The organism is Paragemmobacter amnigenus (assembly GCF_009908265.2).
Classification (GTDB): Bacteria; Pseudomonadota; Alphaproteobacteria; order Rhodobacterales; family Rhodobacteraceae; genus Paragemmobacter; species Paragemmobacter amnigenus.
The window spans coordinates 55166-155206 of sequence record NZ_JAAATX020000013.1; the positions used below are offsets into that span (position 1 = coordinate 55166).

General features: G+C 66.1%; 96 protein-coding genes and 3 tRNA genes (1 of these 99 running past the window's edge). 59 read left to right on the forward strand and 40 right to left on the reverse strand.

The genetic code is table 11. The features are described from left to right. From GU927_RS17215 to GU927_RS17235, 5 genes are all read left to right on the forward strand, one after another. A protein-coding gene (locus GU927_RS17215; RefSeq protein ID WP_232489256.1) for a hypothetical protein crosses the window boundary here: on the forward strand, positions 1-326 show its 3' portion. The gene continues 124 nt to the left of window position 1, outside the view; only the last 326 of its 450 coding nucleotides appear in the window; the start codon falls outside the window, past its left edge; it ends in the stop codon at positions 324-326. Further along, complete coding sequence (locus GU927_RS17220; RefSeq protein ID WP_161763693.1) at positions 326-619, forward strand: hypothetical protein; 294 nt, start codon at positions 326-328, stop codon at positions 617-619. Before GU927_RS17215 ends, GU927_RS17220 begins: the two co-directional genes overlap by 1 nt. 3 nt (positions 620-622) lie before the next feature. Next, positions 623-1399 carry a succinate dehydrogenase iron-sulfur subunit gene (locus GU927_RS17225; protein WP_161763694.1) on the forward strand — a complete coding sequence of 259 codons (777 nt, stop codon included), beginning with the start codon at positions 623-625 and terminating at the stop codon, positions 1397-1399. Between the two features lie 115 nt (positions 1400-1514). After that, entirely contained in the window at positions 1515-2162 is a 648-nt protein-coding gene (locus GU927_RS17230; RefSeq protein ID WP_161763695.1) for a DUF1236 domain-containing protein, read from the forward strand. A gap of 123 nt (positions 2163-2285) precedes the next feature. Continuing rightward, positions 2286-3146, forward strand: coding sequence for an urea carboxylase-associated family protein (locus GU927_RS17235; protein WP_161763696.1), 861 nt, complete (start codon positions 2286-2288; stop codon positions 3144-3146). 45 nt (positions 3147-3191) lie between these two features. Here the strand turns inward: GU927_RS17235 and deoD are convergent, their stop codons facing one another. The 5 genes from deoD to GU927_RS17260 all read right to left on the reverse strand — a co-directional run bounded on the left by deoD (position 3192) and on the right by GU927_RS17260 (position 7097). After that, a complete protein-coding gene (deoD, locus tag GU927_RS17240; protein WP_161763697.1) occupies positions 3192-3899 on the reverse strand; it encodes a purine-nucleoside phosphorylase in 708 nt (235 codons plus the stop codon). Positions 3900-3981: 82 nt separating this feature from the next. Beyond that, a complete protein-coding gene (locus tag GU927_RS17245; RefSeq protein ID WP_161763698.1) occupies positions 3982-4263 on the reverse strand; it encodes a type II toxin-antitoxin system RelE/ParE family toxin in 282 nt (93 codons plus the stop codon). Continuing rightward, complete coding sequence (locus GU927_RS17250) at positions 4260-4544, reverse strand: CopG family ribbon-helix-helix protein (RefSeq protein ID WP_161763699.1); 285 nt, start codon at positions 4542-4544, stop codon at positions 4260-4262. Before GU927_RS17250 ends, GU927_RS17245 begins: the two co-directional genes overlap by 4 nt. Before the next feature lie 110 nt (positions 4545-4654). Next, positions 4655-5014 (reverse strand): DUF1127 domain-containing protein, encoded by a 360-nt coding sequence (locus GU927_RS17255; protein ID WP_161763700.1) that lies wholly within the window; start codon positions 5012-5014, stop codon positions 4655-4657. A gap of 115 nt (positions 5015-5129) precedes the next feature. Then, complete coding sequence (locus GU927_RS17260; RefSeq protein ID WP_161763701.1) at positions 5130-7097, reverse strand: protein meaA; 1968 nt, start codon at positions 7095-7097, stop codon at positions 5130-5132. A 334-nt stretch (positions 7098-7431) separates the two neighbouring features. On the opposite strand from GU927_RS17260, the gene GU927_RS17265 reads away from it, so the two are divergent. The 6 genes from GU927_RS17265 to GU927_RS17290 all read left to right on the forward strand — a co-directional run bounded on the left by GU927_RS17265 (position 7432) and on the right by GU927_RS17290 (position 12845). Next, positions 7432-7743, forward strand: a complete 312-nt coding sequence (locus GU927_RS17265; RefSeq protein ID WP_161763702.1) for a hypothetical protein — start codon at positions 7432-7434, stop codon at positions 7741-7743. A gap of 40 nt (positions 7744-7783) precedes the next feature. Further along, the gene (locus tag GU927_RS17270; protein ID WP_161763703.1) at positions 7784-9133 is read left to right on the forward strand and encodes a 1-acyl-sn-glycerol-3-phosphate acyltransferase; all 1350 of its coding nucleotides are present in this window, start codon (positions 7784-7786) and stop codon (positions 9131-9133) included. A gap of 177 nt (positions 9134-9310) precedes the next feature. Next, on the forward strand, positions 9311-10603 hold the full coding sequence (gene ccrA, locus GU927_RS17275) for a crotonyl-CoA carboxylase/reductase (protein ID WP_161763704.1): 1293 nt from the start codon (positions 9311-9313) through the stop codon (positions 10601-10603). 161 nt (positions 10604-10764) lie between these two features. Further along, on the forward strand, positions 10765-10950 hold the full coding sequence (locus GU927_RS17280) for a hypothetical protein (RefSeq protein ID WP_161763705.1): 186 nt from the start codon (positions 10765-10767) through the stop codon (positions 10948-10950). Between the two features lie 33 nt (positions 10951-10983). Beyond that, entirely contained in the window at positions 10984-12513 is a 1530-nt protein-coding gene (locus tag GU927_RS17285) for an ATP-dependent DNA helicase (protein WP_161763706.1), read from the forward strand. A gap of 95 nt (positions 12514-12608) precedes the next feature. Continuing rightward, positions 12609-12845, forward strand: coding sequence for an Lrp/AsnC family transcriptional regulator (locus GU927_RS17290; protein WP_161763707.1), 237 nt, complete (start codon positions 12609-12611; stop codon positions 12843-12845). A gap of 99 nt (positions 12846-12944) precedes the next feature. Here the strand turns inward: GU927_RS17290 and GU927_RS17295 are convergent, their stop codons facing one another. Together GU927_RS17295 and GU927_RS17300 are read right to left on the reverse strand one after the other, a co-directional pair. Continuing rightward, positions 12945-14006 (reverse strand): quinone-dependent dihydroorotate dehydrogenase, encoded by a 1062-nt coding sequence (locus tag GU927_RS17295; RefSeq protein WP_161763708.1) that lies wholly within the window; start codon positions 14004-14006, stop codon positions 12945-12947. After that, a complete protein-coding gene (locus GU927_RS17300; protein WP_161763709.1) occupies positions 14003-14341 on the reverse strand; it encodes a DUF952 domain-containing protein in 339 nt (112 codons plus the stop codon). The genes GU927_RS17295 and GU927_RS17300 overlap by 4 nt, the downstream gene beginning before the upstream one ends. Before the next feature lie 97 nt (positions 14342-14438). Here GU927_RS17300 and GU927_RS17305 point away from each other — a divergent pair, with 97 nt between their 5' ends. The 3 genes from GU927_RS17305 (at position 14439) to GU927_RS17315 (ending at position 16582) form a co-directional block, all read left to right on the forward strand. Continuing rightward, positions 14439-15089, forward strand: a complete 651-nt coding sequence (locus GU927_RS17305; RefSeq protein ID WP_161763710.1) for an SOS response-associated peptidase — start codon at positions 14439-14441, stop codon at positions 15087-15089. Between the two features lie 253 nt (positions 15090-15342). Continuing rightward, positions 15343-15416: transfer RNA gene (locus GU927_RS17310), tRNA-Gly, on the forward strand. Between the two features lie 56 nt (positions 15417-15472). Beyond that, complete coding sequence (locus GU927_RS17315) at positions 15473-16582, forward strand: site-specific integrase (RefSeq protein WP_161763711.1); 1110 nt, start codon at positions 15473-15475, stop codon at positions 16580-16582. Between the two features lie 58 nt (positions 16583-16640). Here GU927_RS17315 and GU927_RS17320 read toward each other — a convergent pair whose 3' ends face one another. Both GU927_RS17320 and GU927_RS17325 read right to left on the reverse strand, forming a co-directional pair. Then, entirely contained in the window at positions 16641-17630 is a 990-nt protein-coding gene (locus GU927_RS17320; RefSeq protein ID WP_161763712.1) for a tyrosine-type recombinase/integrase, read from the reverse strand. Positions 17631-17678: 48 nt separating this feature from the next. Then, positions 17679-18224 (reverse strand): recombinase family protein, encoded by a 546-nt coding sequence (locus GU927_RS17325; RefSeq protein ID WP_161763713.1) that lies wholly within the window; start codon positions 18222-18224, stop codon positions 17679-17681. 154 nt (positions 18225-18378) lie between these two features. Here GU927_RS17325 and GU927_RS17330 point away from each other — a divergent pair, with 154 nt between their 5' ends. The 5 genes from GU927_RS17330 to GU927_RS17350 all read left to right on the forward strand — a co-directional run bounded on the left by GU927_RS17330 (position 18379) and on the right by GU927_RS17350 (position 24206). Then, positions 18379-19845, forward strand: a complete 1467-nt coding sequence (locus GU927_RS17330) for a putative bifunctional diguanylate cyclase/phosphodiesterase (RefSeq protein ID WP_217765716.1) — start codon at positions 18379-18381, stop codon at positions 19843-19845. Then, positions 19838-20287 (forward strand): BLUF domain-containing protein, encoded by a 450-nt coding sequence (locus GU927_RS17335; RefSeq protein WP_161763714.1) that lies wholly within the window; start codon positions 19838-19840, stop codon positions 20285-20287. The genes GU927_RS17330 and GU927_RS17335 overlap by 8 nt, the downstream gene beginning before the upstream one ends. A gap of 553 nt (positions 20288-20840) precedes the next feature. After that, positions 20841-22745: a DEAD/DEAH box helicase gene (locus GU927_RS17340; RefSeq protein ID WP_161763715.1), complete on the forward strand. Its 1905-nt coding sequence runs from the start codon at positions 20841-20843 to the stop codon at positions 22743-22745. Between the two features lie 571 nt (positions 22746-23316). Further along, a tRNA-Gly gene (locus tag GU927_RS17345) sits at positions 23317-23390 on the forward strand. A gap of 198 nt (positions 23391-23588) precedes the next feature. Then, positions 23589-24206 carry a hypothetical protein gene (locus GU927_RS17350; RefSeq protein ID WP_161763716.1) on the forward strand — a complete coding sequence of 206 codons (618 nt, stop codon included), beginning with the start codon at positions 23589-23591 and terminating at the stop codon, positions 24204-24206. Here the strand turns inward: GU927_RS17350 and GU927_RS17355 are convergent, their stop codons facing one another. From GU927_RS17355 to fabB, 3 genes are all read right to left on the reverse strand, one after another. After that, positions 24207-25094 (reverse strand): S8 family serine peptidase, encoded by an 888-nt coding sequence (locus tag GU927_RS17355; RefSeq protein WP_161763717.1) that lies wholly within the window; start codon positions 25092-25094, stop codon positions 24207-24209. A 194-nt stretch (positions 25095-25288) separates the two neighbouring features. Next, the gene (locus GU927_RS17360) at positions 25289-26095 is read right to left on the reverse strand and encodes an enoyl-ACP reductase FabI (protein ID WP_161763718.1); all 807 of its coding nucleotides are present in this window, start codon (positions 26093-26095) and stop codon (positions 25289-25291) included. 30 nt (positions 26096-26125) lie between these two features. After that, positions 26126-27355, reverse strand: coding sequence for a beta-ketoacyl-ACP synthase I (gene fabB / locus GU927_RS17365; protein WP_161763719.1), 1230 nt, complete (start codon positions 27353-27355; stop codon positions 26126-26128). Between the two features lie 83 nt (positions 27356-27438). Between fabB and GU927_RS17370 the strand changes: the two genes are divergently transcribed. Continuing rightward, complete coding sequence (locus tag GU927_RS17370) at positions 27439-27813, forward strand: GFA family protein (RefSeq protein WP_161763786.1); 375 nt, start codon at positions 27439-27441, stop codon at positions 27811-27813. 168 nt (positions 27814-27981) lie between these two features. Here GU927_RS17370 and fabA read toward each other — a convergent pair whose 3' ends face one another. Beyond that, on the reverse strand, positions 27982-28491 hold the full coding sequence (gene fabA / locus GU927_RS17375) for a bifunctional 3-hydroxydecanoyl-ACP dehydratase/trans-2-decenoyl-ACP isomerase (protein WP_161763720.1): 510 nt from the start codon (positions 28489-28491) through the stop codon (positions 27982-27984). A gap of 168 nt (positions 28492-28659) precedes the next feature. Between fabA and irrA the strand changes: the two genes are divergently transcribed. Further along, positions 28660-29076, forward strand: coding sequence for an iron response transcriptional regulator IrrA (irrA, locus tag GU927_RS17380; RefSeq protein ID WP_161763721.1), 417 nt, complete (start codon positions 28660-28662; stop codon positions 29074-29076). Between the two features lie 80 nt (positions 29077-29156). On the opposite strand, the gene GU927_RS17385 is transcribed toward irrA, so the two are convergent. The 3 genes from GU927_RS17385 to GU927_RS17395 form a co-directional block, all read right to left on the reverse strand. Then, positions 29157-29786 (reverse strand): hypothetical protein, encoded by a 630-nt coding sequence (locus GU927_RS17385; protein ID WP_161763722.1) that lies wholly within the window; start codon positions 29784-29786, stop codon positions 29157-29159. Beyond that, the gene (locus tag GU927_RS17390) at positions 29783-30685 is read right to left on the reverse strand and encodes a hypothetical protein (protein WP_161763723.1); all 903 of its coding nucleotides are present in this window, start codon (positions 30683-30685) and stop codon (positions 29783-29785) included. Before GU927_RS17390 ends, GU927_RS17385 begins: the two co-directional genes overlap by 4 nt. A 106-nt stretch (positions 30686-30791) precedes the next feature. Further along, positions 30792-31574 carry a sterol desaturase family protein gene (locus tag GU927_RS17395; RefSeq protein ID WP_161763724.1) on the reverse strand — a complete coding sequence of 261 codons (783 nt, stop codon included), beginning with the start codon at positions 31572-31574 and terminating at the stop codon, positions 30792-30794. A 114-nt stretch (positions 31575-31688) separates the two neighbouring features. Between GU927_RS17395 and GU927_RS17400 the strand changes: the two genes are divergently transcribed. From GU927_RS17400 to GU927_RS17410, 3 genes are read left to right on the forward strand one after another with little or no spacing between them, the layout of a single operon-like run. Then, entirely contained in the window at positions 31689-32525 is an 837-nt protein-coding gene (locus GU927_RS17400; RefSeq protein ID WP_232489257.1) for a class I fructose-bisphosphate aldolase, read from the forward strand. Next, positions 32525-33661 (forward strand): Gfo/Idh/MocA family protein, encoded by a 1137-nt coding sequence (locus tag GU927_RS17405; RefSeq protein ID WP_217765717.1) that lies wholly within the window; start codon positions 32525-32527, stop codon positions 33659-33661. Before GU927_RS17400 ends, GU927_RS17405 begins: the two co-directional genes overlap by 1 nt. After that, entirely contained in the window at positions 33658-34650 is a 993-nt protein-coding gene (locus GU927_RS17410; protein ID WP_161763726.1) for a carbohydrate kinase family protein, read from the forward strand. Before GU927_RS17405 ends, GU927_RS17410 begins: the two co-directional genes overlap by 4 nt. Here GU927_RS17410 and GU927_RS17415 read toward each other — a convergent pair. The 4 genes from GU927_RS17415 to GU927_RS17430 all read right to left on the reverse strand — a co-directional run bounded on the left by GU927_RS17415 (position 34626) and on the right by GU927_RS17430 (position 38250). Further along, complete coding sequence (locus tag GU927_RS17415) at positions 34626-35303, reverse strand: DUF1028 domain-containing protein (RefSeq protein WP_161763727.1); 678 nt, start codon at positions 35301-35303, stop codon at positions 34626-34628. The genes GU927_RS17410 and GU927_RS17415 overlap by 25 nt on opposite strands. 149 nt (positions 35304-35452) lie before the next feature. Further along, positions 35453-35866, reverse strand: a complete 414-nt coding sequence (locus GU927_RS17420) for a RidA family protein (protein ID WP_161763728.1) — start codon at positions 35864-35866, stop codon at positions 35453-35455. A 106-nt stretch (positions 35867-35972) separates the two neighbouring features. Further along, on the reverse strand, positions 35973-37112 hold the full coding sequence (locus GU927_RS17425) for an aromatic ring-hydroxylating oxygenase subunit alpha (RefSeq protein ID WP_161763729.1): 1140 nt from the start codon (positions 37110-37112) through the stop codon (positions 35973-35975). A 202-nt stretch (positions 37113-37314) separates the two neighbouring features. Then, entirely contained in the window at positions 37315-38250 is a 936-nt protein-coding gene (locus tag GU927_RS17430) for a LysR family transcriptional regulator (protein WP_161763730.1), read from the reverse strand. Positions 38251-38397: 147 nt separating this feature from the next. On the opposite strand from GU927_RS17430, the gene chvE reads away from it, so the two are divergent. The 6 genes from chvE (at position 38398) to GU927_RS17460 (ending at position 45933) form a co-directional block, all read left to right on the forward strand. Next, positions 38398-39465, forward strand: coding sequence for a multiple monosaccharide ABC transporter substrate-binding protein (chvE, locus tag GU927_RS17435; RefSeq protein ID WP_161763731.1), 1068 nt, complete (start codon positions 38398-38400; stop codon positions 39463-39465). A gap of 66 nt (positions 39466-39531) precedes the next feature. Continuing rightward, positions 39532-41064 carry a multiple monosaccharide ABC transporter ATP-binding protein gene (gene mmsA / locus GU927_RS17440; protein WP_161763732.1) on the forward strand — a complete coding sequence of 511 codons (1533 nt, stop codon included), beginning with the start codon at positions 39532-39534 and terminating at the stop codon, positions 41062-41064. Next, positions 41064-42260, forward strand: a complete 1197-nt coding sequence (gene mmsB, locus GU927_RS17445) for a multiple monosaccharide ABC transporter permease (RefSeq protein ID WP_161763733.1) — start codon at positions 41064-41066, stop codon at positions 42258-42260. Before mmsA ends, mmsB begins: the two co-directional genes overlap by 1 nt. Before the next feature lie 10 nt (positions 42261-42270). Further along, positions 42271-43263 (forward strand): AraD1 family protein, encoded by a 993-nt coding sequence (gene araD1 / locus GU927_RS17450; RefSeq protein ID WP_161763734.1) that lies wholly within the window; start codon positions 42271-42273, stop codon positions 43261-43263. Positions 43264-43270: 7 nt separating this feature from the next. Continuing rightward, entirely contained in the window at positions 43271-45013 is a 1743-nt protein-coding gene (araD, locus tag GU927_RS17455; protein ID WP_161763735.1) for an L-arabinonate dehydratase, read from the forward strand. Beyond that, on the forward strand, positions 45013-45933 hold the full coding sequence (locus tag GU927_RS17460) for a Gfo/Idh/MocA family protein (protein WP_161763736.1): 921 nt from the start codon (positions 45013-45015) through the stop codon (positions 45931-45933). The genes araD and GU927_RS17460 overlap by 1 nt, the downstream gene beginning before the upstream one ends. A gap of 319 nt (positions 45934-46252) precedes the next feature. On the opposite strand, the gene GU927_RS17465 is transcribed toward GU927_RS17460, so the two are convergent. After that, positions 46253-49465: an efflux RND transporter permease subunit gene (locus GU927_RS17465; RefSeq protein WP_161763737.1), complete on the reverse strand. Its 3213-nt coding sequence runs from the start codon at positions 49463-49465 to the stop codon at positions 46253-46255. Continuing rightward, entirely contained in the window at positions 49458-50468 is a 1011-nt protein-coding gene (locus tag GU927_RS17470) for an efflux RND transporter periplasmic adaptor subunit (RefSeq protein ID WP_161763738.1), read from the reverse strand. The genes GU927_RS17465 and GU927_RS17470 overlap by 8 nt, the downstream gene beginning before the upstream one ends. Positions 50469-50624: 156 nt before the next feature. On the opposite strand from GU927_RS17470, the gene GU927_RS17475 reads away from it, so the two are divergent. Next, positions 50625-51608: a LacI family DNA-binding transcriptional regulator gene (locus GU927_RS17475; protein WP_161763739.1), complete on the forward strand. Its 984-nt coding sequence runs from the start codon at positions 50625-50627 to the stop codon at positions 51606-51608. Between the two features lie 212 nt (positions 51609-51820). Here GU927_RS17475 and GU927_RS17480 read toward each other — a convergent pair whose 3' ends face one another. Further along, positions 51821-52864, reverse strand: a complete 1044-nt coding sequence (locus tag GU927_RS17480) for an aldo/keto reductase (protein WP_161763740.1) — start codon at positions 52862-52864, stop codon at positions 51821-51823. Between the two features lie 108 nt (positions 52865-52972). Between GU927_RS17480 and GU927_RS17485 the strand changes: the two genes are divergently transcribed. Next, positions 52973-53614, forward strand: a complete 642-nt coding sequence (locus tag GU927_RS17485; RefSeq protein WP_161763741.1) for an ImuA family protein — start codon at positions 52973-52975, stop codon at positions 53612-53614. A 123-nt stretch (positions 53615-53737) separates the two neighbouring features. Here GU927_RS17485 and GU927_RS17490 read toward each other — a convergent pair whose 3' ends face one another. Then, on the reverse strand, positions 53738-54349 hold the full coding sequence (locus GU927_RS17490; RefSeq protein ID WP_161763742.1) for an NUDIX hydrolase: 612 nt from the start codon (positions 54347-54349) through the stop codon (positions 53738-53740). Further along, a complete protein-coding gene (locus GU927_RS17495; RefSeq protein WP_161763743.1) occupies positions 54346-54771 on the reverse strand; it encodes a DUF983 domain-containing protein in 426 nt (141 codons plus the stop codon). Before GU927_RS17495 ends, GU927_RS17490 begins: the two co-directional genes overlap by 4 nt. A 205-nt stretch (positions 54772-54976) precedes the next feature. On the opposite strand from GU927_RS17495, the gene GU927_RS17500 reads away from it, so the two are divergent. From GU927_RS17500 to GU927_RS17515, 4 genes are all read left to right on the forward strand, one after another. After that, positions 54977-55558 (forward strand): EF-hand domain-containing protein, encoded by a 582-nt coding sequence (locus GU927_RS17500; protein ID WP_232489258.1) that lies wholly within the window; start codon positions 54977-54979, stop codon positions 55556-55558. A 77-nt stretch (positions 55559-55635) separates the two neighbouring features. Continuing rightward, positions 55636-56244: an RNA polymerase sigma factor gene (locus GU927_RS17505; RefSeq protein ID WP_161763744.1), complete on the forward strand. Its 609-nt coding sequence runs from the start codon at positions 55636-55638 to the stop codon at positions 56242-56244. Further along, positions 56228-56593 carry a dihydroorotate dehydrogenase gene (locus GU927_RS17510; protein ID WP_232489259.1) on the forward strand — a complete coding sequence of 122 codons (366 nt, stop codon included), beginning with the start codon at positions 56228-56230 and terminating at the stop codon, positions 56591-56593. Before GU927_RS17505 ends, GU927_RS17510 begins: the two co-directional genes overlap by 17 nt. A gap of 3 nt (positions 56594-56596) precedes the next feature. Then, complete coding sequence (locus GU927_RS17515) at positions 56597-57139, forward strand: periplasmic heavy metal sensor (protein ID WP_161763745.1); 543 nt, start codon at positions 56597-56599, stop codon at positions 57137-57139. Between the two features lie 3 nt (positions 57140-57142). Here the strand turns inward: GU927_RS17515 and GU927_RS17520 are convergent, their stop codons facing one another. Then, positions 57143-58489 (reverse strand): diguanylate cyclase, encoded by a 1347-nt coding sequence (locus GU927_RS17520; RefSeq protein ID WP_161763746.1) that lies wholly within the window; start codon positions 58487-58489, stop codon positions 57143-57145. 105 nt (positions 58490-58594) lie between these two features. On the opposite strand from GU927_RS17520, the gene GU927_RS17525 reads away from it, so the two are divergent. The 7 genes from GU927_RS17525 to GU927_RS17555 all read left to right on the forward strand — a co-directional run bounded on the left by GU927_RS17525 (position 58595) and on the right by GU927_RS17555 (position 65647). Continuing rightward, a complete protein-coding gene (locus GU927_RS17525; RefSeq protein WP_232489260.1) occupies positions 58595-58873 on the forward strand; it encodes a DUF3572 domain-containing protein in 279 nt (92 codons plus the stop codon). A 61-nt stretch (positions 58874-58934) separates the two neighbouring features. Continuing rightward, positions 58935-59636, forward strand: a complete 702-nt coding sequence (locus GU927_RS17530; protein ID WP_161763748.1) for an HAD family hydrolase — start codon at positions 58935-58937, stop codon at positions 59634-59636. A gap of 122 nt (positions 59637-59758) precedes the next feature. Then, the gene (locus GU927_RS17535) at positions 59759-61312 is read left to right on the forward strand and encodes a trimethylamine methyltransferase family protein (protein WP_161763749.1); all 1554 of its coding nucleotides are present in this window, start codon (positions 59759-59761) and stop codon (positions 61310-61312) included. Between the two features lie 94 nt (positions 61313-61406). Then, positions 61407-63146 (forward strand): DUF4153 domain-containing protein, encoded by a 1740-nt coding sequence (locus GU927_RS17540; protein ID WP_161763750.1) that lies wholly within the window; start codon positions 61407-61409, stop codon positions 63144-63146. Positions 63147-63205: 59 nt separating this feature from the next. Then, complete coding sequence (locus GU927_RS17545) at positions 63206-63787, forward strand: heme NO-binding domain-containing protein (RefSeq protein WP_161763751.1); 582 nt, start codon at positions 63206-63208, stop codon at positions 63785-63787. Then, complete coding sequence (locus GU927_RS17550) at positions 63787-64755, forward strand: GGDEF domain-containing protein (RefSeq protein WP_161763752.1); 969 nt, start codon at positions 63787-63789, stop codon at positions 64753-64755. The genes GU927_RS17545 and GU927_RS17550 overlap by 1 nt, the downstream gene beginning before the upstream one ends. A 292-nt stretch (positions 64756-65047) precedes the next feature. Continuing rightward, on the forward strand, positions 65048-65647 hold the full coding sequence (locus GU927_RS17555; protein ID WP_161763753.1) for a transglutaminase-like cysteine peptidase: 600 nt from the start codon (positions 65048-65050) through the stop codon (positions 65645-65647). 134 nt (positions 65648-65781) lie between these two features. Here GU927_RS17555 and katG read toward each other — a convergent pair whose 3' ends face one another. Next, positions 65782-67947 carry a catalase/peroxidase HPI gene (katG, locus tag GU927_RS17560; RefSeq protein ID WP_161763754.1) on the reverse strand — a complete coding sequence of 722 codons (2166 nt, stop codon included), beginning with the start codon at positions 67945-67947 and terminating at the stop codon, positions 65782-65784. A gap of 142 nt (positions 67948-68089) precedes the next feature. On the opposite strand from katG, the gene GU927_RS17565 reads away from it, so the two are divergent. Then, on the forward strand, positions 68090-68995 hold the full coding sequence (locus GU927_RS17565; protein WP_161763755.1) for a LysR substrate-binding domain-containing protein: 906 nt from the start codon (positions 68090-68092) through the stop codon (positions 68993-68995). A gap of 49 nt (positions 68996-69044) precedes the next feature. Then, the gene (locus GU927_RS17570; RefSeq protein ID WP_161763756.1) at positions 69045-69506 is read left to right on the forward strand and encodes an acyl-CoA thioesterase; all 462 of its coding nucleotides are present in this window, start codon (positions 69045-69047) and stop codon (positions 69504-69506) included. Here the strand turns inward: GU927_RS17570 and GU927_RS17575 are convergent. The 6 genes from GU927_RS17575 to GU927_RS17600 all read right to left on the reverse strand — a co-directional run bounded on the left by GU927_RS17575 (position 69491) and on the right by GU927_RS17600 (position 76291). Next, the gene (locus GU927_RS17575) at positions 69491-70291 is read right to left on the reverse strand and encodes an ATP-binding cassette domain-containing protein (RefSeq protein ID WP_161763757.1); all 801 of its coding nucleotides are present in this window, start codon (positions 70289-70291) and stop codon (positions 69491-69493) included. The genes GU927_RS17570 and GU927_RS17575 overlap by 16 nt on opposite strands. After that, positions 70288-71151 carry an ABC transporter ATP-binding protein gene (locus GU927_RS17580; RefSeq protein ID WP_161763758.1) on the reverse strand — a complete coding sequence of 288 codons (864 nt, stop codon included), beginning with the start codon at positions 71149-71151 and terminating at the stop codon, positions 70288-70290. Before GU927_RS17580 ends, GU927_RS17575 begins: the two co-directional genes overlap by 4 nt. After that, on the reverse strand, positions 71148-71981 hold the full coding sequence (locus tag GU927_RS17585; protein ID WP_232489261.1) for an ABC transporter permease: 834 nt from the start codon (positions 71979-71981) through the stop codon (positions 71148-71150). Before GU927_RS17585 ends, GU927_RS17580 begins: the two co-directional genes overlap by 4 nt. Positions 71982-71991: 10 nt before the next feature. Beyond that, positions 71992-73002 (reverse strand): ABC transporter permease, encoded by a 1011-nt coding sequence (locus tag GU927_RS17590; protein ID WP_161763760.1) that lies wholly within the window; start codon positions 73000-73002, stop codon positions 71992-71994. Positions 73003-73150: 148 nt separating this feature from the next. After that, a complete protein-coding gene (locus tag GU927_RS17595) occupies positions 73151-74674 on the reverse strand; it encodes an ABC transporter substrate-binding protein (RefSeq protein ID WP_161763761.1) in 1524 nt (507 codons plus the stop codon). Between the two features lie 48 nt (positions 74675-74722). Beyond that, positions 74723-76291, reverse strand: coding sequence for a phytoene desaturase family protein (locus GU927_RS17600; protein WP_161763762.1), 1569 nt, complete (start codon positions 76289-76291; stop codon positions 74723-74725). 130 nt (positions 76292-76421) lie between these two features. Here GU927_RS17600 and GU927_RS17605 point away from each other — a divergent pair, with 130 nt between their 5' ends. Genes GU927_RS17605 through GU927_RS17625 form a run of 5 tightly spaced genes read left to right on the forward strand, consistent with a single transcriptional unit; the run spans position 76422 to position 82974 of the window. Continuing rightward, complete coding sequence (locus GU927_RS17605) at positions 76422-77213, forward strand: cyclase family protein (RefSeq protein WP_161763763.1); 792 nt, start codon at positions 76422-76424, stop codon at positions 77211-77213. Positions 77214-77216: 3 nt separating this feature from the next. After that, on the forward strand, positions 77217-78782 hold the full coding sequence (locus GU927_RS17610) for a phytoene desaturase family protein (protein WP_161763764.1): 1566 nt from the start codon (positions 77217-77219) through the stop codon (positions 78780-78782). Further along, positions 78779-79264, forward strand: coding sequence for a MarR family winged helix-turn-helix transcriptional regulator (locus GU927_RS17615; RefSeq protein ID WP_161763765.1), 486 nt, complete (start codon positions 78779-78781; stop codon positions 79262-79264). The genes GU927_RS17610 and GU927_RS17615 overlap by 4 nt, the downstream gene beginning before the upstream one ends. Before the next feature lie 3 nt (positions 79265-79267). Continuing rightward, on the forward strand, positions 79268-81415 hold the full coding sequence (locus GU927_RS17620; RefSeq protein WP_161763766.1) for a thiamine pyrophosphate-dependent enzyme: 2148 nt from the start codon (positions 79268-79270) through the stop codon (positions 81413-81415). Beyond that, entirely contained in the window at positions 81412-82974 is a 1563-nt protein-coding gene (locus tag GU927_RS17625; RefSeq protein WP_232489262.1) for an indolepyruvate oxidoreductase subunit beta family protein, read from the forward strand. Before GU927_RS17620 ends, GU927_RS17625 begins: the two co-directional genes overlap by 4 nt. Positions 82975-83055: 81 nt before the next feature. Here GU927_RS17625 and GU927_RS17630 read toward each other — a convergent pair whose 3' ends face one another. Continuing rightward, positions 83056-83547 carry a flavin reductase family protein gene (locus tag GU927_RS17630; RefSeq protein WP_161763767.1) on the reverse strand — a complete coding sequence of 164 codons (492 nt, stop codon included), beginning with the start codon at positions 83545-83547 and terminating at the stop codon, positions 83056-83058. A 10-nt stretch (positions 83548-83557) separates the two neighbouring features. Beyond that, on the reverse strand, positions 83558-84649 hold the full coding sequence (locus GU927_RS17635; protein WP_161763768.1) for an LLM class flavin-dependent oxidoreductase: 1092 nt from the start codon (positions 84647-84649) through the stop codon (positions 83558-83560). Positions 84650-84767: 118 nt separating this feature from the next. On the opposite strand from GU927_RS17635, the gene GU927_RS17640 reads away from it, so the two are divergent. After that, positions 84768-85322 carry a winged helix DNA-binding protein gene (locus GU927_RS17640; protein ID WP_161763769.1) on the forward strand — a complete coding sequence of 185 codons (555 nt, stop codon included), beginning with the start codon at positions 84768-84770 and terminating at the stop codon, positions 85320-85322. Between the two features lie 33 nt (positions 85323-85355). Here the strand turns inward: GU927_RS17640 and GU927_RS17645 are convergent, their stop codons facing one another. Continuing rightward, entirely contained in the window at positions 85356-86468 is a 1113-nt protein-coding gene (locus tag GU927_RS17645; protein ID WP_161763770.1) for a 3-hydroxyacyl-CoA dehydrogenase, read from the reverse strand. Positions 86469-86724: 256 nt separating this feature from the next. On the opposite strand from GU927_RS17645, the gene GU927_RS17650 reads away from it, so the two are divergent. From GU927_RS17650 to GU927_RS17680, 7 genes are all read left to right on the forward strand, one after another. Next, on the forward strand, positions 86725-89010 hold the full coding sequence (locus tag GU927_RS17650) for a bifunctional salicylyl-CoA 5-hydroxylase/oxidoreductase (protein WP_161763771.1): 2286 nt from the start codon (positions 86725-86727) through the stop codon (positions 89008-89010). Next, positions 89007-89750 carry an SDR family NAD(P)-dependent oxidoreductase gene (locus tag GU927_RS17655; RefSeq protein ID WP_161763772.1) on the forward strand — a complete coding sequence of 248 codons (744 nt, stop codon included), beginning with the start codon at positions 89007-89009 and terminating at the stop codon, positions 89748-89750. The genes GU927_RS17650 and GU927_RS17655 overlap by 4 nt, the downstream gene beginning before the upstream one ends. Further along, positions 89747-90181 carry a MarR family winged helix-turn-helix transcriptional regulator gene (locus GU927_RS17660; RefSeq protein ID WP_161763773.1) on the forward strand — a complete coding sequence of 145 codons (435 nt, stop codon included), beginning with the start codon at positions 89747-89749 and terminating at the stop codon, positions 90179-90181. Before GU927_RS17655 ends, GU927_RS17660 begins: the two co-directional genes overlap by 4 nt. Then, complete coding sequence (locus GU927_RS17665) at positions 90181-90993, forward strand: enoyl-CoA hydratase family protein (protein WP_161763774.1); 813 nt, start codon at positions 90181-90183, stop codon at positions 90991-90993. Before GU927_RS17660 ends, GU927_RS17665 begins: the two co-directional genes overlap by 1 nt. An 85-nt stretch (positions 90994-91078) precedes the next feature. Then, positions 91079-92215: an acyl-CoA dehydrogenase family protein gene (locus tag GU927_RS17670; RefSeq protein WP_161763775.1), complete on the forward strand. Its 1137-nt coding sequence runs from the start codon at positions 91079-91081 to the stop codon at positions 92213-92215. Further along, a complete protein-coding gene (locus tag GU927_RS17675) occupies positions 92212-92622 on the forward strand; it encodes an acyl-CoA thioesterase (RefSeq protein ID WP_161763776.1) in 411 nt (136 codons plus the stop codon). Before GU927_RS17670 ends, GU927_RS17675 begins: the two co-directional genes overlap by 4 nt. Continuing rightward, the gene (locus tag GU927_RS17680) at positions 92619-93023 is read left to right on the forward strand and encodes a RidA family protein (protein ID WP_161763777.1); all 405 of its coding nucleotides are present in this window, start codon (positions 92619-92621) and stop codon (positions 93021-93023) included. The genes GU927_RS17675 and GU927_RS17680 overlap by 4 nt, the downstream gene beginning before the upstream one ends. 12 nt (positions 93024-93035) lie before the next feature. On the opposite strand, the gene GU927_RS17685 is transcribed toward GU927_RS17680, so the two are convergent. From GU927_RS17685 to GU927_RS17700, 4 genes are all read right to left on the reverse strand, one after another. Further along, positions 93036-93737: a DUF3800 domain-containing protein gene (locus tag GU927_RS17685; RefSeq protein WP_161763778.1), complete on the reverse strand. Its 702-nt coding sequence runs from the start codon at positions 93735-93737 to the stop codon at positions 93036-93038. 179 nt (positions 93738-93916) lie between these two features. Next, positions 93917-93991, reverse strand: a tRNA-Glu gene (locus tag GU927_RS17690). Positions 93992-94066: 75 nt separating this feature from the next. Then, positions 94067-94867: a lytic murein transglycosylase gene (locus tag GU927_RS17695; RefSeq protein WP_161763779.1), complete on the reverse strand. Its 801-nt coding sequence runs from the start codon at positions 94865-94867 to the stop codon at positions 94067-94069. Between the two features lie 92 nt (positions 94868-94959). After that, complete coding sequence (locus GU927_RS17700) at positions 94960-95961, reverse strand: LytTR family DNA-binding domain-containing protein (RefSeq protein ID WP_161763780.1); 1002 nt, start codon at positions 95959-95961, stop codon at positions 94960-94962. 1142 nt (positions 95962-97103) lie between these two features. Here GU927_RS17700 and GU927_RS17705 point away from each other — a divergent pair. Next, on the forward strand, positions 97104-100041 hold a 2938-nt coding region (locus GU927_RS17705), incomplete at its 3' end, for a hypothetical protein (RefSeq protein WP_161763781.1).

A 100041-nucleotide genomic window follows, 5' to 3' on the forward strand; every position in this document is an offset into this window, starting at 1 on the left:
CCATGACGTGCCGTGCCCTTTTCGCCCTGATTGTCCTGCCCTTTGCCCTTGCCGCCTGTTCGCCCGAGGATGTGGCGGACAAGATCGGCCGCCGCACGGCGGAAACCGTGGTGCGGCCCATCGTGGATGACCGCCTGACCGGCGCGCAGGCCGATGCGGCGACGCGCTGTGTGGTGCAGAACGCGACGGCGGCCGAGGTGCAGAGCCTTGCGCGGGATGTGGGCGTGATCGCCGGAACCTCGACCGAAGCGACGGTCTGGGCCATCGTGGCGCGGAGCGAGACGCAATCCTGCCTTGCTGCCGCTGGCGTGGCGCTGGGGGCGTGATGCGGGGGCTGTGGTTCCTTGCGCTGCTGGGGCTGGTGGCCTGCGGGCCGATCCCGGTGGAGCGCGCCGAGCAGCAATGCCTTGGCCGGGCGCAACTGGCGGCGAAACCGCGCGGCATGGTGAGTGCGGGGGTCAATTCGGATGGCGACACGCTGGCCGGTCTGAAGCTGGAAGTGTCGTCCGACTATATCATGGGACGCGATCCGTCGGCGGTGTTCGACCTTTGCGTTCAACAGAAATCCGGGCAGCCGCCGACGCGGCCGCTCTATTCATTCCCGGAATGGAAGGGATAAACGATGGTCCAGTTCACGCTGCCGAAAAACAGCAAGGTCCGCACCGGCAAGACATGGCCGAAGCCTACGGGCAAGAATGTGCGGAAGTTCCAGATCTATCGCTGGAACCCCGATGATGGCGAGAATCCGCGGGTCGACACCTATTTCGTCGATATGGATACCTGCGGGCCCATGGTTCTGGACGCGCTGATCAAGATCAAGAACGAGATCGACCCGACGCTGACTTTCCGGCGGTCCTGCCGCGAGGGGATCTGCGGGTCCTGCGCGATGAACATCGACGGGATCAACACGCTGGCCTGCATCTATGGCTTGGACGAGGTGAAGGGGGATGTGAAGATCTATCCCCTGCCGCATATGCCGGTGATCAAGGACCTGATCCCCGACCTCACGCATTTCTACGCCCAGCATGCGAGCATCATGCCGTGGCTGGAGACCAAGACGAACCGCCCCGCCAAGGAATGGCGGCAGTCGATCGAGGACCGCAAGAAGCTGGACGGTCTTTATGAATGCGTGATGTGCGCGTCCTGTTCGACCTCGTGCCCGTCCTACTGGTGGAACAGCGACAAGTATCTGGGGCCTGCCGCGCTGCTGCATGCCTATCGCTGGATCATCGACTCGCGCGACGAGGCGACGCCGGAGCGGCTGGATGCGCTGGAGGATCCCTTCAAGCTCTATCGTTGCCACACGATCATGAATTGCGCCAAGACCTGCCCCAAGGGGCTGAACCCCGCGAAGGCGATTGCCGAGATCAAGAAGATGATGGTGGAGCGGGTGGTCTGATCCATCGCCCCCGAAGGCGGCACAAGGCCCGGACCGCGCGTCCGGGCCTTTTGCTTTGGCGGAACGGAACGGGGGACTTGGGGGTTTGAAGGGCATGTCATCAGGAGGATAAGACATGTTCAGACCGCTGATCCTGACTGCTTTGCTGGCGGCGGGGGCCGCTGCCCATGCCCAGACCACCGATGTGACGGCGTGGACCGATCTGAACCTGCGGGCGGGACCCGGGCCGGGATACCAGATCCTTGGCGTGATCCCCGCGCAGGCGCCCGTGACGTTGCGCGGCTGTCTGGCCGAGCAGAGCTGGTGTCAGGTGGAGTTCAATGGCCAGCAGGGCTGGGCCTCGGGGGATTACCTGACGGTGATGCAGAACGAGGCGCCGGTCGCCGTCCATACGCAGCGCGAGGCATTGAGGGTCGAGACGCTGACCTATGAGGGCGACGAAGGCGGCAATGCGCTGGCCGGCGGGACGCTGGGGGCCATCGCGGGGGCTGCCATCGGCGGGCCGGTGGGTGCCGCCGTGGGCGGGGCCATCGGCGCAGGCGCGGGGGCTGCGGCCACGCCCGAGACGACCGTGACGCGCTATGTGACCGAGAACCCCGTCGAGCCGGTCTATCTGGAGGGCGAGGTGGTGACGGGCGCGACCCTGCCCGAGGTGGTGGACCTGCGTCCCGTGCCCGACAGCACCTATTACTACGCCTATGTGAACGGCGTGCCGGTGCTGGTGGAGCGGGAGAACCGCCAGATCGTCTATATCGTGCGCTGATCGCGCGCTGCCTGTGGCCGGGGGCCGATGTCCCCGGACCCCGGCGGGATATTTGGACAGGGATGCAGGGGCGGGGTTTAACTCTGCCCCTGCCTTGCTACTGTGGTGCCCGAGAGGTGCCGCATGAAGCTGACGAATGACCATCCCGCCCCTGCCGATGCCGTGGCCCGGCAGGGCATCGCCCCCGTGATCTGCTATCCGGTCGAGGGGCTGGCGCGGCCCGACCTGCGCCCGTTCCGCGTGGCGCGGGCAGGGTGGCGCAAGGTGGACGAGGTGCTGGTGCCTGCGCGCGAGGCGCGGTGCTTTGCCGTGGCGGCGGGGCAGTTCTTCCGCATCACATCCGTCGAGGGGCCGCAGGTGGGCGATCTGAACCTGTGGGCGCAGGCGGATCTGCGCGAGCGGTTCTATTCGGGCAAGACGCGGGCGCTGCATGGCACGCATCTGTCGAGCGGGGACAGGATGTGGTCGTCCTTTCCCTATCTGCGGTCCATGGCGATCATCACGGATGACACGCTGGACTGGTATGGGTTCGACGCCTTTGGCGGGGCGGTGCATGACGTGATCGGCACACGCTGCGATCCCTATACGCATAACCTGCTGTCGGCTGGTGGGCAGTATCACCATTGCTGCCATTCCAACCTGACGCGCGCGCTGGCCGATTGGACCGGGCTGGCCCTGCACGAGGCGGAGGGGCATGTGCATGACGTGCTCAATGTCTTCATGTGCACGGGGTTCACGCGGGATACGGGGCAGTATTTCATGAAGGCCAGCCCCGTGCGGCCGGGGGACCATCTGGAATTCTTTGCCGAGATCGATTTGCTGGGCGGGTTGTCGGCCTGTCCGGGCGGGGATTGTTCGGCGGAACATTCCTCGGACGTGTCGGCCTGCCATCCGCTGCTGGTGGAGGTGTTCCAGCCCGCCGCGCCGCCCGAAGGCTGGGTCGCGCCTGCGGTCAACGGCTATGACCGCAGTCACGGGCGATAGGGTCGCGCGCGCGGTGGCGAGGGGCGTGGCGGGGTGAACCCCGCCCTACGGGGCGAAGGCCGCTTCCAGCGCGATCTGGACCATGTCGCCGAAGCTGCGCTCGCGCTGGTCGGCGGGCAGCGCCTCATGCGTGAGGATGTGGTCCGAGATCGTCAGCACCGCCAGCGCGCGGCGGCCGTAGCGGGCGGCGAGGGTGTAGAGTTCGGCCGCCTCCATCTCGACACACAGGCAGTTGTGGCGCTGGAGCGTGTCGGACAGGTCCTGCCGTTCGTCGTAGAAGGTGTCGGAGGAGTAGATGCCGCCGACATGGGTGGGGATGGCGCGCGCGGTGGCGGCGCGGTGGGCGGCGGAGAGCAGGCCGAAATCGGCGACGGGGGCGAAGTTGAGTTCGCGGAAGATGGAGCGCGAGGGGGAGCCGAGCGTGGTGGTGGCCTGTGCCAGCACGATGTCGCGGACGCGGACGTGGTGTTGCAGGGCACCGGCGGAGCCTATGCGGATGAGGGTCTGCGCGCCGTAGTCGCGGATCAGTTCGTTGGCATAGATCGACAGCGACGGCATCCCCATGCCGGAGCCGTGGATGGTGACGCGGTGGCCCTGCCATGTGCCGGTATAGCCCAGCATCCCGCGCACTTCGTTCACGAGGACGGGGTTTTCGAGGAAGGTCTGCGCGGCCCAGCGGGCGCGGTAGGGGTCGCCGGGAAGGAGGACGGTTTCGGCGATGTCGCCGGGTTTCGCGCCGATATGGACGGTCATGTGGGCCTCTGCGGTCTGTTCGGGACGCGAAGCTATGCGATGGGCGGGACGGGGGGAAGTCCCCCGCATGCGGGGGGCGGTGTCAATAGCTGCCGCCCTGTCGGCCGTCCCAGAGGCGGAGGATTTCGATCCGGTGGTCGGTGACGCGGTAGATCAGGGTGAAGGGGGTGCGGGGAATGGCGAGTTCGCGGACGGGTTGGCCCGTGTCGCAGGGATGGCCCGAATAGGGGTTGGCCGCCAGTAGGGCCTGCATCGACTGAAGCTGTGCGCGGGCCTTGGCGCTGCCGTCGGGAAAGACGGAGCGGTAATAGAAGCGGAACCATTGGATGTCGGGAACGGCGGTGTCGAGGAAGACGATCTTCATCTGTCGTCGGGCAGAATGTCCGGCTGCGGTGCGGGGCGTTCTTCTTCGCTGTCCCACGACTCGAGCCAGGCGTTCATGGCGCCGGACGAGATGAAGCGGCCTTGCTCTGCCCTTTGCAGCGCGGCGTTCAGGGCATCGCGCTTGGACGCCTTGGCCTCGAGCATGGAGCGGATGGCGCGGACGGCCAATTGGGCGGCGGTGCGGTCCTCGATCTCTGCCTCGCGCTCAAGCGCCTTGCGCAGGTCGTCGTCGAGACGGATGGAATAGGGTGCAGCGGCCATGATGCGGTCCTTTTGTCCCCGAATGTATGACAGCGTAATACGGAGCGCTGCATCGGGCAAGGAGGAGCGCGCGGGGCGGGGGGAAGTCACCCGCCTGCGGGGGGCGGGGGTCAGGCCGCGACGTGGCCGCGTTCGGCGTAGACGGGCGCGTTGGGGCAGAAGGTGGCGTCGCGGGGGCGTGCAAGGTCGCCGCTGTGCAGCAGGAGCGAGCAGGCGGCGCGGTCGGCGCAGTGGCTGCAGGTGCCGAGGAGTTCGAGGTAATCGGCGTAATTGGCCTTCAGATCGGATTCGGGGATGCCGAAGATGGCGGCCATGCGGGCGACGCGGTCGGGGACGTCGGGGCGCATGGTGGCGAAGGCTTCGAGCTGCGCGCGGGTCATGCCGAGATCGTCGAGGTCGCGGTCGGTCAGGGTCTCGATGGCCTTGAGCTGGTGCCAGCGGTCGAGGAAGGCGCGGAGGCGGGTGAGCATGGGTCTGGTCCTGCAAGGGGCTGTGCAGCGACCATGCGCGCGGGGGCCGTGGGGTGGCCTTGATCTGGCGCAAACGGCCTGACGAGGGGTCGTCAGGCCGTTGCGCGGCGGTGGATCATTCGGCGGCGACGGCGTGGCGGTCCACGAGGCCCACGATATCCATCATGATGCGGTTCAGTTCAAAATCCTTGGGCGTGTAGACGGCGGCGACGCCCATGGCGCGCAGGCGGGTGGCGTCATCCTCGGGGATGATGCCGCCGACGACGACGGGGATGTCCGATAGGCCTGCGGCGCGCATCCGGTCCATGGTTTCGGAGATGAGGGGGATGTGGCTGCCGGAGAGGATGGAGAGCCCCACGACATGCGCCTTCTGTTCGGCGGCGGCGGCGACGATTTCGGCGGGCGTCAGGCGGATGCCTTCGTAATGGATGTCCATGCCGCAGTCGCGGGCGCGGGCGGCGATCTGTTCGGCCCCGTTGGAATGGCCGTCGAGGCCGGGCTTGCCGACGAGGAATTTCAGCGGCTTGCCGAGTTTCGTGCTGACCGATGCCACGGCGTCGCGGATGGGGTCCAGCCCTTCGGTGCGGTTGGAGGGGTTGCGCGAGACGCCGGTGGGGGCGCGGTATTCGCCGAAAGCGCTGCGCACCACGGCGCCCCATTCGCCGGTGGTGGCCCCCGCCTTGGCGGCGGCGATGGAGGCGGGCATGACGTTGGTGCCCGTGGCGCAGGCCTGGCGGAGCGATTCCAGCGCGGCCTTGACCTTTGCCTCGTCCCGCGTGGCGCGCCACTGGTTCAGGCGTTCGATCTGGTCGCGCTCGGCATCGGCATCGGCGACCATGATCGCGCCGTCCCCTGCGGTGAGGGGCGAGGGCGCGGCCTCGGTCCAGCGGTTGACGCCGACGACGGTGGTTTCCTTGGTTTCGATCCGTGCCAGACGTTCGGAGTTCGATTCGACCAGACGGCCCTTCATGTATTCGATGGCGGCCACGGCCCCGCCCATTGCGTCGATGGTGGCGAGTTCCTGACGCGCGCCTTCCTTGAGTTCGGCAACCTTGCGGTCCACGGCGGGGTTGCCGTCGAAGAGGTCGTCATATTCCAGAAGGTCGGTTTCATAGGCGAGGATCTGTTGCATCCGGAGCGACCATTGCTGGTCCCACGGGCGGGGCAGACCCAGCGCCTCATTCCACGCGGGCAGCTGGACGGCGCGGGCGCGAGCCTTTTTGGAAAGGGTGACGGCCAGCATCTCGATCAGGATGCGGTAGACGTTGTTTTCGGGCTGCTGTTCGGTCAGGCCCAGCGAGTTGACCTGCACGCCATAGCGGAAGCGGCGGTATTTCGGGTCGGTCACGCCGTAGCGGGTTTCGCAGATTTCGTCCCAGAGGTCGACGAAGGCGCGCATCTTGCACATTTCGGTGACGAAGCGGATGCCTGCGTTCACGAAGAAGGAGATGCGGCCCACCATGTTGGGGAAGTCTTCGGCCGACACCTTACCCTTGAGGTCGTCCAGCACGGCGCAGGCGGTGGCCAGCGCGAAGGCCAGTTCCTGTTCCGGCGTCGCCCCTGCCTCTTGCAGGTGGTAGGAACAGACGTTCATCGGGTTCCATTTCGGCAGGTGCTTCTGCGTATAGGCCGCGACGTCGGTGATCATGCGGAGGGACGGTTTCGGCGGGCAGATATAGGTCCCGCGCGAGAGGTATTCCTTGATGATGTCGTTCTGGACGGTGCCTTGCAGGGCGGCGATGTCGGCGCCCTGTTCCTCGGCCACGGCGATGTAGAGTGCCAGCAGCCACGGGGCGGTGGCGTTGATCGTCATCGAGGTGTTCATCTGTTCCAGAGGAATCTGGTCGAACAGGGTGCGCATGTCGCCAAGATGGGCGACCGGCACGCCGACCTTGCCCACCTCGCCGCGCGAAAGTTCGTGGTCGCTGTCATAGCCCGTCTGGGTGGGCAGGTCGAAGGCGACCGACAGGCCCGTCTGCCCCTTGGACAAGTTGGTGCGGTAGAGCGCGTTCGAGGCCCGCGCGGTGGAATGGCCCGCATAGGTGCGGAAGAGCCAGGGGGACTCTTTCTGCTTCTGGGACATGGGGGCCTCCTGACTCGGTTCGGCAATTTTATTTCGTGATAACCTGAATAGAGGACAGAATCATTCAATGTCAATTCGCCGCGTTGCGGCATTCCGCGCTGCGGCGCGGGGGGAGGGCGGATTTTGACGCAAAATCCGCGCCGGAATTTGGCGCAAATTCCGGTGGGCGACGCGGCGGGCCGGTTTCTGCGTCAGAAACCGTTGCGAAGTCTGCGTCAGACTTCGCCTTCGCCCCCCTTAACATCGGCCCCCGCCTTTCCTATATTCCGCCCGAAGGCCCCTGCCGGCATCCGGCGTCAACAAGGGGGGCCGAGGGTCGAAGGACCTGAACCCGATGCGCAACATCCTTGCGCTTGCATCCCTGTCGCTCGCGTTGGCCGGTCCGGCCATTGCGCAGGAACGTTCCGTGCAGATCGTCAACCAGTCCGGCTTTACCATCGTCAGCTTCTTCGCCTCGACCCTCGGGGCGGCGGATTGGCAGGAGGATGTGCTGGGCGGGCAGGCGGTCGGTTCGGGCGAGAGCGCGACGGTGAATTTCGCCGATACGGGCGAATGCACCTATTCCTTCCGTGCGGTCTTTGACGATGGCGACGAGGCGATACAGGATATCGACGTCTGCTCGGTCACGTCTGTCACCTATAACTGATCCCTTTGCCTGCGCGCGCGAAGCCCGCTAGCCTGTGCCCATGACGGGGACGGTGGAGCTTCCGCTTTGGCTGGTCGTGCTGGTGCTGGCCCTTGCGGCCATCGCCGCGCTGGACCGTGTGCTGGCGCCTTCGGTGCGGTGGTTCTTCCGCCGCCGGATGGAGCGGGCCGTGGCGCGGTTGAACGAGCGGCTGGAGCGGCCGATTGCGCCCTTCAAGCTGGCGCAGCGGCACGACATGATTGTGCGGCTGGCCTATGATCCGCAGGTGATGCAGGCGGCGGCGGAGCACGCGGCCGAGGCGGGCATCCCGCCCACCGTGGCCTTGCAGGAGGCGCGGGGCTATGCGCGCGAGATCGTGCCGGCCTTTTCCGCCACCATGTATTTCGGCTTTGCCGTGCAGGTGGCGCGCTGGCTGACGCGGCAGTTCTACAAGGTGCGGATCGGGCGGATCGACCCCGCGCTGGAGCGGGTGGACGACCGCGCGACGGTGGTCTTTGTGATGAACCATCGCAGCAACATGGATTATGTGCTGGTGACATGGCTGATCGCGGACCGGTCGGCCATATCCTATGCCGTGGGGGAATGGGCGCGGGTCTGGCCGCTGAGCCGTCTGATCCGCGGGATGGGGGCCTATTTCATCCGGCGCGGGTCGCGCAACCCGCTCTATCGCCGCGTGCTGGCGCGCTATGTCCAGATGTCGGCGGCCGAGGGGGTGGCGCAGGCGATCTTTCCCGAGGGCGGGCTGTCGCTGGACGGGCGGGTGGGGGCGGCGCGGCTGGGTCTTCTGTCCTATTTCGTGGCGGGTTTCGATCCCGAGGGGCGGGATATCCTGTTTGTTCCAGTGGGGCTGGCCTATGACCGCGTGCTGGAGGACCGGCTGCTGACAGAGGCCGCGCGGACCGGTGTGCGGCGGTTCCGTCCGCGCGTGACGGGGGTGGTTGCCTTTGTCTTTCGCATGGCGTGGCGGGCGCTGCGGGGGAATTTCCCCGGCTTCGGGGCGACGGCGGCGGGGTTCGGGGCGCCGGTGTCACTGCGTGCGTTCCTTGCGGACCATGGCGCGGGGGCAACCGAGGCGCTGGGGGCGGAGTTGATGGCGCGGGTGGCGCGGGCGGTGCCGATCCTGCCCGTGCCGCTGGTCGCGGCGGCGCTGGAGGCGGGCGTGGCGGATCGCGCGGCGCTGGAGGCCGAGGTGCGGCGGCTGGCCGATGCGCTGGCGGCGCGGGAGGCGGTGCTGCGGCTGCATCCGCAGGGGCTGGAGGCGACGGTGGAGGAGGCGCTGCTGCACATGCAGCGTCGCGGGCTGGTGGGGCAGGATCTGGCGATCCGGCCCGAAAAACGGGCGCTGGTGGCGTTCTATTCGGGCTCTGTCCGGCAGCGGCTGGATCTTTGAGCGGTCCGGCGCAGGGCCGCGGGCGGGATTTCTGCGACAGCACTGTCGTTTCTGCGACGCGGCAGACATAAAATTACAAAATATGCGCCATCGCTATTGCAATGTTGCGCGGCCATCCTCTATCTCTGACCCGAGGCGCCGATTCTGCGGCGCGGCATTTCAACGGGAGGCCGGGAGATGGCTTTGGACACGCAGCAGCAGATCGCGACCTACGACGCGCCGAAGAAAGACCTCTACGAGATCGGCGAGATGCCGCCCTTGGGTCATGTGCCCAAGCAGATGTATGCCTGGGCCATCCGGCGCGAGCGGCATGGCGAACCGGATCAGGCCTTCAAGGTCGAGGTGGTGGATACGTGGAAGATCGACAGCCACGAGGTGCTGGTGCTCGTCATGGCGGCGGGCGTGAATTACAACGGTGTCTGGGCCGGTCTGGGCCAGCCGATCAGCCCCTTTGACGGCCACAAGCAGCCCTATCACATCGCAGGATCGGATGCGGCGGGCATCGTCTGGGCGGTGGGCGACAAGGTCACCCGCTGGAAGGTGGGCGACGAGGTCGTGATCCACTGCAACCAGGATGACGGCGACGACGAGGAATGCAACGGCGGTGATCCCATGTTCTCGCCCACGCAGCGCATCTGGGGCTACGAGACGCCGGACGGGTCTTTCGCGCAGTTCACGCGGGTGCAGGCGCAGCAACTGATGCCGCGGCCGCGTCACCTGAGCTGGGAGGAGTCGGCCTGCTATACGCTGACGCTGGCCACCGCGTACCGGATGCTGTTCGGCCATCATCCCCATGACCTGAAGCCCGGCCAGAACGTGCTGGTCTGGGGCGCGTCGGGCGGGCTGGGGTCCTATGCGATCCAGCTGATCAACACGGCGGGCGCCAATGCGATCGGCGTCATCAGCGACGAGAGCAAGCGCGACTTCGTGCTGGGTCTGGGCGCGAAGGGCGTCATCAACCGCAACGATTTCAAGTGCTGGGGGCAACTGCCCAAGGTGAACAGCCCCGAATACAACGACTGGCTGAAAGAGGCGCGCAAGTTCGGCAAGGCGATCTGGGACATCACCGGCAAGGGCGTGAATGTCGACATGGTCTTCGAACATCCGGGCGAGGCGACGTTCCCGGTGTCGTCGCTGGTGTGCAAGAAGGGCGGGATGGTCGTGATCTGCGCGGGCACCACGGGATTCAACTGCACCTTCGACGTCCGCTACATGTGGATGCACCAGAAGCGCCTGCAAGGGTCGCATTTCGCCCATCTGAAGCAGGCGAGCGCGGCGAACAAGCTGATGATCGAGCGGCGGCTTGATCCCTGCATGTCCGAGGTCTTCCCCTGGGCCGAGATTCCGCAGGCCCATACCAAGATGCTGAAGAACCAGCACAAGCCCGGTAACATGGCGGTGCTGGTGCAGGCGCCGCGCACGGGGCTGAAGACCTTCGAGGACACGCTGGAGGCGAGCCGCAGCCTGTAAGGGCCGCAGGTCGGGACGGAAGATCGAGGGCGCCCCTGCGGGCGCCCTTTGCTTTTGCGGTTTCCAAGGGGGAAACGATCTGTTGCGCGGGTGCGGGTAGGTTGCAATCGGGGCGGGTGTTATCCTGCGGGCAGCCTGTCGGGCGTGGTGGAGATGTGCCGGTGTCGCAGCATGACTGGGTGTTCGAGGTGCTGACCGACCTTGCCGACTATGCCGAGGCGCAGGGGTTGCACCGGCTGGCGCGCGCGGCCGCCGAGACGGCAGAGGTGGCGCGCGAGGAAATCGCGGCCCTGTCCGAGGGAGAGAGCGGGGCCGGATCGGGCGGGGCGGGCACGCCGCTGCATTGAGGCCCCCCCTCGCATCTTCGCCTTGGTGCGGATATGGTCGCGCGCATGCAGCCCGCGCTTATCTTTTCCGACGATCAGGCCGAAGCCTTTGACCGCGTGGCGGCAGAGCTTCATTCCAACGGGATCGACCTGACGGCGGGCGAGATCACGCCGCGGGCCGAAGGGGCGGCGTCGGTTCTGGCGGTGGTGGGCAAGGCCGGATCGGGCAAGACGATGCTGCTGGCCAGTCTGACCAAGGCGCTGGTCGCGGCGGGGGTCGAGGTGATTTCCGGCGATTACGAGGGGCGGCGGCGCAAGGACCGTCGCACGCTGGCCATTCTGGCGCCCACGAACAAGGCGGCAAGCGTGCTGCGCCTGCGGGGGGTGCCTGCGACGACGATCCACCGCATCCTTTACACCCCGGTCTATGACCCCGAATACGAACGCATCGCGGAATGGCTGACGGGGCAGGGCGAGCGGCCCGTGGTCGAGGGGTTGACCGATCTGGCGCTGGACCGGGCCTTTGCCTTTTTCCAACAGGTTGCCTCGGTTCCCGGTGCGCTGGCGGCGGCGGGGTTGAAAGGTTCGGACTTCATCAAGGGGTGGAAGCGTCGGGAAGAGCCGCTGGATGTGGGGTTCATCGACGAATCCTCGATGCTGGATGAACGGCAACTGGACGACCTGCGCGAGATCTTTCCGACGCTGGTTCTGTTCGGCGATCCGGCGCAGTTGGCCCCCGTGGGGTTGTCGGGCGAGATGGTCTTCGATCGTCTTCCCGCCTCGCGGCGGCTGGTGCTGAACCGTATCCACCGGCAGACGGCGGATAACCCGATCCTCGATCTGGCCCATGCGCTGGGCGATGATGCGCTGCGGTTCGAGACCTTCGAGCGGATGGTGGAGGATGTGGCAAGCCGCGACGACCGCGTGGTGCTGGCCGAGCGGGTGGATGCCGACATGATGGCGCGGTCGCCCGTGCTGGTCTGGCGCAATGCGACGCGGATCCGGCTGATCCATGCCTTTCGCGGGGCCTTCGGCGCGCCGGAGGATCAGTTGCTGCCCGGCGAGCCGCTGGTCTGCGACGGGATCGAACTGCCGTTGAAGCACCGCAAGAAGCGGATCGATCTGGAGGCGCGGGGGCTGATCAAGGGGGCGCAGGTCATCTATCTGGGGCCGGGGTCCAAGGAGGGGTTCGCCAAGCTGCATGTGGTGGGGGCGGAGGAGCCGCAGGTTTCGGCCGCCTCGATCATCAAGATCGAGAAACCGGACGAGGAAGAACCCTTCATTCCGGCGGCGGCCAAGATGGGGGCGGCCTTCCTGCATGGCGCGGCGGTGACGATCCACAAGGCGCAGGGGTCGCAATGGGACGAGGTGCAGGTCTTTGCCCCCGACATCTGGGCGGCAGCACAGGCGGGGCGGTCCGAGGCGGGGGTGCCCTTGTGGAAGCGGCTGGCCTATGTGGCGATCACGCGGGCGTCGACGCGGCTGCATTGGGTGACGCGCTACCGTCTGGCGCGGCCCAAGGGGGCGCTTTCGGTGGAGGATCTGCGGCGGGGTCCGGCGCCATTGGTGCTGGAGGCCGAGTAGGCAAATTCCTTCGAAGGAATTTGCAATTTTCTTCGAAGAAAATTGTCTCGGACGGGCGGGTTGGATAGGCTGCGCCCAAGATCAGGAGGCCCATGATGCGCTGCGTTTTCGTCCAGTTCCGCTGCACCCCCGGCAAGACCTATGAGGTGGCCGAGGCGATCTATGACCGCGAGGTGGTGAGCGAGCTTTATTCCACGAGCGGGGAATATGACCTGATCGCCAAGATCTACATTCCCGACGAGGAGGATGTGGGCCATTACCTGTCGCAGCGCCTGTTCGACATTCCGGGGATCGTGCGGACGCTGACCACGATGACGTTCAAGGCGTTCTGAGCGGGCACGATTTTTCTTGCGAAAAATCAGGGGGCTGCCGCCCCCTCGGCGCTGTGCGCCTCACCCCTGCGGGTATTTGGACCGGGATGAAGGGGCGGGTCAGAGCCAGCGGTCGCGGCCGGTGCCGGTGGCATCGGTGATGCGGGCAAAGCCGTTTTGCGCGGCGATGGCGTCGAGGCCGTGTGCGATGCGGGGGATGAGGGTGAGGCCCTCGTAGACCATGGCGGTGTAGAGCTGCACCGCCGTCGCGCCCGCGCGGATCTTTTCCCAGGCCTGTTCGGGGGTGGAGATGCCGCCCACGCCGATGAGGGGGAGTTTGCCTTGGGTCAGTTGCGACAGGCGCGCGAGGGTGCGGGTCGATTTCTCGAACAGCGGCGCGCCGGAGAGGCCGCCGGTTTCGCCGCGGTGGGGGCTGGAGAGGCCGTCGCGCGAGAGGGTGGTGTTGGTCGCGATGATGCCGGAAATGCCCGAGGACACAGCGGTTTCGGCGATTTCGGCGAGGTCGTCCGCGGTCAGGTCGGGGGCGATTTTCAGGAAGATCGGGATGGGTCGGGCGAGGGTGGCGCGGGTGTCCATCACGCCTGCGAGCAGGGCGGAGAGGGCGGCGCGGCCCTGCAGGTCGCGGAGTTTTTCGGTGTTGGGCGAGGAGACGTTGACGGTGGCGAAATCGACATGCGGGCCGCAGGTGGCCAGCACGCGGGCGAAATCGGCGGCGCGGTCGGTGCTGTCCTTGTTCGCGCCGAGGTTCAGGCCGACGGGGACGGGGCCGCCTTTGCGCGCGGCGAGGCGGGCGGCGATGGCGTCCATGCCTTCGTTGTTGAAGCCGAAGCGGTTGATGGCGGCGCGGTCTTCGGTCAGGCGGAAGAGGCGGGGTTTGGGGTTGCCCGGTTGCGGGCGGGGGGTGGCGGCGCCGACCTCGACAAAGCCGAAGCCCGCGCGGGAGAGGGGCGCGATGGCGGTGGCGTTCTTGTCATAGCCCGCGGCGAGGCCCACGGGATTGGGCAGTGTCAGGCCCGCAAGCGTGGTTTCCAGCCGCGGCGAGGTGACGGGGCCGGGCAGGGGGGCGAGGCCGGATTGCAGCGCGCGCAGGGAGAGGCCATGCGCCACCTCGGGGTCGAGGCGGTGCAGGAGCGCGAGGGCGGTGCGTTCGACGAGGCTCACCACACGCCTTCCGGAAAGATATGGCCGGTGGCGCCGAGGGGGAGAGATTTGTCCCAGACCACATCGGACATCTGCAAGTGCCTGTAAAGATGGGGAAAAAGCGCGCCGCCGCGCGAGGGTTCCCATTTCAGCGCGGGGCCGAGCCTGTCGGCGTTGAAGGCCACGAGGACGAGGTCGCTTTCGGTGGCGAACCATTTGGCGGCGGTTTCGGCCACCTGCGCGGCGGTGGAGAAATGGATGAAGCCGTCGGCAAGGTCGACGGGCGCGCCAGCGGTTTCACCGGCGGCGCGGAAGGCATCCCATTCGGGGCGGCGGAAGATCTTGTAGATCAGCATGCGCGGTTCATGCACCGCGCGGGGCCTTCGGTCAATGGTTGCCGGTCGCGCAGGGGGCGGGTTTCCTTTTGCCACGTCGGGGTTAACAGTGGGTGACATGTGCGGACGATTCACCATCACCCATCCCGACGAGGCCATCGCGCGGCTGTTCGATGCCGTGATCGGCAATGACCTGCCGCCCGTGCCGCGGTTCAATGTCTGTCCCACGACGCAGGTGGCGGTGGTGACATCGGACGGGGGGGCAAGGCGGCTGCGGGCGATGCGCTGGGGGTTCATCCCGCAGTGGTACAAGGCGCCGAATGACGGGCCTTTGATCATCAATGCCCGCGCCGATACGGTGGCCGTGAAGCCCGCCTTCCGCGAGGCGGTCAGGGCGCGGCGCTGCATCGTGCCTGCCAGCGGTTTCTATGAATGGCAGGAGGTGGAGGGGCGGAAATTGCCCTGGTATTTCAGCAGGGTGGATGGCGAGCCCATGGCCTTTGCCGGGGTCTGGCAGAGGTGGGGGGAGATGGACACGGTCGCCATCGTATCGACCGATGCAGGGCCGGGGATGCATGGCTTGCATCACCGCGAGGCGGTGGTTCTGGAACGGGCGGACTGGCCGCTGTGGCTGGGCGAGGCGGGGCATGGGGCGGCGGTGTTGATGAAGGCGAGTGCGGAGGGGGTGCTGCGCTGTCATCGGGTGGATGTGCGGGTCAATTCCAACCGTGCCGAGGGGGCGGAGCTGATCGAGCCGCTAAGTGCCTGAGGGCGCTGGATTTACGGGTGGATTTTCGGGGAACGGGCGGTGCGGTTGTTGTGCCGCGCGCTGTACCGCTGGCTGTGCATACGCGCGGTGGGGTGCGGGGGCGTTAACCATCCGGCGGGCGGGGTGAGTCGCGCGGGTGGTTGGCGGGTGGCGGGGTGAACCCCGCCCTACGGGGGCACGTCCGGGACGGGGGCTTTCGAGGATTGGCGGGTTGCATCGGGCGGGCGGGATGGGTAGAAGGTGGGCGCGCGACGCGGGTATGGTGTAGTGGTAGCGCCTCAGCCTTCCAAGCTGATGGGGCGGGTTCGATTCCCGCTACCCGCTCCAGAACTCCGTTTTTGTTGTTTGCACTCAATGGCTTAGGCTTTTTGAGGCAACACGATATGAACACAAAGCTCGGTGCGCAACACACAACGACAATCAACGGCCTCCTATACTACAACAGACGCGTGCCGTCCCATGCGGCGAAGGCATTCGGTTCTCAGGTCCGCTTGAGGGTAAGGGATCAGGCCGAGGCTGACCGACTCACGCGACGCCTGAATGACATCTGGGCCGAAGAAGAAGTCACCCTGTCAGTAGACGTCCAAACCCTGTTGGCAGTGACAACAACAAAACAGGCATGTCTGACCGCTATAGCGGCGGAGTATGTCGAGATCAGGGGGATTCAGTCTAACCCGACGTTAAGCAGTGCGCTGCTGCTGGCCGAATTGTCAGGTGACATGGCAATCGACTGCTATGGGCGACAGGATGCACGGAACTTCGTGAAGGTCCTGACGGATAGGGGAATGCGCACCACTTCCATACGACGACGGCTGAACTGCCTGAGTGCTGTGTTCAACTACGCTTATGCCGAGTACGAGGTGGCACGCAGGAACCCGTTCAGCAGGGTCATGATCGCTGGAGAAGGTTCAGATCGCGTCAGACGGCATCCTATTCCAACTGAGAACCTGAGAGACCTTTACCAAGCCTGTTTGGCTACTGACAGACCTCTGCGCTGGGCGATCCCCATCATAGGCGAGACAGGGTGCCGTATAGCGGAAATCATCGGTCTGCGCCGCGTAGACGTAGCCTCTGACTGTTCAAGCATTAGGATCGTTGCACACGGTGCGAGGCGGTTGAAGACTTCCGGCTCAGAGCGAACGCTGCCCCTTGTCGGTTATGCGCGCTTGGCGATGGAACGGCTTATGGATGACGGGAGCGATGACTACCTATTCCCGAACTACCTACGAGATGGACAGATACTGGCGACGCATGCAGGCAACACGCTCAATAAGTGGCTAAAACAACAAACAGCAGGCAAGACAGCACATTGCTTGCGACATGCATTTAGAGACCGCCTGAGGGCCGTTGAGTGTCCAATTGAACTGCTAGATGCGCTGGGCGGTTGGAGCGTTGTGCAGGGCGCCGGCAGGCGCTACGGGGCAGGTTACACTTTGGAGCAGAAGGAACATTGGTTGGGGAAGATCGCTGTATCTCGCTGCTACCGTAAGTAGGCTGCCTAGCATCTCTGTGATGTCAGCAGGTCGATGAAACGAAATTGGTCACTGGACTTTATGTACTGTTACGGTGTGCAGCAGCTATACGTGCTGACGCTGACTGACCCACCAGAAATTGGCTTCCATACCGTGCTGGCATCTCAGCAGACTTCCACCGCCCAGACATGATAATTGAACCCATGTCACATCCAATCTTCATGGCATCATGTACGCCCCCTACTCTAGTGCTGTGCGACGAAACATCTTTTCTGCCCGTCGCGCGCCGCAAGATTTGAGTGAACGTGACAGAAAGCAAGGGTTTTCGGCAACCATTGTCATATGAGGTGATGAACATTGGCTCTGGCGGCGTGAGTTTTGCTAGCCTTTGCCAGTCCTGAACTGCATTTACTGCTTCGATTGAGAGGTAAGCAAACCCACCAGAGGAGTAACGATCAGTTTTGGATCGCATTATTCGCAAGATGGCTGACCCATCTTGTTGCAAGACCATATCATGCATTCTTAGTGCAGCAAGTTCACTTGAACGGCACCAACTATCCGCGGCCACTAACAGTACCGCCTTATCTCGTACATGGAGCCTAGATTGGCCCATCTTTGCTATAGCATCCATGATATCCTTGCGACATATAGGTGGTGCCTGTTTTGATGGCTTACTGTAGTGCTTCCGCGCGGCCATGAACGCTAGCTTGACTATTGGATGATTGCGTGGCGATCTAAGGAAACTGGCTCGATGGAGTTCAGTTACAGCACTGAGTAAGCACTCAATGGTTCCAATCGCATATATGGGCGAGAGATCATCAATCATTCTTGCAACGTGGAACGGGCTTAGCGGCGGCGTAGTCGAGAGGCCCAACTCTGAAAAGTAACGCTCAAGAACACGCATCATCACGGCACGACTGCGCCTTGTGGATGGGGCAAAAGCCTGATCAGCCCGTCTTTTGTACTCAGCAATAAGCACTTCCCTCTCATCGGTTCCTGCATTCAAAACCGCGACGCTTCGAGCAAGCCGCTCTTCCGTGTCGTGGGAGATTGCTTCAAATTCGTTCATCTTGACCTCTAATTGTGACAGCGGCTCTACCACACAAAAAAGTCGATTTTACTTGGTGTTAAGGGCTCGATGCACAGACATCCGGCTGATCCCCATCATCTCTGCGATCTTGTAGGTGCTGTATCCCTCTTCACGCAGTGCGTAGATACGATCCTTGTCGATGGTAGCCTTGCGTCCCTTGTAGACACCAGCAGCCTTTGCCTTTGCGATACCCTCTGCCTGTCGTTGGCGGATAATGGCCCGCTCAAACTCAGCTACTGCCCCAAGGATAGACAGATAAAGCTTCGCAGCGCCATCGTTGCCTTCCGGCGGGAAAGTTAAGTTGTCTTTGATGAAGCGGATGCTGACCCCCTTGTTGTTAAGGGTGGTCACGATGGACAGAAGGTCCTGAAGGTTACGGGCTAGACGGTCGATGGAGTGAACAACAACCAAGTCCCCTTGACGCACCCAGCCAATCATCTCCTGCAACACAGGACGGTCAGAGGCACTGGCTCCCGAAACCTTTTCTTCAAACACCTTCTCGACTTCACCAAGGTCCTGACGTTCCAAAGATTGGTCGATGGTGCTGACCCTTCTGTAGCCGACGACAGCCATTGTAGCCTCCAGTGGTAACATATGCCTCTAGAGTTACTGCATGCTCAGCAACAAATCAACGATTCGCACCCTAATGTTACCAATATTTCTGCTTGGCGTAGTAACTGTCCACCAGCAACACAGGGGTATACCTTCTGAACCATCCAATATCCTAATGACCGCAATGCTTGTGGATGTGTTTACAGAAGCCTGCCGCATCATAGGATATACCAAGGTTTGTCTGAGGAACTATCAAGCAAGGATCATCATGAACCTAGACCTGCAACACAGTGCCTCGATGACTGACCCACTTACCGGTCTGTCCAACCGTTTGGGCGTTGAGACTTATCTGCGAGAGTTGCCCGACGAAATCACCGCAACTGGCGTGTCCGTTGTGACTATGGAGTTGGCCCGTTTCGGCAAGGTTAATGATAGCTTGGGGGCTGACCTAGGGAACAAGATCATTAGTACAGTGGCGAAGCGTATCCAAAAGGTGTTCTCGCATGCTGACTGGATAGCCCGTACGCATGGAGATCACTTCTGCCTAGTATTTACTGGTGGAATAGATATTTATGAGCAGATCGAGTTACTGAACGATTTCACGCAGCGTCCACTTGCCTTGAGGGGCGAGGTAATCGTCTTGAGTGTGCGTATCGGCGTCTCGGAAATTGGCCCGTCTGTCGAATCCACCTCATATTTGTTGCATGCCGCAGAAGTGGCCTTGCACCGCGCAAAGCGGGAGCAGATGAAACGCTGCTTCTTTACTCGAAATCTTGAACATGAAGCGAAAGAGGCGCATCAACTTGAGAACGACCTGAGGGTATCTCTTGTTTCAAACCATGTGGAGCTGCATAAAGCTATCAGCAATAACGAGTTTAAATTAATGTATCAGCCAATCGTTGATGTTGCGAGTGATACGGTCCACGCCGTTGAGGCCCTAGTTCGCTGGAACCATCCAAAGCGAGGGCTTATTTCACCTGCTGATTTTATTCCTATGGCAGAACAGATTCAAGTAATGGATGTGTTGGGAAACTGGATCATTCGACGTGCCTGCTCTGATGCTCTAACGCTCCCAACGAACTCAGATGGATCACATGTAGGTGTCAGTATCAATATCAGCGCAACTCAGTTTATTGAATCTGAAATACTAGTATCTACTGTTAAACAGGCTCTTGAAGAAACCAACATAGAGCCGCAGCTTGTTAAGCTGGAGATTACAGAGTCTGCAGCCTTTGGATCAGAAAAAATCCGAACCATTGACGCTTTGAGAAAGCTTGGCTGCAAGACCGCTTTGGATGACTTTGGAACTGGCTATTCGTCATTGACACAGTTAAATACAATTCCATTGGATTACATTAAGCTCGACCGATCTTTCATCGCTGCTTTGGGGGGTGAGGATCAGCTTAAAGATCAGCGGAGCGATCGTATCACGCGTGCAGTGCTTAGCATAGCGCAGACGTTTAACCTTCTGCCTGTAGTGGAAGGCGTCGAAACAAGTACACAATGTAAGCGCCTTCGAGACTATGGTGCCACTCTCATCCAAGGTTACCTGTTCTCTAAACCCTTGGAGTTGGACGAAACTCGCAAGTTTATTGAGAACTTTGGCAAAAAAGCTCAAGTAAAGGGAGTCGAACATGCCTAACTTGTACAATCTTGCTTACATCAGCAAGAACACGATAAAGGGCGACAGTGAAAAGGTAAGAGAGGAGATAAAGAGTATTCTTGCCTCCGCCCACAAGAACAATCCTGATATGGGCGTGACGGGCGCTCTTCTTTATTCAGGCGGCTACTTCTGTCAAGTGATTGAAGGGCCAGAGGATGTACTGGAGGAACTCTACGAGACTATCCAGATGGATGATCGTCATGGAGAGGTCACGGTTTTGCATTTTGAACCGATCGAAGAGCGCGGCTTCAGCGAATGGGCAATGGCGTTAGCGGGAATTGAGGATGATATGCGATTTGATCTCGATGGCGTGCTTGGTTCAAAAGACGAATTGAAGATGAAGGAAACTGGAAAAGATTTGGTAGCGGTTTTGGAGAAAATGGTGAAACAACACCAGTCTGTGCTGAGCGGTTCTGCTTAGGTCAAGTTTTCGTGAGCAATATAGCCAGAATCGGAAGGTTGCAAGAAGTGAGACCTCTTTGGTTCATATATCGATCTTTTTTGAAGGGTTACTTCCGTCCCACATCAAGCCACTAAGTTCACCGAGGTCTCCGTTCTTGCAGGTGTGCAGCAAGGTAGAGGCTTACCCAAGAGAAGCATCCTCTCAATCAAAATTGCGATCCATGCGCTAAAGCCTCTGTAAATAGAGGATCACTAGGGCAGGGCTATCGGCTGCTTTCTATCATGTGATCGCAGCGCGCTGGGCTGTACTGATTGATTGGATCAGTGGTGGTTATGTTGTTGAGCCATCATGAAAATCTATATATAGTTGTTGTGTGGCAGCGTTGCACTAAATGTTGAGGAATGGCGCATCCATCTTCAATCGCAAGAAATTTATGAGTTGCCACTTGTAATTCTGGAAAGCACCTCCCATCTACATCGGACGAGTCGGGCGAAGTACCCTTTGCGGTAGCGCGACGCACACACAGACGTTCTGCCTGACCAGCCAAGGGTAATCCGAAGCTGGTTTTTTCGTGTCCGCACAACTGATCTCGGCCCACAGGAAGCGTGGCAGTCCTTTTGAGGGAACAACTGTTTTTTGCTTGGAGTTCTTAGGAAAAATGAACGCGTCACCCCGATACTACTCTAACTGGCAGCAGGCCGTCCAGCGCACACGCGACGAGCAAGGAGGGCTTCTACATCTCTCTAACTGGCAAGTTTATTCGGCACGGTTGGTTTCAACCACGATCTCGTCCGTTGCTCTAGGGCCTTATCGCGGCGCCTTCTACATCTCGATGCCTACGGGGGCGGGCAAGACGACTGGCGCGATCTGGGGCATGGTTTATGTCCTTACGGAAAATCCTGACGAGCGTATCTGTTTCCTTACACCTTATCAGGAGGCGGTTGATCGTGTGTATGGGGACCTTGTTGCAAGACTGGGTGCCGACGTTGTTGGCCGTTACCATAGCGCGGCTGAGGTGAACAAAGAGGCTGAGCTGGCGAAGCAGGTCGTCATCCTGACGCATCAGTTTGTTCAGGCAAACAAAGGTCGTTTGGATGACCGCACCCTGTTCATTGTCGATGAGGCCGTGTTTTCAACGGGTGAGGCGTCGCTGACGCTTAAGGATTTTGCCGCTGCGCGTGATTGGGCAACAACAAACAATGTCCTAAGCGGCGAGTTTGTGAAGTTATACAGTTTTGTCAACGGCTTGGACCAGCAGGTTCATGGTGGGGGGCCGAAGTATGTTGCCATGCCGTCTGATGCTGACCTGTCATTTGCATCGACCATCGCGGAAGAACTGCACCTGCCTAGCCATAGCCAGACCATCGACAACATGGAGGTGATGAGTGCGGTTCAGTTGTTCTGTCAGGCGCTGCTGAACGGCACGGCATTCCTGTCACGGGGGGATAAGTTTAACAACGGATATACTCCGACGTTCTACGCCGCGGTGCTGGGCATCCCTAATCTTGAAAAAACGGTCGTCCTGACAGCAACGGGGCGGCTGACCTACGATGTGGCTGGTCGCTTCACGTTGACCTCCAGCGCCGGTTACTTTGTGCAGCCCAACTACAAGAACCTTCGTTTGGTCAACCTGACGGGGCCAAAGTTCAACGGACACTACAAGACTTGGGGGCAGGCACAGATCAAGGATGACGTTGTGACCTATGTCGATTGGGTCATTCAGTCGGTCGCAGAAGAAAAGGTGTATCTGACGGTGCCAAAGCAGGTCTTGGACAGATGCCTGATGGGCTATTTTGCTGATCCGAGCGGGGGGAAACAGGAACTGCCATTCATGGTCGAGCGACACGGCAAGCAGATTTGGGTTTCCCATCACAGCCTGTCGATCGGGTCCAATGACTACAAGGATTGTGACGCTGTTATCTACCTGTTTGACGACCACAGGCCGCAAGAGGTGTGCATTCAGCGTTATCATACACTGACGGGGGAGCCTATCACGGACGAAGTGTTGGAAGCCGTTAAGGGAAAACTGACTGGGGCCTACAAGAAGATTAAGGATGCCACCTATCTCGAGAACATGATGCAACAAATCGGGAGGGGGCGCATGCGAACCTACAGTGAGGAAGTGGCGAACCCTATGACCGCATATGTTTTCTCACAACGGGCTGGTCTGTTTGACAAGCTGGCGGATCAGTATCCCGACTGTAAGCGAGATGAACTCCTTTACCAAGGGATCGCTGCACTGGCGCCAAAGGGACGTGTTAACCGCATCCTTCAATACCTCCGGCAACACGGTGCAGGTCGAGACGTTCCTGCTGACGAAGTGGAAAGAGCGGTTGGATTTCCTTTACGTCGTGTTGGCTCTGCCCTTGAGGACAACCACGACCTACGGACGTTGGGTTACGTATACAAAAAGGGCGGGAAGGGACGTGGGAATATGGGCATGTTTCGTAAGGTCGGTGAACCAACAAAACCCTAGAGCGGCTCTTCTTGAACGCTTCCTGTAGGTCAAAGAAAACAACAACAAAAGCAGGAGTTTACCATCTTTCTCCCCCTTCTTTTCACTTCCAGCTTTTTTGGAAAAGGAAGGTTGAAAGGGAAGATAGTTGACTCCTGCTGCCTCTTTTGTTGCTAAAATGTTCACTTTTACAATAAGTACCTTTAGGAAAAGAGTACATTTTCTCTCTGTTGTTGGTGGATGAACAACACCCTTCTTGGGAAGAGCCGCCTTGTGGTTTTTCTTAGTGAGCAACGTTCTGTTGTGGGCCGTCTGCCTTCGGCGGTTGAATTTTTTCTCTAGGAAGAGATGGGGGTTACCTAACCAAGTCGCATCGTCCCACCTCTTCCCAAGGGTCCCAAGACGAAGGTGCTGTTGTTGTGTGTTGTTGTTTGCCGAGCCATGAGGTGGCGTTCCTGCGCGTCTACCAATGCACACAAACGTTCACACAAGGCTGGTTTGGTGATAGTTAGAAGGCGAGTGCACATGAAAAACGTACTGTGGACGCGGAGTGGCGCAAGCCACGGAAGTCATTGAGCAGAATGCGAAAATGGCTGGTATGGTGTAGTGGTAGCGCCTCAGCCTTCCAAGCTGATGGGGCGGGTTCGATTCCCGCTACCCGCTCCAGAATTTCCAATACAGATCGATGCGGTTTGCCCCCTTTGCGGGTCATGGCGGCCCTTTGCCGGATCGGCCCCGCCCTTTGGCATGTTGTCCGGACGGGGCGGCTGCGGGAGGGTGCCGCGCGACCGGCACGGAAGTTGAAGGTCGCTCTGTCGGGGGTGTGACGGCTTTACCTTTTCGTCACGCGGATCGGATGGACTTGTGCGGCGCGAAGCGGGAACGGGGTTGAAGGCGCGGCGGATGGGCGGGGTGTTCCGGATCATGGCGGCGCTGGCGGTGTCGGCGGTTGCGATGTCGGGCGGGGCGGCCCGCGGGCAGGGGTTCTGGCAGGATACCTATCTGCTGGATGTCTATGCCGGTTCGCAGCGGTCGGCGGCGGCGCGCGAGCTGAGCCGTGGGGGATACGAGCTGTCGGGCGGGGGCTATGTGGATTTCCGCGACTGGTACAGCCCCGGCTTTCCAGATGTGACACTGTTGTTCCTGAGACAGGTGACGACCGATTTCGGGATCATCTGGGGGGTCAGCACGGGGGAGAGCGGGGAGAAATACCGGATCGATCCGGCGCTGCATCTGGGGTTTGTCTACCAGTATGTGCCGTTCGAGAATACGGTCATTTCGGTCAAGGCGACCTGGCCGCTGTTCGGGAAGATGCGCGAGCGGACCTGCGAGGCGGATTACGGCGATATCGGGGGGGTGCAGACGGTGAATTGCCGTCTTGCGGCGGACCCGATGCCGGCGGAGGAGACGCTGGGCTATCTGGTCAATCTGGACGGGGAAACCGATGCACGGATCAGCATCGGTTTCACCTATTCGTTCTGATCACTTGATCGCTGTGGGGGCGAGGGCGCGGGCAATGCTCGCCTCGCCACGGCCATGGACCGAGGCGGAATAGCCCGCGATCGTGTCGGTGCGGGCGGTGTTCAGAAGCTGGTTCGTGATCTGGGTCGGCGTCGCGCGGGTGAATTTGCTGCCCAGAACCGACGCATAGCCCGACACGATCGGCGCGGCGAAGGAGGTGCCGTAGAGGTTGGTCTGGTTGCCGGTCACGCCCACGACGAGAAACTGCTTTTGCACGGTGGCGTTGCTGCCTGCGGTGTTGGAATACCATGCCATGGTGGCAGGGTTGGCGGTGGTGCCATGGCTATTCAGCGCGCCGACGAAGATGGCGGACTGGCGGCCGATCAGGTCGCGGTTGAGATAGTCGAACTGGCCCGCGCTGTTGGCGGTGCCGATGGCGACGCCGTCATTGCCTGCGGCCTTGACGACCACGGCCTTGCCGTCGCGCGCGTAGGAGATGATGGAGGTTTCCCGCGCGCTCCACCCGATGGTGGAGTAACCTGCGGGGGCCATCATGCCGTAGGAGAGGTTGAGCGTGTTCAGCCCGCGCTGGAGCGTGACCGCCCGCGTGTTGCCGAAGTCGTGCAGATAGACCTTGGCCGACGGGGCGATCATGCCCGCCTCGAGCGCGGTCCATTCGCCATGGCGGCGGGTTTCGGTCACGCCGCGCAGGTTGCCGGTCAGGCCGGATGTGCTGCGGAAGTCGTCCACGACGGTGATCGAGGTGCCCTGACCACGGAAGCCGAGCGACCATGCCTGCCCGATCTCGGGCTGCATCCACGGGCGGAGGTCCTGCGCCGTGGCGAGCGTGGCGGACAGGGCCACAGCGAGGGCTGCAAGTTTCAGACCGACAATCTTCGGCATACGCATCGGGCATCTCCGCTGGTCACGATCACTGTGGTCGGTGATACGTCAAAAATCGCGCGCCGTTCAATCGGCGCGGGCGGAGTCTGCGTCTGTCCGGTTACTGCCAGATGGATGGAGGGTGACGGAAGTATGGATTTTGCGCGCAATCCGCGGGAATCCGGCGGTGGCGGAAATCCCGTTTCGGCAGGGGCGGGCGGTCAGCCCTTGTCGGCGCCGCCCAGATTGTCCTGCTGCGGCATGCCGAGGACGTGGTAGCCGCCGTCGACATGGACGACTTCGCCCGTCGTGAAGCAGCCATAGTCGGAGGCGAGCCAGACGGCGGTGCCGCCCACGGATTCCAGCGTGGCGTTGGAGCGGAGGGGGGCGTTCGCCTCGGTATGGCGGTAGGTGGCGCGGGCGCCGCCGATGGCGGCACCGGCCAGCGTCTTCATCGGGCCGGGCGAGATGGCGTTGACGCGCACCTTCTGCGGGCCGAGGTCGTTGGCAAGGTAGCGGACGGAGGATTCCAGCGCGGCCTTGGCGACGCCCATGACGTTGTAATTGGGCGTGACGCGGTTCGAGCCGCCATAGGTGAGGGTGATGAGCGTGCCGCCTTCGGGCATCAGTTCCGCCGCGCGGCGCGAGACGTCGATGAAGCTGTAGCAGGAGATGGCGAGCGAGTTGGTGAAGTTGCCGCGCGTGGTGTTGATGAAGCGGCCCGTCAGTTCGGTCTTGTCGGAATAGGCGATGGCGTGGACGAGGAAATCCATCCGGCCCCAGCGGTCCTTCAGCGCGGCGAAGCAGGCGTCGAGGCTGTCGTCATTCGTCACGTCGACATCGACGAGGAAGTCCGACCCGACCGAGGCGGCAAGGGGGGCGACGCGCTTGCCGAACGCCTCTCCCTGATAGGAAAACGCAAGCTCTGCGCCTTCGCGGGCCATGGCGGCGGCGATGCCCCATGCGATGGAGCGGTCATTCGCCACGCCCATGATCAGGCCGCGCTTGCCCTTCATCAGGTCTGCCATTGTCCCTGTCCCCTTTTAACGTGGCTTTTGTCAGCCGAGGTATTTGCTCATCACCAAGGTGGCGTTGGTGCCGCCGAAGCCGAAGCTGTTGGACAGCACGGAGTCGATGGTTACGCCTTCGCGCAGGGTCGTCACGATTTCGGACGGGTCCAGCGCGGGGTCGAGGGTGGTGACATTGGCCGAGGCCGCGATGAAGTTGCCGTTCATCATCAGGAGCGAATAGATCGCCTCGTGCACGCCGGTGGCACCGAGGCTGTGGCCGGTGAGGGATTTGGTCGAGGCGACGGGGGGCGTCGACCCCTTGCCGAAGACGCGGCGGATCGCTTCCATTTCGGTGACGTCGCCCACGGGGGTGCTGGTGCCGTGGGAGTTGATGTAGTCGATCTTGCGGCCCTGCGGCAGGGTGGAGAGCGCAAGCCGCATGGAGCGTTCGCCGCCTTCGCCCGAGGGGGCGACCATGTCATGGCCGTCGGAGGTCGCGCCGTAGCCGGTGACTTCGGCGTAGATCTTGGCGCCGCGGGCGAGGGCGTGGTTCAGCTCCTCGAGCACCACTACACCGCCGCCGCCTGCGATGACGAAGCCGTCGCGGGTGGCGTCATAGGTGCGGGACGCGGTTTCGGGGGCGTCGTTGTATTTCGACGACATCGCGCCCATCGCGTCGAAAAGGCAGGAGAGCGTCCAGTCCAGTTCCTCGCCGCCGCCGGCGAAGACGATGTCCTGCTTGCCGAACTGGATCAGCTCTGCCCCGTTGCCGATGCAATGCGCGCTGGTGGAGCAGGCGGAGGTGATGGAGTAGTTGACGCCCTTGATCTTGAATGGCGTGGCAAGGCAGGCGGAGGTGGTGGAGGACATGCCCTTGGTCACGCCGAAGGGGCCGATCCGTTTGGGCGAGCCTGTTTCGCGGACGATGTTGTGGGCCTTGAAGAAGGATTTGGTCGAGGGGCCGCCGGAGCCCACGATGATGCCGGTGCGTTCGTTGGAAATCTCGGCCTCGGTCAGGCCGGAATCCTTGACCGCCTGATCCATGGCGATGAAGTTGTAGGCCGCGCCGTCGCCCATGAAGCGCAGGTCGCGCTTGTCGATATGGTCTTCCAGCACGATGTTGGGCTGGCCGTGGACCTGTGAGCGGAAGCCGCGTTCGGCATATTCGGGGGCGAAGACGATGCCCGACTTGCCTGCGCGGAGCGAGGCTTCGACCTCGGCCGCGGTGTTGCCGATGGGCGAGACGATGCCGATCCCGGTGATGACGACGCGGCGCATGGGGCCTCCCGTATCCTTGAGCTTTGGATTGTCTCTAAGGGAGCATGGGGGAAGGGGCAAGGGGATTGGGTATGGAGGACGGGATGGAACGGGTGACGGGGGGCTGTCTATGCGGGGCGGTGCGGGTGGTGGCAGAGGGCGCGCCGCTGCGGGTGGGGGTGTGCCATTGCATGGACTGCCGCAAGCATCACGGGGCGGTGTTCCATGCGTCGGCGGTCTATGCCGAGGGGCGGGTGGCGGTGACGGGGGAGTTCGCGGAGTGGCGGGGGCGGTGCTTCTGTCCGGTCTGCGGGTCGTCGGTCTTCTCTCGCAGTCCGGGAGAGGTGGAGGTGCATCTGGGGGCGCTGGATGAGGTGGGGGTGTTTGCGCCTTCGTATGAGTTGTGGACGGTGCGGCGGGAGGGGTGGCTGCCGGAGTTTCGCGGGATGGTGGGGTTTGCGGGGGACCGGGAAGGCTGAGGGGGAATAGGAGATATCCGAACTGGCTTGGAGCGACGGAAGGGGTGCGGCCGCCCCGGGGGGGCGGGACGGCCGCGCCCCGATGCTTGGGGCATCGGGGCAGGACTGACCGTTGCGCGGAATGAAAAAGGCGCCTCGCGGCGCCTGTTCGAGGGGGGGTGTGGAGGCTCACGCCTCGCTCAACGCGACCTTCATGTCCTTGACGATGTAGATCACCTCGCCATCCGCCTCGACGATGCCATCGGCGACGCCCATCGTCAGGCGGCGGGTTTGCAGGGCCTTGGTGAAATCGACCTTGTAGGTCAGCATCTTGCGGTCGGGGCGGACCATACCGGTGAGTTTCACCTCGCCCACCCCCAGCGCGTAGCCGCGGCCCTGCCAGCCGCGCCAGCCCAAGTTGAAGCCGGTGAGCTGCCACAGGCCATCGAGGCCGAGGCAGCCGGGCATGATCGGGTTGCCGGGGAAGTGGCAGTCGAAGAACCACAGGTCGGGGGTGATGTCGAATTCGGCCACGACATGGCCCTTGCCATGCAGGCCGCCATCCTCGGAAATCTCGGTGATGCGGTCCATCATCAGCATGGGCGGTGCGGGAAGCTGGGCGTTGCCGGGGCCGAAGAGTTCGCCCCGCGCGCATTTCAGCAGGGCTTCGCGGTCGAAGCTGGTCGGATAGGCGGCCATAGGATCGGTTCCCGTTTGTCTTATTCTGTCACATTCCCGTGTATCACCCGCATGGAAGGGGTGGCAAGGGCGGCGCGGCGGGGCGGATGCGACCTATTTTCATTTGTGTTTTCGCCCCTTTCCACCCTATATGGACATGCAATTGGCCCATCGGGGATGACAGGCGGCATGGCGGTTTCGGCGATCGAACGCGGGACGGAATGGCTGGCGCGGGGCGGGCTTCGCCCGACGCGGCAGCGTCTGGCCCTTGCCGCGCTTCTGGTGGGGGATGGCGAGGACCGGCATGTGACGGCGGAAAGCCTGTTCGCGCTGGCCGACCGGACGGGCGAGCGGGTGTCGCTGGCCACCGTCTATAACACGCTGCGCGCCTTCTGCGAGGCGGGGCTGATGAACGAGGTCGTGGTGGACGGGTCGAAGAGCTATTTCGACACGCGCATGGACGACCATCCGCATTTCTACTGGGAGGACAGCGGTCGCCTGACCGATGCGCCGGCCGAGGAATTGCGGATCGCGGGCCTGCCCGAGGCGCCCGAGGGAATGCAGGTGTCGCGCGTGGATGTGGTCATCCGGCTGAAGCGGGCCTGAGCGGGGGCGGTTGCCCCTGACGCGGCCCCCGACGCGCTGGCGGGTTGTCCCGCCGTTGCAGGTTCCGTTACAGGGGTCGGTCACAGCGGATCGAGGAAGCAGTCGATGATCTGCGCCATCTCGGCCGCGGGGATGGCCCTTGGCGCGAGGTCGAAGATCGCCATGCGGTCGGCAAAGCGCGCGGGTCGGGCGAAGCGTTCGATGCGGCGGTGGTAGCGGCGGCCTTCGTAATCGTCAAAGAGCAGCGTGACGGGCCGCGTGATCTGGAACAGGGTGGTGAGGAAACAGGCCGTGCGGAAGCGGCCGTCGACGAGCACCACATCGGGATGGCGGAAGTCGGGGCGTTTCCAGACCGAGAGCGGATAGTGCGGCCAGCGCCGGAAAGAGCGCGGGTCCGAGGGGCGGCCCCATGCGCCGGTGCGCCCCACATCGACGTGATGCATGACGACGGGCGAGGCGGGGGGATGGGCGCGGAACCAGCCTTCCATGTCGGCGGACCATTTCGCGTCGCTTTCCACGGAAAAGACGGTCTTGCCCGCCAGTTCGGCAGCCACCAGCGTGGAGCCGCCGGAGCCGTATTCGAGGATGACATCGGCCTTTGCATAGGCGTCGCGCAGGGCATCGGCGGCGGCGGGGGGCAGGGTGAGTTCGGGTCGCCCGGTAAAGCCCTGCGGGAGGGGCGGGGCGGTGTCGGGGGGGGAGTCGGTCACGGCGTGGCCTCGGGCTGGGAGTAGAGGGAATGGGCGGTGGCGGGGGCGGGGAGGAGGGCCGACATCCGCTCGGGCAGGTGCAGGTGGTGGCCGCGGGCTGAGTTGGCGTCGGGGATATGGCCCGGATGGGGGCCGGAGCGCGAGGGGATGGAGGCCATGACATGGGTGCGGGCGGCTGTGGCCAAGGCGTCGAACGCGGGCGGGGCGGGGGTGGCCACTTCGGCAAAGCGGGACAGGCGGTCGGCGATATGCGCGCCCTGCGTGGCATGTTCCGCGGCGGTCTTGCGCTGGCTGATGCGCGCCTCGGCGGCGGCGCGGTCGAAGAGGGCGAGGTGGAAGAGCAGCAGGCCCTGCGGGATGTCGATCCCGACATCGCGCGCGCGGTGGAAGCCGCCCACCCAGCGGACGGGGCGGCGGATGGCCACCAGTTTGCAGAATTCGCGCGTCAGGATGGCATGGCGGCGCTGGGCGAGGATCGGGGTTGCGGGGTCGAGCGGGCCTTCGTCCGGACCCTGGATGATGTCGAGCCCGAGGGCGGCGGCGGCGGCGTCTTGCGGCAGGCGGGCGAGCAGGGCGGGCAGGTCCCTCCCGCAGGCCGGATCGGCGGCCACGAATTCGTCGATATCGGTCCGGAGCACGAGGTCCGCGCCGCCCTTGAGCAGGGCCGCCGCGTGGCGGGACTGCCAGCGCGAGGTGAAGCCCAGCCGCTGCGGCCGGTCGCGGGGCACGTCGGGGACGACGTGCAGGTTCACGCCGGTCAGGTCGACCTGCGGGGTCCAGTCGTCGCCGTCGAGCATGATGTGCAGGTTTTCGCGTCCGAAGAGGCTGCCGTAATAGGCAACCCAGAGGGCAAGGAAGAAAGTGTCGGTCCTGACATTGGTGAGGACGGCGATACGCATGCACTCGGTCTCCTGCCCGCGGGGCGGCATTCACATGGGGCGATGTAACTGTGTCTGCGGCGGGCTGCCAAGGGGGCCTGTGGGGGCCGGGGCCGGACAGGTGCGGTCAGGGACGGCGGAAGGGCTGGGTCAGGAGGCGGTCGAGCCATGCCTCGCGGCGCGTGTGGAAGGCGCCGATGCCCAGCGGCATGGTGGCGGGGTCGTCCTGCGGGGCGGCGCGGTAGGTGCCGAAGGCGCGGTCCCAGAGCGAGAGGGTGAAGCCGTAATTGCTGTCGGTTTCCTCGCGCCGGAGGGAGTGGTGGATGCGGTGCATGGCGGGCGTCACGATCAGTCGGCGGAGCAGGCTATCGGTGCGGTCGGGCAGGCGGATATTGGCATGGGTGAAGAGGGAGGTGGCGTTCAGCGCGATCTCGAAGGCGATGACGGCAAGGGCGGGGGCACCCAGCATGACGACGGCTGCGATCTTGAGCAGGGTGGAGAGCAGGATTTCCAGCGGGTGGAAGCGCAGGCCGGTGGTGGCGTCGAGATGGGTGTCGGAATGGTGCATCCGGTGCAGCCGCCACAGCAGCGGGATGCGGTGCATCAGCCAGTGCTGGCCCCAGATCAGGAGGTCGAGGAGGAGGAAGGCCAGAGGGATCGCGGCCCAGAGGGGAAGCGGGGAGAGGAGGCCCCAGCCGTTGGCCGTGGCCCATGTGGCGGCGGTGACGGGCAGGACGGGGATCAGCAGGCGCACGAGGGCCGTGTCCACGGCGACGAGGGCGAGGTTGTTGGTCCAGCGGATCAGGCGGGGAATGTCGGCGCGGCGGTCGGGGGCGGCGAATTCCCATGCCGCCATCGCGGCAAGGATGCCGAGAAAGGCGGTCAGGCGCAGGGTTTCGGCGGTGTCCATCGCAGTCCCGTTTCGGGAATTATGGCGCGGCGGGGGCGGGATTGGCAAGATCGCGTCAGGCTTGATCGGCGGGGGCGGGTCGGCTAGGCTTTGTGGAAACGTTTTCATGGAGAGATGACGATGAAAGCCGCCCGGATGAACCGCCTGTTCGCGCCTTCGGGCAATTGCTTTGACGTGGCGATCGACCACGGGATGTTCAACGAGCGGAGCTTCCTTGGCGGGATCGAGGATATGGGGGCGGCGATCCGCGCCATTGCGGCGGCCAAGCCCGATGCGATCCAGTTGCCGCCCGGGACGGCGCCGCTGTTGCAGGGGATCAGGGGCAAGGACAAGCCCGCGCTGGTGCTGCGGACGGATATCGCCAATGTCTATGGCACGCCGCTGCCCCGCGCGCTGTTTTCCGAGGTGATCGACCGCGCGGTGGAGCAGGGGGTGGTGCTGGATGCGGCCTGCGTGGTGGTGAACCTGCTGCTGCTGCCCGATCAGCCGGAGGTCTATCGCGCCTGCGTTCGCAACGTGAATGCGCTGAAGCGGGAATGCGAGATCATGGGGATGCCGCTTATGGTGGAGCCCTTGGTCATGCAGGACAATGCCAAGGGCGGCTATATGGTGGACGGGGATATCGACAAGATCCTGCCGCTGGTCCGGCAGGCGGCGGAGCTGGGGGCGGATATCATCAAGGCGGACCCCTGTTCGGACGTGTCGGACTATCACCGCGTGGTGGAGATCGCGCAGGGCTTGCCCGTGCTGGTGCGGGGCGGCGGGCGGGTGTCGGATGCGGAAATTCTGGCGCGGACGGCAGAGCTGATGCGGCAGGGGGCGCGGGGCATCGTCTATGGGCGCAATGTGATCCAGCATCCGGACCCTACGGGGATGACGCGGGCCTTGATGGCGGTGGTGCATGAGGGGGCCAGCCCCGAGGCGGCGCTGGCCATGATCGGGGGGCAGTGATGCGCGAGGTGCGGTTCGGCATCATCGGCTGCGGGTTGATGGGGCGCGAGTTCGCCTCGGCCGCGGCGCGGTGGATGCATCTGACGGGGATGCGGGCGCGGCCGCGGATCGTGGCGGTCTGTGACACGAACGCCGCGCTGATGGGTTGGTATACGGATGCGCTGGGGCCGATGCAGGTGACGACGGATTACCGCGCGTTGCTGGCCAATCCGGAGGTGGAGGCGGTCTATTGCGCGGTGCCCCATGTGCTGCATGCGGAGATCTACCCTGCCATTCTGGCGGCGGGGAAGCATCTGCTGGGGGAAAAGCCGTTCGGGATGGATCTGGTGCAGAACCGCGCGATTTCGGCGGCGATTGCGGCGCGGCCCGATCTGCTGGTGCGCTGTTCGTCCGAGATGCCCTTCTATCCCGGCGCGCAGAAGGTGGTGGAGTTCGTGCGCTCCGGCGCGGTGGGGCCGGTGCTGGAGGTGGAGGCGTGCTTCCTGCATTCCAGCGACATCAACCCCGACAAGCCCATCAACTGGAAGCGGATGGCGGGGGTGAATGGCGATTATGGCTGCATGGGCGATCTGGGGATGCATGTGCTGCATGTGCCGCTGCGGCTGGGCTGGCGGCCCGCGCGGGTGACGGCGTCGCTGGTCAAGCGGGTGGAGACGCGGCCCGATGGCAAGGGCGGGCGTGTGGCCTGCGATACGTGGGACAATGCGACGATCACCTGCGACGTGCCGGATGCGGGGGGGGCGTTTCCCATGGTGTTGAAGACCTGGCGGATCGCGCCCGGCGAGGCGAATACGTGGTCGATCCGCGTGCTGGGGATGAACGGGTCGGCGGTCTTTACCACCAAGAGCCCGCGCCAGTGGTCGTGGATGCGCTATGAGGCGGGCGGGGCGCAGGGCTGGGTGACGGAGGATCTGGGCTATACGCCGCTGTTCGGCGCCATCACGGGGGGGATTTTCGAATTCGGCTTCACCGATGCGATCCAGCAGATGTGGGCGGCCTTTGTCGATGAGCTGGCGGGCGGGGATGCTAAGGGCTTTCCTTGCGCCACGCCAGAGGAGGCGGCGGCACATCATGCGGTGCTGACGGCGGCGCTACAGGCGGGGATCAGCGGGCAGGCGGTGGAGGTTTCCTATTGAATCGGCGGGGCGTCGCCTGTGCGGGGAACTGGATCGTGGACATCGTCCACACCATCGAGGGCTGGCCTGCGAAAAGCGACCTTGTCCGCATCCTGGACGAGGTGGAGGGGACGGGGGGTGGTGCTGCCAATGTGATGCTGTCGCTGGCGGCGTTCCGGACAGGGCTGCCGCTCTGGGCCATAGGCTTGGTGGGGATGGACCGGCACGCGGCCACGGTGCGCCGGGCGGTGGAGGCGGCGGGGGCGGACGGGGCGCAACTGGCCGAGACGGACCGCGCGCCCACGGCGCATACGCATGTGATGAATGTGACGGGGGACAGCCGGACGTTCTTTTACCATCCCGGCACGAATGACCTGCTGGATGAGGGCGATATCGCGGTCGAGGCGGTGGCGGAGGCGGGGGCGCGGCTGTTCTATCTGGGATACCTGAACCTGCTGGGGCGGCTGGATGTGGTGGCGGGCGGGTCCAGCGGGGCGGCGCGCGTGCTGGCGCGGGCGCGGGCGGCGGGGATGGTGACGGTGGCCGATCTGGTGTCCACCGACCGCGCGGGGTTCGCGGATGCGGTGGAGGCGGCGCTGCCGCATCTGGATGTGCTGTTCCTGAACGAGGGGGAGGCCGCGCGGGCGACGGGGCTGGCTGTGGCGGGGCCGGATGATCTGGAGGCGATCACGGCGGCAGCAGGGCGGCTGCGGGAGGGCGGCGCGGGGGCGGTGGTGGTGCATACGCCCGCGCTGGGGCTGTGGCTGGATGCGCGGGGGGCGGTGGTCGTGCGGCCCGATCCGGTGGCGGCGGCGGATGTGGTCAGCCCCGTGGGCGCGGGCGATGCCTTCGCGGCGGGCTGCATCTACGGGCTGCATGAGGGGTGGGGGCCGGAGGAGTGCCTGCGGCTGGGGCATCGGGCGGCGGCGTGGTCGCTGCGGGGTGCGACGGCGACGGGGGCGATCCCGCCGCTGTCGGTGCTGCTTCACTCGTCGCCGGGGACGCCGTAGGAGGGCGCCTCGCGCGGGTCTTTCGCGCGCTGTATATAGGCGGGCATCTGGGGGGCGTAGACGGCCCATGCGCGCGCCACGGCCTCGATCGGGCGGGCGTCGTCGGACCAGTCGATGCGAAGCTCCGCCACGGGCCAGCTTTCGCGGTCCACCATGAGAAGGCCTGCGGAATGGACGGGGCCCGCCTCGCCGCCTGCGTCGCGGCCGGCAAGGAGGGCGGCGATGAGGCGGTCGCCCAAGGGGCCGCGTGCGGCAAGGAAGCCGTCCACCATGGCCTGCGGCACGCCGTCATGGGCAAGGAGGTTGCCGCCCGCGATGACACCTGCACCCGTTGCGATGCCCCAGTTGCCGAGGATGCGGCTGCCGCAATGGGATGCCGTCCCGCCGTTGCGGTCCACCACCATGAGCTGGCGGTAGTCGATATGGGCGGCGGTGGCGGTGATCTGTGCCATGGCCTGTGCGGCGTCCGCCCCTGCGGCCAGCGCATCGAGGAGTTTCGGCCCCAGCGTCGGGTCGGTGATGTTCTGCGTCGCGGCCACGCCGACGCTTGCGCGCGCATGGGCGCAGCGGGCGGCCACGGCGGGGGAGGAGGAGGAGATCACCATCCCGAAGGCGCCGGTATCCGGGCAGCGGGCGAGGAGGGAGAAGGTCATTTTGGTCCTCTGCTTGGCGGGCCGCCGGGGGACTTTGCGTCCCCCGGACCCCCTGCAGGATATTTGGGGACGGAAAATGAAGGCTGCTTCATCTCGGTCCAAATACTCTGCGGGGGTCCGGGGGTGCAAAACCCCCGGCTTGCGACGGGTCAGTCCGGTATGACGGCAGTTGCGTCGATTTCCACCAGCCATTCGGGGCGGGCCAAGGCCACGACCACGAGGCCGGTGCAGACGGGGTGCACGCCGCGGATGTATTCGCCCATGGTGCGGTAGACGGCTTCGCGGTGGCGCACGTCGGTCAGGTAGACGACGAGTTTCGTCACATGCTCCATCTTGCCGCCGCACTCTTCCACCAGTTGGCGGATGTTCTGCATGACCTTGTGGGTCTGTTCCACGGGATCGTGGCTGTCGATGTTCCTGGCGGTGTCGAGGTCCTGCGGGCACTGGCCGCGCAGGAAAATCATCGTGCCCCGCGCGACGACGGCCTGCGCGAGGTCGTTGTCGAGCTTCTGTTCGGGGTAGGTTTCCTTGGTGTTGAACTTGCGGTGGCGGGTATGGGCCATTGGGTCTCTTTCCGGCGTTGCGACTGGTGGCAGGCGCCGGGGGTTTTGCACCCCCGGACCCCCGCAGGATATTTGGGAACAGATGAAGGGGCGGATCAGGACGGCATCATGTCTGCGGCATCATGCGGGCGATGTATTGCGCGAATTCGAAGTTCGGGCGTTCGAGGTGGCTGAGTGGGCCGGGGGTGGACAGGGCCGAGAGCAGGCCGCGATAGACCTTTTCGGTGCAGCCCTTGTCTTCGACCTGCACGTCGTCGAGCAGCGCCTTGACGGATGCCAGATGCGCGGGGGCGTCGGGGTCGGCCATCCAGTCGGCACTCATCCCGCCGCCGAAGAGTACCTTGACGTGGCCGGGGCCGTCGGGGGTGAGGGAGAGGTACCAGAAATAGCCCGGCGTCAGGGTGATGAGAAGCGCGGGGTAGATCGCCAGAAGCCATGTGATGCGGCGTTCGTCGCCTTGGAGTTTCGTGTTGGTGGGATGGGCCAGCCCAAGGGGGACGAGGTCGTTCTTGACGATCCAGTGGTAGTTGAAGGCATCGGTCCCTTCGGGGCATTCCATCAGCGCGAGGTCGCAGGTGCCGCCGATTGTGCCTGCGTGGCAGGCGGGGAGGTGGTAGCTCTCCATGAAATTCTCGGCCAGCACCTTCCAGTTGGTGTGCCAGCGGAATTCCTCGCGGAAGGTTTCGGTGTAGGAGGCCATGTCGAGATGGCCCACCAGCGCCTCGACATCGCGCAGGCGGTCGTGGATGTCGGGGGCGTCGGGGTTGAGGGTGACCATGATCCAGCCGTGCCAGTCGGCGACGCGGATGCGGGGCAGGTGGACCTGATCCTTGCAGAAGGTTTCGTTCAGCGTCATGGCAGGCGCGCCGCGCAAGGAGCCGTCGAGGTTGTAGGTCCAGGCGTGATAGGGGCAGACGATGGCGCGGACGCGACCGCGGCCTTCCAGCAGCGTCGACATGCGGTGGCGGCAGACGTTGGACAGGCCGCGGAGTTGCCCATCGCGGTCGCGCAGGATGATGACGGGTTCGCCCGCGATGTCCATCGTCAGGTAGTCGCCGGGATCTTTCAGCGCGTCGGCGCGGCCGGCGCAGAGCCAGTCACGCGCGAAGATGTGGCGCTGTTCGGCCTCGGCGAAGTCGGGCGAGGTGTAGACCGATTTCGGCATGGCCTGTGCGCGTTCGAAGGGGACGGCGACATTGGCGCGGAGTTCTTCGATGGCTTTCAGGGCGGGGTCGAGGGCGGTCATGGCGGTCTTTCTGGAAGGGGGGCGTAAAGGCGAGTTTGGGGCATGGGGTTCGGCGGGGGAAGGAGGGTTTTCCGTGGTGTAGGTTAGGCTGGGCCTAAGCAGGGGTTGTGACCCCGTCCCGGGCTTGACCCGGGACCTGCGGGTTTGCCGGGTTCGGGGGGAGGCCCCGGGTGAAGCCCGGGGCGGGGTTTGCGCATTTGCGTCAGCCTCCGCTTTCGCCGGCGGTGACAAGGGCGGCAAGGCGGGCGGCGGCGGGGGTGAGGGTGGCGCCTTGCCGCGTCAGAAGGCCGTAGGGGGCCACGGTGATGCCGAGGTCGAGGGGGAGGATGACGTAGGGCGAGTCGGGGCCCGCGAAGCGGTCGCAGACGGCGCGGGCGAGGGGGGCGATGGCGTTGGATTGCTGGATCAGCGCCAGCGTCAGCAGGAAGGACGAGGTCGAGAGGCGCTGCGGCGGGGTGGGCAGGCCGAGCGCCTGCAGCCGCGCGATGACGGTGCGGGTCAGGAGCGCGTCGGGGCCGGGCATGACCCAGTCGAAGGCCATCAGGTCGTCGGGGGCGAGGCGCGGCAGGCTGGCGAGGCGGTGGCCGCGCCGGACCATGAGGGCCACGGGTTCGTCGCCCATCGGGGCGGAGAGGGAGAGGTCGCCCTCCATCCCGTCGGGCATCCGGCCGATAGCAAAGTCGATGCGGCCCGTCAGGAGTTGCTGGGCGAGGAAGTCGGAGGGGGCCACGATCACCTCGGCCGTGACGGCGGGCAGGGCGAGGCGGGCGGTGCGGAGCGCGGGAAGGACGCGGTCGAGCGCGGGGCCGGTGACGGAGCCGATGCGGACATGGCCGGACTGGCCGTTCGCGATTTCCGCCATCTCGCGTTCGGCGTCGCGCAGTTCGGTGACGATGCGGGTGGCGCGGTGGGCCAGGGCATGGCCCATGGGGGTGAGGGTCAGGCCGCGCCCCGTGCGCGTATGGACGGGCTGGCCGGTGATCCGCTCCACCTCGGCCAGAAGGCGCGAGGCGGCGGGCTGGGCGAGGCCCAGCCGTTCGGCGGCAAGGGTGAGCTGGCCGGTTTCGGCAAGGGCCGCAAGCAGGCGGAGATGCGAGAGCTTCAGCCCGCGGCGGAGGAAGGTGTCGGGATCTTGCATGACGGTTTCGTTATGAATGGATCACGAAACAGTCTTTGACGGATATGCGAGGCTGTTGCAACTGTTCGCCCCACGGCGCTTGCGGGGGGAGCCTGCGACGGGGCCGTCAACATGCCGTGGCGCATCACGGCGAGGGAGGATTAACCAATGCAACTTTCCAGAAGGGCGCTGCTGGCGCTCGCCACTGCCGCGTCGCTGGTCGGCGCGCCGTCTTTCGCGCAGGACAAGGGCACGGTCGGGATTGCAATGCCGACGCAGTCGTCGGCGCGCTGGATTTCGGACGGCAATTCGATGGTGGAGCAGTTCACCGCCGCCGGTTACGCGACCGACCTGCAATATGCCGAGGATGACATCCCGACCCAGCTGGCGCAGGTCGAGAACATGATCACAAAGGGCGTGAACGTGCTGGTCATCGCGGCCATCGACGGGACCACGCTGTCGAACGCGCTGGACAATGCCGCCGCGGCCGGGATCAAGGTCATCGCCTATGACCGCCTGATCCGTGACAGCGGTTCGGTCGACTATTACGCGACCTTTGACAACTTCAAGGTGGGCGTGCAGCAGGCGGAATCGCTGGTGGCCGGTCTGAAGGAGCGTTTCCCCGACGCGAAGCCGTGGAACGTGGAACTGTTCGGCGGCAGCCCGGACGACAACAACGCCTTCTTCTTCTACAACGGCGCGATGAGCGTGTTGCAGCCGCTGATCGACGCGGGCGACATCGTCATCCCGTCGGGCCAGATGGGCATGGACGTGGTCGGCACGCTGCGCTGGGACGGTGCGGTGGCTCAGGCGCGGATGGATAACCTGCTGTCGGCCAATTACGGCGACAAGCAGCTGCATGGCGCGCTGTCGCCCTATGACGGGCTGTCGATCGGCATCCTGTCTTCGGTCAAGGGCGTGGGGTACGGGTCGGGCGATTTGCCGATGCCGATCGTGACGGGGCAGGACGCGGAGATTCCGTCCGTGAAGTCGATGATCGCGGGCGAGCAGTATTCGACGATCTTCAAGGATACCCGCGCGCTGGCCGGTGTGACCGTGAAGATGGTCGATGCCATCCTGTCGGGCGGCGAGCCGGAGATCAACGACACCTCGACCTATGACAACGGCGTCAAGGTCGTGCCGTCCTACCTGCTGGAGCCGGTGTCGGTGGATGTGTCGAACTACGAGGAAGTCCTTGTCGGTTCGGGCTATTACACCGCGGACCAGCTGAAGTAAGCTTGACGGAAGAGGGCCCGTCCCCCGTGCGGGGGCGGGCCTTTCTGCACGCCTTTGGGGGGAGACATGGCGACGCTTCTGGAGATGCGGGGGATCAGCAAGGTCTTTCCGGGGGTCCGCGCGCTGGACCATGTGGACCTGACGGTGGAGCAGGGGGAGATCCACGCCATCTGCGGCGAAAACGGCGCGGGGAAGTCCACGCTGATGAAGGTGTTGTCGGGGGTCTATCCCTTTGGCAGCTATGAGGGCGAGATCCATTATGACGGCGCGTTGCTGACCAATCGGGGCATCCGGGACAGCGAGGCGAAGGGGATCATCATCATCCATCAGGAGCTGGCCTTGGTGCCGCTCCTGTCGATTGCGGAGAACCTGTTTCTGGGCAACGAGGTCGCGTCTAAGGGCGTGATCAACTGGCCGCTGGCGTTCCAGAAGACGGAAGGGCTGCTGCGGAAGGTGGGGCTGGACGAGGCGCCGACGGCGGTGGTCGGCAAGCTGGGCGTCGGCAAGCAGCAATTGATCGAGATCGCGAAGGCGCTGGCCAAGGATGTGCGGCTGCTGATCCTTGATGAACCCACGGCGGCCTTGCAGGAGAATGACAGCCAGAAACTGCTGGACCTGATGCTGGAGCTGAAGGCGCAGGGGGTCACGCAGATCATCATTTCCCACAAGCTGAACGAGATCGGGCGGGTGGCGGACCGGATCACCATCCTGCGCGACGGGGCGACGGTGTCGACGCTGCGCAAGGAGGAGATCAGCGAGGAGCGGATCATCCGCGACATGGTGGGGCGCGACATGGCGCACCGTTACCCCGAGCGGGACAGCAACCCCGGCGAGGTGCTGCTGGAGGTGGAGGGCTGGAACGTCTGGCACCCCGAGCAGACGGGGCGGCAGATGATCCGCGATGCGGGTTTTCATGTCCGCAAGGGCGAGATCGTGGGGATCGCGGGGCTGATGGGGGCGGGGCGGACGGAGCTGGCCATGTCCATCTTCGGCCATGCCTATGGGCGCAACATTTCCGGCAGGGTGAGGATGGGCGGTCGGGTCGTCGATACGTCTTCGGTGACGAAGGCGATCGCGGCGGGGCTGGCCTATGTGACCGAGGACCGCAAGCAGCTGGGTCTGGTGCTGGACGAGCCCATCGTCAAGAACATCACGCTGGCCAATCTGGCGGGGGTCGCCACGCGGGGCGTGCTGTCGCGCGGGCGCGAGCAACAGGTGGCCGAGGAGTATCGGCGGGCAATGTCGATCCGGACGCCGAGCGTGTTCCAGAAGGTGGTGAACCTGTCGGGCGGGAACCAGCAGAAGGTCGTGCTGTCCAAATGGCTGTTTGCCGATCCGCAGGTGCTGATCCTGGATGAGCCCACGCGGGGGATCGATGTGGGGGCGAAGTTCGAGATCTATACGATCATGAACGAATTGGCCGCACAGGGGCGCGGGGTGGTGATGGTTTCCAGCGAGATGCCCGAGCTTCTGGGCATGTGCGACCGGATCTACGTGATGAACGAGGGGCGGATCGTGGGCGAGCTTTCGCGGGCGGAGGCGTCGCAGGAACGGATCATGTCCATGATATTGAACGACGGCAAGGCGAGGGTGGCGTGATGGCGGATCAGGCGGCAAACGCGGGCGGCAAGGGGATCGGCGCGCATCTGGGCGGGCATCTGCGCGAGAACGGGATGATTTTGGCGTTGGTCGCCATCGTCCTGTTCTTTACCGTGATCGTGCGGGTGACGCAGGGCGTCGACTTCCTGTCGGCGCAGAACATCACCAACCTGTTCCTGCAGAATTCCTATGTCATCATCATGGCGCTGGGGATGCTGCTGGTGATCGTGGCGGGGCATATCGACCTGTCGGTCGGGTCCGTCGTGGGGTTCACCGGCGCAGTGGCGGCGGTGCTGACGGTCAATATGGGCTGGCCCGTCTATGCGGTGGTGCCCACCTGTCTGTTCGTGGGCCTGCTGATCGGGGCGGCGCAGGGCTATTGGGTGGCCTATTGGCGCATCCCGTCCTTCATCGTGACGCTGGCGGGGATGCTGGTGTTCCGGGGGCTGACGCTGTGGCTTCTGGACGGGCAGAACGTGGGGCCCTTCCCGAAGTCGTTCCAGTCGCTGTCCACGGGGTTCATCCCGGATGCCTTCGGCGTGGGCAAGCCGAACATCACGGCGCTGGTGCTGATCGCGCTGGCCTCTGTTGCCATCCTGTGGATGGGGCTGCGGGCGCGGGCGCGGGATCAGCAATTCGGGATCACGCCGGAGCCGATGGTGGTCTTTGCCATCCGGAATTTCGTGGTCGTGGCCGCGCTGATGTTCGTTGGCTACAAGCTGGCGTCGTTCCGGGGGCTGCCGAATGTGGTGGTGGTGCTGGCGGTGCTGACGGTTCTGTATGCCTTCTTCACGGAAACCACGACGACGGGGCGGCGCATTTATGCGCTGGGCGGGAACGAGAAGGCCGCGCGGCTGTCGGGGATCAATACGGACCGGCTGGTTTTCCTGACCTTCTGCAACATGGGGGTGCTGGCGTCGCTGGCGGGGATGATCGTGGCGGCGCGGCTGAATTCCTCGACCCCCAAGGCGGGGGTGGGGTTCGAGCTGGACGTGATCGCGGCGGTCTTCATCGGCGGGGCGTCGATGACGGGCGGGTCGGGCAAGATCATCGGGGTGGTGGTCGGCGCGTTGATCATGGGGGTGATGAACAACGGGATGTCCATCATGGGCATCGGCATCGACTATCAGCAGGTGATCAAGGGGCTGGTGCTGCTGGCTGCGGTCATCTTCGATGTCTACAACAAGAACAAGTGAGGGGGCTGTCATGCTGATTTCGCAGGTGAGGCGGCCGGATGGCGGGTTGGCCGTCGTGGTACGGTCGGGGTCCGAGGCGGCGGTGCTGCGCGGGGTGGAGAGCACCTATGCGCTGGCGATGGAGGCGGCGGCGACGGGGCGGCCCGTGGCGGCGCTGGTGGCCGAGCGGGGTTTGGGCGAGGCAGTGGACCTGCCGTCGCTGCTGGCCGAGGGGCGGGTGGTGTTGCCGATCACGCATCCCGATCCCGCGCATATGCATCTGACGGGGACGGGGCTGACGCATCTGGGCAGCGCCTCGGCCCGCGATGCGATGCATGCCAAGCTGGCGGGGGCGGAGGTGCTGACCGACAGCATGAAGATGTTCCGCATGGGGCTGGAGGGCGGGCGTCCTGCGGCCGGCCATGTGGGGGTGCAGCCCGAGTGGTTCTACAAGGGCAACGGCACGACCGCCGTGCCGCCCGGCGGCGCGCTGACCATGCCGGGCTTTGCCGAGGACGGGGGCGAGGAGCCGGAGCTGGCGGGGGTCTATGTGATCTCGCCCGACGGGGTGCCGTGCCGTTTGGGCTGGGCCTTGGCGAACGAGTTTTCGGACCATGTGACGGAGCGGGTGAATTACCTGTGGCTGGCGCATTCCAAGCTGCGCGAGGCGAGTTTCGGGCCGGAAATCCTGATCGGGGAATTGCCTGCGGACGTGCGGGGGACAAGCCGCATCCGGCGGGGCGGCGCGGTGGTGTGGGAGAAGCCCTTCCTGTCGGGCGAGGCGAACATGTCGCACACGATGGCGAACCTTGAACATCATCATTTCAAGTACGGGCTGTTCCGGCAGCCGGGCGATGTGCATGTGCACATGTTCGGCACGGCGACGCTGAGTTTTGCGGATGGCTTTGCCACGCAGGAGGGCGATATCTTCGAGATCGAGGCGGCAGAGTTCGGTCTGCCGTTGCGGAATACACTGGCCAAGGCCCCTGCGGATGCGGGTGCGCTGGCTGTGCAAGCATTGTGAGGAAAGCATGACCTTCAAACCCGCCAAATGGCCCCGCAAGCTGCGCTCGCAGGAATGGTTCGGGGGGTCGAGCCGCGACAACATCTATCACCGCGGCTGGATGAAGAATCAGGGTTTCCCGCATGACCTGTTCGACGGGCGGCCCGTCATCGGCATCCTGAACACCTGGTCCGAGCTGAACCCCTGCAACGCGCATCTGAACGCGCTGGCGGAAAAGGTGAAGAACGGCATCTACGAGGCGGGCGGGTTTCCGGTGGAGGTGCCGGTTTTCTCGGTTTCGGAATCGGCGTTCCGGCCCACGGCGATGATGTTCCGCAATCTGGCGGCCATGTCGATCGAGGAGCAGATGCGCGGGCAGCCGATGGATGGCTGCGTGCTGCTGGTGGGCTGCGACAAGACTACGCCCAGCCTGCTGATGGCGGCGGCGTCCACGGACCTGCCGTCGATCATCGTCACGGGCGGGCCGATGCTGAACGGCTATTACAAGGGTGAGCGGGTCGGGTCGGGGACGCATCTGTGGAAATTCTCGGAAGCCGTGAAGGCGGGCGAGATGAGCATGGCGGAATTCGCCGAGGCCGAGGCGTCGATGAGCCGGTCGGCGGGGTCGTGCAACACGATGGGCACGGCCAGCACCATGGCGAGCATGGCCGAGGCGCTGGGCATGGCGCTTTCGGGCAATGCGGCGATTCCGGCGGTGGATTCGCGCCGGCGCGTGATGGCGCAGATGTCGGGGCGGCGGATCGTCCAGATGGTGAAGGACGATCTGAAACCGTCCGACATCCTGACGAAAGCGGCGTTTGAAAACGCGATCCGCACCAATGCGGCGATCGGCGGGTCGACCAATGCGGTGATCCACCTTCTGGCGATTGCCGGACGGGTGGGGGTGGACCTGACGCTGGACGACTGGGACCGGCTGGGGCGCGACGTGCCGACCATCGTGAACCTGATGCCGTCGGGCAAATACCTGATGGAGGAATTCTTTTATGCCGGTGGCCTGCCTGTCGTGCTGAAGCGGCTGGGCGAGGCGGGGCTGCTGAACAAGGACGCGCTGACCGTGTCGGGCGAGACGGCGTGGGATCAGGTGAAGGATGTCACCAACCACAACGAGGATGTGATCCTGCCGGTGGAGCGGGCGATCACGCAATCGGGCGGCGTGGTGGTGGTGAAGGGCAATCTGGCGCCGAATGGCGCGGTGCTGAAGCCGTCGGCGGCGACGCCGGAGTTGATGGTGCATCGCGGCCGCGCGGTCGTGTTCGAGGATATCGACCACTACAAGGAACGGATCAACGACCCCGATCTGGATATCGACGAGACCTGCGTGATGGTGCTGAAGAATTGCGGGCCGAAGGGCTATCCGGGGATGGCCGAGGTGGGCAATATGGGCCTGCCGCCGAAGGTGTTGAAGAAGGGTATCACCGATATGGTGCGGATTTCCGATGCGCGCATGTCGGGCACGGCCTATGGCACGGTCTGCCTGCACACCAGCCCCGAGGCGGCGGCGGGTGGCCCCCTTGCCGTGGTGCGGGACGGGGATTTCATCGAACTGGACGTGCCGAACCGGCGCCTGCATCTGGATATCAGCGACGAGGAACTGGCCGCGCGGCTGGCCGCATGGACCCCGCGCATCGCGCCGCCCGACAGCGGCTATGCGATGCTGCACCACCAGCATGTGATGGGCGCGGACAAGGGGGCGGACCTCGAATTCCTGCGCGGCTGCCGGGGCGCGCCGGTGGGCAAGGATTCGCACTGATGCCGCGCGAGAGGATCGCCCTCGTAGGCATCGGCAAGATCGCCCGGGATCAGCATGTGCCCGCCTTGGCAGCGTCGCCCGACTGGGAACTGGCGGCGACGGTCAGCCGGTCGGGGACGGTGGAGGGGGTGGAGGCCTTCACCGATTTCGCCGCCATGCTGGAGGCGCGGCCCGATATCGGGACCGTGTCGCTGTGCCTGCCGCCGCAGCCGCGCTATCCCTATGCCGAGGCGGCGATACGGGCGGGGCGGCATGTGATGCTGGAAAAGCCGCCGGGGCAGACGCTGGCCGAGGTGCATTGCCTGCGCGCGCTGGCAGATGCCTTTGGCGTGTCGCTTTACGCGACATGGCACAGCCGGATGGCGGCGGCGGTGGCACCGGCCAAGGCGTGGCTGGCGGGGCGGGTGGTGACATCGGCGCGGATCGTCTGGCGCGAGGATGTGCGCAAGTGGCATCCGGGGCAGGACTGGGTGTTCGAACCCGGCGGGATGGGAGTCTTTGATCCCGGCATCAATGCGCTGTCGATCCTGACCGAGATCCTGCCGCATACGGGGCATGTGACGGGGGCGGAGCTGGAATTTCCGGCCAACCGTGACACGCCGATTGCGGCGCGGCTGCGGTTTTCGGAGAATATCACTGCCGATTTCGACTGGCGGCAGGAAGGCCCGCAGACCTGGGATATCGAGATCGAGACGGATGCGGGGCCCTGCGCGCTGCGCCTTGGCGGCAACCGGTTCGAGGTGGCGGGCCGCGATGTGGCGGGCGAGGAGAGCATCATGGGGGAATATCCCGCGCTTTACGCCCGCATGGCCGAGCTGGTGCGGGGGTCGCAGTCCGAGGTTGACCTTGCGCCGATGGTGCATGTGGCGGATGCGCTAACGCTGGGGCGTCGGGTGGTCACCGATCCGTTCCACTTCTGAACGGGATGCAGTGACCGGCAGCGGGGCGATCCGTCTGGGGAACGGAGGCTATGTGGCCCTGCCCGCGCTGCCGGTATGAACCATCTGCACTGGCACTGCACATATCCGGTATTGCGCTAGGGACGCCTCGGATCGGTCCGGCGGATTCCGCCTTTCCTTAAACAACAGGTATCCGGCAAAACGTTCCCTGTCGCTTGCGCGGTCGGGGGAGGCGGGTTTGACACCGTGGTGGCGGGGCGACCAACGCCTGTCGTTTCCATCCCTTGGTCGGCCTAAACAATTCGCCGGCGGGGACGTCCTGCGCCCCCGCCGGTCGCGGTCAGGTGCGGAACACCCGGTAGATCGCGGGAATCACCAGAACGGTGAGCAGGGTCGAGGACAAGAGCCCGAAGAGGAGCGAGATCGCGAGGCCCTGGAAGATCGGGTCGGCGAGGATGACCACGGCCCCGATCATGGCGGCGATGGCGGTCAGCAGGATCGGCTTGAAGCGGATCGCGCCGGCCTCGATCAGGCGGTCGACGGTGACGTCGCCGGTGCCTGTGTTGCGGATGAAGTCCACGAGCAGGATGGAGTTCCGCACGATGATCCCCGCAAGGGCGATGAAGCCGATCATGGAGGTGGCCGAGAAGGGCGCCCCGAAGAGCCAGTGGCCAAGGATGATGCCGAGGAAGGTCAGCGGGATGGGCGTCAGGATCACCAGCGGCAGCTTGAACGAGCCGAATTGCGCCACGACGAGGATGTAGATGCCCAGCAGCGCCACGCCGAAGGCGGCGCCCATGTCGCGGAAGGTGACGAAGGTCACTTCCCATTCGCCGTCCCAGAGGAGGGTGGTCTTCGTCTCGTCCTCGGGCTGGCCGTGCAGGCTGATTTCGGGTTTCGTGCCGGGGGCCCAGTCCTGCGCCTCGATCGCGCGGGCGACGGCGAGCATGCCGTAGAGGGGCGCTTCGAAATCGCCCGCCAGTTCGGCGGTGACCATTTCCGCCTCGCGCCCGTTGTGGCGGAAGACGGGGAATGAGGCGGTTTCGGTTGCCACCTGCACCACGTCGCCCAGTTCCACCACGCCGCGCGCACCGGGAAGGGTGTTGGCGGGGATGGGGGTGGTCAGGAAGCGGGCATCCAGCACGCGGTCGGACCTGTCGCGCCCGACGATGAGCGGGATCGGGTGGCGGCCGTCGCCGCGGTGGGAATAGCCCACCGTCTGGCCGCCGTTCAGGAGCGCGATGGTGTCGAAGACGTCCTGTTCCTGCACCCCGAAGAAATCGAGGTCGTCGGTCGAAATCGTGGCGCGCAGGCGGGGTGCGGGCTGGCCGAAGCTGTCATCCACATCGACGATGAAGGGGATGCTTTCGAACGCGGCCCTGATCTGGGCGGCGGCGGCGCGGCGGGTTTCGGCGTCGGGGCCATAGACCTCGGCCAGCAAGGTCGCGATGACGGGGGGGCCGGGGGGCGGTTCGACGGTTTTCAGGACCGTGCCCGCGGGGAGGTCGAGGGTTTTCAGCCGCTCGCGGATGTCCAGCGCGATGGCGTGGCTGGCGCGGTCGCGGTCGGTTTTCGGCAGGAGGTTGATCGCCACCTCGCCCAGTTGCGGTTCAGCGCGCAGGTAGGTGTGGCGGACAAGGCCATTGAAATTGAAGGGCGCGGGGGTGCCGGCGTGGGTCTGCACGCTGGTCACCTCGGGCAGTTGCAGCACGATCGCGGCGACGTCCTGCGCGACGCGGTCGGTGGCTTCGACCGATGCGCCTTCGGGCAGGTCGATCATCACCGAGAGTTCGGACTTGTTGTCGAAGGGCAGGAGCTTGACCGTCACGTCGCGGGTATAGAGAGCGGCGAGCGAGCCGAAGGAGAGCACGGCGGTGACGAGGAGGAAGGTCAGGCTGCGCCGTTTCGTGGCCAGAAGCGGGCGGGCGGTGGCGTTGTAGGCACGTTCCAGCCAGCCGCCGTGATGGCCGCCGTGGGTGTCGTCATGGGCATGGGCGGACATGTCGGCGCGGCCCGCGATCTTGACCATCAGCCACGGCGTGATGATGACCGCGACGAAGAAGGAGAAGATCATCGCGGCAGAGGCATTGGCGGGAATGGGCGACATGTAGGGGCCCATGAGGCCCGAGACGAAGAGCATGGGCAGCAGCGCCGCGACCACGGTCAGGGTGGCGACGATGGTGGGATTGCCCACTTCGGCCACGGCGTCGATGGCGGCCTGCATCCGCGGGCGGGCGTCCTTCATGCCCCAGTGGCGGGCGATATTCTCGATCACCACGATGGCGTCGTCGACGAGGATGCCGATGGAGAAGATCAGCGCAAAGAGCGAGACGCGGTTGAGCGTGTAGCCCATGATCCATGCGGCAAAGAGGGTCAGAAGGATCGTGACGGGTATGACGATGGCGACCACGACCGCCTCGCGCCAGCCGATGGCGAGCCAGACCAGCGCGATGATGGACACGGTGGCAAGGCCGAGGTGGAACAGCAGCTCGTTGGCCTTTTCGTTGGCAGTTTCGCCATAGTCGCGGGTGATGGTGAGGGTGACGCCGTCGGGGATCAGGCGGGGTTCGAGGAGGTGGATGGCGTGCAGCACCTCTTCGGCCACGACCACGGCATTGGCGCCGGCGCGTTTGGCGATGGCCAGCGTCACTGCGGGCGAGCGGGCGATGCTGCCGTCTTCGGCCCGTGTCAGGTGGCTGACGATGTGGTCGGAGGTGTCGGGGACGAAGCGGACGGTCGCCACGTCCGAGACATAGACGGGCCGTCCGTCGCGGGTGGTCAGAAGGAGGTTCGCCACCTCGGCCGGTGCGGTCAGGGTCTGGCCCGCCACAAGGTCGATCTGGTTGCCGCCGTCGCGGAGTTTGCCGGTGTTGAGCGTGCGGTTGGCCTGGGCCACCTTGCCCGCAAGCTGTTGCAGGGTGACGCCGTAAAGCGCCAGACGGTCGGGGTCGGGTTCGATGCGGATTGCCTCCTGCGCCTCTCCGACCAGATAGGTCAGGCCGACATCTTCGGTCTTCATCACCTCGGATTGCAGGGTGCGGGCAAGGCGGGTCAGGTCGTTGGCCGTGATGTCGGAGGCGGGGTCGGCAGAGAGGGTGAGCGACAGGATCGCCACGTCGTCGATGCCGCGCCCGATCACCAGCGGTTCGGGGATGCCGACGGGGATTCGGTCCATGTTGGCGCGCAGCTTGTCGTGCACGCGCAGGATGGCGTCTTCGGCCTTGGTGCCCACTTCGAAGCGGGCGGTGACGAGGGCGGCGTCGTCGCGGGTCTGGCTGTAGACATGTTCGACGTCGTTGATCCCCTTGACGAGGATTTCCAGCGGTTCGGTCACCAGTTTCACGGCATCTTCGGCGCGCAGGCCCTGGGCCTGCACGTGGATGTCGACGAGGGGGACGGAGATCTGCGGTTCCTCCTCGCGCGGGAGGGAGATCAGCGCGACGAGGCCCGCGGCGAGGGCCGCGAGGATGAAGAGGGGGGTGAGCGCCGAGGCGATGAAGGCGCGGGTCAGGCGGCCCGCGATGCCGAGGGCGGTGTCGGGACGGTCAGTCATGGCTGGCCTCTTCTGCGGCGGGGGCTTCGGGGGCTTGGGTCAGGATGCGGTCGCCCGCGCGCAGGCCGGAGAGGATTTCGACCATGGGCTGGCCGTCGATCACCTCGTGCGTGCCGGGGACGACGGCGCGCAGGCCCGCGCCGTCGATGGCGACGAAGTCGAGCCCCGCGCGGGTGACGAGGGCGGTTTCCGGCACGGCGAGCGCCTGCCGGTCGCCCACCGGCAGGCGGACGAGGATGCGGGCGTCGACGAAGTCGTCGGGAAGGCCCTGCACCTCGACATCGGCGATGACGCGGCCGTTCTCGATCAGCGGGTAGATGCGGATGAGGGTGCCTTCGGTCGGACCTCCGGCGCCGTCGATCCGGATCGTGGCGCCCGTGGTCAGGTCGGCGGCGTGGCGTTCGGGGATGGCAAGGCGCAGGAAGATGCCGCCGCCGCCCAGCATGGCCACGGGTTCGCCCGGCAGGACGACCGCGCCCTGTGCCACGGGCACGTCAAGGATGCGCCCCGAGACGGGGGCGAGCACCGCGCCTTCGGCGGCCTGCTGTTCGACGACCTGCCGCTGCGCGTCGAGTGCTGCGATCTGGCCGGTCACCACATCGACCTGCGTGCGGAGCGCGTCGAGCCGCTGGGCCGTGGTGACGCCCTGTTTCAGCAGTTCCTCGCCACGGGTCAGTTCGGCCTGTGCATTGTCCAGTTGCGCCGCAAGCGCCTGACGCTGGGCGGTCAGGGCCGAGAGCTGGAAGCCGATCTTCTGGTCGACGATCTCGGCCAGCACATCGCCCTGTTCGACCGTATCGCCTTCGGCCACGCGCAGGCTGGCCAGAGTGCCGCCAAGGCGGGCGCGGGCGGGGATACGGTCGCGCGCCTCGATCCGGCCGTAGACGGCCTTCCATTCGGTCAGGGTGACGGGGGCGAGGGTGACGCTCTCGGCCCGCGCGGCGGAAGCGGGGAGGAGGGCGGAGGCGAGGGCGAGAAAGGATGCGGTGGCGAGGATACGCATGGGAGACTCCTGCGGGTGACGGGGCAGAGGTAGACTGTCCCGATATAATATTCAAGACTGTGAATATATATTTCCTGCGCGATGTGGCGGATGGGGCAAATGGCTTGCCCTTTGGCGAAAGGGGGTTAGACAGGACGGGCAGCAGGGCCGGAGCGGATGACCAAGATCAGGGATATCGCCAAGCGTGCGGGGGCGTCCATCGCGACGGTGTCGCGGGTGGTCAACGGGTCGGGCTATGTCAGCGCCGGGATGCGCGCGCGGATCGAGGCGGCGGTGCGCGAGCTGGACTATCGGCCCAATGCGGGGGCGCGGGCGATGCGGTCGGGGTCGAGCCGGATGGTGGGCGTGCTGCTGCCTGCGCTGGATGTGCATTTCTTCGGGATACTGGCCCATACGGTGGAGCAGGCGCTGTTCGCGCGGGGCTATCAGGCGATGATCTGTTCGACGGCGGAAAGCCCCGAGCATGAGGCGGCCTATGTGGGCGCGATGCTGGCGCAGCAGGTGGACGGGGTGATCATGGCCGCCGTCGCGTCGGACGGGGCGGGGGTGGGGCGGCTGGTGGCGGCGGGGGTGCCCATCGTGGCGGTGGACCGCGCCCTGCCCGGGCTGGCGGCGGTGGCGGTGGATCATCATGCGGGCGGGCGGATGCTGGCGCGGCATCTTCTGGACCTTGGCCACCGCGCCATCGGGGTGGTGGGCGCGCCGGACCATTCCGCGCCGGTGCAGGAACGTCTGGCAGGCATCACGGCGGAACTGGCGGGGGCGGGGCTCGCGCCCGTGGCCGTGCGGCTGGGGGCGGAGCACGGGTTCGAGGCCTGCCGCGCGCTGGCCGATGCGCTGCTGGGCGAGGTGCTGCCCACGGCGATCATCGGGACGACCGACATGGCGGCGATCGGGGCGATCCATGCGGCGGCAGGGCGGGGGCTGGTGGTCCCGCGCGACCTGTCGGTGATCGGTTTCGACGATCTGCCGGCGGCGCGCTATACGATCCCGCAACTGACGACGGTCGCCCAGCCGGTGCGCGAGATCGGGCAGGCGGCGGTGGAGCGTCTGCTGGCGCTGATGGAGGGGAAACCGGCGCTGCCGCCGCCCGTGCTGGCGCTGCGGCTGGTGGAGCGGGGGACGACGGGGCGGGTTTGAGGGGGGCCTTGTCTTGAGGCGCGGCTCTCGGGCGTTCGGCCATGAGTTTGCAGAACATTTGCGCTTCGGTTGGTCCTCACCCGGGGCCAAAGCCCCGGGTGGCGGCCGTCCCGCCCCCCCGGGGCGGCCGCACATATATGTGCAGCCACCCCGACGGGACGGCCGCCACCCTTGCGTTGCGCATAAGGGGCGGCGTCTTGGCTCACCATCCCTCAATACGGCATCGGATGTTCGCGATGTGCCGCGTCGATGTCGGCCATAACCTCGTCCGACAGGGTGACGTCGCCCGCGCCGAGGGCGGTTTTCAACTGGTCCAGCGTCGTCGCCCCGAAGATCGGGATGCAGGGGAAGGGGCGTTGGCGGCAGAAGGCGATGGCCATCTGCGCGGGGTCGAGGCCGTGGCGCGCGGCGATGCCGAGATAGGCCGCGACGGCGGGAAAGACGCGGGGCGTGATACGCCCGCCCAGCGTGGGGTTGAGCGACCGGCGCGAGCCGTCTGGGATCACGCCGCCCGCATATTTGCCCGTCAGAAGCCCCGTGGCGAGGGGCGAGAAGGCGAGGAGGGGGAGGTTCTCGGCCACCGACAGCTCGGCCCAGTCGCTGTCGAACTGGCGGCAGAGGAGGGAATATTCGTTCTGCACCGAGGCGACGCGGGGCAGGCCGTGGGTTTCGGCAAGGTGCAGCCAGCGCGCGGTGCCCCAGACGGAATCGTTGGACAGGGCGAGGTGGCGGATCTTGCCTTCGGCGATCAGATCCTGCGCGGCGCGCAGCACGTCGAGCATGTGGTCGGTCACCTGCGCGCGGTCGAGCGGGCGGGGGTCATAGTCCCAGATCTGGCGGAAATGGTAGCTGCCGCGGTTGGGCCAGTGCATCTGGTAGAGGTCGATCACATCCGTCTGCAACCGTTTCAGCGAGCCGTCCACCGCCGCGCGCAGCGTCGCCCCCGTGATGGGCGCGCCGTCGCGGACGGCCTGCTGCCCTTCGCCCGTGATCTTGGTGGCCAGCACGATCCGGTCGCGCCCCCCGCGCGCGGCGAGCCAGGTTCCGATGATCTCTTCGGTCCGGCCTGCCGTCTCGGCGCTGACGGGGTTGACGGGGTACATCTCGGCCGTGTCCCAGAAGGTGCAGCCGTGATCCAGCGCCATGTCCATCTGGGCGTGGCCGTCGGCTTCGGAATTCTGGGTGCCCCATGTCATGGTTCCGAGGCAGAGGTGGGAGACCATCAGGTCGGTCTGGCCGAGGCGGATCTGTTTCATGCGCGTGTTCCTTTCCGTCTGGGACCAGAGCGTAGCGGGGGCGCGGGCGGGGGCAAGGGGGATTGCGGGCGGTTGAGAACGAATAGTGAACATGCTAGCCTTCGGGGCATGAGTCTGCCTGTGCTTTCCGATCATGGCGCGCGGCCCCGCGGGCGGGGGATGGTGCCCCTGCCCGGCGGGGCGGCGGCGGGGATCGGGCTGGCGCGGGGACGGGTGCATGAATTGCGCGGCCCGTCGCGGGTGGCGCTGGCCGTGCAGGTGATGGGGGAATGCGCGGGGCCGGTGCTGTGGATCTATCCCGGCTGGCAGGCAGAGCGGCTTTATCCCGACGGGGTGGCGGTCTGGGCCGATCCGGCGCGGCTGATCTATGCGCGGGCGCGGCGGGCCGAGGATATCCTGTGGGCGATGGAAGAGGCGCTGCGGTCGGGCGCGGTGGGGCTGGTGGTGGCGGAACTGCCCGCCGCGCCCGCGCTGACGCCCGTGCGGCGGTTGCAGCTTGCGGCCGAGGCGGGGACGGAGGCGGCGCATCATGCGGGGCATGGCGTGGCGCCCTTGGGCCTGATGCTGACGGGGGGCGAGGCGGTGGCGGCGGGGGTGGAAAGCCGCTGGCGGATGTCGCCGCTGCCGTCGGCCGGCACGATGATCGAGGAGCGGGGGCCGGTCTGGCGGCTGGAGCGCGAGCGGGCGCGGGGGGCGGAGCCTGCGTCATGGCGGCTGGAGCGGGGGGCGCAGGGGGCGGTGCTGGTGTAGGGCGGGGCGGTGATGGCCCATCCTGCGGGTGCGGGGCGGGGGCCTTGCCGTGCGGTTCTTCTTCGGGTGGTGGCCGCCACTCTTCTGTCAGGATAAATTACGTAAATTACGTAATCCCGACCCTCAGACCAGCCGCCTGAAGGTGGGCACGGGGCCGGAATTGTCGAAGAAGGGGACGCCTTCGTCGGGGCGGCCTTCGGTCAGGGCGGCGATTTCGGCCAGCACCACCTCGGTTATGAAAGGCAGGTCGAGGGCGCGCGCCTCGCCGCAGCCGATCCAGTGCAGGTGCGAGAGTTCGTCCGAGGCGGCGGAGAAATCGTCAGGGTCGCCCGCGATGCGGCCTGCGTCGATCAGGAAGAAGCGCGCGTCGAAGCGGCGCGACCGGCCCGGCGGCGTGATGGCGCGGAAGATGAAGCGCAGCGCGGGGTCGGACGCGGGGGCGAGGGTGAGGCCCGTCTCCTCGTGCAACTCGCGCAGGGCGGCGGCGGCGAGGGCGGCGGGTGAGGGGGCGGGGTCGGGCAGGTGCTGGCCGAGCCGCGCGATGCAGGGCCCGCCCAGCAGGCCGGGGGTCAGGGGGCGGTGGTCGCCCGCATCCACCCCGCCGCCCGGAAAGACGTATTTCGACGGCATGAAGGCCGCCCCCGCGCCGCGCTGGCCCATCAGGACCTGCGGGCCCGCGCCCGTGCGGCGCAGAAGGACGGTCGTGGCGGCGGGGCGGATCGGCTGATCCGTCATTCCCGAAGCTGGCCCTTCCGTCCGAACCCGTGCATCCGTTTCGCCCATTGTACCGCCACCAATGCCCCCTTCAGCCGTGGCAGAAGGTAGAGCGAAAGCGCCACCGTGCCCACGGAAAAGATCGAGGCGAGCACGAGCGGATCGGGGCGCCATGTCGTGAAGGCCCAGAGGATCACGGGGGCCATCAGGTGGCCCACGATCAGGATGGTCAGATAGGCCGGGCCGTCATCGGCGCGCTGGTGGTGCAGCGCCTCGCCGCAGACGGGGCAGCTTTCGCGGACCTTGAGATAGCCGCGCAGGAGCGGGCCGGACCCGCAGGACGGGCAGCGGCGGCGCCAGCCGCGCAGCATGGCGGGGCCGAGCGGGCGGTCTTCGAGAAGATCCTCGCGCAGGTCGTCATGCGGGAAGTGTCCGTCGGGCATCTTGGGTTCCGGATCTGGGTGAACAAGAAGGCGTAGTCCTAAGGCTGTGCTGCGGGCTTGGGGAGGGGACGGATCGCCGCATCGGCGGAATTCGCGGCGTCGCGCGGAAAATTGCAGGTGCGGGCGACGGAAAGCGCGGGGGGCGGCGTTGGACGTGCAGAAGGGCGGGGCAAGGGTGCCGCGGTCCGGTTACGGGAGAGATGCGATGACGCGAACGGGCAAGGGGCTTTCGATGCTGGCGCTGGCGGCGGTGGCGGGTGCGGCACTGTCGACGGCGGCGCTGGCCGAGCGTGGCGATATGGGCGGCATGGGTATGGGCATGGGCATGGGAATGGGCGGGCCGCTGGCCGCGCTGGATTTCGCGGCGGTCGATGCCGACAAGGACGGCAAGATCACGCCGGCCGAGATGGACGCCTTTCGCGACGCCGAGGTGACGGCGGCGGATGCCGACAAGGATGGCAAGCTGTCGGCTGCGGAACTGGCCGTAATGGCGGCCAAGCGGATCGAGGCGCGGGCCACCGACATGGCCGCGCGGATGATCGAGCGGCATGATGCCGATGGCGACGGGCTGCTGACGGCGGCGGAGCTTGCCGCGCGTCCTGCGCCGGACCGGCTGTTCGGGATGGCCGACAGCGACGGGGACGGGGCGCTGAGCGAGGCCGAGATCGAGGCGGCACAGGCAGAGATGGCCGAGATGCGCGGCGGGCGGGGTCATGGCAGGGGCCACGGCCACGGGCACGGGCATGGTGGTGGCTGGGGCGGCTGGTTCGGTGACGCCGCGGAATAGGCGCGGCACCACCCCGCGCGCCGTCATGGCGCGCGGGGTTTGCGCGGTGGAACGTGACAGGTTAAGCCCGAGGCAGGATGGACATGCCCCGCGACATGCAGGCCGAGGATGTGGACTCTGCCACGGACGAGGCGCTTCTGGCCCGCTATGCCGCGGGCGATCCTGCGGCGGCGCGGGCGCTGACGCTGCGCCTTGTGCCGCGGGCGCAGGGCTATGCGGCGCGGCTGCTGGGCGACGGGGCCGAGGCCGAGGATATCGTGCAGGAGGCGATGCTGCGGCTGTGGCGCGCGGCACCCGGCTGGCGGTCGGGCGAGGCGCAGGTGGCGACGTGGCTTTACCGCGTGGTCACCAACCTGTGCACCGACCGGATCAGGGCGCGGCGGCGGCGGCCCACGGCGGCGCTGGACGAGGCGCCCGAGGTGGCGGACGGCGCAGGCGGAGCCGAGGCGGGGCTGATCGAGGCGGACCGGATGGCGGCCTTGCAGGCGGCGCTGGATGCCCTGCCCGAGCGGCAGCGGCAGGCGGTGGTGTTGCGCCATATCGAGGGGTTCGGCAATCCAGAGATCGCCGAGGTGATGGACATCGGCGTGGAGGCGGTCGAAAGTCTGACCGCCCGCGGGAAACGGGCGCTGGCGGCGATCCTTGCCGGACGGCGCGGGGAGTTGGGCTATGACGATGCGGAATGAGGCCGATGACGGGCTGGAGGGGCTGTTCGCCGAGGCGCGGACCCTGCGGGCGCAGCCGTCGGAGGCATTGATGGCGCGGGTTCTGGCGGATGCGCTGGCCGAGCAGCCGCGCCCCGCCGCGCCTGTCGTGGCACCGCCTGCGATGCGGGCGGGGCTGTGGTCGCGGGCGGTGTCGCTTTTCGGGGGGGCGGGGGCGCTGGCGGGGATGGGCACGGCGGCGCTGGCCGGGCTGCTGATCGGCTATGTCCAGCCTGCGGGGCTGGTGTTGCTGGGGGATGCGGTGCTGGGCGCGCCCCTGGAAACGGTGGAACTGATCCCGAGCGTCGAGACGCTTTTTGCAGGGGAATGAACGATGGACGAGCGCAAGGACGGGGGGGCGACCCCTGCGGCTGGGGTCGCGGCGGCGCGGGGCGGGCGCGGGGTGCGGATCGCGCTGGGGATTTCGGTCGCGTTGAACCTGCTGGTGGTCGGGCTGGTCGCGGGGGCCGTGCTGCGCGATGGCGGCCCGCGCGAGCGGATGGTGCGCGATCTGGACTTCGGCCCCTTTACCGAGGCGCTGTCGCGCGAGGACCGTGCGGCGCTGCGGCGTGCCTTCGTGCAGCGTGCGCCCGGGATGCAGGACATGCGGCAGCAGATGCGGCAGGATTTCCGCGCGCTGCTGGCGGCGCTGCGGGCCGAGCCTTTCGATCCCGATGCGCTGCGCGGCGTGCTGGCGAACCAGCAGGCGCGGATGGCCGAGCGGGTCTCGTTGGGGCAGGAGTTGATGCTGGAGCGGCTGTCCGTGATGGCGCCGCAGGAGCGCGCGGCCTTTGCCGACCGGCTGGAACAGCGGTTGCGGCACGGCGCGCGCGAGGGGCATGGCGGGCGGGACGGGCATGGCGGCCCGGCGGATTGATCCCTAGCCGACCTTGACGCGGTTGCGGCCAAGGGTCTTGGCCCCCAGCAGCGCGTGATCGGCCTGCGCGATCACCGTATCGGGCAGGCTGCCCGGCGGGGCGTATGACAGGCCAACCGAGAGAGTGACGGAAATCGTGCGGCCATCGGGCAGGGGGACGGGGCTGTCTCCCACGGCGGCGCAGAGGCGGCGCGCGCGCGCCTCGCCCTCGGCCAGCGGGGCGGAGAGGACGATGAGGAATTCCTCGCCCCCGATGCGGGCGAGCAGGTCGCCCGCCGACATCTCGGCCCGCAGGCGGGCGGCCACTTCGGCCAGAACGGCATCGCCCGCGGCGTGGCCATAGCTGTCATTGACCCGCTTGAACCGGTCGAGATCGGCCAGAAGCACGGTGAGGCCCTGTCCGGTGCTGACGGAACGGGCGGAGAGTTCGCCCAGCCGGCGCAAGGCATGGCGGCGGTTCGACAGGCCGGTCAGCGGGTCTGTCAGGGCAAGGCGCGCGTGGTCATGCAGCGCGGCGCGGCGTTGCGTGGCCGCGCGGGCGCGACGGACCAGCGCGTCGATGCGGGCTGCGGTTTCGGCGGGGGGCGTGTCGGGGGGGATCGCCTCGTCCGCGCCAAGGTCATAGGCAAAGGCGGCAAGGCGCGGGTCGCCGATGAGCACCGCGATGCCGGAATGGCGGCTGAGGCTGTCGCTGCGGAGTTCCGAGAGAAGGACGAGCGCATTGGCAGGGTCGGTCGCGCCGTCGATGACAAAGCCGTCGGGCGTGCCGGGCCCCTGTGCGCCACGCCCCGTTTCGGCCCCGAGCAGCGTTTCGCGGTCGCGCAGGACGAGGCGATGCGACAGATGCGGGGCGAGGCGGCGGTCGAGCCTGCGGGCGGCGTCCTCGTCCATGGCGGTGAGGGTGACGAGCCCGGGCCAGTCGAAGGGCGCGCCGGCATCCTCCAGCCCGTCGAGGGCAAGGGCTTCGCGCGCCTCGGGGTCGTGGCGGCGCAGGAGCGCGCGCAGGCGGGCGAGCAGGAGGCGGTCGTCGGCGGGTTTGGGAAGCACATCGTCGGCCCCCGCGCGCAGGGCAGCGAGGCGCTGGTCGGGGGTGGCGGCGGCGCTGTGGACGATGACGGGAATGTCGCGGCTGGCCGGATCGGCGCGCAGCCGTGCAAGCACCTCGAGCCCCGGGATATCGGGGAGGTGAAGGTCGAGGAGTATGGCGTCGGGCCGGTCCTGCCGCACCATGTCGAGCGCGGATTGCCCGTCGACGGCAAGGCTCACCTCGTGCAGGGCGGCAGAGATGCGGGTCTTGAGCACGATGCGGTTTGTCGCGACATCGTCGACGATGAGGATTTTGCCTGTCATCCGATGGTCTGCCGGTTTGCCCGCGATTGCTGCCTGCGCCATCATGGTTCCAAATTCGTTACCAAGCAGTTAACGACAGGTTTACGATTGCGGGAGGTCGGGCGCGTGAAGGTGGAAGCGGCAGAAACGCTGGCGTTGCGGGTGCTGGGATGGCTTGCGGGCAATGACGAGCTGTTCCCCGTATTCCTTGGCGCGACGGGGGCTGGCATCGACGGTGTGGCGCGGGCGGCGCAGAGCCCCGAATTCCTGGCCGCCGTGCTGGATTTCCTGCTCATGGACGATGCCTGGGTCATGGCCTTTTGCGATGCCGAGGGTCTGGCCTATGGCCTGCCGATGCAGGCGCGCGCGGCCCTGCCCGGCGGGCAGGTGGAGCACTGGACGTGATTGCATCGGCGCAAGGGGCGGGGCAAGGTCGGGCGGGGCAGGACGCAAGGAGGATGCGGGCATGATCGACGGCGTGATTTTCGACAAGGACGGGACGCTGTTCGATTTCCGTGCGAGCTGGGGCGCATGGGCCGGAAAGGCGGTTGCGATCCTTGCCTCGGAAAGCGGGGTGCCGACGGCCGTGCTGGGCGCGGCGATCGGCTATCATCCCGAGACGGGGCAGTTCGATCCTGACAGCGTGGTGATCGCGGGCACGTCGGACCAAATCGCCGCGGCGCTGGCTGCGGCCTTGCCGGGGGTGGATGTCGACGCGCTGGAGGACAGGCTGAACCGGATGGCGGCGGGGGCGCCGATGCTGCCTGCGGTGGACCTGCCGCATGTGCTGGGCGCGTTGCGGGCGCGGGGGCTGCGGATCGGGCTTGCCACCAATGATGTCGAGGTGGCGGCGCGGGCGCATCTGGAGGCGCACGGGATCGACGGGCTGTTCGATTTCATCGCGGGGCAGGACAGCGGGCACGGGGCCAAGCCGGGGCCGGGGATGTGTTCGGCCTTTGCCCGCCAGCAGGGGCTGGACCCTGCCCGCGTGGCGATGGTGGGCGACAGCCTGCATGACCTTCATGCGGGGCGCGCGGCGGGGATGCGGGCGGTGGCGGTGCTGACCGGCATTGCGGGGGCGGATGATCTGGCGCCCCATGCCGATGTGGTGCTGCCCGATATCGGCCATCTTGGCGCGTGGATCGACGGGCAGCGCGCGGGGGGCTGAGCCCCGCCTGCGGGGGTCGCTGCGAAAAAACGACATGATCGCGTCGTGGGCGGAGTGTCCTTTGCGCCGCTGCTTCGCCATCCTGCCCGAAAGCGCGGATGGTCGCGCCGACGGAGGATGCCATGAACGAAGAGCCACGCAAGCGCCGCGCCGGAGGACGGGCGGGGAACAAGGCGCGGGCGGGGTCGGCGGCCATCGACCAGATGCCGTGGCGGATTCCGGTCAACCCCGACGCGCCGGTGGAGCCGCTGGATGCCGAAGGGGTGGAGCGTATCCACAGGGGCGCGATGCGTATCCTGAAGGAGATCGGGATCGAGTTCCTGAACCCCGATGCCGTGGCGCATCTGAAACGCGCGGGCTGCAAGGTCGACGGCACGAACGTGAAGTTCGACGAGGCGTTCGTGATGGAGATGGTGGCGCGCGCGCCGTCCGAATTCACCATCACGCCGCGCAACCTTGACCGCGAGCTGATCATCGGCGGCAAGCATATGGTCTTTGTCAACGTCTCGTCCCCGCCCAATGCCTGGGATCTGGAGCGCGGCAAGCGGTCCGGCGATTTCGAGACGTTCAAGGAATTCATGAAGCTGACGCAGTATTTCAACTGCATCCACATCGCGGGCGGCTATCCGGTGGAACCCATCGACATCCACCCGTCGGTGCGGCATCTGGATTGCCTTTATGAAAAGCTGACGCTGACGGACAAGGTCGTTCACGCCTATTCGCTGGGCGCGGAGCGGGTCGAGGACGTCATGGAGATGACACGCATCGCGGGGGGGCTGAGCGAGGAGGAGTTCCAGGCCAAGCCGCGGATGTATACCAACATCAACTCGGTTTCCCCGCTGAAGCATGACTATCCGATGCTGGACGGGGCGATGCGGCTGGCCAAGCGGGGGCAGCCGGTGGTGGTGACGCCCTTCACGCTGGCCGGTGCCATGGCACCCGTGACCATGGCGGGGGCGGTCGCGCTGTCGCTGGCCGAGGCGCTGGCGGCGATTGCGCTGTTGCAATTCATCGCGCCGGGGTGCCCCGTGGCGATCGGGACGTTCACCAGCAACGTTGACATGAAGTCTGGCGCGCCGGCCTTTGGCACGCCGGAATATATGCGCGCGACGCAGATGACGGGGCAGATGGTGCGCAAATATGGCGTGCCGCTGCGGTCGTCGGGGGTCTGTGCGGCGAATGTGCCGGACGGGCAGTCTATGTGGGAGACGTCGAACAGCCTGTGGGCGGCGGTGCAGTCGCGCACCAACATGGTCTATCACGCGGCCGGATGGCTGGAGGGCGGGCTGATCGCCAGCCCCGAGAAATTCGTGATGGATTGCGAAGTGCTGCAGATGATCCAGCGCTATTTCGAGGAGGCGACCTTTGCCACCACGGAGGATGACATCGCCTTCGATGCCATCAAGGAGGTCGGCGCGGGCGGGCATTACTTCGGCTGCCAGCACACGCAGGAGCGTTATACGACGGCTTTCTATGCCCCCTTCGTCAGCGACTGGCGCAATTACGAGGCGTGGCAGAATGACGGGTCGGTCTGGACGCCGGAACGGGCGCACCGGATCTACAAGCAGATTTTGGAAGAATTCGAGGCCCCGCCGATGAATGGCGACCATCAGGAAGAGCTGCGCCGCTTTGTCGCCCGCCGCAAGCAGGAGGGCGGCGCGCCCACCGATTTCTGATCGGTTTTTCCTTTGCGCCCGCCCCGCTTGGCGATAGCCTCTGCGCCGGTAAAGGTCCGCAGAGCCGGATCGCCGGGCAGGGACGGAGACAGGCATGGATATCCTGACGCGGCAGCGGGGCGGGCTGGCCCTGACGGGTGCGGGCGCGGGTCTGGCGCTTTGGGCACTGGATCTGGCCGCCGTGCGGGGCGCATGGCCGGACCGCGTGCAATTCGGCCTTGCCGCGCTGCTATTTACCTATTTCGCGGCGCTGCTGGCCATGGCGGGGCCGGTGACGCTGCGCCGTGCGGCGGTGCTGGCGGGGCCGGTGGCGGTTGTCGTGGCGGGGCTGCTGTCCTTGGCCGCGCTGCGCTACGAGACGGTGACGGCGTTCCAGATGACGGGTCTGCCCTTTGTCGCGGCCTTTGCCGTGGGCTTTCTGCCGCTGCCCTTTCTGATCGCGCAGGGCGCGGGCGGGGGGTGGCGGGATTATCCCGTGCTGTTCACCGAAAGCTGGCGGATGGTCGTGCGGGCCGTCGCGGCATGGATCTTTGCAGGGCTGGTCTGGGGCGTGGTCTGGCTGTCGGATGCGCTCTTGGGCATCGTGGGGCTGGGCTTTATCGAGGCGCTTATGGAGGCAGGGCCGCTGGCGGCGATGCTGACGGGGGCGGCGCTGGGGCTGGGCAGTGCGGTGGTGATCGAGACGGCCGAGACGGCGGCGCCCGATCTGATCTTGCGGCTGTTGCGGATGCTGGCCTTGCCGGTGCTGGCGGTGACCGTGCTGTTTCTGGTGGCGCTGCCGCTGCGGGGCATGTCCGCGCTGCCGGCGGGGTTGTCCTCGGCCGGTATCCTGCTGGCGATCGCGGTGGCCGGGGTGGTGCTGGTCAGCGCGCTGGTCGACCGCAGCGATGACGAGGCGGTGGCGGGCCTGTGGATGGGACGGGTGGCGCAGGCGCTGGCCGCTGTGCTGCCGCTGCCGGTGGCGCTGGCGGTCTGGGCCCTGACCGAACGGGTGGGACAACATGGCTGGACCCCCGGGCGGGTCTTCGTGGCGGTGGTGGCGCTGGCGGCGGCGGGCTATGCGCTGCTCTATCTGCTGGCCGTGCTGCGGGGCGCGGGGTGGCGGGGGCGCATCCGGCGGGCCAATCTGGTGATGGCGGGGGTTCTGGTGGCGCTGTCCGCGCTGTGGCTGACGCCACTGCTGGATGCCGAGGCGATCTCGGCCCGGTCGCAACTGGCCCGCTATGAGGACGGGCGGACGGAGGCTGCCGCGCTGGACGTGGCGGCGCTGGGCCAATGGGGGCGCGCGGGGACGGCGGCGATAGCGCGGCTGGAGGAGCTGGCGGCAGAGCCGGGGCATGAGGGGCTGGCGCGGCGGCTGGCCGGAGCGGCGGCGGGCGAGGCACCCGCGATGGGCGAGGCGGCCGAGGCCCTGCTGGCCGAATTGCGCGAGGTGATGCCCTTGCAGCCCGAAGGTGCCACGGCCACGCGCGACATGCTGCTGGCGGCGATTCCGGCGGTGGAGGTGCAGACATGGATCGACGCCTGCACGACGCCGCTGCCGGGCGGGGACAGGCCGGGCTGCGTCTTCGTGGTGGCCGATCTCTGGACCGACCGTCCGGGCGAAGAGGCCGTTGTCCTGCTGCGCGAACCGTCGGGCTTCGTGCGCTACGAGGGGTTGGGACTGGGCGATGGCGGGGTGGAACGACGGTCCGTGGCCCCCGTGTCGGGGCTGCTGCCGGACCGCGCGGCGGGCGAGCAGCTGATCGCGGCGCTGCAGGACGCGCCGCCGGCCGTGACGCCCGCGCCTTTGAACATGCTCAAGGCGGGGGGCGGGATCCTGCTGTTGCCGTAAGGATTCCTTAACGGCTCTGCCCGATCCTGACAGGGTCAGGGGCAAGGCAGGGCCGCAGGATGAACGGGCTGATCAACAGGGCGATCCAGTGCTTTCTGCGGGACGGATGGGGCGGGGCGGCCTGGGCCGATGCCGCGCGGGCGGCAGGCGCGCCGGTGGCGGGGTTCGAGCCGCTGCTGGACTATGACCCCGCGCTGACGGGGCGGCTGGTGGCCGCGGCAGCGGCGCGGCTGGACCGCGCGCCGGATTGTCTGCTGGAGGATCTGGGAACCTATCTCGTCAGCCATCCGTCGCGCGCGGGGGTGCGGCGGCTGTTGCGCTTTGCCGGTCCGGATTTCCGCGAATTCCTGCAGACGCTGGAGGATCTGCCCGCGCGGGTGCGGCTGGCGCTGCCCGATCTGGTGCTGCCTGCGATGCAGTTGCGGCAGGAGGGCAATCTTTACCTGCTGCGGCTTGGCCCCGGCGTGCCGGGGATCGCGCCGGTGGCGGTGGGTTTGCTCAGGGCGATGGCGGATGATTACGGCGCGCTGGCGGTGCTGTCGGCGGGGCCGGAAGCGGCAGATGGCAGCGCCGAGGTGACGATCCGCCTGCTGGACGAAGGTTTTGCGGCGGGGCGCGATTTCCTGCTGGGGCGGGCGTGATGGCGGGGTTCGTGCTGGATGCTGCGGCGCTGTCGCGGCTGATGCCCATGCATATCGCGATTGACGCGGCGGGGCGGGTTCTGTCGGCAGGGCCGACGCTGGTGCGGCTGCTGGGGACCGATCCGGCGGGGGCGGATTTCATGGGGCTGTTCATCCTGCGGGGGGCGGGGACGGCACCGCGCGTGGCGGATCTGACGCGGGCGGCGCGGCTGCATCTGGTGCTGCGCGACCGGCCCGAGATCGCCTTTCGCGGGCAGGCGGTGCCGATGGCGCGCGGGGCGCTGGTCAACCTGTCCTTCGGGATCGGGGTGGTGGAGGCGGTGCGGGCGCATGGCCTGACCGAGGCGGATTTCGCGCCGACCGACCTGACGGTGGAACTGCTTTACCTCTACGAGGCCAAGACGGCGGTGCTGGACGAATTGCGCGCGCTGAACCGGCGGTTGCAGGGCGACAAGCGGCTGGCCGAGGAGAAGGCGCTGACCGATGCGCTGACGGGGCTGGGCAACCGCCGCGCGCTGGAGATGGCGCTGGAGGCGGCGGAGGGCACGGCCTTCGCGCTGGCCGTGCTGGATCTGGACGGGTTCAAGGCGGTGAATGACACGCTGGGCCATGCGGCGGGGGACCATGTGCTGGTCACCGCCGCGCGGCGGCTGGAGGAGGAGTGCCGCCGCGACGATGTGATCGTGCGGGCTGGCGGGGACGAGTTCATCCTGCTGATGCCGGGGATGGATCGCGAAAGCGCGGCGGCAGAGCGGCTGGAGCGGATCATCGCGCGTCTGGGTGAACCCATCCCATGGGCGGGGCAGGTCTGCCGAATCGGTGCCAGCGCGGGCGTCGTCCTGTCCGGTGCGACCCCAGACCCCCGTGCGGATCACCTTCTCGCGCATGCCGATGCGGCCCTTTACGCAGCCAAGCGGGCAGGAAAGGGGCAGGCAGTCGTCTGGACCAAACGCTTGGCAGGCGATTGAACCGGCCAAAGCCACGCCCGATCTGACGGGCGGACCGCAGAAAGTATGGGTCAGGCCCAGACATCGGCGAGGATCACCCCCCATCCCCCCGACCAATCGCGGGGGCGGGGAACCCGTATGGCGGAATGACAGGTGCGGGGCCTGCGCGCTATTTCCGGTTGCAAGGCAGGGACGCGGTTCGCCGCGCTGCCGGAACAACAGACCTGACGGACCGGACAATTCATCCCGGGCAGCCACTGGCAGCCCGACGATTTCTTGCAGCCTGCCCGCCGCGATGCCCGAGGAACCGAAGATGCGCCCGATCCGTCCGATGATTGCCGCCCTTGCCGCCGTCCTGTCGCTGGGTGGGGCCGCGATGGCGATGGATGCGGGCACGTCCGGGGCCTTCCTGCCGGTCAAGAAATCCGTTGCCGCGCCTGCGGGGGCTGCGGCGCTCTGCCGGACCTATGACTGGGCCTGCGCGGGTGCCAGCAACGGGGCAGCGGCGGGGGCGGATGTGCTGAAGATCGCGGGGCAGATCAACCGCGCCGCAAACAGCGCGATCCGTCCGGTCAGCGATCTGGAGCAATATGCCACCGCCGAGCGCTGGACGCTGCCCACCAAGCGCGGCGGTGATTGCGAGGATTACGCGCTTTACAAGAAGCTGCGCCTGATCGAGGCGGGGGTTTCGCCGGACCGGCTGCTGATTTCGGCGGTGCTGGACCGCAAGAACAATGTCCATGCCGTGCTGGTCTTCCGTACCGACATGGGGGACTTCGTGCTGGACAACCTGACCAACCGCGTCCTGCCGTGGCACAAGACGGGCTATACCTTCCTGCGGATGCAGAACCCGTCGCAGCCGTCGGGCTGGGTGGCGACCTATGCGCAGGCGGGGGCTGGCCTGTCGAGCTGAATTCACGTCCCGGGGGACAGGATTGCGCCGCGGCCTTCGGGACGCGGCGCTTTCTTTTTGTCCGCGGGGCGGGCGGCGCATGAAAAAGGGGCGCCCCGTTGCGGGGGCGCCCCTTCCTGTGCCGTGCTGACCGGTCAGGCGGTCAGGTCGTAGCGGTCGGCGTTCATCACCTTGGTCCATGCGGCGACGAAATCGGCCACGAACTTGGCGCGGTTGTCGTCCTGCGCGTAGACTTCGGCATAGGCCCGCAGGATGGAGTTCGAGCCGAAGACCAGATCGACGCGGGTCGCGGTGAACTTCGTGGCGCCCGAGGCGCGGTCCACGATGTCATAGAGGTTGCGGCCCTTGGGCACCCATTTGAAGCCCATGTCGGTCAGGGTGACGAAGAAGTCGTTGGTCAGCGCCCCCGCGCGGTCGGTAAAGACGCCATGCGCCGTGCCGCCGTGGTTGGTGCCGATCACCCGCATCCCGCCCAGAAGGACGGTCATCTCCGGCGCGGTCAGGCCCATCAGTTGCGCGCGGTCGAGGAGAAGCTCCTCGGGTTCCACGGCATAGTCCTTCTTGACCCAGTTGCGGAAGCCGTCGGCCAGCGGTTCGAGCACGGCGAAGCTTTCGGCATCGGTGTGTTCGGCCGTGGCATCGCCGCGACCGGGGGTGAAGGGGACGGTGATGTCATGGCCTGCCGCCTTGGCCGCCATTTCGACGCCGAGGTTGCCCGCAAGGACGATCACATCCGCGATCGAGGCGCCGGTGGCGGCGGCGATGGGTTCCAGCACCGACAGGACGCGCGACAGGCGGGCGGGTTCGTTGCCCTCCCAGTCCTTTTGCGGGGCGAGGCGGATGCGGGCACCGTTCGCGCCGCCGCGATAGTCGGACTGGCGGAAGGTGCGCGCAGAGTCCCATGCAGTGGCGACCATGTCGGCGACCGACAGGCCGGCGGCGGCGATCTTGGCCTTGACCGCGGCCACGTCATAGGCGGCGTTGCCGGCGGGGACGGGATCCTGCCAGATCAGGTCTTCCTTCGGCACGTCCGGCCCGATGTAGCGGACGCGCGGGCCCATGTCGCGGTGGGTCAGCTTGAACCAGGCCCGCGCGAAGGTTTCCGAGAAATAGGCCGGATCCTTGGCGAAACGTTCCGAGATGGCGCGATAGGCGGGGTCCACCTTCATGGCCATGTCGGCATCGGTCATGATGGGCGTGCGGCGGATGGACGGGTCTTCGACATCGGGGAACTTGTGTTCTTCCCTGATGCCGACGGGTTCGTACTGCCATGCGCCTGCGGGGGACTTCTTCAGCTCCCACTCATAGCCCAGCAGGAGGTCGAAATAGCCGTTGTCCCAGCGGGTGGGGTTGGTGGTCCATGCGCCTTCGATGCCGGAGGTCACGGTGTTGCGGCCCACGCCACGCGAGCTGTGGTTGTTCCAGCCCAGACCCTGTTCGAAGATCTCTGCGCCTTCGGGCGAGGGGCCGAGGTTTTCGGCGCGGCCATTGCCGTGGGCCTTGCCGACGGTGTGGCCACCTGCGGCCAGCGCCACGGTTTCCTCGTCATTCATGGCCATGCGGGCGAAGGTTTCGCGCACCATCGCGGCGGTGCGCATCGGGTCGGGCTGGCCGTTCACGCCTTCGGGGTTCACATAGATCAGGCCCATGTGCACGGCGGCGAGCGGGTTTTCCAGCGATTTGGGATCGTTCAGGTCGGCATAGCGGTTTTCCGAGGGCGCGAGCCATTCGGTTTCCGAACCCCAGTAGACGTCCTTTTCCGGCGCCCAGATGTCTTCGCGGCCGAAGGCGAAGCCGTAGGTCTTCAGGCCCATATTCTCATAGGCGATGGTGCCGGCGAGGATCATCAGGTCGGCCCAGCTGATGCGGTTGCCGTATTTCTTCTTCACCGGCCAGAGCAGGCGGCGGGCCTTGTCGAGGTTGGCGTTGTCCGGCCAGGAATTCAGGGGGGCGAAGCGGTGGTTGCCCGTGCCCGCGCCGCCGCGGCCATCGGCCATGCGGTAGGTGCCGGCGGAATGCCATGCCATGCGGATCATCAGGCCGCCGTAATGGCCCCAGTCGGCGGGCCACCAGTCCTGGCTGTCGGTCATCAGGGCGTGGACGTCGCGCTTGATCGCGTCGAAGTCGAGCTTCTTGACCTCTTCGCGGTAGTTGAAGCCCTTGAGCGGGTTCGACTTGGTGTCATGCTGATGCAGGATGTCGAGGTTCAGCGTCTTGGGCCACCAGGCCACGACCGAGGTGCTGACATCCGTCTGGCCGCCGTGGACCACCGGGCATTTGCCGACTGCGTTTCCGTCCATGTCGCTCTCCTTGAAAATGGATGCGGCGGCCCTGATCCGGCCGGAGGGCCGGGCCGGATGGGCCGCTTCGCTGCGACGGGTCTAGCAAGTTCTGGCTATCAGTGTAAGTTTGATTTTCTGATTGATCCGATAAGGCGGGCTTATGATTAACCTGACGCTGAAGCAGATGCGCTATTTCGATGCCCTTGCGCGGCAGGGGCATTTCGGGCGGGCAGCCGAGGTCTGTTCGATCTCGCAGCCCGCGCTGTCGATGCAGATCCGCGAGATGGAGCAGGAACTGGGCGCGGAACTGTTCGAGAGGGGCGCGCGGCTGGTGCGGCTGACGGGGTTTGGCGAGGCGATGCTGGGGCGGGTGCGGGATATCCTGCGGTCGGTGGACGAGCTGGGCGATCTGGCGCGGGCGTCACGGGACAGTCTGACGGGGCGGCTGCGGATCGGGGTGATTCCCACCATCGCGCCCTATCTGCTGCCCGCGATCATCGCGCGGCTGACCGAGGAATCGCCGGGGCTGGATTTGCACCTGCGCGAGACGATCACGCCGAAGCTGATCCGCGAGCTGGAGGAGGGGCGGCTGGATACGGCCATCGTGGCGTTGCCGGTGTCCGAGCCGTTCCTGACCGAGGTCGATCTCTTTGCCGAGGATTTCGTGCTGGTCCGTCCGGCGGCGGATGCGGAAAAACCGGTACCCGACCGCGAGAGGCTGCGCGAGATGCGGCTTTTGCTGCTGGAAGAGGGGCATTGCTTCCGCGATCAGGCGCTTTCGTTCTGCAATCCGGGCGGGGCGGTGCCGCGCGAATTGCTGGATGGAAGTTCCCTGTCCACGCTGGTGCAGATGGTGGGGGCGGGGATCGGGGTGACGCTGATCCCCGAAATGGCGGTGGGGGTGGAGACGCGGTCGGCGCAGGTGGCCGTGGCGCGGTTCAACGGGGCGCAGCCGTCGCGGCGGATCGGGATGGTGTGGCGGCGATCCTCGCCCCTGTCCAAGCAGTTGACGGGGCTGGCCGGGGTGGTGCGTGCGGCGGGGCTGGCGCAGCGGTCGGGGGGTTGACCTTGCCGCCCGATATGGGACGGTTCGGGAAATGCCGAAGGGGGACCACATGACCGTCTGCTTCACGACCGACCGGATGCTGCATTTCGGGGATTGCGACATATCGGGAACCGCCTATTACCCGGCCTATCTGAACATCCTGAACGGGGTGGTGGAGGAGTTCTGGGCCCATATCGGCTGGCCCTGGCACGAGATCATCTGGAAGGAACGCTGGGGCACGCCGACGGTGCATCTGTCCTGCGATTTTTCCAAACCGTCCTTCTTTGGCGACAAGCTGACCTTCCGGCTGACGGTGCTGAAGGTGGGCAAGTCGTCGGTGCGGTTGAAGCATACGATCCATTGCGGGGATGAACACCGCTGGTCGGTGGAACAGGTGCTGGCGGCAAGCTGGCTGGACAGCCACACCTCGATGCCCTGGCCCGAAGAGGTGAAGGCCAAGCTGGAAAGCCTGATGGGGCCGCAGGAAGCGCCCGAGCGGCGGCCCGTCGCCCCGCCTCAGACCCAGGGTTGAGCGGGGTCGGGCAGGGGGATCGCGTCCAGAAGGTCGCGGGTATAGGCGGCCTGCGGGGCGGCGAAGAGGTCCGCGGTGGGGCGGTCCTCGACGATTTCGCCGCGGTAGAGGACGATGGTGCGCTGGCACAGGCGGCGGATGACCGACAGGTCGTGGCTGATGAAGGCGAGCGTCAGGCCGAGATCGGCCACGAGGCGTTCCAGAAGGTTCAGCACCTGCGCCTGTGACGAGACGTCGAGGCCCGAGACGATTTCATCGGCAAGGATGAAGTCGGGTTCCAGCGCGATGGCGCGGGCGATCCCCACCCGCTGACGCTGGCCGCCGGAGAGTTCGTGCGGGTAGCGGGCGGCGAAATGCGCGGGCAGACCCACATGGTCCAGCGCGCGGACGGTGCGGTCGGGGATGTCGGACAGGCCATGCAGGCGCAGGGGTTCGGCGATGATCGTGCCGACGCGGTGGCGCGGGTTCAGCGACGACATCGGGTCCTGGAAGATCATCTGGAAGCGGCGGCGCATGGGCCGCAGGGCGGGTTCGGGCAGGTGGGTGATATCGGTCCCGTCAAAGCGGATCGCGCCGCCCGACGGCTCCAGCAGCCGCACCAGCGCACGCCCGAGCGTGGACTTGCCCGAGCCGGAGCCGCCGACGATGCCCACCACCGCGCCCTTGGGGATGGTGAAGGACAGGCCCTTCAGGATCTCGATCCGCGGGGCGGCGCCGAGCAGGGGCTTGGACGTCATGTCGGCAAGCGACAGGCGAAGGTTTTCGACGGTGTAGAGGTCGGTCATGCGGCGCCCCTGTCATGGGCCGCGACTTCGGCGCGGACGGCGTCGATGACGGCATCGGGCACGGGCAGAAGTCCGGCGGCGGGGTCGGTGTATTTCGGTGTCGCGGCCAGAAGGGCGGCGGAATAGGCGTGGCGGGGGGCGGCGAAGAAATCGGTCACGCTGCTGTCTTCGACCACCATGCCGGAATAGAGGACCGACAGCCGCTGGCAGACCTTGGACACCACGCCAAGGTCGTGGGTCACGAACAGCAGCGCCGTGCCATGGCGGGCCTGCATGCCCGCGATAAGTTTCAGGATCTGCTTCTGCACCGTCACGTCCAGCGCCGTGGTGGGTTCGTCCGCCACGATCAGCTTCGGTTCGGCGGCAAAGGCCGAGGCGATCAGGATGCGCTGGCGCATCCCGCCCGAGAGTTCATGCGGATAGGCGCGCAGGACGCGGTCGGGGTCAGGGATCTGCACCTCGGCCAGCAGGTCGCGCGCGCGGGCGGTGGCGTCGGCGCGTGTCCAGCCGAGGATGTCGACCAGACGGTCGGTGATCTGTGGCCCGATGCGGTGGCTGGGGTTCAGCGCGGTCAGCGGGTCCTGCGGGATCAGCGCGCAGGTGGCCCCGATGCGGCGTCGGCGCTCGGCCGGAGGCAGGCGCAGGAGGTCGGTGCCGTCGAGCAGGATCTCGCCCCCCGTCACCTCGACCGAGGGCGGCAGGATGCCCAGAACAGCCTTGCCGATCATCGACTTGCCCGCGCCGGATTCGCCCACGAGGCCCCGCACCTCGCCCGCCGCGACATCGAGCGAGACGCGCCGCAGGAGGGGCGGGCCCTTCTTCAACCGGACCGACAGGTTGCGGATGGAGAGGAAGGTCATCGCAGCACCGGATCGAAGCGGTCCTTCAGGCCTTCGCCAAGCTGGGAGAAGGACAGGACGGTGAGGAAGAGGGTGATCAGCGGAAAGACCAGCACCCACCACGCCTGATGGATGGAGGTGCGGCCTTCGGCGATCATGCCGCCCCATGTCGGATCGTCGGTCGAGATGGAGAGGTTCACGAAGGACAGGATCGCCTCGACGATCACGGCGATGCCCATTTCCAGCGTCAGCAGGACCACGATGGTGGGCAGGACGTTGGGCAGGATCTCGCGGATCATGGTGCCGATACGCCCCCGTCCCGCCACGCGGGCGGAGGCGACGTAATCCATCGCGCCCTGTGCCATGGCTTCGGCGCGCACCACGCGGGCGAAGCGGGTCCAGTCGATGACGACGATGGCGATGATGATGGAGATGAGGCCCGGGCCAAGGACGGCGATCAGCAGGATGGAGAAGAGGACGGGCGGAAAGGCCATCCAGATGTCGATCAGGCGGGAGATCGCCATGTCCACCCAGCCGCGCAGGAACCCCGCGAGCAGCCCCAGCGTCGCGCCGATCAGGCAGGTGATGGTGCCCGCGATCAGGGCGACCATCAGCGCCACCCTTGCGCCGTGGATGATGCGGGACAGCACGTCGCGGCCAAGGCTGTCGGTGCCCAGCCAATAGCCCGGCTCTGCCCCCGCGACCCAGAAGGGCGGCAGGCGGCCAAGGAACAGGTCCTGCGCCAGCGGATCCTTGGGCGCGACCCAAGGGGCCAGCAGCGCGGCAAGGCAGAGCAACGCCAGCCACCCCGCCGACAGCCACAGCCGCAGCCCCGCGCGGCGGCGGATCATGGAACGGCCGTCAAGCATGGCGCAGCCTCGGGTTCAGGACGGCGTATAGCAGGTCCACGATCAGGTTCACCACCGTGAAGATGAGCGCGAACAGCAGCACGATCCCCTGGATCAGCGGCAGGTCGCGGTTGATGACGGCGTCGATGGCCATGTTGCCCAGACCCTCATAGGAGAACAGCCGTTCAATGATGACGGTGCCGCCGATCAGGAAGGTGAACTGCACCCCGACCAGCGTCAGCGTCGGCAGGGCGGCGTTCCGCAATGCCTCGCGCAGGATGACCCGCGTCTCGCCATAGCCCTTGGTGCGGGCAAGGGTGACGTAGTCGAGGTTCATGGTTTCCTTCAGGCTCTGCTTCAGAAGCTGCCCGATGATAGCGGCCAGCGGGATGGCAAGGGCCAGCGCGGGCATGAACATGTGTGACACGATATCGGCCCAGAGGTCGAAGCGCAGGCGGATAAGGCTTTCGAACAGGTAGAAGTCCGTGGTGAAGGGCAGCTCCAGCGAGGGCGTCACGCGGCCCGAGATGTGGAAGAGCGGCAGCAGCACCCCGAAGAGCAGGATCAGCACCAGCCCCCACAGGAAATCGGGCACCGACAGCGCCATGCCGTTGGCCACGTCGATCGCGCCTTCGGTCCGGCCACCGCGAAAGCGCGTGCCGGTCAGGGCGGCGGCCCCGCCAAGGATCACCGCCATGACCAGCGCCATGATGGACAGCTCCAGCGTCGCGGGCAGGCGGCCCAGCACGAGGTCCAGCACGGGCTGGCGGGTGGTGATGGAGGTGCCGAAATCGCCCTGCACCACGCCCGCGACCCAGATGCCGAATTGGGTCACCAGCGGCTGGTCCAGACCGTAGAGCGCCGAAAGCCGCGCGATATCCTCGTCCGTTGCGCCGGGGGGCAGCATCATGGCGATGGGGTTGCCGGGGACGACCCGGATCACGAAGAAGACGATCACCGCCACGCCCGACAGGGTGACGAGCGTCGTGAAAAGCCGGATCGCCAGAAGTCTAAGGATCGCCATGCCTGCCGTCACTGCCCGGGGCGGCCCTCTCTGCGGAACCGCCTGTCTTCATCTCGGCCCAAATACCCATGCGACGGTTCCGACGGACCGACGCCCGGCATGGGGCGATGGGGGGTCCGGGGGGCGGATGCCCCCCGGCCCTGCGGGATCAGGCCCGCTTCATCAGATGCGGCAGCAGCGACCCCGAGGCATGGGGCGTCACCACCACGCCGGGCGCGTGCAGGATCGGCTGGACATATTGCAGAAGCGGGATGACCAGCGCGTTTTCTGCGATGTATTTGTCCACCGCCTTCCAGCCGTCGATGCGCTTGGCCTCGTCCGCCTCGCCCCAGAGGGGGCCGATCATGCCGATCAGATCCTCGCCATCCCAGACGGAATGGGGCGAGGGGCCGAACATGGCGAAACCGGTCGAGGTCGTGGGATCGCCCACCGAATTGCCCCAGTTGTAGAAGGCGGCGGGGGCAAGCTGGTCGGCAGCGCGCAGTTCGTAATGCTTGGCGATCTCGTAGACCTCGATCTCGGCCTCGATCCCCACCTTGCGCCAGAGGCCGACGATGGCCTGCACCATCTCGTAATCCTTGGGCTTGAAGCCCTTGGTCGTCTGGATCTTGAACTTCACCGGATTGTCGGGGCCGAAACCGGAGGCCGCCAGCAGTTCGATCGCCTTCGCCTCGTCATAGGGAACGGCGATGGAGGCGTCGTAGGCGTCGTATTCGGGGGTCTGGAGCGTGTCGATCTTGACGCCATAGCCCGAGAGCAGGCGGTCGATGATGGCCTGCTTGTCGATGGCATGGGCTGCGGCCTTGCGGATATTGGGGTCGGTCATCACCTCGATATCGTTGAGGAAGATCATCCCGATATCCGAGATGGGGGCGGCAACCCCCGCCAGCGGGCCGCCCTTGAGGCGGTCATATTCCTCGTAAGGCATTTCGAGTGTGACGTGGGAGTTGCCCGATTCCACCTCGGCCACACGGGCGGCGGCGTCGGGGACGAACTTGATCGTCACGGTGTCGAAGTCGGGCTTGCCGCCCCAGTAATTGGCGTTTGCCTTGAGGCGGACGAAGGCGTTGCGCTCGAACTTTTCCACCATGTAGGGGCCGGTGCCGATGGGCGCGGCCTCGAACCCCTCTGCCCCGACCTTTTCGTAATAGGCCTTGGGCAGGACGTAGCCGGTCAGGAAATACATCCACTTGAAGATCGTGGGGTCGAATTGCGCGACATCGGCGATCACCTTGTTGCCTTCGACGCGGTGGTTGGTAAGCGTGCCCCAGACGAACTGGATCGGGCTGCCGGTTTCGGGGTTGGCCACGCGGGCGAGGTTCCAGGCCACGTCTTCCGCCGTGAAGGGCGATCCGTCATGCCAGGTGACGCCGTCGCGGACGGTCATCCAGACCTGCGTCTTGTCCTCGTTCCAGCCCCATTCGGTCAACAGGCCGGGGGCAGGGGACAGGTCGGGTTGTTGCAGGATGTACTGGTCGAAGACCGATTGGTAGAGGCCCTGGATGGTGGGGTTCACCGCCGAGGGGCCCACGGTCGGGTCCCATGAGGGCAGGTTGACGTTATAGGCGATCACCAGCTCGTCGATCTGTTGCGCGAAGGACGGCAGGCCGATCGTGCCCGCGGCCATGGTGGCGGCTGAGAGCTTCAGGAGGCTCCGGCGGTTGATGTTCATGGTCGTTTTCCCTGTTGTGGTTCTTTGTTGGTCTTTGCTGTGTCGTGGTCAGCTTCCGGCGAGTTTGCGCGCCAGAAGGAAGCCCGCCCCCGCCCCGGTGCCCGCGCCCGGCCAGACGGCCGCGCCGGTGAGGTGGAGGTTGGCCAGGGGGGTGGACCCGTCGGCATGGCCGCGGACCGGGCGGAAAAGGAAGTTCTGCGCCAGATGGTGGCTGCCGCAGACCTGATCGCCGCCGATCAGGTTGGGGTTGTCGGCCTCAAGCTCCATCGGCGTGACGATGCGGGTGCCGAGGATCTTTGCCCGCATGCCCGGGGCGTGGCGTTCGAGGATCGCCAGCGCGCGGTCGGCGAAATGGGGGGCGGCGCTGGGCCAGTCTGTCGCGGTGATCTCGCCCTTGGCGTCGCCGGTGATCGTGCCGGGGGGCATGCGGACCTGCACCCAGAGGATGTGCTTGCCCTCGGGCGCGCGGGTCGGGTCGAAGGCGGTGGGCTGGCCCACGACGAGGATGGGTTCATCGGGCAGGTGGCCCGCCTGCGCCTGCGCATAGGTGCGCGCCATCTGGTCGAGCGAGGGGGCGAGGTGGACATAGGCGAAGCGTTGCAGGTCTGCGCCTGCGCGCCAGTCGGGCAGGGCGTCCATCGCAAGGTGGATCATCATCGTGCCGGGGGCGTGGCGGAAGCGGTCCAGCCCGCCGTCGAAGGCGGGGGTGGTGTCGCCCGTCAGCCTGCGCAGGCCGCGCGGCGAGGTGCCTGCGATCACGGCGCGCCGCGCCGTGATGCGGCGGCCGTCGGCCAGTTCGATGCCCGTGGCACGGCTGCCGTCGCGCAGGATGCGGGTGACGGGCGCGCCGGTTTCCACCGTGCCGCCGCGGGCGGTGATGGCGGCGGTCAGGGCGCGGATGATCGTATCCGCGCCGCCCTTGCCGATGACCATGCCGAAGGCCTGACCCGCCATGCCTTCGAGATAGGGGAACATCGCGCCGCCCGCGACATCGGGGGCGAAGTCCAGATGCATCCCCCATGCGCCCAACAGCGCGCGGATATGCGGGTGTTCAAAGGTTTCCTCCAGCCATGCGCGGGGCGAGGAGAGCAGGAAACGGGTGAAGTCCATCGTTCCGGCGGCCCCTTTGGCGCGGAACGTTTTGAACATGAAATATGCAAGCGCACGCATTTTCATTTCCGACCCGAGCAGGCCGAAGAGATGCGGCGCCTCGTCCCCGAATCGCGCGACGAGCGTTTCCCATGTCGCGGAATCGCGGGGCGAGAGGGCGCGGAAGGCGGCCAGCGTTTCCGCCATGTCGGTGGAGACGCCCGCCCATGTGCCATCGGGGAAGGAGGACGAGAAGGGGCGGTTGACGGGCACGAATTCGCAGCCATGTTTCGCCAGTTCCGCGCCATATGCCTTGAAAAACGGGCTTCCGGCAAAGAGCGACAGGTTCATCGCGGCCCAGTCGTGACGGAAGCCGGGCAGGGTGTATTCGCCGGTCTTGACCGCGCCGCCCGCCACTGCCGCCTGTTCGAAGACCCCCACGCGCCAGCCCTTGGCCGACAGGTGCAGCGCCGCGGCCAGCGTGTTGTGGCCCGCCCCGATCAGGACTGCGTCGAAGGTGTCGGCCATGCTCTCCCCGCCCGCTTGACGTCGGGGATATTTGCAAACGCATTTAAATCTGTCTAGCATGATTCCTTGACGACCGGGAAACAACCGGCGCGGGGTATTGCCGGATCGTCCGGCCAACAGGGAGACGACGATGAGTTCTGCAAGCGTGCTTTCATCCTTGGCGGGGATGCTCGCCTCGGGCGGGATCGAGGTGGTGGATTGTTCGGGGGTGCTGGGGCCGGAGACGCCGCTCTTGAAGCTGCCGCCGGATTTCGCCAAGGACACGCCGCCGATCAAGATCCACCGCATCAGCGAGTATGACAAGGATGGCCCGTTCTGGGCGTGGAACTGGCTGGAACTGGGCGAACATTCGGGCACGCATTTCGATGCGCCGCATCACTGGATCACCGGCAAGGATTATGCCGACGGCTATACCGACACGCTGGATGTGCAGCGGCTGGTCGCGCCGGTGAACGTGCTGGATTTCAGCGCGGAATGCGCGGCGGACCCGGATTTCCTGCTGACGATCGATCATGTGAAGGCTTGGGAAGCCAAGCATGGCGCGATCAATGCGGGGGAATGGGTCGTGCTGCGGTCGGACTGGGACAAGCGCGCGCATGACGAGGCGCTGTTCCTGAACGCGAACGAGACGGGGCCGCACACGCCGGGGCCGACGGCAGAGGTGATCGAATACCTGCTGTCCAAGGGCATCGTGGGCTGGGGCAGCCAGTGCATCGGGACGGATGCGGGGCAGGCGGGCGGCATGACCCCGCCCTTCCCGGCGCATAACCTTTTGCACAAGCACAACTGCTTTGGTCTGGCGTCGCTGGCGAACCTCGACAAGCTGCCCGCCAAGGGGGCAATCCTGATCGCGGCGCCCTTGAAGATCAAGCAGGGGACCGGCTCGCCCATCCGCGTGCTAGCGCTGGTTCCCAAGGGCTGATCGATGGGGCCGGATCACGTCATCATCGGGTCGGGGATCAACGCGCTGGTCGCGGGGGCCATGCTGGCGCTGAAGGGCGAGCGGGTGCTTCTGCTGGAGCGCGAGCCGGTGGCGGGCGGGTGCCTGCGGACCGAGGAGATCACCCTGCCCGGGTTCCGGCATGACGTGATGGCGGCGACATGGGTCTTGTTCATGACATCACCGGCGGGGGCCGCGCTTGGCCCCCACCTTGCCCGGCACGGGTTCGACTATTGCCACACGCCCCATCCGACCGCCGTGCTGCGGCCGGACGGGTCGGCGCTGGTGCTGACGACCGATCGGGCAAAGAATATCGCGGCCTTCAACGCGCGGGCGGCGGGGGATGGCGATGCCCATGCCCGCGATGTGGGGGCCGTGGAGGCGGATGCGCCCTTCCTGTTTGCGCTGCTGGGCGGTGCCTTGTGGTCGTGGCCCACGGCAAAGCTGCTCTGGGCGCAGGTGCGGAAGCGCGGGTTGCGCGGGCTGGCCGCGTGGTTCGGCCGGGCGCTGGTTCCGGCGCGGGGGTGGCTGGAGACGACCTATGCCTCGGCCGATGTGCGGGCGCTTTATGCGCCATGGGTGCTGCATTGCGGGCTGACGCCGGAAAGCACCTATTCTGGCCAGATGGGCAAGGTCATCGCCTTTGCACTGGAGGCGGCGGGGGCGCCTGTCGTCAAGGGCGGGTCGGGGGCGGGGGTGGCGGCCTTCCGCGCGCTGATCGAGGAGAAGGGCGGGGAAATCCGCTGTGGCGCGGATGTGGACCGGATCATCGTGAAGGATGGTCGGGTGCGGGGCGTGGTGCTGGTATCGGGCGAGGAGATCGCCTGCGGGTCGGTGCTGGCCTCGGTCGCGCCGGGGCAGTTGCAGGGGCGGCTGCTCAGGGACGTGAACCTGCCCGAGGATCAGGCGGCGGCGCGGGCCTTCCGGCACGGGCGGGGGAATTTCCAGCTACATTATGCGCTGGACCGGCATCCGGAATGGCTGACGGACGGCTTGGATGATGTCGCGCTGATCCATCTGGCGGACGGGATCGACTCCGTGTCCAAGGCTTCGAACGAGGCGGAGCGGGGGATGCTGCCTGCGGTGCCCACGATCTGCGTGGGGCAGCCGCACCGGCTGGACCCCTCGCGCTGCCCTGACGGCAAGGCGGTGCTGTGGTTGCAGATTCCCGACGCGCCGCGCGTGGTGAAGGGCGATGCGGCGGGCGAGATTGCGACCGATGGCACGTGGTCCGAGGCGGTGCGCGAGGCGTTTGCTGACCGGATCGAAGGCATCCTGCGGCGGCATATCAGGGATTTCGATGCCATAAAGCTGGCGCGGCGGGCCTATAGCCCTGCCGATCTGGAGGCGATGAACGTGAACCTCGTGGGCGGCGATCCCTATGGGGGGCTGTGTTCCATCGACCAGTTCTTCATCTTCCGCCCCTTTGCCCATTCGACCAATGGCACGGGGCTGGTGCGGGGCTTGCGCCATATCGGCGCGTCCACCCATCCGGGTCCGGGTCTGGGGGGCGGGTCCGGGTTCCTTGCGGCGAAAGGTTTGGGCGCATGACGGACCAATCGCCGCCGAAACCGCAGCCGGACCAGCCCCGACTGGGTGAAATCGGGCTAACCAATTACGCGCCTTATCTGATGAACCGGATCATGGGGCGGTATAACGCGTCCCTTCGGGACGAGATGGCGGGGCTGGGCCTGACCACGCCCAAGATGCGCGCCTTGGCCGTGCTGTCGGTGATCGACGGGCCGCTGATCCGCGAATTGTCGGTCTATTCGGTGGTGGAACAGTCCACCCTGTCGCGCGCGCTGGACCAGTTGGCGGGCGACGGGCTGATCCGGCGCGAGGCGGATGCGGTGGACAGCCGCGCCACGCGGGTCTTCATCACCGAGGCGGGGCGCGCGCATTTCGAAACGCTCTGGCCCCGCATGGCCGAGGCGCATGAGCGCATGTTCCGCGGCATCCCGCCGGAGGAACGGCGCGCCTTCGTCGGCACCTTGCAGAAGATGCTGGCCAATATCCGCAAGCACGAGATCTGAGACATGGCCGAGCGGTCCTTCAAGGCAGAGGTGGAGCATCTTCGCAAGGGGGAGGGGGAAACCTTCACCGGCGAGGGGATTCTGGCCATCACCAAGGCCCTGCTGGAGAATGGCGTGGGCTATGTCGGCGGCTATCAGGGCGCGCCGATTTCGCATCTGATGGACGTGCTGGCAGATGCCGAGGAGTTGCTGTCCGAGCTGGGCATCCGGTTCGAGGCGAACGCGAACGAGGCGGCGGCGGCGGCGATGCTGGCGGCATCGGTGCATTACCCGATCCGCGGGGCGGTGACGTTCAAGGGATCGGTCGGGGTGAATGTGGCCTCGGACGCCTTGGCCAATCTGGCGTCATCGGGGGTGAATGGCGGCGCGTTGATCATCGTGGGGGAAGATTACGGCGAAGGGTCCAGCATCATGCAGGAGCGGTCGCATGCCTTTGCCATGAAATCGCAGTTCTGGCTGCTGGACCCGCGCCCGAACCTGCCCTGCATCACCAAGGCGGTGAAGGACGGGTTCGAACTGTCCGAGGCGTCGAACACGCCCGTCATGCTGATGGTGCGGATACGGTCCTGCCATGTGACGGGGTCGTTCCAGACGCGGGACAACCAGCGCCCGAAGCTGTCGGTCAGGGAGGCGCTGTCCAACCCGCAATCCGATTTCGCCCGCGTGGTACTGCCGCCGATGTCATTCGCGCATGAGCAGGACAAGATAAAGAACCGCTGGCCCAATGCGGAAAAGTTCATCCGCGAGCGCGGGTTGAACGAGGTGTTCGGGCCGAAGGTGGCGCCTGTCGGGCTGGTCCTGCAAGGCGGCATGTATAACGGCGTCATCCGCGCGCTGCAGCGGCTGGGGCTGGCGGATATCTGGGGCAACACGCAGGTTCCGCTTTACGTGCTGAACGTGACCTATCCCCTGCTGGCGGGCGAGTTCCTGGAGTTCTGCGAGGGCAAGGATCAGGTGCTGGTGATCGAGGAGGGGCAACCCGAATTCATCGAACAGCAGCTGTCGACCTTCCTGTATCGCGCGGGGTCCGGCGTGAAGCTGCGCGGCAAGGGCATTCTGCCGATGGCGGGGGAATATACCGGGCAGGTGATGCTGGACGGGATCACGGCCTTCCTGAAAGAGGCCGCGCCCCAGATGCTGCCCGCCATGGTGCGCGCCCCGAACGAGGACAGGCCGCAGATCCCCGACCTGACCAAGACGGTGCCGATCCGCCCGCCGGGGTTCTGCACGGGCTGCCCTGAACGGCCCATCTTCGCGGCGATGAAGCTGGTGCAGAAGGAAACGGGCAAGCTGCAGATCAGCGCGGATATCGGCTGCCACCTCTTCGCCTCGCTGCCGCCCTTCGAGATCGGGGGGGCGACGATGGGCTATGGCCTTGGGCCGGCGGCCAATGCGGCCTTTGACGGCGGGGGTGAACGGCGGCCCGTGGCGATCATCGGGGATGGCGGGTTCTGGCATAACGGGCTGTCCTCGTCCTTCACCAACATGGCCTTCAACAAATCGGACGGCGTGGCGGTGATCGTGGACAACTACTATTCCGCCGCGACGGGGGGGCAGGACATCATGTCCTCGCGCGCCGACAACCCGACGAAGGCGACGAAACATCCGATCACCAAGGCGCTGAAGGGCATCGGGATCGACTGGGTGCGTCAGGTGGACCGCACCTATGACGTGGGCCGGATGCGCGACGTCCTGCGCGAGGCGCTGACGACCGATGCGCCGGGGCCGAAGGTGATCGTCGCATCAAGCGAGTGCATGTTGAACAGGCAGCGGCGGGAAAAGCCGCTGACGGCCAAGGCGATCAAGGAGGGGCGGCGGGTCGAGGCGCCGCGTTTCGGCGTAGACGAGGATGTCTGCACGGGCGACCATGCCTGCATCCGCCTGTCGGGCTGTCCGTCGCTGTCGCTGAAGAAGCTGGACGATCCCTTGCGCGATGATCCGGTGGCGAGCATCGACCAGTCCTGCGTCGGCTGCGGCAATTGCGGTGAGGTGGCGGATGCCGCCGTGCTGTGCCCGTCCTTCTACCGCGCCGATGTGGTGCACAACCCGTCGAAATGGGAGGCGCGGATGGCCGCCCTGCGGTCGCGGATCATCGGCTGGCTGCAGGCCCGCCGTGCCGCGCGGTGGCTGGATTTCGGAGGCGCGGCATGAGCTTGCACGAAACGGTTGGCGCGGAAATGGGTGCAGGACAGGCCGATCCGCGGCTGTCGGGGATCATAAAGCTGGCCATTCTGGCGGTGGGCGGGCAGGGCGGCGGGGTGCTGACCGGCTGGATCGAGGATCTGGCGCGCGCCAACGGCTATGCGGCGCAGGCGACATCGGTTGCAGGCGTGGCGCAGCGGACGGGGGCGACGGTCTATTACATCGAGATGGCCCCGCATCGGGCGGGCGAGCCGATGCCCATCTTCTCGCTGATGCCTGCGGCCGGTGATGTCGACGTCATGGTCACGGCCGAGATGATGGAGGCGGGCCGCGCGATCATCCGCGGCTTCGTGACGCCGGACAGGACCGTGCTGATCACCTCGACCCATCGCGCGCTGGCGGTGTCGGAAAAGATGGTGCCGGGGGACGGGATCGCCTCCAGCGACGAGGTGATGGCGGCGGCAGAGGTTGCGGCGCGGCGGGTGATTGCGGCGGATTTCGACGCGCTGGCGGTGGCGAACGGGTCGGTGATTTCGGCGTCGCTCTTCGGGGCGCTGGCGGGGGCGGGGGTGCTGCCCTTTCCGCGCGAGGCCTTCGAGGCCGCGATCCGCGCAGGCGGCAAGGGGATCGAGGGGTCGCTGCGGGCCTTTGCGGCGGCCCATGACGTGGCAGCGAACCCTGTCAGGGAGGCTGCACCCGTGGTCGAGGCGCGGCCTGCGGCGCGGGTGACCGGCCCCGCGCGGCTGGTCGCGGAATGGGATCGGCTGGCGGCGCATGTGGCCGCGCTGCCCGCGCCGGTGGCGGAACTGGCCCTTCCGGGATTGCGGAAGGTCGTGGACTTTCAGGACCTTGCCTATGGGGCCGAATATCTGGACCGGCTGGCGGGCGTGATGGCGCGGGACGATGCCGCGCGCGGCTGGGCGCTGTCGCGCGAGGCGGCGAAATATATCGCCAATGCCATGGCCTATGACGACATTATCCGTGTCGCGGACCTGAAGACCCGCGCCCGCCGGTTCGACCGCATCCGCAAGGAGATGCGGGTGAAGGAGGCGAATGTCCTGCACCTGACCGAATTCTTCCACCCCCGCGCGGAAGAGGTGGTGGGCATGTTCCCCGCCCGCCTTGGCGCAAGGGTCGAGGCGGACCCGAAATGGATGGCGCGGCTGGGCCGCTGGTTCGACAAGGGGCGGCGTCTGCGGACGGACAGCCTGACGGCCTTCGTCATCCTGCATGTGCTGGGCGGGATGAAGGGGTGGCGTCGCCGCACCCTGCGCCACGCGCAGGAACAGGCGCATCTGGCGCGCTGGCTGGAGGTGGCCTTGGGGCAGGTGGCGGGCAACTATGACCTTGCGGTGGAGCTGATCCGCTGCCGTCGCCTGATCAAGGGCTATTCCGACACCCATGCGCGGGGCCAGTCCAAATTCGACCGCGTGGTCGCCGCCTCGCTGCGGATCGCGGCGCGCGAGGATGCCGCCGACTGGTGCCGCCGCCTGCGCGAGGCGGCGCTGAAGGACGAAGAAGGCAAGGCGCTGGACGGCGCCGTCCGGACGATCGACAGCTTCGCCTGACACGCCCCTTCATCTCGGCCCAAATACTCACAGGGGGTGAATTGGCCGCAGGCCAAGAGGGGGCGCGTGCGCCCCCTTCCGTCACGTCAAGGCGCGGTAGCCGCCGTTCCAGTAGATCAGCGCCCCGGCATCCGGCGTGGTGCTGATGGCGCGGACGCGGCCGATCAGGATGGAATGGGTGGCGCGGTCGATCATCTCTTCCACCGTGCAATCGAAGGCGGTGGGCGCACCTTTCAGCAGCCGCGCGCCGGTGACGGCGGTCTCCCAGTCTGCCCCGTCATAGCGCGCCGGACCCTTGACCCCGCCAAAGCCCGAGAACCGCTCCGCCACCGCCTGATGCGCCGCCCCCAGCGAGGACCAGCCGAAGCGGCCGTATTTCACCAGAAGTGGGTGGCTGGAGGACGTGCGGTTCACGCAGGCCAAGAGGAGCGGCGGATCGGCAGAGAGCGAGATGGCCGACGTAACGACAAGGCCCGAGGCTTCGTCGCCGTCGCCTACGGTAATGACGCTGCAATTGCCTACGAAGGCGCGCATCGCGTCGCGGAAATCCTTGCCTGTCGGTTCTTCGGCCATTTTCGCCCCCTTACCTGATGCCTGCAGCTTCCAGTTTCGGCAGGACGTTATCGCGGAAATAGGGGAATTCCTCGACGTAATCGACGAAGGACAGGGTCGTCCCCGCAAAGCCCGCCGCGTGCAGTTTGAGAATCCCTTCCGCCACCTGATCGGGCGTGCCGATCAGCGGGAAGCCGCCATGCCCCAGCGCGAAGAGGTGCTTGATCTGCGCCAGCAGGTCATGCGGGAAGCTGTGGGCATGGGCGAATTGCAGGCGCACCAGATTGTCGACGGCATCGGTGTCGGCGTTCTGGACGGCGGTGTAATCGGCATAGGCCTTTGCCTCTGCCTCGGTCGGGCGGCAGATGACGTGGCTGAAGGTCAGGACGTTCACGTCGCGCCCCTTGGCCTTGGCCTGCGCTTTCAGCTCCGCGATCTCGGCCTTTGACCGGTCGAGGTCGATGGCGGGGGTGAACAGGAAGTTGGCGTTGTCGGTGGCGAATTCGCGGCCCTGCGGGCTGCCGGCGGCGTTGATGATCGGGACGGAGCCGCGCAGGGGTTTGGGGTCGCCCTTGACCTTGGACGCCTTGAAATAGGTGCCGTTCCAGTCGAAATGGTCGTCCGAGGTCCAGAGCTTGCGGATCAGGTCGAACCATTCCTGCGCATAGGCGTAGCGGGTTTCGTGATCGTCGGGCAGGGTCAGGCCCAGCGCCTCATACTCCGGCTTGTTCCAGCCTGCGACGATGTTCAGCCCCGCGCGGCCGTGGCCGATCTGGTCGATCGTGGCCATCTGCTTGGCCACTACGACGGGGTGGTTGGCGGCGGTGTGGATGGTGGCGAAGACGGCGATGTTCTTGGTCGCGGCCAGCAATCCGGCGGCCCATGTCATGGTTTCAAGGACGCCGCCGTGGAAATCCGTCTCGCCGCCGTAACCAATCCAGCGGGCGATGGGGAGCATGAAGTCGATCCCCGCATCATCCAGCATCCTTGCCAGTTTGAGGTTGTTGTCCCAGCTGTTGACCCAGCGTTCGGGCGCCTTGGTGGGCGTCATCCCGGATGAGCAGTTGGTCGAGAAGGTGCCAAGGCGAAAGCGATCGCCCGAGAGCATCGGGTGGTGTGGCATTGTCAGCAGTCCCTGTTGGAGTTTTGGAAGTATTTTATGTTTGAAAGTCTATCGTAAAATCCATTTGCGTCAACGGTCCGTCGCGGTGATGGTCAAGGGAACGGGGGGGCGGAATGCGATGGCGGAAAAGAATCTTCAAATTCAAAATGATGCGGCCACGCCCGGTCTGGACTGGCACTGGCATCTGGCCGAAGGGCCGGTCGAGGTGGACACGACCGAACTGGAATTCGCGCTGATGCGGACCTTCGAGGGATTCGGGCGGTGGCAGTCGGAATGTCTGGCCTCGGTCTGTGATCTGGCGGCAACGGGGCCGGAGAATGCTCTGTTGTACATCATCCGGATGAATGACCGCCCGAAGACGATCAAGGATCTGGCGCGGCTGACGAACAGGGACGACGTGCCGAACATCCAGTATTCCCTTCGCAAGTTGATAGGGGCGGGGTTGATCATCCGTAAAGGCGCGGGACGGTCGGGCGTGACCTATGAGGTGACAGCGGAAGGGCGGCGCGTGACGGATGATTACGGCGCGCTGCGGCGGCGGCTGTTGATCCAGGCGGTGGCCAATGTGCCGGGGTTTTCGGACCGGCTGGCTGAGGCGACACGGGCGCTGAACCTGCTGTCGGGGATCTACGAGGAAATCTCGCGCGTTGCGGCGACGCACCGGCGGGGATGACGGGGGCCGTAACTTGGTCCGTCACGGGGCCCGTTACTGGGCCAGTGCGGGGGCCGGCAGGTAGCGCGATTTCAGATATGCGGGGGCGGATCGTTCAAGGTCTGCAAGGGTTTGCAGGATGCGCTGCGGGCCGTGGCTGTGCAGGATCTCGAACGGGCCGCGCGGGAAATTCAGACCCAGTCTGAGCGCCGTGTCGATGCCCTCGGTCGTGGTGCCGCCTTCGGCGAGGAGCCATGCCCCCTCGTTCACCAGAGTGGCCTCGATCCGCAGGGCGATGCTGGCGGCATCGGCAGGGGGCGCGACGGGTTCGGCGGGAAAGACAAACCCTTTCATGGCTTTGCGGCCAAGGTGGCCCTTGGCGACCTGTGCCCTGAGCGCGTCGAAGACGTGGTAGCGCGGGTGGTTGCCCATGGCCGAGGCGAGGCTTTCGGTGGCGGCAAGGTTGATGTCGGCGCCCACGAGGTCGATCAGGGCGAAGGGGCCGAGGCGGTAGCCGGCGGCCAGCATGGCGGCGTCGATTTCGGCGGGGGTGCGGCCTTCCTCGAGGAGGGCGAGCGCCTCGCCGTAGAAGGGGCGGGCGCAGCGGTTGACGATGAAACCGGGGCGGTCGGCGCATTGGATGACGGTCTTGCCTGTGGCTTCGGTCAGGCGGCGGGCGGTGGCGAGCGCGTCGGGGGCGGTGCCGCCATGGGGGGCGAGTTCGACCAGACGCATCACGGGGGCGGGGTTGAAGAAGTGCAGACCCAAGAGCCGGTCGGGGCGCGACAGGCCCGCCGCGATGGCCGTGACCGAGAGGGAGGAGGTATTCGTCGCCATCACGGCGTCAGGGGCAAGCCGTTGTTCCAGTTGCGAAAAGACGGATTGCTTGACATCCAGCCGTTCCACCACCGCCTCGATCACCAGTGTCGCGGGGGCGAGGTCGGGGATGGTTCCGGTGATGGTCAGGCGGGACAGGATGGCGTCTTTTTCGCCTTCGGTCATCGCGCCCTTGGCTATGCGGGGGGCGAAGTTTGCGGCAAGGCGGGCGGGGGCCGAGGCGCGCATGTCGGCGCTGGAATCGGTGGCGAGGACGGGATGGCCCGCCTGTGCGAAGACCTGCGCGATGCCGAGTCCCATGGCGCCGAGGCCGATGATGGCGATGGTCATTTGGCAGTGGACTCCGGTTTCGGGGTGTACCGATGGCTGTGCCGACGGTTGTACCGCAACCTGTCAGCACGCAGCGCGCGGTGGGGCGCGGTTCCGGCAACGGGCAAGGGGGGCGGGGTTTCGCGGGGCATGGGGGCATCTTCGCGGGCTGCGACAAAATTTCAAGCCCGAAAATTTCAAACTTGAAATTGTTTGCCGCCGGTGCCAGCCTTGGCCGCGAGGGGCGCATGTCGCGCCGCAGATGGGATTCCGGTCGATGAAGATTCTCTGCCTTGGGGGTGGTCCTGCGGGACTGTATTTCGCGATCTCGATGAAGCTGCGCGATCCGTCGCATCAGGTGACGGTGCTGGAGCGCAACCGCGCCAATGACACCTTCGGCTGGGGGGTGGTGCTTTCTGATGATGCGCTGGGGCGGATGGCGAAGAATGACCCCGTCTCGACCCAGTCGATCCGGGACCATTTCGCCTATTGGGACGATATCGCGGTCGTGCATGACGGGGTGCGGACGGTGTCGGGCGGGCACGGGTTCGCCGGGATCGGGCGCAAGCAGATGCTGATCCTGTTGCAGGCCCGCGCGTGGGAGCTGGGCGTGGACCTGCGCTTTGAAACGGAGTTCAAGTCGGCGGAGGAGTATCGGGCGGAATACGATCTGGTCGTGGCGTCGGACGGGATCAATTCGGCGGTGCGGCGGGAATATGAGGCGGTCTTCCAGCCCGATATCGACATGCGGCTGTGCAAGTTCGTCTGGCTGGGCACGCAACAGAAATTCGACGATGCCTTCACCTTCATCTTCGAGAAGACGGAGCATGGATGGGTCTGGGCCCATGCCTACCAGTTCGACGACAAGACCGCGACCTTCATCGTCGAAATGGCGCAGGAGACGTGGGACCGCTGGGGCTTTGCCGACATGTCCAAGGAGGACACGGTGGAGACCTGCCGCAAGATATTCGCGCGGCATCTGGGCGGGCATGAGCTGATTTCCAACGCGGCGCATCTGCGCGGATCGGCGGTGTGGATGAACTTCCCCCGCGTGATCTGCGGGACGTGGTATCATGAAAACGTGGTGCTGATGGGGGATGCGGCGGCGACGGGGCATTTCTCCATCGGGTCGGGGACGCGGTTGGCATTTGATAGCGCGATCGCGCTGGCCGAGTATCTGCACAGCGAGCCGACGATGGAGGGCGCGTTCCAGCGCTATCAGGAGGAGCGGCGGGTGGAGGTGTTGCGGCTGCAATCGGCGGCGCGCAACAGTCTGGAATGGTTCGAGCAGGTGGAGCGTTATCTGGACCTGCCGCCGGAGCAGTTCGCCTATTCCCTGCTGACCCGCAGCCAGCGGATCAGCCACGAGAACCTGCGGCTGCGCGATCCGGCGTGGCTGCGCCGGACCGAGGACTGGTTCCAGCGGCAGGCGGGCGGCGAGGAGGGGCGCGCGCCGATGTTCGCGCCGTTCCGGCTGCGCGACATGGCGTTGAAGAACCGTGTCGTGGTGTCGCCCATGGCGCAATACAAGGCGGTGGAGGGCTGCCCAACCGACTGGCATCTGGTGCATTACGGCGAACGCGCCAAGGGGGGCGCGGGGCTGGTCTATACGGAAATGACCTGCACGAGCGCGCAGGGGCGCATCACGCCGGGCTGTCCGGGGCTTTATGCGCCGGAACATGAGGCGGCGTGGAAGCGGGTGGTCGATTTCGTCCATGCCGAGACGGATGCGAAGATCTGCTGCCAGATCGGCCATGCGGGGCGGAAGGCGTCCACTCAGGTCGGCTGGGAGGACGGCGACGCGCCGCTGACGGCGGGGAATTGGGAGATCATCGGGCCCTCTGCGCTGCCGTGGTCTTCGCGCAATGCCGTGCCGCGCGAGATGACGCGGGCGGATATGGAGGCGGTGACGGCGGAATTCGTGGCGGCGACGCAGATGGCGCGGCGGGCGGGGTTTGACATGATCGAACTTCACGCGGCGCATGGATATCTGGTTTCGTCCTTCATCAGCCCGAAATCGAACATTCGTACCGATGCCTATGGCGGAAGCCTTGAGAACCGGATGCGCTGGCCGCTGGAGGTGCTGCGCGCGATGCGGGCGGCTTGGGGCGAGGAGAAGCCGCTGTCGGTCAGGATTTCCGCCACCGACTGGGTCGGGGATGAGGGCGTGACGCCGGACGAGGCGGTGGAGATCGCGCGGATGTTTGCGGGCGCGGGGGCGGATATCATCGACGTCTCGGCCGGGCAGACGTCGGTCGATGCGCGGCCGGTCTATGGGCGGATGTTCCAGACGCCGTTCAGCGACCGTATCCGCAACGAGGCGGGGATTGCGACCATGGCGGTGGGGAACATCACCGAACCCGACCATGTGAATTCCATCCTGCTGGCGGGGCGGGCGGATCTGGTTTGCCTCGCGCGGCCGCATCTGGCGAACCCCTATTGGACATTGCATGCGGCGGTGGCGATGGGGGATGCTGCGACGGCATGGCCGCTCCCGTATCTGGCGGGGCGCGACCAGATGCGGCGGTTGCGCGAGAAGGCGGTCGAGGTGATCCGGGCATGAGTGTCGAGGGGCGGCGGGTTCTGGTCACGGGGGGCGGGTCGGGCGCGGGGGCGGACCTTGCGCTGGGATTTGCCCGTGCGGGGGCGGCCGAGGTGGTGATCTGCGGGCGGCGGGTGGCGGCGCTGGAGGCGGTCGCCGCGCGGCATCCGGCCATCCGCGCGCTGCCCTGTGACGTGACCGACGAGGCGTCGGTGCAGGCGCTGTTTGCGGAAGCGGGGCGGGTGGATGTGGTGGTGGCCAATGCGGGGGCGGCAGATAGCGCGGTGCTGGCCAAGACGACGCTTGCGCAGTGGAATGCGATGATCGCGGTGAATTTGACGGGGGTGTTCCTGGCCTTTCGCGAAGGGCTGCGGCAGTTCGACGGCTGGGGGCGGTTGATCGCGGTGGCCTCGACCGCCGGGGTGAAGGGCTATGCGAAGGTCGCCCCTTATGCGGCGGCGAAGCATGGGGTGATGGGGTTGGTGCGGTCCGTCGCGCTGGAGGTGGCGCGGGGGAAGGTGACGGCGAATGCGATCTGTCCGGGGTTTCTGGATACCGAGATGACGGAGCAGTCCATTCGCGTGATTTCGGAGAAGACGGGGAAGACGGCGGCGCAGGCGCGGGCGGCGCTGGAAGGGATTAGCCCGCAGGGGCGGCTGTATCGGCCCGACGAGGTGACGTCGGCGGCCCTGTGGCTGTGTTCCGAGGGGGCGGCGGGGGTGAACGGGCAGGGGATCGTGATTTCGGGGGGCGAGGTGTGACGGACGCGCTTTCCAAACGGCGGTTGAAGATGTGGATCCGGCTGCTGGGCGTGACCCGCGCGGCGGAGGGGGAGTTGCGCGAGTTCCTGCGGGTGGAGCATGGGACGACCCTGCCGCGGTTCGACGTGATGGCGGCGCTGTACCGGCGGCGTGACGGTGTCACGATGAGCGAGTTGAGCCGGATGCTGCTGGTGTCGAACGGCAATGCGACGACGGTGGTGGACCGGCTGGAGGCGGATGGTCTGGTGCGGCGGACGCCGTCCGAGACGGACCGGCGGACGGTGTTCGTGGCGCTGACGCCCGAGGGGCTGGCGCAGTTCGAGGGGCTGGCGGCGGGGCACGAGGCGCAGGTGGCGCGGATGTTCGGCGGGCTGTCGGAGGCCGATCTGGATGCGCTGACCGAGATATTGAAGCGGATGGGGGCGGCGTGATGGGCGCGATGGCTGGGTTGAAGCCCGAACATTTCCTGTGGGACGTGGCGGATCGGGTGGCGGTGGTGCGGCTGAACCGGCCGGAGCGGAAGAATCCGCTGACCTTCGAGAGCTATGCCGAGTTGCGCGATACCTTCCGCGCGCTGGTCTATGCCACGGATGTGGATGTGGTGGTGATTGCCTCCAACGGGGGGAATTTCTGCTCCGGCGGGGATGTGCATGACATCATCGGCCCGCTGGTGGGCATGGAGATGAAGGAGTTGCTGGCCTTTACCCGCATGACGGGCGATCTGGTCAAGGCGATGATCGGCTGCGGCAAGCCCGTCATCGCGGCGGTGGACGGGGTCTGCGTGGGGGCGGGGGCGATCATGGCGATGGCATCCGACCTGCGGCTGGCGACACCGGCGGCGAAATGTGCCTTCCTGTTCACGCGCGTGGGGCTGGCGGGCTGTGATATGGGCGCCTGTGCCATGCTGCCGCGGATCATCGGGCAGGGGCGGGCGGCGGAGCTTCTCTATACCGGCCGTGTGATGCGGGCGGAGGAAGGCGAGCGGTGGGGGTTCTGGAACGCGCTTCATCCGGCGGAGGAGCTGGAGGCGGCGGCGATGCAGCTTGCGCGGCAACTGGCGGCGGGGCCGACCTTCGCGCATGGGATCACCAAGACCCAGCTCAATCAGGAATGGAACATGGGGCTGGAGCAGGCGATCGAGGCCGAGGCGCAGGCGCAGGCGATCTGCATGCAGACGCGGGATTTCGAGCGGGCCTATCACGCCTTCGTCGCCAAGGAGACGCCGGTGTTTCGCGGGGATTGACGATTTTTCTGGCGAAAAATCAGGGGGCGCTCGCGCCCCCTCGGCCCTGCGGGCCTCACCCCCTGAGGATATTTGGGAACGGAAAATGACGGATCGCAGCTTTCTGGACTGGCCTTTCTTCGAGACGCGGCACCGCGAGCTGGCGGGCGCGCTGGAGGAGTGGTGCGCGGCGCATCTGCCGGTGGGGCATGGGGATGTGGATGCGGCCTGTCGGGGGCTGGTGGCGATGCTGGGGGCCGGCGGGTGGTTGCGGCATACGGGGGCCGCGGCGGGGGAGAGGCTGGATGTGCGGACGCTGTGCCTGATCCGCGAGACGCTGGCGCGGCATGACGGGTTGGCGGATTTCGCCTTTGCCATGCAGGGGCTGGGGATGGGGCCGGTGAGCCTGTTCGGCAACCCCGCGCAGCAGGAATGGCTGGCGCGGACGCGGGCGGGGGCGGCGATCGCGGGCTTTGCGTTGACCGAGCCGGGGTCGGGGTCGGATGTGGCGGCGACGGCGACGACGGCCACGCGGGTGCAGGGCGGGTGGTTGATCGAGGGCGAGAAGACCTGGATTTCCAATGGCGGGATCGCGGATGTCTATGTGCTGTTTGCGCGGACGGGCGAGGGGCCGGGGGCGAAGGGGTTGTCGGCCTTCCTGATGCCTGCCGATACGCCGGGGCTGGAGGTGGTGGAGCGGCTGGAGGTGATCGCGCCGCATCCGCTGGCCACGTTGCGGATGCGGGGGATGGTGTTGCCGGAGGGCGCGCTGATCGGAGAGGCGGGGGCGGGGTTCCGGATCGCCATGTCGGTGCTGGACGTGTTCCGGTCCACCGTGGGGGCGGCGGCGCTGGGCTTTGCGCGGCGGGCGCTGGACGAGGCTTTGGCCCGCGTGAAGGCGCGCCGGATACAGGGGCAGGCGCTGGCGGAGTTGCAGATGGTGCAGGGGCATCTGGCGGATATGGCGGTGAGGGTGGATGCGGCGGCGCTGCTGGTCTATCGGGCGGCCTGGGTGAAGGATCAGGGCGCGGCGCGGGTGACGCGCGAGGCGGCGATGGCGAAGCTTTATGCCACCGAGGCCGCGCAGGAGGTGATCGACATGGCGGTGCAGTTGCACGGGGGCGATGGCGTGCGGCACGGGTCGGTGGTGGAGAGCCTGTATCGCGAGATCCGCGCGCTGCGGATATACGAGGGGGCGTCTGATGTGCAGCGGGTGGTGATCGCGCGGAGCGTGCTGGGATGAGCTATGCGCGGGCGATACGGATCGAGTTCAACCATTGCGATCCGGCGGGGATCGTCTTTTACCCCCGCTATTTCGAGATGACGAATTCGGTCTGCGAGAATTTCTTCCGCGAGGTGGTGGGCTATTCCTATCACGCCATGATGGCGGACGGGATCGGCACGCCCACCGCGCGGGTCGAGACGGATTTCCGCGCGCCGTCGCGGCTGGGCGATGTGCTGGACTGGCTGCTGGTGGTGGAAAAGGTGGGCGGGTCGTCCGTCACCTTCCGGCTGGAGGCGCGCTGTGGCGATGAACACCGGCTGACGGCGCGGCTGGTGCTGGTCTGGCTGACGCCCGAGATGAGACCCGGGCGCTGGCCCGACCGTATCCGCGCCGTCTTCGAGGCGCATCTGGAGGAGAGGCCATGAGCGAGAGCCCGCATCAATTCCTGCATCCGGCCCATTGGAAGGCGGCGGTGGGCTATTCCAACGGGGTCGCGGCCACGGGGCGGATGGTGTTCACGGGGGGGATCATCGGCTGGAACGCCGATCAGGTCTTTGAAACGGACGATTTCGTCGGGCAGGTGGAGCAGGCGCTGCGGTCCATCGTCGAGGTGCTGGCCTGTGCCGGCGCAGGGCCGGAGCATCTGGTGCGGCTGACATGGTATGTGACGGACAAGCGCGAGTATCTGGGCAGCCTGAAGGACCTGGGCCGCGTCTACAAGGCGGTGATCGGGCGGCATTATCCGGCGATGGCGCTGGTGCAGGTGGTGGCGCTGGTCGAGGACCGCGCGAAGGTGGAGATCGAGGCGACGGCGGTGGTGCCGTAGGGCGGGGCGGGTTCACACCTTTATGTAGAGCCCGTGCCGCACCCCGCCCTCGGCGTCGAAGCAATCCTTTATCACGTCGAAAAAGGCGCTGTCCTTGTGTTCGAAGTGGCGGAAGATCGCATAGGCCACAAGATCGGCAAGCTGGATCAGTCTGGATGCGCGCGAGTCCAGAAAGAGCGGGACCTCGGCGTAGTTCTGGGTGGTGCCCCAGCTATGGCCGGAATATTTGAAGTCCCGCGCAAGGGTCTGGATGCGCTGTTCCGTTGACGATTTGTCAAACACCATGATGCCGCGCTGGGGATCGCCATGCTTGGTGTAAAGGCGCCGCAGGAACATGTCGAAGCGGCTGCTGATCTGTTCGAAGGCGTGGACGACAGGGTCCGCCCCGGGCAGTGCCGATTTCTTCACGACCGCAGCGAAGAGGCGCGCCCCTTTGGGATGATGGTTCACGACACCATCGTGCAGCGCGTCCCTGATGGCGGCAAGGCGATCGGCCAGCGCATGGGCCTTCCAGCCTTCGCGTCCGGATCGCATCGGCGAGCCGTGCAGTTCGAGCCGTTCGGGCGTGACCGGATCAAAGCGGGCGGCAATGCTGTTGAGGTTCTGTTCGATCCAGTGGGTCTTGCGTTCGAACACGGCGACACCGGCCAGAACGAAGTACTGCTGGGACGGGTCGGATACGGACCCTGACTCGTCGACATAGAACAAATGCATACTCGCACCAAAACAAAAGCTGCCCGAAGGCAGCTGTGATAGGCAAGCCGGGCAAGGAAGCCCTTGACGCACCGCAAACAGGTCAGCGCACCCGACTCGAAGCGAGAATAGGATTTTGCGAATGACGGTTCAAGCCTTGAGAGCAGGCAACCGCAGCAATCCGAAATCGAAGGGAACCGTGGCAGCCCGTAGGGGAGTCGAACCCCTCTTCCCAGGTTGAAAACCTGGTGTCCTAACCGATAGACGAACGGGCCACGCATCGGTGAGGCGGGGGATAGCGAAGCGCAAATCCCGGCGCAAGGGGAAAAATTCGCCGGAGCGCGCGAAGGTCAGCCGTCGATGCGCGCGGCCATCAGGGCGATGGCCTGCTGGTAGACGGTGGCGGCGTTCCATTGCTCGATCACGGCGAAGTTGGGTTCGCCTTCCTGATAACCCTTGCCGGGGCGCCAGCCCTTTTGCCGCAGGAAATTGGCGGTGGAGGCGAGCGCGTCGGTCAGGTCGGCAAGGTCCAGCCGCCCGTCGCCATTGCCGTCCACGCCATAGTCCAGCGCGTTGCCGGGCAGGAACTGGGTATGGCCAAGCTCGCCATGTTTGGCGCCTTGGGTCTGCGGGGTGATGGTGCCCGCGTCGACCAGTTTCAGCGCGGCGATGAGGTGGGGGGTGAAGAAGTCCGAGCGGCGGCAGTCATAGGAGAGCGTGGCGATGGCCGAGACGACGTTGGTGTCGCCCATGAAGCCGCCGAAGCCTGTCTCCATTCCGTGGATGGCAAGGAGGATGCCCGCGGGCACGCCGTATTGCGCCTCGAGCGCGGCGTAGAGGTCGGGGTTCTTGGCCTTGCGCTTGCGGCCTTGCGAGATGATGGCATCGGCGCCCCGGACCTGCAGGAATTTCTCGAGGCTGTAACGGAAGCTCTTCTGGTTGCGGTCGGCGGCGATGGTGGATTTGGAATAGCTGCTGGCCATGAGGGCGTCGATGCCGCGGGGGCCGACGCCCTGTGCCTGTGCCTCGGCGGCGATGACGGGCTTCCACGCCTCGTACTGGCCGCCGGTGTCGGAGCAGGGGGCGGCAAGGGCGGTGGCGGGCAGGAGGAGGGCCAGAAGCGGGGCCAGAAGGGCGGGCGTGCGGAACATGCTATGCCTTGGTGCGGAAATGGACCGGACCGAGGATAGGGCCCGCCGCCCGTGGCGCAAGAGGTTTGCGCGCGCGCTGGCGGCGGGAGGGGTCAGCGGGCGGTGGCGCGCAGGCCCATCGCGGACTGGAAGGCGATGCGGCGGGACTGGGCGACGCGTTCCTGTTCGCCATCGGAAAGGATCACGGAGAGGACGCCGCGGCCGTCATCCTCGGTCGACTGGATGGCGTTGAAGGAGACCCAGGTGGAGCGGTTGATCTGGATGCCCTGCCGGATGTCGAGCTGCGCGATGGCGTCGGACAGGCGGCCGCGGGTGAGCATCCGGCGGCGGCTGGTGACGATGCGGAGGTAGTGATCCTCGGACCGGATGTAGAGAAGGTCCTCGACCGCGAAAACCTCGTTTCCGATGCGGACCTGATCGATCTGGGCGGGCGAAAGGTCGGTCTGCAGGGCCGGAGCGGGGGCGTCGGCGGCCGGTTCGGGGGATGCGGGCGCGGTCTGCACCGGATCGGGAGGGGCGGCGGCAGGGAGGGCGGGGGCGGCAACGGCGTGGCGGTGCGGGCCCGCCGTGGCATTGCGCGGGTCGCCCGGCGGATAGGGCAGGAGCATCGGGTGGAGCGGCGCGACGAACTGGCTGAAGGCCACGTCCATCAGGAGCAGGACGATCATGTCGCGCACGATCTCTTGCGTCCATTCGGCAGCCGTCAGGTCGAGCGGTCCCTTGAAGAAGGTGACGACCAGATAGGTGGCGGTGGTGGTGAAGCAGAAGAGCGAGAGCGTGATGAAGGGTGTGTAGACCGTGGTCAGCACGCCCCGGTTCCGCAGCACGCGCAGGGCCGAGAACAGGAGGAAGTACCAGCTGAACGTGACCACGGAGAGCGTGGACCAGAGCACCACGATCTCGAATCCCGCCAGATGTCCGGTGTCCTTGCCGCCACGGTCGAGCAATCCGTAGACGAGCGTGCAGAGCAGGAAATATTTAAGGAAGATCGGGTTCAGGAAAAACTCGGTCAGGGAATCACTGGTCGCCCAATAGGTCTTTCCGTCCGCGAATTTGACTTGGGTCGTGGAAACAGTCGCTTGCACACCGTTCATTGGTCTCGCTCACTTGCAATCGGCCACTCGTCCGACACATCTGATACGGCTGGAGTGAACGTCATTTCAAGCCACCGTGGCGTGAATTTTGACGTGAACACTCATCCAGCAAGGTGATTCCCATCCGCACGCCGGAAATCGCGGCATCCGGACGGGCAAAAGTCGCGCTTTACGACAAAGGGAAATAAGGCTTCGCGGTGCCGCGACTCTTGGAAACAATGGTCTGCCGTGAGGGGATTTTCACGGCGCAGGCCCAGACGAAAGCATTTCGCCAATTCATTTTCACGTCTTTCCCAGCCCTTGGGACAGCTTTCTGGCGACATCGCTGGTCCCAGGCCTGTCGGGGGCGTGTAAATCTGGGCTTCGCGCTCGGGTCCGGCCATCGGCCCGTTCCGCCGGACGTTCGGGTAACAGCCGCTTTCCCTGTGGGGGCAGGATTGCGGAGCTGGCCCGGACCGAAATCGGATACGTCCCTTGCGCGAAGTGAAGGGTGCAATCGATAGGGATGTTTCCCATGCTGCTGAATACGAGTGACGCCCCCTGCGTCGGGACCGCGCGTGCGGCCGGACGTAAGGGCAGGAGTGCCGGGATCGACCGCGGCACCGCGCCGGACGGGTGCAGGATCACGCGCGCGGGGGGTGCGGATGCCGCCCCGTGGGTGCGCGCAGGCAGTTCCTGCAGGATCGGCTGGACAGATGGACCCCGCCCGCAGGCCGCACCGGCCGTGCGCGCGGCGCGCCCGCTTTGCCGCGACGCCGCCTGATCTAATCCGTCACCCGCCTGCCGTTAAACACAGCGACTGAGCGGGACCCCCTTTCAAGACGGGCATCATCGCCCGCAGGTAACGAGTAACGCCCATGGTTTTGTTTCCCATCGTCCCATGCCATCCGGCCTTCGACCGCAACGGCGCGGATCTCGCCGGACGGGGCCGGAGCACGGGACCGGCCTGTGGCAGCCCGTTGTGCGCGGCAGGCTGCCGCACCGTGATCCGATCTGCGCGTTCCGCACGGGCCGCGCAGCCCCGCAATTTCGAGTTTTTCTGAAACCCTGATGGGCCGCCCGAACGGCGGCGTGTCTCATCATCGCTTGACTGTGTTTGGCCCTGTGAGCCGCGTTCGGGCGTGTTGGTTGGAGAGTAGAAGATGGCGACGATCATTATCACCGATGCCACGTCTGGTTCCGTGGATGTCAACGACGGCGATGTCGTCATCATCGATCCCAGCGCCTATGGGACCTACACGCTCTATGCCCCTCCGGGAGCGGAGTATGACGTCCTGATCAACCAGGACCTGCCGAATTCGATCACCTTCTTCACCTCGCTCGATTCAACGGTGAATGCGCGCTTCGCGCCGGGCGTGTCGGCCTACAACCTCGATTGGGGCGGGGTGTCGGGCTATGGCGGCGTCGAGATCGTGGAAACCGGCGACGGGTTCCGCATCACGGATGGCGGCGGCTATTCGATGGGGGAGCAGGACGACACCCTGATCCTTGGCCCGAACAACTATGTCGACAACCAGATCTGGATGGGCGACGGGCAGGATACCCTGATCATCGGCGAGAACAGCACGGTCTTCGGCCAGATCAACACCGAGGCGGGCAACGGCGATGTGATCAACATCGGCTCCGGCAGCTATGTCGAGAACATCAACCTTGGCGCGACGGTCGATCTGACGATCGGGTCGAATGTCACGGTGAACGGGTATATCTACACCGGTTTCGACGACACCATCGGCGACAAGGTCACGATCGGCGACAACGCCACGCTGAACTATTACGTCGACCTTCAGACGGGCAATGATACGCTGGCCATCGGCGACGGGGCGACGATGTTCGGCCGGGTCTATGCCGACGAGGGCGACGACCTGATCACCATCGGCGACGATGCCAAGATCAACGAGTATATCTGGCTCTATACCGGTAACGATACGCTGACCATCGGCGACAATGCCGTGATCACCGACGGGTATTATGGCGAGCTTTATGCCTGGGACGGCGATGACCTGATCGTCATCGGCGACAATGCCTCGATGGGTGATCATGCCTGGGTCGCGATGGGCACCGGCAACGATACGCTGTCCATGGGGGTCTATGACTTCACCAGTTACGGCCAGTTCTGGGGTGAGGGCGGCACCGATACGCTGAACATCTCTGAAGGGTTCGGGTTCACCAAGGCCCAGATCGAGGGCATCCTGGCCGCCGAGGGCTGGCGTGACGATGACGGCGACGGCGTTTACGAGGTCAGGGGAAATGACTTCCGGATCGGTGACAGCTATTTCTACAGCTGGGAACGGGTCTCGGTCATCGTGCCGCAGGATGGCATCGTCGACGGCACGGCAGGCGCGGACAATATCGCGCCCGGCTATACCGACGCGCAGGGCGATCAGGTCGACGGCACCGATGGCCTGAATGACGTGATCCGCGCCGGGGCGGGGAACGATGTGGTCAATGCCGGCGCGGGCGATGACACGGTCGACGGCGGCTCGGGCAATGACGCGGTGTCGGGCGGTGATGGCAACGACCTGATCCGCGGCGATGGCGTGGACCCGCTGACCCAGGTGCAGCGCCCGCTGCTGACCCTGACCAACACCGACAACCTGCAGGACGCCGGCCAGACCGAGGCGTCCGGGTCCCGCGCGGTGGAACTGGTGAAGCTGGCCGATGGCCGGTTGATCATGGTGACGTCGGAGAACGGGACAGGAAGCGACGGCATCGCCACTTACGAGATCGACGGTGATCCGAATTCCGCCACCTTCGGCCGGATCATCAACCCGGCCGGGTCGACTTCGACCAGCCCCGGCGCGGGCAGCAGCGGCGACCTGACCGGCAAGATCAGCCAGTTGCAGGCTTCGGCTGCCGGTGCGGGCTTTGACAACATCCAGAGCATGGAAGCCGTCACCCTGCCGACGGGCGAGACCTATGTCTTCACCGCCGACGTCTCCACGGCCACGATCGGCATCGCCCGCGTCGGCGCGAATGGCGGGCTGACCGAGGGGCCGTCGCTGACCGATGCGACGCGTCTGGATCAGGTGCAGGGCCTGTCGGTCATCAATGTCGGCGGGCAGCCGATCCTGCTGGCCTATTCCGGCGGCAATTCCGACAGCCTGCTCAGCTATTCCATCAACCCCGCGACGGGCGGGTTGACGCTTCTGGACCGCGAGGTGGACGGCAACGGGCTGGGCGAGAATTTCCTTGCGGGCTCGTCGGGCGAGTCGACCTCCTTCATCGAAGGCTTCACCAACAGCGCGGGGCAAAGCTTTGTCCTTGTCGCCGGCAATGAGGGGGGGCAGAACGGCATCTCGCTCTGGACGGTCAATAGCGCGGGGCAGTTCACCTTCCAGAACGCGCGCGGGGACGACCAGAATGGCGGGTCGGAAACCGATCCGCAGGGCAATACGCTGGGCCGCGATCTGGTCAGCCCGGCCGGATCGCAGACGGGTCTGGACGATTCCAACGCGGCGACCTGGGCGGAAATCGGCGGCAGGACCTATGTCTTCGTCGGCGGCAATGACGACGATGTCACGATCTTCCGCGTCGATCCGGATGCCCGCGGTGACGGCACCTTCGACCTGACGCTGGTCGGCCATGCCGACAATGTCATGAGCGATATCAGCGCCTTGCACTTCATCCCGTCGGGCGACAGCGGCACGCTGGTGATCGGGGGCGAGCAGAGCGAACTGCGCTATGTCGCGGTCCACCTCAACCCGACCACGGGTGTGGTCACACTTGATCTGGCGGGCGGGCGCATCGTGGACGATGCGGGCGAACCGGGGGCGGAACTCCTCGATTCCGAAGATCTCGCCTATCTGGACGGAGTGCTTGTCTCTGCCTCGGACAATGACAACGGGGTTGCGGTCCTGACGGTCAAACCCTCTTTCGAGACGGCGTCCGGCACGGTCGACAGTGTCGCCGGCGATGACGTGCTGAACGGGGGCGCAGGGAACGACACGGTCGAGGGTGGCGAGGGCAACGACACGCTGACTGGCGGGGCGGGGTCTGACACGCTGCGGGGCGAGGGGGGGGATGACACCTTCCTGCTGCAGCCGGGCTTTGGCACGGATGCGATCACGGGCGGCGAGACGG

Bases quoted from the DNA above. Each gene is read 5' to 3' on its own strand.
- GU927_RS17220 (WP_161763693.1), top strand. From the start codon at position 326: ATGCGGGGGCTGTGGTTCCTTGCGCTGCTGGGGCTGGTGGCCTGCGGG.
- GU927_RS17225 (WP_161763694.1), top strand. From the start codon at position 623: ATGGTCCAGTTCACGCTGCCGAAAAACAGCAAGGTCCGCACCGGCAAG.
- GU927_RS17230 (WP_161763695.1), top strand. From the start codon at position 1,515: ATGTTCAGACCGCTGATCCTGACTGCTTTGCTGGCGGCGGGGGCCGCT.
- GU927_RS17235 (WP_161763696.1), top strand. From the start codon at position 2,286: ATGAAGCTGACGAATGACCATCCCGCCCCTGCCGATGCCGTGGCCCGG.
- deoD (WP_161763697.1), bottom strand. From the start codon at position 3,899: ATGACCGTCCATATCGGCGCGAAACCCGGCGACATCGCCGAAACCGTC.
- GU927_RS17245 (WP_161763698.1), bottom strand. From the start codon at position 4,263: ATGAAGATCGTCTTCCTCGACACCGCCGTTCCCGACATCCAATGGTTC.
- GU927_RS17250 (WP_161763699.1), bottom strand. From the start codon at position 4,544: ATGGCCGCTGCACCCTATTCCATCCGTCTCGACGACGACCTGCGCAAG.
- GU927_RS17255 (WP_161763700.1), bottom strand. From the start codon at position 5,014: ATGCTCACCCGCCTCCGCGCCTTCCTCGACCGCTGGCACCAGCTCAAG.
- GU927_RS17260 (WP_161763701.1), bottom strand. From the start codon at position 7,097: ATGTCCCAGAAGCAGAAAGAGTCCCCCTGGCTCTTCCGCACCTATGCG.
- GU927_RS17265 (WP_161763702.1), top strand. From the start codon at position 7,432: ATGCGCAACATCCTTGCGCTTGCATCCCTGTCGCTCGCGTTGGCCGGT.
- GU927_RS17270 (WP_161763703.1), top strand. From the start codon at position 7,784: ATGACGGGGACGGTGGAGCTTCCGCTTTGGCTGGTCGTGCTGGTGCTG.
- ccrA (WP_161763704.1), top strand. From the start codon at position 9,311: ATGGCTTTGGACACGCAGCAGCAGATCGCGACCTACGACGCGCCGAAG.
- GU927_RS17285 (WP_161763706.1), top strand. From the start codon at position 10,984: ATGGTCGCGCGCATGCAGCCCGCGCTTATCTTTTCCGACGATCAGGCC.
- GU927_RS17290 (WP_161763707.1), top strand. From the start codon at position 12,609: ATGCGCTGCGTTTTCGTCCAGTTCCGCTGCACCCCCGGCAAGACCTAT.
- GU927_RS17300 (WP_161763709.1), bottom strand. From the start codon at position 14,341: ATGCTGATCTACAAGATCTTCCGCCGCCCCGAATGGGATGCCTTCCGC.
- GU927_RS17305 (WP_161763710.1), top strand. From the start codon at position 14,439: ATGTGCGGACGATTCACCATCACCCATCCCGACGAGGCCATCGCGCGG.
- GU927_RS17315 (WP_161763711.1), top strand. From the start codon at position 15,473: ATGAACACAAAGCTCGGTGCGCAACACACAACGACAATCAACGGCCTC.
- GU927_RS17320 (WP_161763712.1), bottom strand. From the start codon at position 17,630: ATGAACGAATTTGAAGCAATCTCCCACGACACGGAAGAGCGGCTTGCT.
- GU927_RS17325 (WP_161763713.1), bottom strand. From the start codon at position 18,224: ATGGCTGTCGTCGGCTACAGAAGGGTCAGCACCATCGACCAATCTTTG.
- GU927_RS17330 (WP_217765716.1), top strand. From the start codon at position 18,379: ATGACCGCAATGCTTGTGGATGTGTTTACAGAAGCCTGCCGCATCATA.
- GU927_RS17335 (WP_161763714.1), top strand. From the start codon at position 19,838: ATGCCTAACTTGTACAATCTTGCTTACATCAGCAAGAACACGATAAAG.
- GU927_RS17355 (WP_161763717.1), bottom strand. From the start codon at position 25,094: ATGCGTATGCCGAAGATTGTCGGTCTGAAACTTGCAGCCCTCGCTGTG.
- GU927_RS17360 (WP_161763718.1), bottom strand. From the start codon at position 26,095: ATGGCAGACCTGATGAAGGGCAAGCGCGGCCTGATCATGGGCGTGGCG.
- fabB (WP_161763719.1), bottom strand. From the start codon at position 27,355: ATGCGCCGCGTCGTCATCACCGGGATCGGCATCGTCTCGCCCATCGGC.
- GU927_RS17370 (WP_161763786.1), top strand. From the start codon at position 27,439: ATGGAACGGGTGACGGGGGGCTGTCTATGCGGGGCGGTGCGGGTGGTG.
- fabA (WP_161763720.1), bottom strand. From the start codon at position 28,491: ATGGCCGCCTATCCGACCAGCTTCGACCGCGAAGCCCTGCTGAAATGC.
- irrA (WP_161763721.1), top strand. From the start codon at position 28,660: ATGGCGGTTTCGGCGATCGAACGCGGGACGGAATGGCTGGCGCGGGGC.
- GU927_RS17390 (WP_161763723.1), bottom strand. From the start codon at position 30,685: ATGCGTATCGCCGTCCTCACCAATGTCAGGACCGACACTTTCTTCCTT.
- GU927_RS17395 (WP_161763724.1), bottom strand. From the start codon at position 31,574: ATGGACACCGCCGAAACCCTGCGCCTGACCGCCTTTCTCGGCATCCTT.
- GU927_RS17400 (WP_232489257.1), top strand. From the start codon at position 31,689: ATGACGATGAAAGCCGCCCGGATGAACCGCCTGTTCGCGCCTTCGGGC.
- GU927_RS17405 (WP_217765717.1), top strand. From the start codon at position 32,525: ATGCGCGAGGTGCGGTTCGGCATCATCGGCTGCGGGTTGATGGGGCGC.
- GU927_RS17415 (WP_161763727.1), bottom strand. From the start codon at position 35,303: ATGACCTTCTCCCTCCTCGCCCGCTGCCCGGATACCGGCGCCTTCGGG.
- GU927_RS17420 (WP_161763728.1), bottom strand. From the start codon at position 35,866: ATGGCCCATACCCGCCACCGCAAGTTCAACACCAAGGAAACCTACCCC.
- GU927_RS17425 (WP_161763729.1), bottom strand. From the start codon at position 37,112: ATGACCGCCCTCGACCCCGCCCTGAAAGCCATCGAAGAACTCCGCGCC.
- GU927_RS17430 (WP_161763730.1), bottom strand. From the start codon at position 38,250: ATGCAAGATCCCGACACCTTCCTCCGCCGCGGGCTGAAGCTCTCGCAT.
- chvE (WP_161763731.1), top strand. From the start codon at position 38,398: ATGCAACTTTCCAGAAGGGCGCTGCTGGCGCTCGCCACTGCCGCGTCG.
- mmsA (WP_161763732.1), top strand. From the start codon at position 39,532: ATGGCGACGCTTCTGGAGATGCGGGGGATCAGCAAGGTCTTTCCGGGG.
- mmsB (WP_161763733.1), top strand. From the start codon at position 41,064: ATGGCGGATCAGGCGGCAAACGCGGGCGGCAAGGGGATCGGCGCGCAT.
- araD1 (WP_161763734.1), top strand. From the start codon at position 42,271: ATGCTGATTTCGCAGGTGAGGCGGCCGGATGGCGGGTTGGCCGTCGTG.
- araD (WP_161763735.1), top strand. From the start codon at position 43,271: ATGACCTTCAAACCCGCCAAATGGCCCCGCAAGCTGCGCTCGCAGGAA.
- GU927_RS17460 (WP_161763736.1), top strand. From the start codon at position 45,013: ATGCCGCGCGAGAGGATCGCCCTCGTAGGCATCGGCAAGATCGCCCGG.
- GU927_RS17465 (WP_161763737.1), bottom strand. From the start codon at position 49,465: ATGACTGACCGTCCCGACACCGCCCTCGGCATCGCGGGCCGCCTGACC.
- GU927_RS17470 (WP_161763738.1), bottom strand. From the start codon at position 50,468: ATGCGTATCCTCGCCACCGCATCCTTTCTCGCCCTCGCCTCCGCCCTC.
- GU927_RS17475 (WP_161763739.1), top strand. From the start codon at position 50,625: ATGACCAAGATCAGGGATATCGCCAAGCGTGCGGGGGCGTCCATCGCG.
- GU927_RS17480 (WP_161763740.1), bottom strand. From the start codon at position 52,864: ATGAAACAGATCCGCCTCGGCCAGACCGACCTGATGGTCTCCCACCTC.
- GU927_RS17485 (WP_161763741.1), top strand. From the start codon at position 52,973: ATGAGTCTGCCTGTGCTTTCCGATCATGGCGCGCGGCCCCGCGGGCGG.
- GU927_RS17490 (WP_161763742.1), bottom strand. From the start codon at position 54,349: ATGACGGATCAGCCGATCCGCCCCGCCGCCACGACCGTCCTTCTGCGC.
- GU927_RS17495 (WP_161763743.1), bottom strand. From the start codon at position 54,771: ATGCCCGACGGACACTTCCCGCATGACGACCTGCGCGAGGATCTTCTC.
- GU927_RS17500 (WP_232489258.1), top strand. From the start codon at position 54,977: ATGACGCGAACGGGCAAGGGGCTTTCGATGCTGGCGCTGGCGGCGGTG.
- GU927_RS17505 (WP_161763744.1), top strand. From the start codon at position 55,636: ATGGACATGCCCCGCGACATGCAGGCCGAGGATGTGGACTCTGCCACG.
- GU927_RS17510 (WP_232489259.1), top strand. From the start codon at position 56,228: ATGACGATGCGGAATGAGGCCGATGACGGGCTGGAGGGGCTGTTCGCC.
- GU927_RS17515 (WP_161763745.1), top strand. From the start codon at position 56,597: ATGGACGAGCGCAAGGACGGGGGGGCGACCCCTGCGGCTGGGGTCGCG.
- GU927_RS17520 (WP_161763746.1), bottom strand. From the start codon at position 58,489: ATGACAGGCAAAATCCTCATCGTCGACGATGTCGCGACAAACCGCATC.
- GU927_RS17530 (WP_161763748.1), top strand. From the start codon at position 58,935: ATGATCGACGGCGTGATTTTCGACAAGGACGGGACGCTGTTCGATTTC.
- GU927_RS17535 (WP_161763749.1), top strand. From the start codon at position 59,759: ATGAACGAAGAGCCACGCAAGCGCCGCGCCGGAGGACGGGCGGGGAAC.
- GU927_RS17540 (WP_161763750.1), top strand. From the start codon at position 61,407: ATGGATATCCTGACGCGGCAGCGGGGCGGGCTGGCCCTGACGGGTGCG.
- GU927_RS17545 (WP_161763751.1), top strand. From the start codon at position 63,206: ATGAACGGGCTGATCAACAGGGCGATCCAGTGCTTTCTGCGGGACGGA.
- GU927_RS17550 (WP_161763752.1), top strand. From the start codon at position 63,787: ATGGCGGGGTTCGTGCTGGATGCTGCGGCGCTGTCGCGGCTGATGCCC.
- GU927_RS17555 (WP_161763753.1), top strand. From the start codon at position 65,048: ATGCGCCCGATCCGTCCGATGATTGCCGCCCTTGCCGCCGTCCTGTCG.
- katG (WP_161763754.1), bottom strand. From the start codon at position 67,947: ATGGACGGAAACGCAGTCGGCAAATGCCCGGTGGTCCACGGCGGCCAG.
- GU927_RS17565 (WP_161763755.1), top strand. From the start codon at position 68,090: ATGATTAACCTGACGCTGAAGCAGATGCGCTATTTCGATGCCCTTGCG.
- GU927_RS17570 (WP_161763756.1), top strand. From the start codon at position 69,045: ATGACCGTCTGCTTCACGACCGACCGGATGCTGCATTTCGGGGATTGC.
- GU927_RS17575 (WP_161763757.1), bottom strand. From the start codon at position 70,291: ATGACCGACCTCTACACCGTCGAAAACCTTCGCCTGTCGCTTGCCGAC.
- GU927_RS17580 (WP_161763758.1), bottom strand. From the start codon at position 71,151: ATGACCTTCCTCTCCATCCGCAACCTGTCGGTCCGGTTGAAGAAGGGC.
- GU927_RS17585 (WP_232489261.1), bottom strand. From the start codon at position 71,981: ATGATCCGCCGCCGCGCGGGGCTGCGGCTGTGGCTGTCGGCGGGGTGG.
- GU927_RS17590 (WP_161763760.1), bottom strand. From the start codon at position 73,002: ATGGCGATCCTTAGACTTCTGGCGATCCGGCTTTTCACGACGCTCGTC.
- GU927_RS17595 (WP_161763761.1), bottom strand. From the start codon at position 74,674: ATGAACATCAACCGCCGGAGCCTCCTGAAGCTCTCAGCCGCCACCATG.
- GU927_RS17600 (WP_161763762.1), bottom strand. From the start codon at position 76,291: ATGGCCGACACCTTCGACGCAGTCCTGATCGGGGCGGGCCACAACACG.
- GU927_RS17605 (WP_161763763.1), top strand. From the start codon at position 76,422: ATGAGTTCTGCAAGCGTGCTTTCATCCTTGGCGGGGATGCTCGCCTCG.
- GU927_RS17610 (WP_161763764.1), top strand. From the start codon at position 77,217: ATGGGGCCGGATCACGTCATCATCGGGTCGGGGATCAACGCGCTGGTC.
- GU927_RS17615 (WP_161763765.1), top strand. From the start codon at position 78,779: ATGACGGACCAATCGCCGCCGAAACCGCAGCCGGACCAGCCCCGACTG.
- GU927_RS17620 (WP_161763766.1), top strand. From the start codon at position 79,268: ATGGCCGAGCGGTCCTTCAAGGCAGAGGTGGAGCATCTTCGCAAGGGG.
- GU927_RS17625 (WP_232489262.1), top strand. From the start codon at position 81,412: ATGAGCTTGCACGAAACGGTTGGCGCGGAAATGGGTGCAGGACAGGCC.
- GU927_RS17630 (WP_161763767.1), bottom strand. From the start codon at position 83,547: ATGGCCGAAGAACCGACAGGCAAGGATTTCCGCGACGCGATGCGCGCC.
- GU927_RS17635 (WP_161763768.1), bottom strand. From the start codon at position 84,649: ATGCCACACCACCCGATGCTCTCGGGCGATCGCTTTCGCCTTGGCACC.
- GU927_RS17640 (WP_161763769.1), top strand. From the start codon at position 84,768: ATGGCGGAAAAGAATCTTCAAATTCAAAATGATGCGGCCACGCCCGGT.
- GU927_RS17645 (WP_161763770.1), bottom strand. From the start codon at position 86,468: ATGACCATCGCCATCATCGGCCTCGGCGCCATGGGACTCGGCATCGCG.
- GU927_RS17650 (WP_161763771.1), top strand. From the start codon at position 86,725: ATGAAGATTCTCTGCCTTGGGGGTGGTCCTGCGGGACTGTATTTCGCG.
- GU927_RS17655 (WP_161763772.1), top strand. From the start codon at position 89,007: ATGAGTGTCGAGGGGCGGCGGGTTCTGGTCACGGGGGGCGGGTCGGGC.
- GU927_RS17665 (WP_161763774.1), top strand. From the start codon at position 90,181: ATGGGCGCGATGGCTGGGTTGAAGCCCGAACATTTCCTGTGGGACGTG.
- GU927_RS17670 (WP_161763775.1), top strand. From the start codon at position 91,079: ATGACGGATCGCAGCTTTCTGGACTGGCCTTTCTTCGAGACGCGGCAC.
- GU927_RS17675 (WP_161763776.1), top strand. From the start codon at position 92,212: ATGAGCTATGCGCGGGCGATACGGATCGAGTTCAACCATTGCGATCCG.
- GU927_RS17680 (WP_161763777.1), top strand. From the start codon at position 92,619: ATGAGCGAGAGCCCGCATCAATTCCTGCATCCGGCCCATTGGAAGGCG.
- GU927_RS17685 (WP_161763778.1), bottom strand. From the start codon at position 93,737: ATGCATTTGTTCTATGTCGACGAGTCAGGGTCCGTATCCGACCCGTCC.
- GU927_RS17695 (WP_161763779.1), bottom strand. From the start codon at position 94,867: ATGTTCCGCACGCCCGCCCTTCTGGCCCCGCTTCTGGCCCTCCTCCTG.
- GU927_RS17700 (WP_161763780.1), bottom strand. From the start codon at position 95,961: ATGAACGGTGTGCAAGCGACTGTTTCCACGACCCAAGTCAAATTCGCG.